At 69.0% G+C, this 110,697-nt stretch carries 102 protein-coding genes, 3 tRNA genes and 1 pseudogene; 44 read left to right on the forward strand and 62 right to left on the reverse strand.

The window, feature by feature from the left end; genetic code table 11:
• Positions 1-167: 167 nt before the first annotated feature.
• The 5 genes from Q9R02_RS12145 to Q9R02_RS12165 form a co-directional block, all read right to left on the reverse strand.
• On the reverse strand, positions 168-1,673 hold the full coding sequence (locus Q9R02_RS12145) for a DHA2 family efflux MFS transporter permease subunit (protein ID WP_305996964.1): 1,506 nt from the start codon (positions 1,671-1,673) through the stop codon (positions 168-170).
• Between the two features lie 26 nt (positions 1,674-1,699).
• The gene (locus tag Q9R02_RS12150) at positions 1,700-2,308 is read right to left on the reverse strand and encodes a PadR family transcriptional regulator (RefSeq protein WP_305996965.1); all 609 of its coding nucleotides are present in this window, start codon (positions 2,306-2,308) and stop codon (positions 1,700-1,702) included.
• Positions 2,309-2,517: 209 nt separating this feature from the next.
• Positions 2,518-3,633 (reverse strand): CAF17-like 4Fe-4S cluster assembly/insertion protein YgfZ, encoded by a 1,116-nt coding sequence (ygfZ, locus tag Q9R02_RS12155; protein WP_305996966.1) that lies wholly within the window; start codon positions 3,631-3,633, stop codon positions 2,518-2,520.
• A 41-nt stretch (positions 3,634-3,674) separates the two neighbouring features.
• Positions 3,675-4,295 carry a nitrobindin family protein gene (locus tag Q9R02_RS12160; protein WP_305996967.1) on the reverse strand — a complete coding sequence of 207 codons (621 nt, stop codon included), beginning with the start codon at positions 4,293-4,295 and terminating at the stop codon, positions 3,675-3,677.
• A gap of 135 nt (positions 4,296-4,430) precedes the next feature.
• On the reverse strand, positions 4,431-5,324 hold the full coding sequence (locus tag Q9R02_RS12165) for a permease (RefSeq protein WP_305996968.1): 894 nt from the start codon (positions 5,322-5,324) through the stop codon (positions 4,431-4,433).
• Between the two features lie 209 nt (positions 5,325-5,533).
• Between Q9R02_RS12165 and Q9R02_RS12170 the strand changes: the two genes are divergently transcribed.
• From Q9R02_RS12170 to Q9R02_RS12225, 12 genes are all read left to right on the forward strand, one after another.
• Entirely contained in the window at positions 5,534-6,232 is a 699-nt protein-coding gene (locus Q9R02_RS12170; protein ID WP_305996969.1) for a winged helix-turn-helix transcriptional regulator, read from the forward strand.
• Between the two features lie 28 nt (positions 6,233-6,260).
• Positions 6,261-7,244, forward strand: a complete 984-nt coding sequence (gene mshD / locus Q9R02_RS12175; protein ID WP_305996970.1) for a mycothiol synthase — start codon at positions 6,261-6,263, stop codon at positions 7,242-7,244.
• A 55-nt stretch (positions 7,245-7,299) separates the two neighbouring features.
• Complete coding sequence (locus Q9R02_RS12180) at positions 7,300-9,546, forward strand: RNA degradosome polyphosphate kinase (protein WP_305996971.1); 2,247 nt, start codon at positions 7,300-7,302, stop codon at positions 9,544-9,546.
• Entirely contained in the window at positions 9,546-10,523 is a 978-nt protein-coding gene (locus Q9R02_RS12185) for an NUDIX hydrolase (RefSeq protein ID WP_305996972.1), read from the forward strand. Before Q9R02_RS12180 ends, Q9R02_RS12185 begins: the two co-directional genes overlap by 1 nt.
• Before the next feature lie 14 nt (positions 10,524-10,537).
• Complete coding sequence (locus Q9R02_RS12190; protein WP_305996973.1) at positions 10,538-11,164, forward strand: hypothetical protein; 627 nt, start codon at positions 10,538-10,540, stop codon at positions 11,162-11,164.
• Between the two features lie 133 nt (positions 11,165-11,297).
• On the forward strand, positions 11,298-12,899 hold the full coding sequence (locus tag Q9R02_RS12195; RefSeq protein WP_305996974.1) for a hypothetical protein: 1,602 nt from the start codon (positions 11,298-11,300) through the stop codon (positions 12,897-12,899).
• Entirely contained in the window at positions 12,896-13,273 is a 378-nt protein-coding gene (locus Q9R02_RS12200) for a GntR family transcriptional regulator (RefSeq protein ID WP_305996975.1), read from the forward strand. The genes Q9R02_RS12195 and Q9R02_RS12200 overlap by 4 nt, the downstream gene beginning before the upstream one ends.
• Entirely contained in the window at positions 13,270-14,073 is an 804-nt protein-coding gene (locus Q9R02_RS12205) for a thymidylate synthase (RefSeq protein WP_305996976.1), read from the forward strand. Before Q9R02_RS12200 ends, Q9R02_RS12205 begins: the two co-directional genes overlap by 4 nt.
• Positions 14,070-14,630 carry a dihydrofolate reductase gene (locus Q9R02_RS12210; protein WP_305996977.1) on the forward strand — a complete coding sequence of 187 codons (561 nt, stop codon included), beginning with the start codon at positions 14,070-14,072 and terminating at the stop codon, positions 14,628-14,630. Before Q9R02_RS12205 ends, Q9R02_RS12210 begins: the two co-directional genes overlap by 4 nt.
• A gap of 29 nt (positions 14,631-14,659) precedes the next feature.
• The gene (locus Q9R02_RS12215) at positions 14,660-14,887 is read left to right on the forward strand and encodes an NF038396 family protein (protein WP_305996978.1); all 228 of its coding nucleotides are present in this window, start codon (positions 14,660-14,662) and stop codon (positions 14,885-14,887) included.
• A gap of 104 nt (positions 14,888-14,991) precedes the next feature.
• Positions 14,992-16,122: an aspartate-semialdehyde dehydrogenase gene (gene asd, locus Q9R02_RS12220; RefSeq protein WP_305996979.1), complete on the forward strand. Its 1,131-nt coding sequence runs from the start codon at positions 14,992-14,994 to the stop codon at positions 16,120-16,122.
• A gap of 135 nt (positions 16,123-16,257) precedes the next feature.
• Positions 16,258-17,403, forward strand: a complete 1,146-nt coding sequence (locus Q9R02_RS12225; protein ID WP_305996980.1) for an aminotransferase class V-fold PLP-dependent enzyme — start codon at positions 16,258-16,260, stop codon at positions 17,401-17,403.
• A 68-nt stretch (positions 17,404-17,471) separates the two neighbouring features.
• On the opposite strand, the gene Q9R02_RS12230 is transcribed toward Q9R02_RS12225, so the two are convergent.
• Both Q9R02_RS12230 and Q9R02_RS12235 read right to left on the reverse strand, forming a co-directional pair.
• Positions 17,472-18,761, reverse strand: a complete 1,290-nt coding sequence (locus Q9R02_RS12230; protein WP_305996981.1) for a D-alanyl-D-alanine carboxypeptidase family protein — start codon at positions 18,759-18,761, stop codon at positions 17,472-17,474.
• A 114-nt stretch (positions 18,762-18,875) separates the two neighbouring features.
• A complete protein-coding gene (locus tag Q9R02_RS12235; protein ID WP_305996982.1) occupies positions 18,876-20,012 on the reverse strand; it encodes a winged helix DNA-binding domain-containing protein in 1,137 nt (378 codons plus the stop codon).
• Positions 20,013-20,084: 72 nt separating this feature from the next.
• Here Q9R02_RS12235 and Q9R02_RS12240 point away from each other — a divergent pair, with 72 nt between their 5' ends.
• Positions 20,085-20,561, forward strand: a complete 477-nt coding sequence (locus tag Q9R02_RS12240; RefSeq protein WP_305996983.1) for a hypothetical protein — start codon at positions 20,085-20,087, stop codon at positions 20,559-20,561.
• A gap of 74 nt (positions 20,562-20,635) precedes the next feature.
• Here the strand turns inward: Q9R02_RS12240 and Q9R02_RS12245 are convergent, their stop codons facing one another.
• The 6 genes from Q9R02_RS12245 to Q9R02_RS12270 form a co-directional block, all read right to left on the reverse strand.
• Positions 20,636-21,700, reverse strand: a complete 1,065-nt coding sequence (locus Q9R02_RS12245) for a UDP-N-acetylmuramate dehydrogenase (RefSeq protein ID WP_305996984.1) — start codon at positions 21,698-21,700, stop codon at positions 20,636-20,638.
• The gene (locus Q9R02_RS12250) at positions 21,697-22,134 is read right to left on the reverse strand and encodes a MaoC family dehydratase (RefSeq protein ID WP_305996985.1); all 438 of its coding nucleotides are present in this window, start codon (positions 22,132-22,134) and stop codon (positions 21,697-21,699) included. The genes Q9R02_RS12245 and Q9R02_RS12250 overlap by 4 nt, the downstream gene beginning before the upstream one ends.
• Positions 22,134-22,583, reverse strand: coding sequence for a MaoC family dehydratase N-terminal domain-containing protein (locus tag Q9R02_RS12255; RefSeq protein ID WP_305996986.1), 450 nt, complete (start codon positions 22,581-22,583; stop codon positions 22,134-22,136). The genes Q9R02_RS12250 and Q9R02_RS12255 overlap by 1 nt, the downstream gene beginning before the upstream one ends.
• A gap of 97 nt (positions 22,584-22,680) precedes the next feature.
• A complete protein-coding gene (locus tag Q9R02_RS12260) occupies positions 22,681-22,908 on the reverse strand; it encodes a DUF3188 domain-containing protein (RefSeq protein WP_305996987.1) in 228 nt (75 codons plus the stop codon).
• A 20-nt stretch (positions 22,909-22,928) separates the two neighbouring features.
• Positions 22,929-23,786: an HpcH/HpaI aldolase/citrate lyase family protein gene (locus Q9R02_RS12265; RefSeq protein WP_305996988.1), complete on the reverse strand. Its 858-nt coding sequence runs from the start codon at positions 23,784-23,786 to the stop codon at positions 22,929-22,931.
• A gap of 144 nt (positions 23,787-23,930) precedes the next feature.
• Complete coding sequence (locus Q9R02_RS12270; RefSeq protein ID WP_305996989.1) at positions 23,931-24,896, reverse strand: aldo/keto reductase; 966 nt, start codon at positions 24,894-24,896, stop codon at positions 23,931-23,933.
• A 181-nt stretch (positions 24,897-25,077) separates the two neighbouring features.
• On the opposite strand from Q9R02_RS12270, the gene Q9R02_RS12275 reads away from it, so the two are divergent.
• Positions 25,078-25,533 carry an SRPBCC family protein gene (locus Q9R02_RS12275; protein WP_305996990.1) on the forward strand — a complete coding sequence of 152 codons (456 nt, stop codon included), beginning with the start codon at positions 25,078-25,080 and terminating at the stop codon, positions 25,531-25,533.
• 13 nt (positions 25,534-25,546) lie between these two features.
• Here the strand turns inward: Q9R02_RS12275 and Q9R02_RS12280 are convergent, their stop codons facing one another.
• Together Q9R02_RS12280 and Q9R02_RS12285 are read right to left on the reverse strand one after the other, a co-directional pair.
• Positions 25,547-27,139 carry a Na+/H+ antiporter gene (locus Q9R02_RS12280; RefSeq protein WP_305996991.1) on the reverse strand — a complete coding sequence of 531 codons (1,593 nt, stop codon included), beginning with the start codon at positions 27,137-27,139 and terminating at the stop codon, positions 25,547-25,549.
• A 31-nt stretch (positions 27,140-27,170) separates the two neighbouring features.
• Positions 27,171-27,806 carry a TetR/AcrR family transcriptional regulator gene (locus Q9R02_RS12285; RefSeq protein WP_305996992.1) on the reverse strand — a complete coding sequence of 212 codons (636 nt, stop codon included), beginning with the start codon at positions 27,804-27,806 and terminating at the stop codon, positions 27,171-27,173.
• Positions 27,807-27,868: 62 nt separating this feature from the next.
• On the opposite strand from Q9R02_RS12285, the gene Q9R02_RS12290 reads away from it, so the two are divergent.
• A complete protein-coding gene (locus tag Q9R02_RS12290) occupies positions 27,869-28,267 on the forward strand; it encodes a nuclear transport factor 2 family protein (RefSeq protein WP_305996993.1) in 399 nt (132 codons plus the stop codon).
• A gap of 81 nt (positions 28,268-28,348) precedes the next feature.
• Here the strand turns inward: Q9R02_RS12290 and Q9R02_RS12295 are convergent, their stop codons facing one another.
• The 4 genes from Q9R02_RS12295 to Q9R02_RS12310 all read right to left on the reverse strand — a co-directional run bounded on the left by Q9R02_RS12295 (position 28,349) and on the right by Q9R02_RS12310 (position 33,892).
• Complete coding sequence (locus Q9R02_RS12295; RefSeq protein WP_305996994.1) at positions 28,349-30,055, reverse strand: ABC transporter ATP-binding protein; 1,707 nt, start codon at positions 30,053-30,055, stop codon at positions 28,349-28,351.
• A complete protein-coding gene (locus Q9R02_RS12300) occupies positions 30,052-31,089 on the reverse strand; it encodes an ABC transporter permease (protein WP_425279276.1) in 1,038 nt (345 codons plus the stop codon). The genes Q9R02_RS12295 and Q9R02_RS12300 overlap by 4 nt, the downstream gene beginning before the upstream one ends.
• Complete coding sequence (locus Q9R02_RS12305; RefSeq protein ID WP_305996995.1) at positions 31,089-32,174, reverse strand: ABC transporter permease; 1,086 nt, start codon at positions 32,172-32,174, stop codon at positions 31,089-31,091. Before Q9R02_RS12305 ends, Q9R02_RS12300 begins: the two co-directional genes overlap by 1 nt.
• Positions 32,175-32,257: 83 nt before the next feature.
• A complete protein-coding gene (locus Q9R02_RS12310; protein ID WP_305996996.1) occupies positions 32,258-33,892 on the reverse strand; it encodes an ABC transporter substrate-binding protein in 1,635 nt (544 codons plus the stop codon).
• A 374-nt stretch (positions 33,893-34,266) separates the two neighbouring features.
• Between Q9R02_RS12310 and Q9R02_RS12315 the strand changes: the two genes are divergently transcribed.
• Complete coding sequence (locus Q9R02_RS12315) at positions 34,267-36,165, forward strand: DUF5107 domain-containing protein (RefSeq protein ID WP_305996997.1); 1,899 nt, start codon at positions 34,267-34,269, stop codon at positions 36,163-36,165.
• 166 nt (positions 36,166-36,331) lie between these two features.
• Here the strand turns inward: Q9R02_RS12315 and Q9R02_RS12320 are convergent.
• The 7 genes from Q9R02_RS12320 to Q9R02_RS12350 form a co-directional block, all read right to left on the reverse strand.
• Positions 36,332-36,405 (reverse strand) — tRNA-Met (locus tag Q9R02_RS12320).
• Positions 36,406-36,468: 63 nt separating this feature from the next.
• Positions 36,469-36,540 (reverse strand) — tRNA-Thr (locus Q9R02_RS12325).
• 114 nt (positions 36,541-36,654) lie between these two features.
• A complete protein-coding gene (locus Q9R02_RS12330) occupies positions 36,655-37,017 on the reverse strand; it encodes a LysM peptidoglycan-binding domain-containing protein (protein WP_305996998.1) in 363 nt (120 codons plus the stop codon).
• A gap of 59 nt (positions 37,018-37,076) precedes the next feature.
• Positions 37,077-39,335 carry a DEAD/DEAH box helicase gene (locus Q9R02_RS12335; protein ID WP_305996999.1) on the reverse strand — a complete coding sequence of 753 codons (2,259 nt, stop codon included), beginning with the start codon at positions 39,333-39,335 and terminating at the stop codon, positions 37,077-37,079.
• Between the two features lie 448 nt (positions 39,336-39,783).
• Complete coding sequence (locus Q9R02_RS12340; protein WP_305997000.1) at positions 39,784-40,446, reverse strand: MOSC domain-containing protein; 663 nt, start codon at positions 40,444-40,446, stop codon at positions 39,784-39,786.
• 119 nt (positions 40,447-40,565) lie between these two features.
• On the reverse strand, positions 40,566-41,240 hold the full coding sequence (locus Q9R02_RS12345) for a response regulator (RefSeq protein WP_305997001.1): 675 nt from the start codon (positions 41,238-41,240) through the stop codon (positions 40,566-40,568).
• Positions 41,237-42,721 carry a sensor histidine kinase gene (locus Q9R02_RS12350; protein ID WP_305997002.1) on the reverse strand — a complete coding sequence of 495 codons (1,485 nt, stop codon included), beginning with the start codon at positions 42,719-42,721 and terminating at the stop codon, positions 41,237-41,239. The genes Q9R02_RS12345 and Q9R02_RS12350 overlap by 4 nt, the downstream gene beginning before the upstream one ends.
• 138 nt (positions 42,722-42,859) lie before the next feature.
• On the opposite strand from Q9R02_RS12350, the gene Q9R02_RS12355 reads away from it, so the two are divergent.
• Positions 42,860-43,528 carry a Tat pathway signal protein gene (locus Q9R02_RS12355; protein WP_305997003.1) on the forward strand — a complete coding sequence of 223 codons (669 nt, stop codon included), beginning with the start codon at positions 42,860-42,862 and terminating at the stop codon, positions 43,526-43,528.
• A gap of 2 nt (positions 43,529-43,530) precedes the next feature.
• Entirely contained in the window at positions 43,531-44,718 is a 1,188-nt protein-coding gene (locus tag Q9R02_RS12360) for a glutathionylspermidine synthase family protein (RefSeq protein ID WP_305997004.1), read from the forward strand.
• Here Q9R02_RS12360 and Q9R02_RS12365 read toward each other — a convergent pair.
• Positions 44,705-46,618 (reverse strand): DUF2264 domain-containing protein, encoded by a 1,914-nt coding sequence (locus Q9R02_RS12365; protein WP_305997005.1) that lies wholly within the window; start codon positions 46,616-46,618, stop codon positions 44,705-44,707. The genes Q9R02_RS12360 and Q9R02_RS12365 overlap by 14 nt on opposite strands.
• Before the next feature lie 84 nt (positions 46,619-46,702).
• On the opposite strand from Q9R02_RS12365, the gene Q9R02_RS12370 reads away from it, so the two are divergent.
• Both Q9R02_RS12370 and Q9R02_RS12375 read left to right on the forward strand, forming a co-directional pair.
• Positions 46,703-47,818: a substrate-binding domain-containing protein gene (locus tag Q9R02_RS12370; protein ID WP_305997006.1), complete on the forward strand. Its 1,116-nt coding sequence runs from the start codon at positions 46,703-46,705 to the stop codon at positions 47,816-47,818.
• A gap of 71 nt (positions 47,819-47,889) precedes the next feature.
• The gene (locus Q9R02_RS12375) at positions 47,890-48,918 is read left to right on the forward strand and encodes a hydroxyacid dehydrogenase (RefSeq protein ID WP_305997007.1); all 1,029 of its coding nucleotides are present in this window, start codon (positions 47,890-47,892) and stop codon (positions 48,916-48,918) included.
• A gap of 118 nt (positions 48,919-49,036) precedes the next feature.
• Here Q9R02_RS12375 and Q9R02_RS12380 read toward each other — a convergent pair whose 3' ends face one another.
• Genes Q9R02_RS12380 through Q9R02_RS12390 form a run of 3 tightly spaced genes read right to left on the reverse strand, consistent with a single transcriptional unit; the run spans position 49,037 to position 50,061 of the window.
• Positions 49,037-49,594 (reverse strand): Fic/DOC family protein, encoded by a 558-nt coding sequence (locus tag Q9R02_RS12380; RefSeq protein WP_305997008.1) that lies wholly within the window; start codon positions 49,592-49,594, stop codon positions 49,037-49,039.
• Complete coding sequence (locus Q9R02_RS12385; protein ID WP_305997009.1) at positions 49,587-49,820, reverse strand: hypothetical protein; 234 nt, start codon at positions 49,818-49,820, stop codon at positions 49,587-49,589. Before Q9R02_RS12385 ends, Q9R02_RS12380 begins: the two co-directional genes overlap by 8 nt.
• A 1-nt stretch (position 49,821) precedes the next feature.
• On the reverse strand, positions 49,822-50,061 hold the full coding sequence (locus Q9R02_RS12390; protein ID WP_305997010.1) for a helix-turn-helix domain-containing protein: 240 nt from the start codon (positions 50,059-50,061) through the stop codon (positions 49,822-49,824).
• Positions 50,062-50,282: 221 nt separating this feature from the next.
• On the opposite strand from Q9R02_RS12390, the gene Q9R02_RS12395 reads away from it, so the two are divergent.
• Positions 50,283-52,736 (forward strand): HAD-IC family P-type ATPase, encoded by a 2,454-nt coding sequence (locus Q9R02_RS12395; RefSeq protein ID WP_305997011.1) that lies wholly within the window; start codon positions 50,283-50,285, stop codon positions 52,734-52,736.
• Between the two features lie 72 nt (positions 52,737-52,808).
• Here the strand turns inward: Q9R02_RS12395 and Q9R02_RS12400 are convergent, their stop codons facing one another.
• Positions 52,809-53,969 carry a cystathionine gamma-synthase gene (locus tag Q9R02_RS12400; protein WP_305997012.1) on the reverse strand — a complete coding sequence of 387 codons (1,161 nt, stop codon included), beginning with the start codon at positions 53,967-53,969 and terminating at the stop codon, positions 52,809-52,811.
• Positions 53,970-53,996: 27 nt separating this feature from the next.
• Positions 53,997-55,382 (reverse strand): cystathionine beta-synthase, encoded by a 1,386-nt coding sequence (locus tag Q9R02_RS12405; protein ID WP_305997013.1) that lies wholly within the window; start codon positions 55,380-55,382, stop codon positions 53,997-53,999.
• Between the two features lie 132 nt (positions 55,383-55,514).
• On the opposite strand from Q9R02_RS12405, the gene imuA' reads away from it, so the two are divergent.
• From imuA' to Q9R02_RS12425, 4 genes are read left to right on the forward strand one after another with little or no spacing between them, the layout of a single operon-like run.
• A complete protein-coding gene (gene imuA', locus Q9R02_RS12410) occupies positions 55,515-56,234 on the forward strand; it encodes a DnaE2-dependent mutagenesis accessory factor ImuA' (RefSeq protein ID WP_305997014.1) in 720 nt (239 codons plus the stop codon).
• Positions 56,224-57,855: a DNA polymerase Y family protein gene (locus Q9R02_RS12415; RefSeq protein ID WP_305997015.1), complete on the forward strand. Its 1,632-nt coding sequence runs from the start codon at positions 56,224-56,226 to the stop codon at positions 57,853-57,855. The genes imuA' and Q9R02_RS12415 overlap by 11 nt, the downstream gene beginning before the upstream one ends.
• Before the next feature lie 60 nt (positions 57,856-57,915).
• Positions 57,916-61,584: an error-prone DNA polymerase gene (locus Q9R02_RS12420; RefSeq protein WP_305997016.1), complete on the forward strand. Its 3,669-nt coding sequence runs from the start codon at positions 57,916-57,918 to the stop codon at positions 61,582-61,584.
• A 46-nt stretch (positions 61,585-61,630) separates the two neighbouring features.
• Positions 61,631-62,650 (forward strand): DNA-3-methyladenine glycosylase family protein, encoded by a 1,020-nt coding sequence (locus Q9R02_RS12425; protein ID WP_305997017.1) that lies wholly within the window; start codon positions 61,631-61,633, stop codon positions 62,648-62,650.
• 57 nt (positions 62,651-62,707) lie between these two features.
• Here the strand turns inward: Q9R02_RS12425 and Q9R02_RS12430 are convergent, their stop codons facing one another.
• The 3 genes from Q9R02_RS12430 to Q9R02_RS12440 form a co-directional block, all read right to left on the reverse strand.
• Entirely contained in the window at positions 62,708-63,001 is a 294-nt protein-coding gene (locus Q9R02_RS12430; protein WP_305997018.1) for a DUF1905 domain-containing protein, read from the reverse strand.
• Between the two features lie 65 nt (positions 63,002-63,066).
• A complete protein-coding gene (locus Q9R02_RS12435) occupies positions 63,067-64,248 on the reverse strand; it encodes an NAD(P)-binding domain-containing protein (protein WP_305997019.1) in 1,182 nt (393 codons plus the stop codon).
• The gene (locus Q9R02_RS12440) at positions 64,245-64,727 is read right to left on the reverse strand and encodes a MarR family winged helix-turn-helix transcriptional regulator (RefSeq protein WP_305997020.1); all 483 of its coding nucleotides are present in this window, start codon (positions 64,725-64,727) and stop codon (positions 64,245-64,247) included. Before Q9R02_RS12440 ends, Q9R02_RS12435 begins: the two co-directional genes overlap by 4 nt.
• A gap of 91 nt (positions 64,728-64,818) precedes the next feature.
• Between Q9R02_RS12440 and Q9R02_RS12445 the strand changes: the two genes are divergently transcribed.
• Both Q9R02_RS12445 and Q9R02_RS12450 read left to right on the forward strand, forming a co-directional pair.
• Positions 64,819-65,931, forward strand: coding sequence for an LLM class flavin-dependent oxidoreductase (locus Q9R02_RS12445; RefSeq protein WP_305997064.1), 1,113 nt, complete (start codon positions 64,819-64,821; stop codon positions 65,929-65,931).
• A 25-nt stretch (positions 65,932-65,956) separates the two neighbouring features.
• Positions 65,957-66,607 carry an NADPH-dependent F420 reductase gene (locus Q9R02_RS12450; RefSeq protein ID WP_305997021.1) on the forward strand — a complete coding sequence of 217 codons (651 nt, stop codon included), beginning with the start codon at positions 65,957-65,959 and terminating at the stop codon, positions 66,605-66,607.
• A gap of 101 nt (positions 66,608-66,708) precedes the next feature.
• Here the strand turns inward: Q9R02_RS12450 and Q9R02_RS12455 are convergent, their stop codons facing one another.
• From Q9R02_RS12455 to Q9R02_RS12465, 3 genes are all read right to left on the reverse strand, one after another.
• The gene (locus Q9R02_RS12455; protein ID WP_305997022.1) at positions 66,709-68,409 is read right to left on the reverse strand and encodes an AMP-binding protein; all 1,701 of its coding nucleotides are present in this window, start codon (positions 68,407-68,409) and stop codon (positions 66,709-66,711) included.
• A 38-nt stretch (positions 68,410-68,447) separates the two neighbouring features.
• Positions 68,448-69,032 (reverse strand): rhomboid family intramembrane serine protease, encoded by a 585-nt coding sequence (locus tag Q9R02_RS12460; RefSeq protein WP_305997023.1) that lies wholly within the window; start codon positions 69,030-69,032, stop codon positions 68,448-68,450.
• A 103-nt stretch (positions 69,033-69,135) separates the two neighbouring features.
• Positions 69,136-69,519 (reverse strand): thioredoxin family protein, encoded by a 384-nt coding sequence (locus Q9R02_RS12465; protein ID WP_305997024.1) that lies wholly within the window; start codon positions 69,517-69,519, stop codon positions 69,136-69,138.
• A gap of 152 nt (positions 69,520-69,671) precedes the next feature.
• Between Q9R02_RS12465 and Q9R02_RS12470 the strand changes: the two genes are divergently transcribed.
• From Q9R02_RS12470 to Q9R02_RS12480, 3 genes are read left to right on the forward strand one after another with little or no spacing between them, the layout of a single operon-like run.
• Positions 69,672-70,328: a TetR/AcrR family transcriptional regulator gene (locus Q9R02_RS12470; protein WP_305997025.1), complete on the forward strand. Its 657-nt coding sequence runs from the start codon at positions 69,672-69,674 to the stop codon at positions 70,326-70,328.
• A gap of 1 nt (position 70,329) precedes the next feature.
• A complete protein-coding gene (locus tag Q9R02_RS12475) occupies positions 70,330-71,310 on the forward strand; it encodes an ABC transporter ATP-binding protein (RefSeq protein WP_305997026.1) in 981 nt (326 codons plus the stop codon).
• A 1-nt stretch (position 71,311) separates the two neighbouring features.
• Complete coding sequence (locus Q9R02_RS12480; RefSeq protein WP_305997027.1) at positions 71,312-72,103, forward strand: efflux permease Rv1217c-related protein; 792 nt, start codon at positions 71,312-71,314, stop codon at positions 72,101-72,103.
• 65 nt (positions 72,104-72,168) lie between these two features.
• On the opposite strand, the gene Q9R02_RS12485 is transcribed toward Q9R02_RS12480, so the two are convergent.
• Complete coding sequence (locus Q9R02_RS12485; RefSeq protein WP_305997028.1) at positions 72,169-72,711, reverse strand: acyl-CoA thioesterase; 543 nt, start codon at positions 72,709-72,711, stop codon at positions 72,169-72,171.
• Positions 72,712-72,753: 42 nt separating this feature from the next.
• Positions 72,754-73,539 (reverse strand): class I SAM-dependent methyltransferase, encoded by a 786-nt coding sequence (locus tag Q9R02_RS12490; protein WP_305997029.1) that lies wholly within the window; start codon positions 73,537-73,539, stop codon positions 72,754-72,756.
• Positions 73,540-73,696: 157 nt separating this feature from the next.
• Here Q9R02_RS12490 and Q9R02_RS12495 point away from each other — a divergent pair, with 157 nt between their 5' ends.
• On the forward strand, positions 73,697-73,906 hold the full coding sequence (locus Q9R02_RS12495; RefSeq protein ID WP_305997030.1) for a hypothetical protein: 210 nt from the start codon (positions 73,697-73,699) through the stop codon (positions 73,904-73,906).
• A 211-nt stretch (positions 73,907-74,117) separates the two neighbouring features.
• Here the strand turns inward: Q9R02_RS12495 and Q9R02_RS12500 are convergent, their stop codons facing one another.
• From Q9R02_RS12500 to Q9R02_RS12510, 3 genes are all read right to left on the reverse strand, one after another.
• Positions 74,118-74,534 carry a hypothetical protein gene (locus tag Q9R02_RS12500; RefSeq protein WP_305997031.1) on the reverse strand — a complete coding sequence of 139 codons (417 nt, stop codon included), beginning with the start codon at positions 74,532-74,534 and terminating at the stop codon, positions 74,118-74,120.
• A gap of 145 nt (positions 74,535-74,679) precedes the next feature.
• A tRNA-Tyr gene (locus tag Q9R02_RS12505) sits at positions 74,680-74,761 on the reverse strand.
• Between the two features lie 117 nt (positions 74,762-74,878).
• Complete coding sequence (locus tag Q9R02_RS12510) at positions 74,879-75,157, reverse strand: hypothetical protein (RefSeq protein ID WP_305997032.1); 279 nt, start codon at positions 75,155-75,157, stop codon at positions 74,879-74,881.
• 184 nt (positions 75,158-75,341) lie between these two features.
• Between Q9R02_RS12510 and Q9R02_RS12515 the strand changes: the two genes are divergently transcribed.
• Entirely contained in the window at positions 75,342-75,833 is a 492-nt protein-coding gene (locus tag Q9R02_RS12515; RefSeq protein ID WP_305997033.1) for a YajQ family cyclic di-GMP-binding protein, read from the forward strand.
• Between the two features lie 50 nt (positions 75,834-75,883).
• Here the strand turns inward: Q9R02_RS12515 and Q9R02_RS12520 are convergent, their stop codons facing one another.
• From Q9R02_RS12520 to Q9R02_RS12535, 4 genes are all read right to left on the reverse strand, one after another.
• Complete coding sequence (locus tag Q9R02_RS12520; protein WP_305997034.1) at positions 75,884-76,801, reverse strand: glycosyltransferase family 2 protein; 918 nt, start codon at positions 76,799-76,801, stop codon at positions 75,884-75,886.
• A gap of 192 nt (positions 76,802-76,993) precedes the next feature.
• A complete protein-coding gene (gene htpX / locus Q9R02_RS12525; RefSeq protein WP_305997035.1) occupies positions 76,994-77,863 on the reverse strand; it encodes a zinc metalloprotease HtpX in 870 nt (289 codons plus the stop codon).
• Positions 77,864-77,927: 64 nt separating this feature from the next.
• Positions 77,928-79,199: an MFS transporter gene (locus Q9R02_RS12530; protein WP_305997036.1), complete on the reverse strand. Its 1,272-nt coding sequence runs from the start codon at positions 79,197-79,199 to the stop codon at positions 77,928-77,930.
• Between the two features lie 4 nt (positions 79,200-79,203).
• Positions 79,204-79,803, reverse strand: a complete 600-nt coding sequence (locus Q9R02_RS12535) for a TetR/AcrR family transcriptional regulator (protein ID WP_305997037.1) — start codon at positions 79,801-79,803, stop codon at positions 79,204-79,206.
• A 123-nt stretch (positions 79,804-79,926) separates the two neighbouring features.
• On the opposite strand from Q9R02_RS12535, the gene Q9R02_RS12540 reads away from it, so the two are divergent.
• The 5 genes from Q9R02_RS12540 (at position 79,927) to katG (ending at position 84,688) form a co-directional block, all read left to right on the forward strand.
• Entirely contained in the window at positions 79,927-80,541 is a 615-nt protein-coding gene (locus Q9R02_RS12540; protein ID WP_305997038.1) for a DUF6230 family protein, read from the forward strand.
• Positions 80,542-80,555: 14 nt separating this feature from the next.
• Positions 80,556-81,011: a DUF6114 domain-containing protein gene (locus Q9R02_RS12545; RefSeq protein ID WP_305997039.1), complete on the forward strand. Its 456-nt coding sequence runs from the start codon at positions 80,556-80,558 to the stop codon at positions 81,009-81,011.
• The gene (locus Q9R02_RS12550; RefSeq protein ID WP_305997040.1) at positions 81,008-81,832 is read left to right on the forward strand and encodes a hypothetical protein; all 825 of its coding nucleotides are present in this window, start codon (positions 81,008-81,010) and stop codon (positions 81,830-81,832) included. Before Q9R02_RS12545 ends, Q9R02_RS12550 begins: the two co-directional genes overlap by 4 nt.
• A gap of 125 nt (positions 81,833-81,957) precedes the next feature.
• Entirely contained in the window at positions 81,958-82,428 is a 471-nt protein-coding gene (locus Q9R02_RS12555) for a Fur family transcriptional regulator (protein WP_305997041.1), read from the forward strand.
• Positions 82,429-82,513: 85 nt separating this feature from the next.
• On the forward strand, positions 82,514-84,688 hold the full coding sequence (gene katG, locus Q9R02_RS12560) for a catalase/peroxidase HPI (protein ID WP_305997042.1): 2,175 nt from the start codon (positions 82,514-82,516) through the stop codon (positions 84,686-84,688).
• 97 nt (positions 84,689-84,785) lie between these two features.
• Here katG and Q9R02_RS12565 read toward each other — a convergent pair whose 3' ends face one another.
• The 4 genes from Q9R02_RS12565 to Q9R02_RS12580 all read right to left on the reverse strand — a co-directional run bounded on the left by Q9R02_RS12565 (position 84,786) and on the right by Q9R02_RS12580 (position 89,057).
• Positions 84,786-85,202, reverse strand: a complete 417-nt coding sequence (locus Q9R02_RS12565; RefSeq protein WP_305997043.1) for a hypothetical protein — start codon at positions 85,200-85,202, stop codon at positions 84,786-84,788.
• Positions 85,203-85,211: 9 nt separating this feature from the next.
• Positions 85,212-85,808, reverse strand: coding sequence for a TetR/AcrR family transcriptional regulator (locus Q9R02_RS12570; protein ID WP_305997044.1), 597 nt, complete (start codon positions 85,806-85,808; stop codon positions 85,212-85,214).
• Positions 85,809-85,978: 170 nt separating this feature from the next.
• A complete protein-coding gene (locus Q9R02_RS12575) occupies positions 85,979-87,499 on the reverse strand; it encodes an amino acid permease (RefSeq protein ID WP_305997045.1) in 1,521 nt (506 codons plus the stop codon).
• Between the two features lie 112 nt (positions 87,500-87,611).
• Positions 87,612-89,057 carry an FAD-dependent oxidoreductase gene (locus Q9R02_RS12580; RefSeq protein ID WP_305997046.1) on the reverse strand — a complete coding sequence of 482 codons (1,446 nt, stop codon included), beginning with the start codon at positions 89,055-89,057 and terminating at the stop codon, positions 87,612-87,614.
• A gap of 151 nt (positions 89,058-89,208) precedes the next feature.
• Between Q9R02_RS12580 and rarD the strand changes: the two genes are divergently transcribed.
• Positions 89,209-90,246, forward strand: a complete 1,038-nt coding sequence (rarD, locus tag Q9R02_RS12585) for an EamA family transporter RarD (protein ID WP_425279275.1) — start codon at positions 89,209-89,211, stop codon at positions 90,244-90,246.
• Positions 90,247-90,335: 89 nt separating this feature from the next.
• On the forward strand, positions 90,336-92,774 hold the full coding sequence (locus Q9R02_RS12590) for a polysaccharide lyase 8 family protein (RefSeq protein WP_305997047.1): 2,439 nt from the start codon (positions 90,336-90,338) through the stop codon (positions 92,772-92,774).
• 115 nt (positions 92,775-92,889) lie between these two features.
• Here the strand turns inward: Q9R02_RS12590 and gabT are convergent, their stop codons facing one another.
• Positions 92,890-94,242, reverse strand: a complete 1,353-nt coding sequence (gene gabT, locus Q9R02_RS12595) for a 4-aminobutyrate--2-oxoglutarate transaminase (protein WP_305997048.1) — start codon at positions 94,240-94,242, stop codon at positions 92,890-92,892.
• A gap of 143 nt (positions 94,243-94,385) precedes the next feature.
• Here gabT and Q9R02_RS12600 point away from each other — a divergent pair, with 143 nt between their 5' ends.
• From Q9R02_RS12600 to Q9R02_RS12610, 3 genes are all read left to right on the forward strand, one after another.
• Positions 94,386-95,834, forward strand: a complete 1,449-nt coding sequence (locus tag Q9R02_RS12600; protein ID WP_305997049.1) for a PucR family transcriptional regulator — start codon at positions 94,386-94,388, stop codon at positions 95,832-95,834.
• Positions 95,835-95,979: 145 nt separating this feature from the next.
• Positions 95,980-97,305, forward strand: coding sequence for an MFS transporter (locus Q9R02_RS12605; protein WP_305997050.1), 1,326 nt, complete (start codon positions 95,980-95,982; stop codon positions 97,303-97,305).
• A 1-nt stretch (position 97,306) separates the two neighbouring features.
• A complete protein-coding gene (locus tag Q9R02_RS12610) occupies positions 97,307-98,020 on the forward strand; it encodes a FadR/GntR family transcriptional regulator (RefSeq protein ID WP_305997051.1) in 714 nt (237 codons plus the stop codon).
• Between the two features lie 92 nt (positions 98,021-98,112).
• On the opposite strand, the gene Q9R02_RS12615 is transcribed toward Q9R02_RS12610, so the two are convergent.
• Positions 98,113-99,630 (reverse strand): FAD-dependent oxidoreductase, encoded by a 1,518-nt coding sequence (locus tag Q9R02_RS12615; protein ID WP_305997052.1) that lies wholly within the window; start codon positions 99,628-99,630, stop codon positions 98,113-98,115.
• Between the two features lie 38 nt (positions 99,631-99,668).
• The gene (gene cobA / locus Q9R02_RS12620) at positions 99,669-100,910 is read right to left on the reverse strand and encodes a uroporphyrinogen-III C-methyltransferase (protein ID WP_305997053.1); all 1,242 of its coding nucleotides are present in this window, start codon (positions 100,908-100,910) and stop codon (positions 99,669-99,671) included.
• A gap of 104 nt (positions 100,911-101,014) precedes the next feature.
• Here cobA and Q9R02_RS12625 point away from each other — a divergent pair, with 104 nt between their 5' ends.
• Positions 101,015-101,464 (forward strand): SRPBCC family protein, encoded by a 450-nt coding sequence (locus Q9R02_RS12625; protein ID WP_305997054.1) that lies wholly within the window; start codon positions 101,015-101,017, stop codon positions 101,462-101,464.
• 71 nt (positions 101,465-101,535) lie between these two features.
• Here the strand turns inward: Q9R02_RS12625 and Q9R02_RS12630 are convergent, their stop codons facing one another.
• The 3 genes from Q9R02_RS12630 to Q9R02_RS12640 form a co-directional block, all read right to left on the reverse strand.
• Positions 101,536-103,173, reverse strand: a complete 1,638-nt coding sequence (locus tag Q9R02_RS12630) for a sialidase family protein (protein WP_305997055.1) — start codon at positions 103,171-103,173, stop codon at positions 101,536-101,538.
• 311 nt (positions 103,174-103,484) lie between these two features.
• Entirely contained in the window at positions 103,485-103,769 is a 285-nt protein-coding gene (gene ppnP / locus Q9R02_RS12635) for a pyrimidine/purine nucleoside phosphorylase (protein WP_305997056.1), read from the reverse strand.
• A gap of 53 nt (positions 103,770-103,822) precedes the next feature.
• Complete coding sequence (locus Q9R02_RS12640; RefSeq protein WP_305997057.1) at positions 103,823-104,839, reverse strand: DMT family transporter; 1,017 nt, start codon at positions 104,837-104,839, stop codon at positions 103,823-103,825.
• A 69-nt stretch (positions 104,840-104,908) separates the two neighbouring features.
• Between Q9R02_RS12640 and Q9R02_RS12645 the strand changes: the two genes are divergently transcribed.
• Positions 104,909-105,772 carry a LysR family transcriptional regulator gene (locus Q9R02_RS12645; RefSeq protein WP_305997058.1) on the forward strand — a complete coding sequence of 288 codons (864 nt, stop codon included), beginning with the start codon at positions 104,909-104,911 and terminating at the stop codon, positions 105,770-105,772.
• A gap of 86 nt (positions 105,773-105,858) precedes the next feature.
• Here the strand turns inward: Q9R02_RS12645 and Q9R02_RS12650 are convergent, their stop codons facing one another.
• The 5 genes and pseudogenes from Q9R02_RS12650 to Q9R02_RS12670 all read right to left on the reverse strand — a co-directional run.
• Entirely contained in the window at positions 105,859-106,308 is a 450-nt protein-coding gene (locus Q9R02_RS12650) for a hypothetical protein (RefSeq protein WP_305997059.1), read from the reverse strand.
• Positions 106,309-106,420: 112 nt separating this feature from the next.
• Complete coding sequence (locus Q9R02_RS12655; protein ID WP_305997060.1) at positions 106,421-107,530, reverse strand: helix-turn-helix transcriptional regulator; 1,110 nt, start codon at positions 107,528-107,530, stop codon at positions 106,421-106,423.
• A gap of 122 nt (positions 107,531-107,652) precedes the next feature.
• A complete protein-coding gene (locus tag Q9R02_RS12660) occupies positions 107,653-108,678 on the reverse strand; it encodes an LLM class flavin-dependent oxidoreductase (protein ID WP_305997061.1) in 1,026 nt (341 codons plus the stop codon).
• Positions 108,679-108,780: 102 nt separating this feature from the next.
• Entirely contained in the window at positions 108,781-110,043 is a 1,263-nt protein-coding gene (locus tag Q9R02_RS12665) for an alpha-L-fucosidase (protein WP_305997062.1), read from the reverse strand.
• Between the two features lie 99 nt (positions 110,044-110,142).
• Positions 110,143-110,577, reverse strand: a pseudogene (locus Q9R02_RS12670) (IS30 family transposase); the annotation flags it as partial.
• Between the last annotated feature and the right edge of the window lie 120 nt (positions 110,578-110,697).

Below are 110,697 nucleotides of genomic sequence, written 5' to 3' on the forward strand. Positions count from 1 at the left end.
ACCCAGCACGGACTCACCCGCCAACAAGCGGTGATACGCCTCCGCCCGGACCTCCCACGCGATCTTCTTCGCCACGCACACCCTCCACCATCAGGGTGTTGCGCTAACCTTCTGAACTCGCCCTGGTTTTAGCGGCATCAGCTGCACTCTCGCGAGGGGTGTGGACGTCAGTCCGTGGTGACCTTCTCCTGCTTCGGCGCGGCCGGGGCGGTGGCCGTCGGCCGGATGAAGAAGAGGGTGGCGACGGCCGCGATCAGCACCGCGCAGGCCGGCAGGATGATGGCCTGCGACATGGCCGTGGAGAAGCCCGCGTGCAGGAACTGCGGCAGGACTCCCGTGGCCATCTCGCCGCTCGGCGTACCCTGGCCGCCCGGGGCGTGGGGCAGCTCGACCGACAACCGGGCCTGGATCAGCGCCGCGATGGCCGCGGAACCGAGGACCGCACCCACCTGGCGGGTGGAGTTGTAGATGCCCGAACCGGCGCCGGCCTGACGCGGAGGCAGGTCTCGCAGCGCGGTGGCGCTCATGGGCGCCCAGATGCCGGAACTGGCCACGCCCATGATGGCGGCGGGGATCAGGTACATGAGCACGGGGGTGTCCGGGTTGGTGAGGGAGGCGTAGATGAACAGCGACGCGGACATGAGCGCGAACGCGACGGGGATGATCACCTTGGGGTTCATGCGCGGGATCCACTTGCCCACCAGCGGGGCCAGCGCACCGGAGACCACCGCGGTCGGCGCCATGAGGAGTGCGGACTCCGTGGGTGTCAGGCCACGGACCATCTGGATGTAGAAGATGAGCGGCAGCATCATGGAGGCGATGGTGAAGCCCATGAGGCTGATGCCCAGGTTGGCGAGGCTGAAGTTGCGGTCCTGGAAGAGGTCCAGGGGCATGAGGGGCTCACCCTTGAAACGCTTCTGGTACAGGGCCTGCCACGCGACGAACAGCGCCAGCACCACCACGCCGGCGATGATGAGGCCCCACACGGTGATCCCGCCGGTGACGGTACCCCAGTTGTAGCTCTGGCCCTCCTGCAGGCCGAAGACCAGCAGGAACATGCCGACGGCGCTCAGGAGCACGCCGATCCAGTCGAAGCGGTGGCGGTGCGTCTGGAGCTTCGGGACGAAGCGGATGGCGGCGAGGAAGCCGATGATGCCCACGGGCACGTTGACGAAGAAGATCCACTCCCAGCCCAGGCTGTCCACCAGCACGCCGCCGAGCAGCGGGCCCACCAGCGTGGCGACGCCGGCCGTGGCGCCCCAGAGGGCCATGGCGGAGCCGCGCTCCTCCGGCTTGAACATGCGAGTGATGACGGCCATGGTCTGCGGCGCCATGAGGGCGGCGCCGAAGCCCTGGACGGCGCGGGCCGCGATCAGCATCCCGACGTCGCCGGAGAGGCCGCACCAGAGGCTGGACAGGGTGAAGACCGCCAGGCCCGTGAGGTAGAGGTTGCGGGGGCCGAAGCGGTCACCCAGACGGCCGGTGATGAGCAGCGGCACCGCGTAGGAGAGCAGGTAGGCGCTGGTCACCCAGATGACCGAGTTGATGTCGGTGTTGAGGCCTTCCATGATCTTGGGGTTGGCCACGTTCACGATCGTGCTGTCCACCAGGATCATGAAGAAGCCGATCACCAAGGACCAGAGTGCTGGCCAGGGTCGGGCGATCTGTTCCACGTGAAGGACCTTTCAGAGTGTGCTGGTCAGGCCACCGGAGTGCCGGTGCCTGCGGAATGAGCTTGGGTGCAGGGGTTGATGTCGAGCGAGCCGGTGCGGATCTCCTCCACCAGGCCGCTCAGCCAGTCGGCCTCCGCCTCGAGCAGATGCTGCTGATATTCGACGACGATCCAGAACGCCCGCGGAACCTCACGTTCCAGCGCGGCGTTCCGCAGGAGTTCGTACTCGGCCAGGCGTTCGTGGAGTCCCTGGATGCGGTTCCCGAGCTTCTCCACCACGCGCCCCGCTGGAAGGCTGTGCGCCTCGGCGAGGGCCAGCGGGAACGGCGGGAAGGTGGTGCCGGACTCGCCGAGCATCTCCTCCAGGGCGGCCCCGAGCGCCTCCACCCCGGCCAGGGTGATGCGGTAGACAGTGCGTTCCGGGCGGTTCCCGTCCCGTTCCACGCCGTCCTCCTCCACGAATCCCTGTTCGGCGAGTCGCGCGACGGAGTGGTAGAGGGTGCCGGGGCGGACCTTGACGATGCGGTCCTCGCCCCGGAAGACCAGGGTCTGGTACATCTCGTAGGGGTGACGCGGCTTCTCCCGCAGCAGGCCGAGGGCGGCCAGACTGAGAGGCGTCAGAGAGGGTGCTGTCATGGTGGCCCGATTCCGTCAGTCAGGGTTTGCGGGATCCGCGGGGCCGACGCCCCGCACGGAGAACAACCATCATTCCATGCCGACTATTCCACATGGAATAGTCGGGCGCGGAGATCCGCGCCACATTCGCCTGGGTGGCGGATGTCAAGACGGGATCAGGCTCGGCCGACGGCCCCGGACGGCAGCCGGGCCGGAGGAAGCGGCCACGCTCAGCGCGGCGGGCGCAGGAATCCGCTCTGGCGCCCGACCACCTGGCCGGCATCCGGGGCGACGATGATCTCCTGCGCGGCCACGTACTCCTCCACCACGGGGTTGCCCTCGGTGTCCTGGGAGCCGGTGGAATCCACGATGGTCAGCACGGCCGTGGGGTCCACGGTGCGCTTCACGAGAGCCAGGGCGATGGGGCCCATCTCGTAGTGCTGGGCCACGCTGCTCACCCGGCCCACGGTCCGCCCGTCCAGGGTCACGGGGCTGTCCAGCGCCGGCAGGGTGTGCTGGGAGCCGTCCAGCTGCAGGAAGACCAGGCGCCGCGGCGGGTGCCCCAGATTGTGCACCCGGGCGATGGTCTCCTGGCCTTTGTAGCAGCCCTTGGCCAGGTGCACGGCGGTGCGGATCAGGTCCAGCTCGTGTGGGATGGCACGGTTGTCCGTCTCGAAACCCTGCCGGGGCCGCCACGCGGCCACACGCAGCGCCTCGGCCGCCATCATGCCGGCGAGTTCCAGGCCTTCGGTGCGGGAATCCAGTTCGTCCTGCGGCAGGAGCCACTCGGTCCAGGGGCGTTCGCGGCCGGGGTGGCGTTCGGTCTCGACCACGGCGTAGGAGAATCCGCCGGCACCCACCTCGGGCCACGGGTCACGCCAGGCCGCCAGGCCGTCGAAGGCCGGCACGTCCGCCGTCGCAGCCACCACGGCCCATGCGGCACTCACGTCCGCCACCTCGACGCGCAGCATGAAGCGCATCCGCTCCAGGAACTCCGCCAGCCCCGCGGCAAGGCCGGGCTCCACGATCAGCCAGGCCGTGGCGCCGTCGTCCACCAGACGGATGTCGAAGTCGATGCGCCCCTGGATGTCCAGCAGGAGCAGCTGGGAGGACTGGCCGGCGGCCAGCCCGTTGACGCGCTGCGAGGACAGGGTGTCCAGCCACGACAGGCGGTCCGGGCCGCTCACGGTCACCACACCCAGGTGGGAGAGGTCGACGACGGCGCGACCGTCCGCCAGCGCGCGCTGTTCCTTCAGTGGCTGGCCGTAGTGGGCGGCCACGGCGGCGTCCACGCCACCGCCGGCGACTGCTCCAGGGCGCGACAAGAGAAGGCTCAGATAGTCCATGAAAAGTGCAACCTTCCCGGCAAGGGGGCTATTCCAGGAGGTCAGGAGAGCTTGCTCAGGATGGCGGAGGCGTGGGCCTCCAGGCCGCCGTTCTCCCCGCCCTCGGCGCCCGGGCCGTTGGAGACGTCCCAGCGCCAGAGCAGCTTCCCGTCCACCAGCCCGAAGATGCGGGTGGCGGCGGAGTACGACTTGGAGTGGCTGCCGCGCATCACCATGTCCGTGCTGAGCTGGATCTGCGGGCCCTTGATCTGGCCGTAGTACAGCTCGGAGATGCCACCCGGGTGGGCGACGGAGACGGAGATGTTGAAGCCGCCGTCCTCGTTGCGGAGCTTCTCCACGTCATCGGCGGTGGTGAGCGCCGGGACCATGTCCGCGGGCACCATGCCGGGGCCACCGTCGGCCTCCACCAGCTTGCGTTCGAGTGCCCAGAAGCCCATCTCCACGGTGAGCGGCCTCAGAATGGCACCCTCGTCGTCGCACAGCCAGCTCTCCGCACGGTACTGCAGGTACGGCAGGCCGTTGTGGGCGAAGGTGGCCCGCTGCACGAAGTGCTCGGAGCCCTCCTCGCCCGTGCCGAGGCGGCCGCGCCCCTCCCAGTCACCGATCAGCCAGGAGAGCGGGACCAGCTCCGGGGTGAGGTCGCTGGGGATTTCGATGGGCACGGGTTACTTCTGGCCCTGGAAGAGGCGGTACACGACGAAACCGGCGAACCAGGCCATGGAGATCCCGGCGATGCTGAGCAGGACCAGGAACAGGATTTCAAAACCAAGGGTCGACATGGCTTCATCCTACCCACATCAGACCAGGAGCAGCTTGCCCACGAAGTAGCCCACACTGCCGAGCGCCAGAATGGGCCCCAGGCCAAGCGCCACGGCCCCCACCAGGGAGGCGTGGTGGACCCGGAACGTGATGAGCCGGCGGAAGCACACCACCAGGAGTCCGGCCACCAGGCCCAGCAGTGCACTGGGCAGGGCGGCCACGTACGGGTCGAAGAATCCCACCAGCGGTCCCACCAGCACGGACAATACGACGGCGAGGGGCGCCACGATGCGGTCGGGCCACCGGATGAGCCCCACGGCGACCGCGACGGCGGCGCACACCACCACGATCACGATCATGTCGCGCAGCCCGCCCAGGCGGACGTTCGCCACCCAGCCGGCGCCCAGCGCAGCCAGCAGTACGCCGGCGCTGGCGCCGAAGGTCGATTCCAGCCGCTGGGGCTGGCCGGTGCCCCGGATCAGCTCGACCAGCAGGACAGCCATGAGACCCAGGGCGATGAGCGGGGCGGACCAGGCCATGAAGCCCGGGCCGGGCACGACGGCGGCCCCCACCACGGCGAGGGCGCCGACGGCGGCGATGATCCCGCCCAGGGTCTTGCGGGCGGGGATGGCGAGGTACTGCGGCCAGGCGAAGCCGAAGAGCGCGGCGAGCAGGATGCAGACGGTCACCTGGGTGAGCGTCCCGGCCCATGGGACGGTGCCGAACACGGCGAGCGACGCCAGCGAGGCCAGGCCCACCGTCAGGTAGCCGTGCCCGGAGGATCTCCCCGCCACGGCGTCCGTGGCCCCGTGGCCGGCGGTTCCGGTGCTCAGGAGGGTGAAGTCGGCGTCGTCGGAGTGCGGCGCCGCCTCTCCGGCGCGGGGTTCCTCCGCGTCCGGCACGGGGCCGTCCTGCTCGGGGCCTTCCTGCACGGGGCGGTCCGGGTCGGGACTGTCAGGCTCTGACCTGTCTGGATCTGGGCTCACACTGCCATCCTGCCCCATCCCCGCCCCGGGCGCCCATCCCGCGCCGGTCAACAGCCCTCGTCGAGGTGTGTGACGCGGGCAACTCGGTCCGCAGGGCCGCTCGATATACTGGAGCATCAGGCTCGACGACGCGCTCCCGATCGATGGAGGGGACAATGTCGCAACTACTGCTCTTGACCAACAGCACCGATTCCTCGGTGGACATCCTGCCGGCCCTTGAGCTGCTCAATCACCGGATCCACATCCTGCCGGCCGAGCCCACGGCGCTCCTGGAGACGGAGCCCTGCGACATCATCTTCCTGGACGCCCGCAAGGACTTGGTGGGGTCCCGTTCCCTGACCAAGCTGCTGAAGGCCACGGGCCTCTCCGTGCCGCTGCTGCTGATCCTCACCGAGGGCGGCATGGCGGCCATCTCCTCCCAATGGGCCGTGGACGACGTGGTCCTGGAGTCCGCCGGGCCCGCGGAGGTGGAGGCGCGCATCCGCCTGGCACTGGCCCGCGGCACCGGCTCCGAGGAGGAGGCCGGCACGGAGATCCGGGCGTCCGGCGTCGTGATCGATGAGGCGAGCTACACCGCCCGCATCAACGGCGAGGCCCTCAACCTGACGTTCAAGGAGTTCGAGCTCCTGAAATACCTGGCTCAGCACCCGGGCCGCGTGTTCACCCGGCAGCAGCTGCTCACCGAGGTGTGGGGCTACGACTACTACGGCGGCACCCGCACCGTGGACGTGCACGTGCGGCGCCTGCGGGCCAAGCTGGGCCCGGATCACGAGACCCTGATCGGCACCGTCCGCAATGTGGGCTACCGCCTCACGATGACGCGCGAACCGGACGAGCAGCCCGCACAGGCGTGAAGACCCCACTTCGTGGCACCCTTGAGCCATGACTAGCGCGAACGCCTCCCACTGGCCGGTCCACCGCTTTCCTGCGCCCCTGGAGCACGACGTCCTCGCGGAGGCGCAGGACCTTCTGAGGGCGGCGGAGGCGGCCGACGGGACCCCCACCGTCTCGGAGCAGTCGGTCATCGCGTTGCGCACCGGCGGCAACCCCGGCCAGCAGGTGTCCGTGCACGCCCTCTTCGCCCCGGAGGACCCCTTCACCGAGGAGGACAAACCCCTGGAGTCCCTCCTGGCGGGCTTCGCGGTCCTGGTCGGCGAGGGCGGCGAGAGTGTCCTGGAGATGGCCGTGCACCCGTCCTACCGGAACCTCGGCGCAGGCCTGCGCCTGGCCCAGGACGTCCTGGACGCCCGCGGCACGCTGGACGGCGTGCAGGCGTGGTCCCACGGAGACTCCGCCGCCGCCGAGGACCTGGCGCGCCACTTCGGACTTTCCAAGGCCCGCGAGCTGTGGCGGATGCGGCTGAGCACGCCGGCCGCGGCCACGGCGGACGACGACGCGCTGCCGGCCGGGTACACGATCCGCACTTTCGTCCCGGGACAGGACGAGGAGGCCTGGCTGGCCGCGAACGCGGAGGTCTTCGCTTCCCACCCGGAACAGGGCGCCCTGACGCTGAACGACCTGCAGGAACGCCTGGCGGAGCCGTGGTTCGATCCGGCGGGCTTCTTCCTGGCGGTGGACGCCGAGGACCGGATCGCCGGCTTCCACTGGACCAAGATGCATCCGGCACTGCCCGGGCACGCTGCCCACGGCGAGGTGTACGTGGTGGGTGTGCTCCCCCACGCCCAGGGCAAGGGCCTGGGCAAGGTGCTCACGAGGCACGGGGTGAAGCACCTGCTCAGCCGTGGTGCGAGCACCGTGGTGCTGTACACCGAGGCGGACAACGCACCGGCCGTCCGGCTCTACGAGGGGCTGGGATTCACCCACTGGGACAGCGATGTCATGTACCGGAAGAACCCGGCCGACTGAGAGCTTTCATTCGCTAAGGTTGAGTGCGGAGCCACTGCAGGGTAAGGAGTCTGGCATGAGCAGCGACAACGGGACATCCACGGGAACTCTGGGGAGGGCCGCTTCCCGCCTCGGCACGTCCGAGGTGAATGCGGCCCGGGCCACCCAGGACCGCATCGAACTGCCGGAGTTCGAGGAGCCCAGCCTCCTGCCGGAGGGCGACATCAGCCCGGACCGCTTCCTGGACCGTGAATTGTCCTGGCTGAGTTTCAACGCCCGTGTGCTGGAACTGGCCGAGGACCCGGACCTGTTCCTGCTGGAGCGCGTCAACTTCCTGTCCATCTTCGCGTCCAATCTGGACGAGTTCTTCATGGTCCGCGTGGCAGGCCTCAAGCGGCGCATCGCCACCGGTCTGGCCGTTCCCTCCCCTGCGGGCCTGAGCCCCGTGGAGGTCCTGGCCCAGATCAGCGAGGCGGCCAGCGCCCTGCAGGAGCGGCACGCCCGGGTCTTCGCCGAGCAGGTCCGGCCCGCCCTGGCGTATGAGCACATCCACCTCATGCACTGGGCCGATCTGGACCAGGAGGCCCAGCACCGCATCAGCACGCTGTTCACGGAGAAGGTCTTCCCGATCCTGACCCCGCTGGCCGTGGACCCCGCCCACCCGTTCCCGTACATCTCCGGCCTGTCCCTGAACCTGGCCGTGGTGGTGCGCAACCCCGTCACCCGCAAGGAGCTCTTCGCCCGTGTGAAGGTGCCGGATCAGCTGCCCCGCCTGATCGCCGTCGACGGCCCGCGCGCCGGCGCCATCCCGGGACGCGTGGCCCGCTTCATCACGCTGGAAGAGGTCATCGCGGTCCATCTGGACCAGCTGTTCCCCGGCATGGAAGTGGTGGAGCACCACACCTTCCGCGTCACCCGAAACGAGGACGTGGAGGTCGAGGAGGACGACGCGGAGAACCTCCTGCAGGCCCTGGAGAAGGAACTGCTGCGCCGTCGTTTCGGCCCGCCCGTCCGCCTCGAGGTCACCACGGACATCAACCCGGCCGTGCTGGCGCTGCTGGTGCGCGAACTCAGCATCGATGAGTCCGAGGTGGTGTCCGTCCCGGCACCCCTGGATCTGCGCGGCCTGTCCGTCATCGCGGGCATCGACCGGGCGGACCTCCACTACCCCAAGCAGGTGCCGCACACCTCCCGCTACCTGAACGAGTCCGAGACGTCCAAGGCGGCCAACGTCTTCGCAGCCATGCGCCGTCGCGACATCCTCCTGCATCACCCGTACGACTCCTTCTCCACCTCCGTGCAGGCGTTCCTGGAGCAGGCCGCCTCGGACCCCAAGGTCCAGGCCATCAAGCAGACCCTGTACCGTACCAGTGGCGACTCCCCCATCGTGGACGCTCTGATCGACGCGGCGGAGGCCGGCAAGCAGGTCCTGGCGCTGGTGGAGATCAAGGCCCGCTTCGATGAGCAGGCCAACATCTCCTGGGCCCGCAAGCTGGAGCAGGCCGGCGTGCACGTGGTGTACGGCATCGTCGGTCTGAAGACCCACTGCAAGCTGTCCCTGGTGGTGCGGCAGGAGTCGGACGGCATCCGCCGCTACTGCCACATCGGCACAGGCAACTACCACCCGCGCACGGCCCGGTACTACGAAGACCTGGGCCTGCTCACCGCCAATCACCAGGTGGGCGAGGACCTGTCCAAGCTGTTCAACCAGCTCTCCGGATACGCCCCCAAGTCCACCTTCAAGCGGCTCCTGGTGGCCCCGCGCTCCGTGCGCAGCGGCCTGATCGAGCGGATCGAGCAGGAGATCGCGAACGCCCGCGCCGGTAAGAAGGCCAAGGTCCAGATCAAGGTCAACTCCATGGTGGACGAGGCGATCATCGACTCCCTCTACCGCGCCTCCCAGGCCGGCGTGGAGGTCAACGTGATCGTCCGCGGCATCTGCTCGCTCCGCCCCGGCGTCCCCGGCCTGAGCGAGAACATCACGGTCCGTTCCGTGCTGGGCCGCTTCCTGGAGCACTCACGCGTGTTCACCTTCGCCAATGACGGTGACCCGGTGGTGTTCATCGGTTCGGCCGACATGATGCACCGCAACCTGGACCGCCGCGTGGAGGCCCTGGTCCAGCTGAACAACCAGGACGACGTCCGCGAGATCATCGAGCTGATGAACCGCTACGTGGACCCGGCCACGGCCAGCTGGCACCTGGACAACCAGGGCGAATGGGAACGGCACCACCTGGCGGAGGACGGCTCCCCGCTGCTGGACATCCAGTCGTGGCTCCTCGCCTCCCGCTCCCGTCAGCGCTCTGCGGGCTCCCTGCGCTGATGCCCGGTGCATACGCCGACCAGCCGGTCGCGGATCAGAGCGAGCATCCCGGCGAGCCGATCGCCGTCACCGCCGCAGGGGGCATCCCCTGGCGGATGACGCGGGGCGAGCTGGAAGTCCTGCTGATCCACCGCCCGCGCTATGACGACTGGTCCTGGCCGAAAGGCAAGCTCGACCCCGGGGAGACCATCCCGGAGTGCGCCTCCCGGGAGATCTGGGAGGAGATCGGGCTCACCGAGCCGCTGGGCATCCCGCTGCCGCCCATTCACTACCGGGTGAAGGCCGGCCTGAAAGTGGTGCACTACTGGGCCGTGAACGCCCAGAGCACCAAGGCCAAGGCGGACGGCAAGGAGGTGGACGCAGTCCTGTGGTGCTCGCCGGAGCGGGCGCTCGGGCTGCTGAGCAACGTCTCGGACAAGGCGCCCCTGACCGCGCTCGTGGACGCCTTCGAGGCCGACGCCCTGGACACCTGGCCGCTGGTGGTGGTCCGGCACGCCAAGGCCAAGCCCCGCGCGTCGTGGACCAAGGGGGAAGGCGACCGCCCCCTGGCCGCGTCCGGGCTCCGGCAGGCGCAGGCCGTGGGCCGGCTGCTGAGCGCGTGGGCCCCCGAGCGCGTGGTGAGCAGCCCGTGGAAGCGGTGCGTCTCCACGATCGCCCCCTATGTGAAGGCCAGCCAGGCGAAGGTCAAGCTGGTGGACGCCCTGACCGAGCACAGCCATGACCGCAAGCCGCAGAAGACCGCGGCGGCCATCGAGGCCGTGTTCGACAAGGGGGTGTCCTCCGCCGTGTGCGTGCACCGGCCGACACTCCCGACCATCCTGAAGCAACTCTCCATCCACATGAACGGTGAGCTGATCGACCTGCTCCCCGAGCAGGACCCCTACCTGGCCCCGGGCGAGGCCATCGTGCTTCACGTGGCCCGCGATTCCCGCGCCACCGTGGTGGCCGTGGAGCAGTACCGGCCCTACGACGACTGAACAGGACAGACCTGATGACTGAGAACCCCACCACCGAGCAGGCACCGGAGCCCGTCGGCTTCGGACTCGCCGAGCTCACCTTCCTGCTGAGCAGCTTCGACGGGCCGGGCCATGCCCGCTCTGTTGAGGCGCTGGAGGCCGAGGGCTGGGTGAGCGACGAGACGCTGGCACAGGTGGGGCTGTCCGGCCTGGCGGCCCGCGGCTTCGTGGAACCCGGCGAGCAGGGCCTGGGCATCGGCGGCCCGGCGTCCACCGTGGCCCACGCCCTCGGCGAGGGGAAGCTGTGGATCAGCCTGCGGATCGACGGCGACGGTGAGCCGTCCCGCGTGGTGCTGGTGGAGGCGGACGGGCTGCGCCTGCTCCTGCAGCCGGGCATCCTGAACACCTGGTTCGCCACCCCGGTCCCGGAGGAGCTGACCACCTCCCAGATCGCCGTCTCCGTGCTGCACCAGCACGAGGAGGAGCGCCCGGGCAACGTCGCCACCGCCACGGTGTCCACCCGCGAGCGCAGCAGCTCCTACCGTCTGGAGCGCGACGGCGAGGGCTGGAAGATCACGCCGGTCACCGGCGATGTGGTGGACGCCGTCTCCGGGCTGGGCCCGGGCGAGGTCGCGGCATTGTTCGACGCCGCGGGACTTTAGCCCTCGTTTCCGCAACGCGGAGGAGAACGGCCAGAGGCTCCGGCCGAGCCTGCGAGGCTGGAGGGGGCCGTGAGCGCTCTTGACGCCCCGGGTTTTGTGTCAAACACTTGATACAAAGATTTGGGGGCCTTGAATGTACATTCCACAGGAGCTCGCGCCCTTCGCCCCCTTGGGCATGGGCCTGGCCGTCATCGCGGTGCTCTTCCTGCTGTTCCGGTATGCCTCCTTCGGGGACGCGCGAGGCACGACGGCGGCCACCGCCTTCCGTCATGCGCGCACCGTGGGCGTGGTGGGCTGGTTCGCCAGCTCGCTGCAGCCGGCCATGACGTTCTGGCAGGTGCCGGTCCGGGGCCAGGGCCCGCCGGTCTCGCCGTGGACGCTGTTCGTGCCAGTCATCCTGGTTCTCGCCGTACACCTCGTGGGCCAGCTCAGCTACCCGGGCAACCGGCGGCGGGTCCGTGTGGCCGAACTCCACGTCCGCCGGATGAAGGACTTCCTGCCCCGGAAGCTCGCCGCCGTCACCGCGGTGATCTTCGTGGCTGCCGCCGTGACCATCGTGTCCGTGGCCGGGGTTCTCGCACGGCCCGCCACTCCGGCCGTGACAACGGAGGCCTACACCCTGCCGGCCGTGCCCGGCAGCCTGGCCGGCACGACCGTGGCGGCCTGGCTCGGCGCCGCATGGCTCGCTCTCCTGCTCGGGACATGGGGCGTGCTTCTCCTCATCACCCGGCGTCACCCGGTGACCGGCCCGTCCGGGGAGGAGAACTCCGCGCTCCGCACGGTGTCGATGAACCGGCTCCTGCGAACCGTGGCCACCATCGCCGCGGGTCTGGGGGCGACCGCGTGGACCATGGCGGACGTCCCTCCCCCGGGAACCACCTCCTATACCAACGTCGGCGTGATCCTGAACCTCCTGATCCTGCTCCTGATGTGGTGGTGGCCCGTCGGCAAGGCGCCGTCACACGGGGTTCCGTCCCCGGACCCGGCCCTGCGCCGGCGCCGGCTGGCTTTGGCCCCCTTGTTTCCCTTGGGGCTGGTGATGGCCGCGCTGGCACTGCTGGCGGTCCTGAACGATCTGGGGAGCATGGCTGTGGCCATCGTGTGCGCCGGCGGATTCGCAGGCCTCCTGTGGAACGCGTACTGCGCCACACGCACCCCCACCACCACGCCGTCCACCGGCACGCCCGGGGCCCTGGCACTCGGATGGAGGACCATCACCGTCGTCGCCGGCTGTGGCGCACTCACCGCAGCGGCGCTCGGCGCCTCGTGGCTGGCCGCACTGACGCCGCCTTCCGGCACCTACATGCCGGAACCGCAGGTTCCGGATGGACGCGCCCTGGGCGTCCTCACCATCGCGACAACGGGCGCGGTCATCGTCGCGGCCACGGCCGTCCTGACCGCGGCATTCCTCGTCCGGCGGATCATGGCGGGTCCCGGCTCACGTGGTGTGGAGGGCGGTCCGGCCGGCCTCGCCCGCACGCATGTCCTGCGGCTGAGCTGCTGGGGCGGTGCCGTGCTCCTGACCGTCTCGGCCATGGCGCTGCTCGAAGCGGTCCGGCCGTTCCGGATGTATCAGACGGATCCGGAGGGAAGCATGACCTACATCATGGTCGACGCGAGCGGTATCACCTCGACGCTCCTGATGGTGGCCGCCATCCTGCTATGGGCGTTCAGTGCAGCCGCGTCCATGTCCTCCGCACCCGCTCCTCGAGTCTACGAAAGGCATCCGGCATGAGCGCCACCCTCGAAGTCGACCTCGACTCCCCCGTTCCCCCGTTCGAGCAGGTGCGCTCCCAGCTGGAGGCCATGATCCTGAACGGGACCCTGGCGGACGGCGCCCGGCTGCCCACGGTCCGCGCCCTGGCCGGCGATCTGGGCCTGGCTGTCGGGACGGTCGCGCGAGCCTACCGCGAGCTGGAAGGCGCCGGGCTGATCCGCACCGCGCGCCGGGGCGGCAGCGTCATCACGACGCCGGCGGCCTGCGACGCGAGCGATGGCCTCCCGCCCGAGGTGAGCGCCGCCGTCGGGCATCTGGTGGAAGTGGCGCGCGTGCACGGCGTCACTGCCGAGACACTCTTGTCAGAGCTCCACATTAGACTTGACCCATGAGCATCCCCACCCCTTATGAGGACCTGCTGCGCGACGTCATGGAGCACGGAACGCACAAATCGGACCGGACGGGCACGGGGACACGCAGCGTCTTCGGACGCCAGATCCGCTTCGATCTGTCCCAGGGGTTCCCGCTCATCACCACCAAGCGCGTGCACTTCAAGTCGGTGGCGCTGGAACTGCTCTGGTTCCTGCGCGGGGATTCGAATGTGCGCTGGCTGCAGGAGCGCGGCGTCTCCATCTGGGACGAATGGGCGGACGACGCCGGCGAGCTGGGTCCCGTCTACGGCGTCCAGTGGCGCTCGTGGCCGACCCCCGGTGGTGAGCACGTGGACCAGATCGCCGAGCTCATGGAGAACCTGAAGAAGAACCCGGATTCCCGCCGCCACATCGTCTCCGCGTGGAACGTCGGCGAGATCTCCGACATGGCGCTGCCGCCGTGCCACGCCTTCTTCCAGTTCTACGTGGCGGACGGCAAGCTGTCCTGCCAGCTGTACCAGCGCTCCGCGGACATGTTCCTCGGGGTGCCGTTCAACATCGCCTCCTACGCCCTGCTGGTGCACATGATCGCGCAGCAGGCGGGCCTCGAGGTGGGTGACTTCGTCTGGACCGGCGGCGACTGCCACGTCTACGACAACCACGTGGAACAGGTGGAACGGCAGCTGGGCCGCGAGCCGTTCCCGTACCCCACTCTGAAGATCACGCGGAAGCCGGAGAGCATCTTCGACTACGACTTCAACGACTTCGAACTCGTGGACTACCAGCACCACCCCGGCATCAAGGCGCCGGTGGCCGTATGACCGGCGCAAAACCGGCGGACTTCGCCGAGCGGATCCGCCCCCGCCTGCAGGGCACCGGCCTGATCTGGGCCGAGACCGGGAACGGCGTGATCGGCTCCGGCGGCACCATGCCGTGGCACGTGCCGGAGGACCTGAAGCACTTCAGTGCACTCACCACGGGGCACCCCGTGATCATGGGCCGCAAGACCTGGGAGTCCTTCCCCGCGAAGTACCGTCCCCTGCCCGGCCGCACCAACATCGTGGTGACCCGGCAGCACGACTGGGCGGGCACGCCCGAGGCCGGGGGCGCCGTCGTCGTCCCCTCCCTGGAGGCAGGCTTTGCGGAGGCCGGTGACGGCCTGCGCTGGGTGATCGGCGGCGGGGAGATCTTCCGGCTGAGCATCCAGGACGCGGACTTCGCCGTGGTCACCGTGATCGACTCCGACGTCGACGGCGACACGCACGCGCCCGGGATCCCCGGGTCCTGGACACAGACCGCCGAGCTGCCGGAGGCCGGCGGCTGGTTCACCTCCGCCGGCGGCGCCCGTTTCCGTTTCACCCTCTGGGAACGCGCCTGAGGCGCGCTCCGTCAATCGACAAGGCATTGATGAAGAACCTCCTGTCCCGCTCCGACGTCCTCTTCGTCCTGGGCTACATGCTGTTCCCCCTGCTGGGCCTGGTGACGGCCGTGCTGGGGCTGTTCATGATCCTGGGCGGCAACCGGATCCCCGGCGTGATCGTGCTGGTGGTGGTGACCCAGGTGTTCGTGTTCGGTTCCTGGTGGGCCCTGAAGAAGCGCAAAGCCGCGCTGGAGGCCGAGCAGTCCGCCAAGTGACGAACGGGGCGCGCCGGAATCACCGGCGCGCCCCGCGCCGTCGTTCATCCCCCATGTGACGTAACCGGCGGACACCTGCCGGTCTCACACCGTAAAATCAGGTCATGACTTCAGCAGCCGTGCCCTCCGTTGGCTTTGTCGGGTGGCGTGGCATGGTCGGTTCCGTCCTCATGCACCGCATGCAGGAAGAGAACGACTTTGCCAGCATCAACCCCGTGTTCTTCTCCACCTCCAATGCCGGAGGTGCCGCGCCGTCGTTCGCCGACGGCGCCGGCAAGCTGGAGAACGCGTACGACGTCGAGACGCTGGCGAAGCTGCCCATCATCGTCACCGCGCAGGGCGGCGACTACACCAAGCAGGTCCACGGCGAGCTTCGCTCGCGCGGCTGGGACGGTCTCTGGATCGACGCCGCCTCCACGCTGCGCATGGAGGACGATTCGATCATCGTCCTGGACCCGATCAACCGTGACGTGATCGACCGTGGTCTGGCCTCCGGTGTGAAGGACTACATCGGCGGCAACTGCACCGTGTCCTGCATGCTCATGGGCCTGGGCGGCCTGTTCAAGAACGGCCTGGTCGAGTGGGGCACCTCCATGACCTACCAGGCGGCCTCCGGCGGCGGCGCCCGCCACATGCGCGAGCTGCTCAACCAGTTCGGCACCCTGAACGCCGAGGTGAGCAGTGAGCTCGCCGATCCGGCCTCCGCCATCCTGGAGATCGACCGCAAGGTGCTGGCCCACCAGCGCGACGGCGTCGACGCCGCCCAGTTCGGTGTGCCGCTGGCCGGCTCCCTGATCCCCTGGATCGACTCGGATCTGGGCAACGGCCAGAGCCGCGAAGAGTGGAAGGCCGGGGTGGAGACCAACAAGATCCTGGGCACCACCGAGGCCGACCGCATCATCATGGACGGCCTGTGCGTGCGTATCGGCGCCATGCGCTCCCACTCCCAGGCGCTCACCCTGAAGCTCCGCGAGGACCTCTCTGTCGAGGAAATCGAAAAGATCATCGACGCCGACAACGAGTGGGCCACCGTGGTGCCCAACGTGAAGGAAGCGTCCATGAGCGAGCTGACCCCCGTGGCGGCCTCCGGCACGCTGAACATCCCGGTGGGCCGCATCCGCAAGATGGAGATGGGCCCGGAGTACATCAGCGCCTTCACCGTGGGTGATCAGCTCCTCTGGGGCGCGGCCGAGCCGCTGCGCCGGATGGTGAACATCGCCACCGGACGGCTCTGAGCCTCCACCGTTCCACACGCAAGGCGTGGGCCCCACCGGGGTTCGCGCCTTGCGCGCGTTCCGGGGCACGCGACGGTATCCCCCTGAGAGGATCCGCGTGTTCCCCGCCCACGTCCGGCATGCCACCATTGAGTCATGCGCCTTCCCACTGCTGAACTGCCCCACCCGGACATCGACCCCGACGGACTGCTGGAATACTCCGTGGTCTTCACCGATCGCTCGCTGAACCACATGTCGGCCCGGTTCGTCTCCGTGATGCAGCAGACCCTGGAGATCCTCCGCGGCGCCTACAACGCGGACAGCGTCGCGGTGGTCAACGGCGGCGGCACCTACGCGATGGAAGCGGTCGCCCGGCACTTCGCCGCCGGCGGCCATGCACTGGTGGTGCGCAACGGGCTCTTCTCGTACCGCTGGTCCCAGATCCTGGAAGCCGGCGCCATCGCCGAGAGCGTCACCGTGCTGACCGCCCGCCCGGAGAGCGACGCCCACCAGGCCGCCTGGAGCCCGGCTCCGATCGACGAAGTGGTGGATGCGATCCGCACCCAGCGCCCCGCCGTCGTCTTCGCGCCGCACGTCGAGACTGCTGCAGGGATGATCCTGCCGGACGAGTATGTTCGCGCCCTCGCGGACGCGGTGCACGACGTCGACGGCGTCCTGGTGCTGGACTGCATCGCCTCCGGCGCGATGGTGGTGGACATGAAGGCGCTGGGCGTGGATGTCCTGCTCAGCGCGCCGCAGAAGGGCTGGAGCGGCTCCCCCGGTGTCGGCTACGTCATGCTGAACGCGGCCGCCCAGGCGATCGTGGAGTCCCGCCCGTCCACCAGCTTCGCCGCGGATCTGCGGACCTGGCTGAGCATCTCCGAGGCCTACCGCAACGGCGGTGCCGCGTATCACGCCACCATGCCCACCGATACGATCGTGCGGAACCTGGCCCAGATGGTTCAGACGCAGGAGCGCGGCTTCGAGGCTTTGCGTGCGGCGCAGACCGAACTCGGCCGCCGGGTCCGCGAGCTGCTGGCCGAGCGCGGCCTGCCGTCCGTGGCCGCTCCCGCCTTCGCCGCACCGAGCGTCGTGGTGGTGCACACGGACAACCCGGCGCTGCGCGGTGGGGCCCTCTTCAAGGAGGAAGGCGTGCAGATCGCCGCCGGTGTGCCGCTGCACTGCGGTGAGCCCGAGACGTTCTCCACGTTCCGCATGGGCCTGTTCGGGCTGGACAAGCTGGGCGATGTGGACGGCACCGTGGAGCGTCTGCGCGCCGCCCTGGACCGCATGGGTCTCTGAACCCGTCACGGCACACGGCCCGGGTCCTGGACTGTTCCAGGACCCGGGCCGTGTGCGCGCATCGGCGCTCAGTACCCCGGTGCCGCCCCGATCGCGAAGTACTGCTCCAGGGTGGGAACCCCCCAGTTGTGCATCTGGGCCGCGGCGTCAGCCCCGACGTAGCGCAGGTGCCAGGGTTCGTAGGTGTAACCGGTGACCGGCTGGTACCCATCCGGGTACCGCACGATGAACCCGTACTTCCAGGCATTGGCCGCGGCGAACGCACCGGCCGGGGTGTATCGGAAGCACGCCAGAAGGCCACAGTTCCCGTCCGGGTTGCCGATGTCCATGGCAAGGCCCGTCTGATGCTCGCTGAATCCCGGGCGTGCCGAGATGGTGTCCGCCGTGGCCTGACCGTACTGGGCCACATAGGACCAATACAGCTGGTACTGCGTGTCGTAGGAGCGGTACCCGCTCACGGTGGTGATGGCGACGCCGGATGCCGCGGCGTCGTTGATCATCCTCTGCAGGGCGCCGGCCGCGTCGGAGCGCATCTGCTGATTCCCGACCGTCACCAGCGGGGACGGCACATAGGACACCGGGTTCAGCGGAAGTCTCTTGTTCACCGCGATGAGAGGATTCCAGGACCACAGGGTGTAGGACATCGGTGCGTTCGGATTCCACGTGATGCGGCCGCCCCAGAAATCCTGCCAGCAGCTGCCCGAGCAGGTTTCGGCCGATGTCGGGTACCCGAACGGCCCGTTCTCCCAGCCGTACCGGCCCCAGTAGCCGAGAATGGCTCCCCAAACCGGGTTGGTTCCGAGCGACGGGGACCAGTAGATCTTCCCGCCTTGGAAGTCCTGGTAGCAGCCGCCGCCCCGCAGTCCGCAGTGTTCACCGCTCACCGCGTATCCGAGCTTGGAGTTCTCCCAGCCGAGTGTGGCGTACCGCTGAAGGATCGCGCCCCAGACGGGCTGGGCGCCCGATGTGGGCGACCAGTAGATCTTCCCGCCCTGGAAGTCCTGATAGCACCCTGAGCGCAGCAGACCGCAGTGCTCTTCCGCGAGCGGATACCCGAGCTGACCGGCCTCCCAACCGAGCTGCCCCCAACGCGCGCCTATCCCGCCCCAGGTGGCATGCGCGCCGGACGCGGCCGACCAGTGGATGTCCCCGCCTTGAAAGTTCTGGTAGCACCCTCCTCGCACCAGGCCGCACCGGACCGCGTTGAGCGGCTGCCCGAGGCGTCCGGACGGCCCGCCCAGCCGTTGATAGGCGGCGGCGATCGCACCGCCGTCGTCCGCTGCCTGAGCAGGTGGTCCGATCATCCCCAGGCAGAGGAGGAGAGCGAGAAACGCGGCGAAACGGCGAGGTGCTGACATGTGACATCCCCCAAGGCTGGTCCGGTGCGGAGTGCCCGTACCTTTCGGCAGGCTATGCCCGGGGTGTCCACCGGTCAAGGGATCGGGGCGCCCGGGGCGCCGGACCGATCAGGATCAGCGGTTCATGAACCTCAGATAGGCCGCGGCCCGCGTCTCACTCGAGCGATGGGGTGCGGGCCGCTCGCCGTTCACCGCGAAAGGCTCCAGCACGACGGCGCCCCGCGAGTCCGTGGACCAGGTCCCGTCCGTCACGCCGCCACTCATGGTGGTGCGTTTGAACATGCCGTTGCCGCCGGGCACGATCAGCTCGAAGTGCCCGGCGTCCAGGACGGCGCTGCGGTCCGTGTACCCGAGGATGTACTCGTCGAAGCCGGCCAGCAGGTGGAACGCCCGCGCGCCCGGGAGCGGCACGCCGTCCCGGGCCTCCAGCCAGTCCGCCGCCTCCGCGCTCAGGAGGAGGCCGGCGTCGTACTCCCTGAGGCGGTCGCCGAGGCGTTCCCGCGCCGCACGGCAGGCGGAGAGCGTGAGCCCGGTCCACCAGGAGAAGTCCCGGAGCGTGGCGGGGCCGTGGCTGCGGACGTAGCGTTCCAGGAGTTCGTCCAGGGCCGCCTCCGGCGCGAGGTCGCGGCGCCGGTCCCCGATCCACTCGTCCTGGAGGGCGAACAGATGCTCCTTGCCGTCGATCGGGCCCTGAACAAGGGTGCCCGTGATGGACAGCAGATGCAGCAGATGGGCACCGCGCTGGGCCTTGGTGCCCTGGCCCGCGGCCTCCAGGACGGCGAAGACGTTGGCACGGGAGGCGCTCCCTCCGCCCCGCAGAGAGCCGACGACGGCGGCGCGGGCCTTCTCGCCGTCGTCCGCCGTGATACCGAGCTGCCGGTGCCGGGTGGCCATGGAGGAGATCAGGCGCTCCGAGGTGAGGGAGTGGAAGAGGACGAGGTCTTCCGGCAGGAGCGTGTGAAGAGTGCCGCGCATGGGCCAGGAACGGACGATCCGGCCGTCCTGGAAGGCCTGCCGCACGGCGGCCGCGGAGGCCGCGCGGGCCTGCACGGACGTGGCCGCGCCGAACACCTGGCGCGCCCCGATCGACCACGGCACCGAGTACCAGTCCTGGCCCTGCTGGGCCGTCATCCAGCGGACCACGTCCTCCGGGGATTCCAGCTCCGGGCGGGGGAATCCGTCCGCGGGCAGGAGCCCGTGGCTCAGGAGCCGGAGGCGGGGGATGTCCCGGGGAGCGGTGGTCTGCGGCATGGGGCAAGCATAGAACCGGCGGGTGACAGTCCTGGGTCAGGGAGGCGTGGAGCGCACCGATAGAGTTGTCCTGTGACCCTGGGAGAACTCTGGCCGAACATGCGCCTGCTGAGCCGGCTGCTGGCCGTGCCCGGCTGGCTGCTGGCGTGCCTGGGGATGGTCGCCGCCCTTTTCGTGGCCATCACCTCCGGGCTGAAGGTGTCCTCCACGCTCCAGGTCATCCAGGTGATCGGATCCCTGGCGTCCGCCTCCTCGATCGTGTTCCTGGCCTGCGCGGTCTTCTCCCAGCCATTGGACAAGCCCCGCTCTGCGCGCTGGCAGCTCTCCCTCAGCAACGAGCTCCCCATCATGGTCCGCAGCTTCTACTTCGGAGCCCTCATGATGCTGCTCGGCGCCGTGCTGTTCACTCTGATCGGGCTGTTCCTGAGCGGCGGGCCGACTTCCCAGACCCTCGCGTTCAGTCAGGTGTTCCTCACGGGCGCCTGCTCATCGGCCCTGAGCTACCTGCTGTTCAGCCGGGCGTGCTCCCTGGACGAGCCCGAGCGCTGAGCTGGCGCATCGAGTGCTGAGAAATCGCTCGAATAGGCCGTCTAACGAACGCTTTCTCAGCGATCGATGAAGAGTTAGAGCTCCAGGCCGATGAGCAGCGGCTCATTGTGGAGTTCGACGCCGAAACTGGCCTTCACGCCGGCCCGCACCTCGCGCGCCAGAGCCAGGAGGTCCTGGGCAGTGGCCGCGCCGCGGTTGGTCAGCGCGAGCGTGTGCTTCGTGGACAAGGACGCGCGTCCCCCGCTCACGGAGTCCTCCGCCAGGCCGTAACCCTTGGGGAACCCGGCGTGGTCGATCAGCCACGCCGCGGACAGCTTCACGAGCCCATCCCCCGCCGGGTAGCGCGGCGCGTTCTCCGGCAGCTTCGCGGCCTCGGACTCCGGCACCACGGGGTTGGTGAAGAAGGATCCGGTGGACCAGGTGTCGTGGTCCGCGGCGTCCAGCACCATGCCCTTGCCGCGGCGCAGCTGAAGCACGGCGTTGCGTACGTCCAGGGCGTTGGCTCGCTGACCGACCTCCACACCCAACGTCCGGGCCAGCTCGGCGTACCGGATCGGTGCGCTCATCCGGCCCAGCGGGAACTGGAACGTCACACTGAGCACCACGTACCGCGGCGAGCCCTCCACCGTGGTGCGCTTCAGCACCGAATCCCGGTACGCGAACTGCAGTTCGGACAGCGCGAACGTCTTCACCGCGGACGTCTCGCGGTCCCACGTCCGCACCTGGGCGATCGTCTGCGACACATCGGCGCCGTACGCGCCCACGTTCTGCACCGGCGTCGCTCCCGCACTGCCGGGGATGCCGGAGAGCGCCTCCACGCCGGAGTGGGCGTGCAGCACGCAGTGGTGCACGAAGTCGTCCCACTCATGGCCGGCCTGAACCGTGACGGTGGCGCCGCCGCACGTCTCCTCCGTCGACGTCGCGATCCCCTGGGAGGTGATCCGCAGAACCGTGCCCGGGTAGCCGTCGTCGGACATCAGCAGATTCGACCCGCCGCCGAGGATCAGCAGCCGCTCCCCCGCGGCGTCCGCGGTGCGGACGGCGTCGATGATCTCCGCTTCGGTGGAGGCCTCCAGAAAGCGGCCGGCCGGGCCGCCCACCCGCGTGGTGGTCAGCCCGGCCAGAGTGGTCTGACTCATGCGGACAGCTTCACCAGGACTTGCGCCTTCATCAGGACGCGCTGGCCGTCGAAGGTGACGTTCAGGTCGATGCGGGCCGTGCCGGCCTCCTCATCGATGGCGCCGACGACGCCGACCACCTCCACCTGCGCGCCCGGCGTCGCGGTGCCGGTGGTGTCCGTGACCAGCACGGGCTTGGTGAAGCGGGTCTGATAGTCGACGACGGCGCCCGGGTCGCCGGCCCAGTCGGTCACCAGCTGCACGGCGGAACCCATGGTGAACATGCCGTGCGCGATGACGCCGGGGAGCTCGACGCCCTGGGCGAAGGCCTCGTTCCAGTGGATGGGGTTGAAGTCGCCGGAGGCGCCGGCGTACTTCACCAGGTCCACACGGTTCACGTCGATGACGCGGCGGGCGATCTCCTGGCCCTTTTCAAGTTCGTTCAATGCAGGCATTACTGTCCCTCTCCGCGGACCAGAATGGAGGACGTGGTGGTGGCGACCTTCTCACCGTCCACGGTGGAGATCTCCGAACGGGTGGTGATCATGGCGCCGCCGCCCATGCCGCGGACCTGGTCCACGTGCAGCTCGGCCACCAGACGGTCACCGGCCACGATGGGGCGGTGGTGCGTGAAGCGCTGGTCCGCGTGGACCACGCGGGAGAAGTCGATGCCGGACTCCGGGTCCTCGATCAGCTGGGCGTCCGCCCGCTGCGCCACGATGATGGCGAAGGTGGGCGGGGCCACCAGGTCGGCGTGGCCCAGGGCCTGGGCGGCCTCGACGTCGAAGTGCGCCGGGTGGGTGGCCTTCACAGCGCGGGCGAACTCGCGGACCTTCTCGCGGCCCACCTCGTAGACCTCGGCGGCCGGGTAGCTGCGGCCCTGCAGATCGGGATTGATGCTCATGGGTCAAGCCTATAGTGCACGCGAGAGGACAGTTGTTGCCGCTGAAACTGCGTCAAAGCGGCAACGATTGTCCTCTCGCGGGAGGGGTGGGTGGGTGCTACTTGCCCTGACGCTGCTTGCGGATCTCGCGGCTGCGGATCACCATGCCCACCATGTGCAGGAGCAGTCCGGCGCCGATCACGGGCAGCGCCCCGAGGGCCAAGCCGTTGTTGTGCTTGGCCAGGCCGATCATGTTCAGCACGAAGCCGATCACCATGAGGCCCAGGGCGCTGAACACCACGGCCTTGTACGCCGTGGACGCGGTGGCCCAGAAATCGCCGATCACCTGCGGAATCTCGGCGCTGCTCAGACGGCCGGCGAGACGCCGAAAGCGACCGCCAGCTTCATGATCTTCTCGGCGCGGCCCAGACGCGGCAGGTCAGAACCGTCACGGATGACGCGGCCGTTGGCCTCGAAGTCGTTCATGAAGTCGGTGGCCCACGCGACGTCGGACGGGGTGGGGCTGATGACCTCGTTGATGATGGCGGTCTGGTCCGTGGACAGGCAGAGCTTGCCGGTCATGCCCATGGCGACCGTGATGCCGCTCTGCTCGCGCAGGATCGGGTGGTTGGTGCCGACGGTGGGCCCGTCGATGGGGCCGGGCAGGCCGCCGACACGGCTGGCGACGACGAGCTTGGCGCGCGGGTAGGCCATGGCCTCCGGGGTGGCGGCCATGCCGGTGTCGCGGCGGAAGTCGCCGGAGCCGAAGGCCAGGCGGAAGCAACCCTGGCCGCGGGCGATGTGGTTGGCCTCTTCGATGCCGACGGCGGACTCCACCAGGGCGATCACGGGGGTCTTGCCGTCCATGCGGTGGTAGGACTCCGTGACCTGGTCCGCGGACTCCGTCTTGGCCAGCATCACGCCGAGGAGGCCCGGGGTGCCGCGGAGGCCGGCCAGGTCATCGGCCCAGAAGGGGCTGGTGGCGTCGTTGATGCGAACCCAGGCCTGGTTTCCGGCGGTCAGCCAGGAACGGACGTTCTCGCGCGCCTCGTCCTTGTGCGAGGGGTCCACGGCGTCTTCGATGTCCAGGATGATGGCGTCCGCGCGGGAGGCGGCGGCCTCATCGAAGAGTTCCGTCTTCATGGCGTTGACCAGGAGCCAGGAGCGCGCGATCTCCGGGCTGACTTTGCGGGTGGGGCGGCCTGATGCGACGGAAGAACTCATGGCTCTACGGTACCGTTTCGTGGGTCTGCGATCCCAAGCCTTTGTCGGGTTCTGACAGTCATATCTGATTTTTATTGACTTTTCTCACAGAACAGGCAACCCGGCCGATCAGACCAGGCTAGACCGGTATATCGCCGCCACCTCTCACGGGATGAACTCGCCCCGTGCCGTGATCCACAGCCGGTACCACTGCAGCCGGTCCATCCGGGCCGCCACGGACACGGCGTCCCCGCAGGCCGCGATCCGCGCCGGACTGGTGGTCCCGATCACCGGGGAGATGGCGGCCGGGTGCCTCATCAGCCAGCCGAGCAGCACCGACTCCGGCGCCACCCCGAACTCCTCGCCCAGCTCCCGCACCAGGGCGGCGGTGGCCCGGCCGGCGTCGTCGAGCTCATCCGCCGGCACGGCTCCCGTGTAGCGGCCGTTGGCCAGCGAGCCGTACGCCTGCAGCTCGATGCCGCGGCCCATGCAGTGCTCCAGCGTGCCGTGCGGGAACGGATTGCCGGCACCTTGCCGGTGGTTGACCGTGACCCCGGAGTCCACCCAGTCACGGACGGCCAGGCTCATCTCCAGCTGATTCGCCACGATCGGAACCGTCAGGGAATCCTGCAGATACTCCATCTGCGCGGCGGACATATTGGAGACGCCGACGGCACCTATGCGGCCGTCCGCGAGCAGCTCGCTCACGGCACGGGCGGCTTCCCGGCGGTCCAGGAGCGGGTCCGGGCGGTGGAAGAGCAGGGTGTCCAGGTGGCCTGTCCGCAGGCGGGCGAGGATGCCCTCCACCCGCTCCATGATCGAGGCGTGGCTCAGGTCGTAGTAGTTGTTGAGCCCGTTCTCCCACAGCCGGATGCCGCACTTGCTCTGCAGGCGGATCTTCTCCCGCAGCCCCGGGCGGGCGGCGAGCACCTCGCCGAAGACGGCTTCCGCCTTGCCCATGCTGTAGATGTCCGCATGGTCGAAGAGTTCGACGCCGATCGCGAGCGCCGCGTCGATGGCGGCGGCCGCCCTCGCGACGTCGTCGTCCGTGTACCCGGGGGCGTCCCAGGCGCCACCCAGCCCCATGCAGCCGTAGATGAGACGTCCGGTGGGGATTTCCGCGGTGTTCATGCGCTCCACCCTTTCATGGGAAGTGCGCGTCCACCAGGGACTCCCCCGGCGCCGGTGCGTGACGTGGCCGGTGTGGGGAACGAGAATGAGAGCCGGGCGCCGCGGCACGGCCAGTCGCCCCCGGCCTCCGTCCTGCCGCTCGTCGGCGGGACACACACCACGAAGGGAAGGACACCGAACCATGGGCTCGATCTCCGTCAGCCGCATCGTCCCCGGATCCCCGGACACCGTCTGGGAACTGATCGGCGGCTTCCACGCCCTCCCCGACTGGCTGTCCTCCGTCACGGAGTGCACACCGCTGCACGGCGGCCGGGTCCGAGGCTTCACCGCTCCTGACGGTTCCACCGTCCATGAACGGCTCGTCGAGTTCAGCGACGCGGAGCGGCGTTACAGCTACACCTTCGATCAGTCGCCTTTCCCGGTGACCGGCTACCTCTCCACCCTGCGCGTTCACGCCGTCCCCGGGCTCGAGGACGCCGCGGAGGTCCAGTGGAGTGGCCGCTTCGTGCCGCAGGGCGTCAGCGCTGAGGAAGCCGAGGTGCTGTTCAGGGGAATCTATCGCAGCGGGCTGTCCTCGCTGAACAAGACGCTGTCCGCGCGGTCCGTCGCGACGGACGGGACCCCGGCCACGGCTTAGTCCGCTCCGCGCCTCAGTCCCCGCTCGGCATCACCATGGTGCGCAGGTCCAGTGTGCGCAGCACGTGGTCCGCCACCTCCGGGTCCATCCCGAGTTCCTTGCGCGCCACCAGGACCTCCTGCCGCGCGGCGTCGAGCGCGATGGTCTGCGCGGCGATCAGCAGTTCGCGGCCCTTGGCGTACTTCTCGCGCAGCTCCGCCGCCTCCGGGGATGTGCCGTCCGCTCCGCCGCCCTGCAGCTCCACGTGAAGGCCCTTGAAGCGCTGTGTCAGCAGCTTCTGCTGCTCCGGGGTCAGCTGCGCGGCGAGCTCGCTCTCCTTCAGCGCCACCAGGGACGCCTTCTGGGCGCGCCGGGCCAGCATGCGGACGGCCTCCTTCTCCTCGGACCCGTCGTCCTGGGCTTTGAGCGCCTTCATGAGTGCCGGGAGGGTGAGCCCAGGCAGTACCAGGGTCACGAGGAGGACGGTGCAGGCGATCACCAGGATCTGGTCCCGTGCGGGGAAGGCGGACCCGTCGTTGAGCACCATCGGAAGGGCGAGCGCCAGAGCCAGCGTGGCCAGCCCGCGCATGCCGCTGTAGCTGAGGATGACCACGTCTTTGAGCATTGCCCGAACATCCCCGTGGTACAGCTTCCGGCGGGTTCCCAGGTACAGCCACGTCCACAGGAACCGGACGGCGATGGCCACCACACAGACCGCGATCGCGGACGGGACCATGGCGAAGACCGCCGCGCCCTGCTGGTGGATCACCTGCCGGATATCAAGTCCCACGAGTCCGAACGCCAGGCCGGTGGCCAGCAGCTCCACCACGTCCCAGAACGCCGCCTGGCTCACCCGCTCCGTGGCATCCTCCGGACGGGCGTGCCGCTTCATCTCCAGCGCCACCACCACGACGGCGATGACGCCGGACGCGTGTACCTCCTCCGCCAGGATGTAGGAGGCGAACGGGACCACCAGGCTCACGGCCGTGCGGGCCACACCGGCCGTGACGAGCCACGTCACGAACTTCGCCGCATAACCCATGGCCACACCGATCGCCACGGCCAGGACGATGCCCAGCAGAAACTTCGGCACCAGGCTGAAGTCCAGGTCCCGGCCTGCCAGGGTGGCCGCGACGGCGGCCTGGAAGATCACGATGGCCGCGGCATCGTTGAACAGGCCCTCGCTCTGCAGGATGTTCATGAGCTTGCGGGGCATGTGGACCTTGCCGGCCACGGACTCCACCGCCACCGGGTCCGGCGGGGCCACCATGGCGCCCAGGGCGATGGCCGCGGGCAGCCCGATCCCCGGGATCAGCATCCAGGCGGTGCCTGCCACCGCGGCCGTGGTGACCGCCACAAGCCCCACCGCCAGCCACAGCAGGGTCCGCCAGCGCAGCTGGAACACTTGCCAGGAACTGCGCTGCGCGGTGGCGAACAGGAGCGGAGGCAGGAAGATCGGCAGGATCAGCTCCGGGTCGATCACGAACTCCGGGAAGCCGGGGATGAACGTCATGACCATGGCCATGAGCAGCATCAGCACCGGATAGGGCAGTTTGAGCCGGTCCCCCAGACCCACGGCCAGCACCGTGGCGAAGAGCAGTCCCATGATCAGTGCGAGCTGTTCCATGGGGCCATTCTGTCAGGCAGGCACGCCCGGTCTATCCCAAGAACTGCCGGCGCCACTGTTCCGCGAGCCAGCCGGCGAAGCGCTCGTCGTCCCAGCCGCGCTCGGCCACGAGCCGCTGCCACAGAGCACCGTCCATGGTCGCGTAGACGACGTCGGCGCATTCGGCGGCGGGGAAGACCAGCTGTCCGGTCTCCTCGGCCGAGCGGGCGTAGCGGGCGGCGACGTCGGCCAGGCGGTCCTTCCATTCGGCGAGCATCGCGCGGGCGCCGTCGTCCCCGCCGGCGGCCCCTTCGATCACCCGGAGCAACGGGGCACTGCGGCGGTTGTTCGCCGTGACGAAACGGGCATGCGCCTCGATGCGCGCACCGAGGTCGGCGATGCCCAGGATCGCCTGCATCTCCGGCCGGTCGTACAGCGGCACATTGCGCTCATCGCCGCGGAACATGGTGTGCCAGGCACTCCGGAGCAGAGCGGCCTTGTTCCCGAACGCCTTATAGACGGTCTCCGCGGAAGCCCCTGCCGCCTCGGCCACCTCGGCGATGGTCGTCTGCCCGTAACCGTGACGGACGAAAAGCTCCGTCGCGGCACGGATGATCCGTTCCCGGTTCTCCTGGGCCTTCTCCGCCCGCCGGCGCGAGTTGTACGGCCTCTTGACTGCGTCATCCATTTGGGTACATTCTAACTGTATCCAAATGTTGCGACCAAGCCGATGGAATGAGGCTGAGTGACATGACCGGCAAGGATGACTTCCTGAGCTGGTTCCGCGGACCGTGGTTCGACGCGGAACTGGCCCTCCACAACGGCGATGCCGCGCCCCGGCGGGAACTGTGGTCCCGCAATGAGCCCGTCAGCGTGCTCGGCGCCTGGCGCAACGCCGTCGGCCAGGCCGAGATCGACGCACTGTTCGCCTACCTCGCGACGAGCTTCTCCGACTGCACCTCGAGCGAGGTCGAGCTCGTGGCCTGCGACGTGGCCGGGGACCTCGCCTACACCGCGGCCCTGGAGCACACCTCCGTGTCCGTGGACGGCGCACCGCGGACGTACACACTCCGCGCCACGCAGGTCTACCGGCGAGAAGGCGGGCAGTGGAAGGTGGCCCACCGGCACGGCGACACCGTGGCCGAGTGAGCGGCCGGGAGACGACGAGGCCGTCCGCACCCCCGATCGGGAGTGCGGACGGCCTCGTTCACGCACGGCGGTGCGCCCGGCTCAGCCCTGCAGCAGGTCCCGGTGCGCCTCCCGGCGTCGCGCCTGCTCGTCCGGATCCGGCACGGGCAGCGAGGCGATGAGCCGCTTCGTGTAGTCCTGGGACGGCTGCCCCATGACCTGGCTGCCGATGCCCTGCTCCACCAGATGGCCCCGGTGCAGCACGCCCACCCAGTGAGAGAGCATGTCCACCACGGCCAGGTCGTGGCTGATGAACAGGGCCGCGAAGCCGTACTCCTCCTGCAATTCCCGGAACAGTTCCAGCACCTTCGCCTGCACGGACACGTCCAGGGCGGAGGTCGGCTCGTCCGCGATCACCAGCGGCGGGTTCAGAGCCAGGGAACGTGCCAGGGACGCGCGCTGACGCTGTCCGCCGGAGAGCTCGTGCGGGTAACGGCCGGCGTACGACGACGGCAGCTGCACCGACTCGAGCAGCTCACCCACGCGCCGTCGTGCGTCCGCCGCGCTCGGCTTGCGGTGGATGAGCAGCGGCTCCGCGATGCACTCGCCGATGGTCAGGTGCGGGTTGAAGGAGGCGGCCGGGTCCTGGAAGACGAAGCCGATGTCCTTGCGGAGCGGTTTGAAGTCGCGTTCCTTGAAGCCGTTCATCTCGTGCCCGAAGACCGTCAGGCTGCCGCCCGTGATCCGGTTCAGTCCTGCGATGGCCCGGCCGATGGTGGACTTGCCGGACCCCGACTCCCCCACCAGCCCGAACACCTCGCGCTCGGAGATGGTGAAGCTGACCCCGTCCACGGCGGTGAAGCCGGCTCGGCCGAAGCGGCCCGGGAAGGAGATCCCCAGGTTCCTGGCCTCCACCAGCACCTTGCCACCCTGGCGCAGCCGCTCCGTGGCGCCCTCCGAGGCCGAGTCGCGGCCCAGGTGCGGCACGGCGGCCAGCAGGTCCTTGGTGTAGTCCTGCTTGGGCTCGGCGAAGAGGGTCCGCACAGGGGCCTCCTCCACCACGTCACCGCGGTACATGACCACCACGCGGTCCGCCAGATCCGCCACCACGCCCATGTTGTGGGTGATGAGCACGATCGAGGTGCCGTACTGGTCCCGCAGTTCGCGGAGCAGGTCCAGGATCTCCGCCTGGACCGTGACGTCCAGGGCCGTGGTGGGTTCGTCCGCCACGATGAGGCCGGGGTTCAGGGCGAGCGCCGCAGCGATGACCACGCGCTGCTTCTGCCCGCCGGAGAGCTGGTGCGGGTAGTAGTCCACGCGAGTCTCCGGGTCTGGGATGCCCACCTTGCGCAGCGCCTCCACGGCCTTCTCCCGCGCTTCCTTGCGGCTCATCCGGTGGCCGTCCCGGGAGTGGGCGCGCAGGCCCTCGGCGATCTGCCAGCCGACCGTGAACACCGGGTTCAGGGCCGTGGACGGCTCCTGGAACACCATGGCCACGTCCCGGCCGCGGATCTTCCGCAGCTCGGCCGGGCTCACGCTCACCACGTCCCGGCCGTTGACCAGGACCACGCCCTGGCTGGTGGCCGTCTCGGGGAGCAGGCCCAGGACGGTGCGCGCCGTCACGGTCTTGCCGGAGCCGGACTCGCCCACAATGGCGAGCACCTCCCCCGGGCGGACCTGAAGACTGACGTCCTTGACGGCGGGCACATCCCCGCCGTCGGTGGCGAAGGTGACGTCCAGGTGGCTGATCTCCAGGACGGGTCCGTCCGTGGACCGCGTCGCGTCCACGTGCTTGGCTGCCGCGCTCATGCGGTGGCCTCCTTTGAGTCCACGCCACCGGCCGGGACGGCCGTGCGCTGCTTGGCGGAGCCCTTGCCGGCGCGCTTGCGGCCGCGCAGGCGGGGGTCGTTCAGATCGTTCATGCTCTCGCCCACCAGGGTCAGGCCGAGCACGGTCAGCACGATGGCGGCGCCGGGGAACACGCCCGTCCACCAGATGCCGGAGGACACGTCGGACATGGCCTTGTTGAGGTCATAGCCCCACTCGGCTGCGGACGTCGGCTCGATGCCGAAGCCCAGGAAGCCGAGCCCGGCGAGGGTCAGGATCGCCTCGGAGGAGTTCAGCGTGAAGATCAGCGGCAGGGTGCGGGTGGCGTTGGAGAAGATGTGCCGGCCCATGATGCGCCACGGGGAGGCGCCCACCACCTTGGCCGATTCCACGAACGGCTCGGCCTTCAGACGGATGGTCTCCGCGCGGATCACGCGGAAGTACTGCGGGACGAACACCACGGTGATGGAGATGGCACACGCGGCCACACCGGACCAGAAGCCCGACTGGCCGTGGCCGATCACGATCGACATGACGATGGCCAGCAGCAGGGACGGGAACGCGTAGATGGCGTCCGCGATGACCACCAGGATCCGGTCCACCCAGCCGCCCAGGTAGCCGCTGAAGAGGCCCAGGAGCACGCCGGCCACGAGGGACAGGATGACGGAGACCACGATCACCGTCACGGCGGTCTGGGCGCCCCACAAGGTCCGGGAGAACACGTCGTACCCGCCCACGGTGGTGCCCCAGAGGTGCTTCCCGCCGGGTGCGGCCTGCGCCGGGAAGGACCCGTCCGCATCCGAGATCTGGGAGTAGCCGAACGGGGCGATGACCGGGGCCAGGATGGCGGTGAGGATGAAGGCCAGGGTCACGATGGTGCCCGCGGCCAGCATGCCGCGCTGCAGGCCCACGCTCTGGCGCAGGTGGGAGATGAGCGGCAGCTTGCGCAGCCATTCGCCGCGCGGCCGGGACAGCGACGCCGGAGTGGCCGGCGTTCTCGGTTCAGTCGGGGACATCAGTACCTCACCCGGGGGTCGATCACGGCGGCCACGATGTCCACCGCGAAGTTGGTCACGGCCACGATGACGGCCAGCAGCATGACGATGCCCTGCACGGCCACGAAGTCACGGGCCGTCAGGTACTGGGCCAGCTGATAGCCCAGGCCCTTCCACTCGAAGGTGGTCTCCGTCAGGACGGCGCCGCCCAGCATGAGGGCGATCTGCAGGCCCATCACGGTGATGATGGGGATCAGGGCCGGCTTGTAGGCGTGCTTGGTCACCAGACGGTATTCGCGGACGCCACGGGAACGCCCGGCTTCCACGTAGTCCTTGCCGAGTGTGCCGATGAGGTTGGTGCGCACCAGGCGCAGGAACACGCCGGCCGTCAGCAGGCCGAGCGCGACGGCGGGGAGGATGGCGTGCTTGACGACGTCGCCGAAGGCGTCCAGATTGCCGCTGCGGAGGGCGTCCAGCCAGTAGATGCCGCTGGGTGCCGCGAGCTGGGTCATGGCCAGTTCGGTGCTGGTGGACGCACGGCCGGAGACCGGCAGCCAGTTCAGGGCCACTGAGAACGTCAGCTTGAGCAGCAGGCCTGCGAAGAACACGGGGGTGGCGTAGCCGAGGATGGCGAAGAGGCGGAGGACGGCGTCCGGCACACGGTCACGCCGGTGGGCGGCGAGCATGCCGAGCGGGATGCCGATCAGCAGCGCCACGATGAGCGCATTGATGCTCAGTTCCAGGGTGGCGGTGCCGAAGGTGGCGAGCATCTCCACCACCGGGCGGCGGTCGGAGATGGTGGTGCCGAAGTTGCCGGTGGCGATCTGGCCAAGGTATTCGACGTACTGGACCATGATGGGCCGGTCATAGCCGGCGTCGTGGATGCGGGCGTTCAGCTGGTCCTGGGGCAGGCGTCCGCCCAGAGCGGCGGTGATGGGATCACCGGTGATGCGCATGAGGAAGAACACCAGGGTGACCAGGATGAAGATGGTGGGGAAGATGAGCAGGAAACGGACCAGGATGTACCGGCCCAGCCCGCCTCCGCTTTTGGCGGTGGCCGCGGGGCTGAGCGCCTCCGGCGTCTCGGCTTCGACGATGGATGACATGCGGAACCTCGTGTCGTGGGGAGGATGACCGTGAATGCGGCATGAGCAGGGGCGGGGATCACTCCCCGCCCCTGCTCATGGCATTACTTGGAAACGGAACCCAGGCGGAACTTGAACGAGGCGTCCAGGGTCTCTTGGACACCCTTGACGTTGACGCCGGAGACGGCCACCTGCGCGCCCTGCAGCAGCGGGAGCGTGGAGATGTCCGCGGCCAGCAGCTTCTGGACATCCTGGATGTCCTTCTCGCGCGTGGCCTTGTCCTTCTCGGTGAGCTGCTTCTCGATCAGCGCGTCCACCGCGGGGTTGGAGTAGTGGTTGTTCTCGAAGCCGCCCTTGGGGAAGAACGGGGTGAGGTAGTTGTCCGGGTCGGAGAAGTCCGGGAACCAGCCGAGCTGGTAGACCGGGTACGCGTCCGCCTTGGAGGCCTTGTTGTAGGTCACCCACTCGGCGGACTGCAGGTTCACCTTGAACAGGCCGGACTTCTCCAGCTGGTCCTTGACCATGGCGTACTCGTCGCCGGAGGACTTGCCATAGTGGTCCGGGTTGTACTCGAGGTTCAGGTTCACCGGGGTGCTGACGCCGGCGTCGGAGAGGACCTTCTTGGCCTTGTCCGCACTGGGCTTGCCGCCGTCGCCGTAGATGTCCTTGAACGACTCGGTGGCGCCGAGGAAGCCGGACGGGACGTTGGAGAACAGCGGCAGGTAGGTGCCCTTGTAGACCTGGTCCGCGATGGCCTGGCGGTCCACCAGGTTGGCGACGGCCTGGCGGACCGCGTGGGCCTTGGCCGGGTCCGCCTCCGGGGTCTTGGCGCCGAACGGCATGGTGTTGTAGTTGAAGACCACGTACCGCATCTCGCCGCCGGGGCCGATGTGGACGGTGACCTTGGAGTCCTTCTTGAGGTCATCGATGTCCGTGGCGCTCAGGCTGCGGTTGGCGACGTCGATGCTGCCGTTCTGGATCTCGAGCTTCATGTTGCTCTGGTCCGTGTAGTACTTCACCGTGGCACCGGAGTTGGCCGGCTTGCCGAGCAGGCCCTGGTAGCCGTCGAACGGCTTGAAGCTGACCAGGGTGTTCTTGTTGTACGAGTCGATGGTGTACTGGCCGGCGAACGGCTTGCCCTTGACGATGGCGTCGTCGTCGAGGATCTTGTCCGCGGGGAAGACCTGGTGATCCACGATGGGGCCGGCCGGGCTGGAGAGGATCTGCGGGAAGGTCTGGTCATTGCCCTGCTTCAGGGTGAAGACCACGGTGGTGGGATCCGGCGCCGCGATGGACGCGATGTTGCCCAGGAGGCTTGCGGGGCCGTTGGGGTCGTTGATCTTGATCTGACGGTCGAAGCTGAACTTCACGTCCGTGGAGGTCAGGTCGTTGCCGTTGGCGAACTTCAGGCCCGACTTGAGCTTCACCGTGTACGTGGTGGGGGTGGTGAATTCGGCCGAGGTGGCGATGTCCGGCTGCGGCTCCGCACTGCCGGGCTTGGAGTTCATCAGGAACGGGAACACCTGGTTCATGATCATGAACGAGCCGTTGTCGTAGGAACCTGCGGGGTCCAGCGCGGTGACCTTGTCCGTGGTGCCGTAGGCGATGATGTTGCCGCCACCGCTGCCACCGGTCGAGGACCCGCCGCCTCCGGACGGGCCTGTGCAGGCGGCCAGGGCGAGGGCGGATACCCCGGCCAGCGCGAAGACGCCGCGCCGGGTGATGTTGTTCTGTGCCATGCGAGAACTTCCTTGTCCGTCTTCCGGCGCGGGGTGCACACGCCAGTGAAACCCGGACGACATGTGAAAGAAGTGTTGCCGGTCCGGGCCAGTGGCAACAGTACCCACTGTGATGCGCGACACACAACACCTGTTTACCAAAGTGTGACCCAGGGATCATGGGCCGAGCAGGCGGTGAGGGGACGACGGCGGCCGAGCCCCGTCGTCGTCGCTTCGCCTGCCGCTGTTCATCGGCGAGCGAATACGCGGCACCTCTGGACCCGCCCCGGCAGGGGCGACAGAATCGCCTCAGTGCCTCATCAGGCCCGTGCCGCATCAAGCCGGCGACTTATCAACCCTGTGCCGTATTCAGCCCGCCGATCCCTGGAGTGCCCATGCCCGGTCCTGTCGTCTCCTCACGCATCCTGAACATCCCCACCGGCAACGTCGACGGTGCCTTGCCGCTGGTGGGCCCACTGCCGGACACCCCGTACGACCCGGGCGCCGCCGCGGAGGCCGGGCTGGGCGACATCTCCTACGGTCAGCCGGCCAGCCTGTTCCCGTACACGGCGCAGGACGGGTACTCACGGGTGCTGGAGCCGCGGGAGGTCCGCACCGTGACCCTGGAGAACCGGCACCTCCGGGCGGTGTTCCTGCCCGAGTGGGGCGGTCGGCTGTGGGAGCTGTTCGACAAGGCCGGCGGCAAGCACCTGCTCCACACTCAGAACTCGCTGCAGCTGGCCAACTTCGCGCTGCGGAACGCCTGGTTCGCGGGCGGGATCGAGTGGAACATCGGCACCCGCGGTCACTCCCCCAGCACCTGCGAACCTCTGCATCACGGGGTGGTGACGGGCCCGGACGGCCAGGAGGTCCTGCGGATGTGGGACTACGAACGACTCCGCGGACTGGTCTTCCAGGTTGACGCCTGGCTGCCGGAGGACTCGCGCGTGCTGTTCGTGTCCTTCCGGGTGAGCAACGCACAGGACCACGAGGTGCCGCTGTACTGGTGGACCAACGCCGCCGTGCCGCAGGACCCGCACAGCCGGGTGCTGGCGCCCGCCACGGAGTCGTACTCGAGCGACTACCGGAGCATCGTGAAGGTGGACCCCACCGCATTCGAGGGACGGGACTGCACCTGGCCCGCCCGCAATGCGCACGCGGCGGACTTCTTCTTCGACCTGCCGGAGCACGGCCGGCGCTGGATCCTGAACGCGGACCGCGACGGCGACGGCCTGGCCATGCTGTCCACGGAGCGGCTGCGGGGCCGCAAGCTCTTCGTGTGGGGCGACGGCACGGGCGGGCGCCACTGGCAGCGGTGGCTCTCGCCCGACGGGGGCGAGTACGCCGAGATCCAGGCCGGCCTGGCCCAGACCCAGTTCCAGCATCTGCCACTGCCGGCCCGCACGGCCTGGACGTGGACGGAGGCCTACGGCAACGCTGCCGTGACGCCCTCCGCAGCGCACAGCGAGGACTGGGGCGCCGCCGTCGCGCATTCAGCCGAGCGGGTGGAGACGCTGCTCAGCAGCGCCGATCTGGCTGCGGCGCACGCCGAGGCGGACGGTTTCCGCGACGCTCCCGTGCGGGTGCTCGGGGCGGGGAACGGCTGGGGTGCGCTGGAGTCGCTGTCCCGGGCGGAGCCGATCGATTCGGCCGCGACGCCGTTCCCGGAATCCTGGCTGGGGCCCGAGCAGGCACCGTGGGTGGGGCTGCTGCGGGAAGGGACGTTCGCTGGGGCGCCGTCCTTCGTGGCCGGCCCGGAATGGGAGGCGCGGCTGGCCGCACTGCCCCCGACAGCGGAGACGCTGCTGCACCGGGCGCTGATCGCGCACGGGGCCGGGCTGGGCGACCGGGCGCGCGGGCTGTATACGGAGTCGCTGGGGCTGCGGGAATCGGCGCTCGCCCGCCGGGGGCTGGCGCTGCTGGCGCACGACGGCGGGGCCGACGAGGAAGTCGTTGAACATTACCGCGCGGCGTGCCTGGCCGCGCCCGGGGACCGGCGGCTGCTGGCCGAGGCGGCGGAGGCGATGCTGGATACCCAGGCGCCCGCGGATGCGCTGGAATTGCTGGACCGGGTGTCCTTGGACGATCCGGCGGCGCAGTTCCACGGACGGCTGCTCCTGCTGAAGGCACGGTCGTTGGCCGGGCTGGGGCGTCTGGATGAGGTGGCTGCGCTGCTGAAGGCCGGGATCGAGGTGCCCGATCTGCGGGAGGGCGTGAACGTACTCCGCGAGCTATGGGAGGCCGCCGTCCCGGGCGAGCCGCTCCCGGTGGAGTACGACTTCACCATGAGCTGAGGTCCCTACCGCTTTCCCCGCCCTTGTGGGCATTCCCCGCCGCTTCAGCGCAGGGGAAACTCCACAAAGGCGGGGAAAGCCAGGGGAGATGCTGCGCGCCGGGAACACGGCCGGCCCCGGGCAACGCAAAAGGCCCCCGAACGTTTCCGTTCCGGGGCCTTCTCGGTAGCGGTGCCGGGACTCGATCCCGGGACCTCACGATTATGAGTCGTGCGCTCTAACCAGCTGAGCTACACCGCCACGGATGAGCAAAGCCCGTGCCAAGCCGGTCAATCGCCGCCTTGACACGGGCCTCTCATCCAGAGCCCCCTGCCGGAATCGATCCGGCGACCTCGTTCTTACCAAGAACGCGCTCTACCACTGAGCTAAGGGGGCAACGAAGAAATACTTTACCGGATCCGGGGCCGAGTGCAAAATCGAGAAGCCCGCAAAGCCCCCACTTTGACGCAGATCACATCCGCCCAGCTCAGAACCGCTTTGGCCACCCGTTCAGGACGGCAGCCGGAGCACCTGCCCGGGGAACAGATACGCCGGATTCGGGACCATCCAGGCGTTCAGCGCGGCAAGCTCGCCGGTGTCCACGCCCCACCGCTCCGCGATCACCTCCAGGGTGTCCCCCTCCCCCACCGTCACGCTCGCCGGACGGGGCAGAGGCCGCTGAACCACGACGACGCCGGGGCCCGCCTCGGCAGGGCCCTCACTCGGCGCGCCGGGCGCCGGAGAGTCATCGACGGCGTCGCTGGACGCAACAGCCTCCCCAGCCGCCTCTTGGCCGCCTCCAGCGGCCGGCCAGGGCGCCGCAGCGTGCCGGGGCGCGCCGTCGTCGTCGATGTCCTGCACCGTGTTGTCCACCTCATTAAACGCGCGGAGGCGCTCACCCTGAGGGTGAACGCCTCCGTCCGGAGTATCAGCTACCACGAGTTCCGTCCGCCGAAGTTGCCCTTGTTGTGGCGCGGCTTGCGCTGCCCGAAGCTCTCGCCACGGTCGCCGCCCGAACGCTGCTCACCGTAGCCGCCACGCGGCCGTTCCCCGTATCCGCCGCGGGAACCACTGTCCCGATCATAGCCACGGTCACTGCGCTCGGAGTAGGCCCGGCCGCCGCGGTCGGCGCTGCTGCGCTCGCCGCCGAAGCCACGGTTGCCGCCACGCTCGCCACCGAAGCCTCGGTCACCGCGATCGCCGCGGTCGCGGTTGAAGCCGCCTTCATCAGACTTACGGAATTCCTTCTTGAATCCTCCGTTGCCCTTGAAGTTGCCGCCACGGCCGCCGCCGCCGAAGCCACGGTCGCCGCCACGATCCCCACCGCGGTCGTTGCGCTCACGGTTGGGACGGCGCCCGTTGTCCAGCTCCAGGTGGATCAGCTCTCCGCCGATCCGGGTGCGGGACAGCGCGGCCCACTGGTCCTTGCTCAGCTCGGCCGGCAGTTCCACCAGGGTGTGGTCGGCACGGATGTCGATGCCACCGATCTGCGACGAGGAGAATCCGCCCTCGTTGGCCAGGGCGCCCACGATCGAGCCCGGCAGCACGCGCTGACGGCGGCCGACGGCGATGCGGTACGTCGCGTTGCCCTCGGTGACCGAGCGGGACGGGCCGCGGGTGCCGAAGCCGTCCTTGTTGCGCTCGCGCTTCTGGAACTCGGGGGTGGACGGCAGTTCCTTGACGAAGAACGGCTCGTCACCCTGGACCATGACGGCCAGGGCGGCGGCGATCTCCGCGGCGGGAACGCTGTGCTCCTCCTCGTAGGAGGCGATCAGGTCGCGGAACACGGAGACGTCCTCGGATTCGAGAGTCTCGGTGATCTGGTCCGCGAACTTGCTCATGCGCAGGGAGTTGACCGTCTCCGCGGTGGGCAGGTGCATCTGCTCCACGCTCTGGCGGGTGGCCCGCTCGATGGCGCGCAGCAGGTACTTCTCACGCGGGGTCATGAACAGGATCGCGTCGCCCTTGCGGCCGGCACGGCCGGTGCGGCCGATGCGGTGCACGTAGCTCTCCGTGTCGTGCGGGATGTCGTAGTTGACCACGTGGCTGATGCGCTCCACGTCCAGACCACGGGCCGCGACGTCGGTGGCCACCAGGATGTCGATCTTGCCCTCGCGCAGGGCCTCCACGGTGCGCTCACGCTGAGCCTGAGCGATGTCACCGTTGATGGCGGCGGCCTGGAAGCCACGGGCCTTCAGCTTGTCCGCCAGGTCCTCGGTGGCCATCTTGGTGCGCACGAAGGCGATGACGCCGTCGAACTCCTCGACCTCCAGGATGCGGGTCAGCGCGTCCAGCTTGTGCGGGCCCATGACCTGCACGAAGCGCTGGCGGATGTTGGCGCCCGTGGTGGTCTTGGACTTGACCGAGATCTCTTCCGGGTTGTTCAGGTACTGCTTGGACATGCGGCGGATCTGGCCCGGCATGGTGGCGGAGAACAGGGCGACCTGACGGTCTTCCGGGGTCTCCTGGAAGATCTTCTCCACGTCATCGGCGAAGCCCATGCGCAGCATCTCGTCGGCCTCGTCCAGCACCAGGTACTGAAGCTCGGAGAGGTCCAGGGAACCCTTCTCCAGGTGGTCGATCACACGGCCGGGGGTGCCGACGACGACCTGCGCACCACGGCGCAGACCGGCCAGCTGCGGGCCGTAGGCGGAACCGCCGTACACGGGCAGGACGGTGAAGTCCTCCATGTGTTTGGCGTAGGAGGTGAAGGCCTCGGCCACCTGGAGCGCCAGCTCGCGAGTCGGTGCGAGCACCAGCGCCTGGGTGGCACGGGACGGGCCGTTGGTGTCGTGCAGTTCGGCCATGCGGGAAAGGGCCGGGATGGCGAACGCGGCGGTCTTGCCGGTACCCGTCTGGGCCAGGCCGACGACGTCGCGGCCTTCCAGCAGCAGCGGGATGGTGGCGGCCTGGATGGGGGACGGCTTCTCGTAGCCGACGTCCTTCAGGGCGGCCAGCACGCGGCCGTCGATGCCCAGATCGGTGAACTTGACGGCGTCGTCGTCCTCATCCTCGGACGGCTCGGCGTCTTCGGAACGCTCGACGGCGGTCTCAGCCACAGCGGCAGGCGCCTCGTCGGCGGCGGGGGTGGCGGCGTCGTCGTTCAGCTCAGCTTCGACGGTGGCGGTTTCGGGGGTCTCGGCCAGGGTCTCCTGGACGGTGTTTTCCTCGATGGATGCGTTTTCGGACATGCGGAAGGAACCTCATTAATTCCAGCCGGGCGGCGCACCACTGATGAGTAGGGTGGCGGCCGCATACGGGCACCGGAGACGGTTTGACCCGGTGCTCGGAAACCCAGCGCTCTTGCAATCCCATGGCCAGGCATCCCACTGCACACCGTCGCTCTCCCAGCGAGTCCCGCGCAGCGCTTACTTCCGAGCATCCTTGTGCTCAGCCGGCCGTTCCATGAAATATGCCCGCACACCCTGCGGACCCCTTGTTCGACCTGTCCTGCCTCAAAAATTGGGCAGGATGTATGGAAAACCGGAATTGGGGGATGCATCCATCATACGGGATGGACTTGCCTGCGTGCTACGGGGTGTTCCTGTTAGCTTCCCCACACCGGGCCATCAGCCGGGTTGAGTGCTCAGTAGTGGCGGGTTCGAGCGCCGCCAAGCCACCACAAGTGAGCACTCAGCGTCAGAGGGCGCGGCCCAGGCGGCGCTCCAGCTTCTCAAACTCCTCGTGATACTCCTCCTGAAGCACGATGTGCCCGTCCGCCTCGGCGTCGCGCAGCGCGTCCACGAGCTCCAGGCTCGGTTCGCTGAACCACTGACCGATCGTCACACCGTGCTCGGGGACGTAGTTGCGGTGGATGTGGTCCCCGGCCTTGATGGATCCCGGCTTGATGACACGCAGATAGCAGCCCACGCGGCCGGCCTCGGTGAACCGCTTCACCCAGCGTTCCTCCTGGACGTGGCGCTGGAACGTGGAGCACGGCACCCGCGGCGACGTCACTTCGAGTTCGACGTCCGTGCCGATCCTCCAGCGCTCACCGATCACGGCGTTCGTGGTCTCCACGCCGCTCACGCGCAGGTTCTCCCCGAAGTAGCCCGGGGCGATCTCCCGGCCGAGCTCCGAGGCCCAGAAGTCGGCGTCGTCCTGGGAGAAGGCGTAGACGGCCTGGTCGAAGCCGCCGTGATTGGCGCGGTCCGCCTGGACGTCGCCGTGCAGGCCCAGCCGGTGCACGGTGACCGGGCCTTCGACGGGGCGCTTGTCGATGGCGGTCACCCCCACGCGGCCCTCCACGTCAGGGTGCAGTTCATGGACTCGGCAGACGGCCAGCAGGGTTCCCGGGTGCATACCCCCAGCCTAGCCCCGTCGCCGAGACAGTGGCTTTCCGCTGAGACAGTGGGTTTAAACCACTGTCTCAGCGGAAACCCACTGTTTCAGCGGTAGGGTGGCCCGCATAATCCGGTGCCCTACGGCTCGAAGCGGTATCCCATGCCGGGTTCGGTGAGCAGGTGCCGGGGGCTGGCCGGGTCCTTCTCCAGCTTGCGGCGCAGCTGGTTCAGGTACACCCGCAGGTACTGGGTCTCCTTGGCGTATGCCGGGCCCCACACCTGCAGGAGCAACTGCTGCTGGCTGACCAGACGGCCCTGGTTGCGCACCAGGATCTCCAGGATGCTCCATTCCGTCGGGGTGAGGCGGACCTCGGCGCCGTCGCGCGTGATCTTCCGGGCGGCCAGGTCCACGGTGAAGTCGGCCCCCTGCACCTGCGGGACCTCATGGGTGACGGCGGAGCGCCGCGTCGCAGCCCGCAGCCGGGCCATGAGCTCCTCGATGCCGAACGGCTTGGTGACGTAGTCGTCCGCCCCGGCGTCCAGGGCCGCCACCTTGTCATGCGAGCCGTGCCGCGCGGACAGCACGATCACGGGGACCTCGCTCCACTGCCGCAGCCAGCGGATGAAGTCCACGCCGTCGCCGTCGGGCAGTCCGAGGTCCAGGATCACCACCTCCGGCTTCTCCTCCGCCGCCAGCCGCCGCGCCACCGCCTCATTGGGCGCCAGCACGCACTGGTAGCCGTGGACCTTGAAGTTCAGCTGGAGCGCCCGGGCGATGCCGTGCTCGTCCTCCACCACCAGGACCTTGGTCACCGCTCCGCCTCCGTGTCATGCCCTTCCGCCAGCGGCAGGGTCACCACCATAGTGACACCTCCGCCGGCGGTCGCCTCGGCCCGGAGCCGCCCGCCCATGACCTGGGTGAATCCGCGCGCCACCGCCAGACCCAGCCCCACGCCGCGGACGCCGTCCTGGGTGGAGTCGTCCATGCTCTGGAACGGCTGGAACAGCTCTTCCTGGTGCGCCAGGTCCATCCCCGGACCGTGGTCCTCCACCAGAAGTTCCGCGGCGGGCCGGTTCCTCAGAGTCGCGCTGTTCCGGACCATGATCCTGATCCGACTGCCCCGCCCGTGCCGGACGGCGTTCTCCGCGATGTTGGCCACCACCCGCTCCAGCATGCCCGCGTCCGCCAGCACGGGCGGATGCCCGGCGACCTCCACGGTGACCAGTTCCGCCGGGACGTGATGCAGCGCCCGGTCCATGACGTCCGTCCAGCGGACGGGGCCCAACAGCGGCGCGGCCGACTCTCCCGTGAGGCGCGACATGTCCAGCAGATTCGCCACCAAGGAGGAGAGCCGGTCCGTGTACTCCTCGATCGTGGCGAGCAGTTCCGCCTGCTCCTCCGGCGTGAATGTGACGCCCGGAAGCCGCAGTGTGGCGACATTGAGCTTCACGCCGGCGATCGGGGTCCGCAGATCATGGGACACCGCCTGCAGGATGGCCGTGCGCATCACATTGCCCTCGTTCAACCGGGCGTTCTCCCGCTGGCTGATCACCAGCTCCTGCCGCTCGCGCACGGCCACCACCAACGCCACGAACGCACCGAGCAGGTGCTGCTGCCGCGCGTCGAGCTCACTGCCACCCACCAGCAGACGGTACTGATCGCCGACGGCGACGGCGGCTCCCGCGGCCGCCGAACGCGCCGGAGCCTCGGCTGAGGTGCTGGCCAGCAGGCGTTCCACCTGCGGCGCGTTGGGTGAGGCGGCGTCGTCGTCCACGGCCAGCAGGGAGACGGGACGGCCGTCCAGCGTCTCGCTGAGGCGGCGCAGGAAGGATTCGAGGGAGTCGTCCGAGCCGAGGATGCGCAAAGCCAGGCTGTTCAGCAACGACGCCTCATCGCGCGCCTGCTCCGCCTGCGCCGCACGGCGCCCGGCAAGCCCCACGGCGATACCCATGGAGCAGGCCACCACCAGGAAGATCGCCAGCGTCACGGCGTCCTGCGGATCCACCAGGTGGAAGGAACCGATGGGCTGCGTGGAGAACAGGTTGAGCATCACCATGGCGATCAGGGACGCCACCACAGCCGGCCACACCCCGCCGAGCGCGGCGACCAGCACGGCGCCCGCCAGGTGCAGCAGGAGGACTGTGGTGAACGTCCGGAAGCCGGCCGCCGTGGCCACGAGTTCGATCGTGACCGGCAGTGCCACCGCCAGGACCAGGCCCAGCCCGGGCCGCTGCACACCGAAGATCAGGCGGCTGAAGCCGCGGATCCGCTCCCAGGGCTCAGTGTCCGTCATGGCTCCAGTCTGTCAGGCCGGCCGCCCTTCCGGTCCGCGTGGGCAGCCCTCCCCATGACATTCGCGGTCCCTCGGCCTGGGCGCTCAGTACACTGGCTCGTGGGCCGGCCGGGCCCCGTTCCGTGGGAGGAAGTCACAGTGCCAGCAGAGGACCAGCCAGCGGTGCCGCATCCGCCAGGGCACGACGGCGGGACGCGGACTCCCGGGGACGGCGCAGGACGTCGGGGCGAAGGGACGGCGCCGGCGCCGCCATGGCAGCCTCCCGCACCGCCGCTGGACCCCGAGCTGGTCAGCCAGGGCGCCGACGCGGTGGCCAATGGAGGCGTGTTCCCGGGCCGGCGGGAGAGTTTCCAGGACGAACTGAACCGGACTCAGGACAAGGACCTGGCCGCCGCAGCGGCCCAGCAGCGCAAGCGCAGGACCCGCCGGACCGTGGTGATCTCGCTGGGCGTGACCGCGCTCCTGGCAGGCACCATCGCCGCCGTCGTCTCCAGTCAGGATGACGGCAGTGACTACGCCGAGGTGTGCACGGACCAAAGCACCCAGCTGCGGGTGGACGATTCGAACTGCGACAGCTCCGCGGGCCGCGGCAGCCACGTGTACGGCTGGTACTTCTTCGCCCGCGGCTCCATGATCCCGTCCGTCGGTTCCTCGGTGCGGGGCCTCTCGGGAGGCACGTCCACGCTCCCCTCCGGCACGACGGCGGCCAAGGGCTTCTCCTCCAGCGGCGGCAGCTTCTCCAAGGGCACCACCAGCAGGGGCGGCTTCGGCGGCAGCTCCGACGGCGGCAAGAGCTCGGGAGGCTGATCATGCGGCGATTGACGGCCACCCCGCGCCCGGACTGGCGCGAGAAGATCGAATCCGTGGGACTGGTGTTCTCCGCCTCCACCAAGCCGGACGGCACCCAGGTGGAGTACTGGCACGAGTCCGCCTACTACGAGTTCTCCATGGATGAGGTGGAGCGGCTGGAGCTCGTGGCGGAGGACATGCACCGCATGTGCCTGGAGGCCGCACGTTTCCTGGGCACCGGTGCCATGGGCGATCTGGGCATCGGGCCCCAGGCGCGTGAACTGGCCGTCGCCTCGCTGGAGGCCGCGGACCCCGACGTGTACGGCCGCTTCGACTTCGCCTACGACGGCCACGGGGACGCCAAGCTCTTCGAGTACAACGCGGACACCCCCACGGGGCTCATCGAGGCGTCCCTGGCCCAGTGGTACTGGCTGCAGGACGTGATGCCGGAGAAGGACCAGTGGAACGGCATCCATGAGGCGCTGATCGAGCAGTGGAAGCGGTACCGTTCCCGGACGGGCATGTCCCGGCTCCACCTGGCGCATGCCGGGAACGAGGACTCCGGTGAGGACTGGATGACCACGGCCTACATGCGGGACGTGGCCGAGCAGGCCGGCTGGGCCACCGTGGGCATCAACATGGCGGACATCGGCTGGAACCACGGCTATCAGCGCTTCGTGGACCTGGACGACTACCCCATCAGCACCCTGTTCAAGCTGTACCCGTGGGAGCAGATGGTCCGGGAGCCGTTCGGCCAGTACCTCCTGGCGCGCGAGCTGAACCCGGCCTGGGTGGAGCCCGCCTGGAAGATGCTGCTGTCCAACAAGGCGCTCCTGGCCGCGCTCTGGCACCTCTACCCCGGGCACCCGAACCTGCTGCCCGCGTATCTGGATTCGCCGCGGGACCTGGAGGCCTGGGTGGCCAAGCCGCTGCACGGCCGGGAGGGCGACAACATCCGGATCCACGCGCCGGGCATCGAGCTGGAGCAGCCCGGCGACTACGGCCGCGAAGGCTGGTGCTACCAGGCGTACCAGCAGCTTCCGGACTTCGACGGGAATCACCCCGTGCTGGGACTCTGGGTGGTCAACGGCGAATCCGTGGGCTGCGGCATCCGTGAATCGGACGGCCCCGTGACGGACTTCTACTGCCGCTTCGTGCCCAACACCATCGACGCACCGGCTCCGGCGGTGGGAGCTACGGCGTCCTGAAGTCCAGCGCCAGGACGAACGGCTCGCCCTCTCCCACGGGCTCCATCCGGACGCGCGCCCAGACCCGGCCGTCGTGTTCCCGGAGCGTGGCCTCGCCGGGTCGGTGTGTGAGAGCCTCGCGGCCCAGGTGATGGACGCTCGCCCGCAGCGTGACCGGCCCGTCCAGCGTCGACTCCGCCACGGGGCAGCGAGCGTCGCCGAACGCGGTGCTCCCCTGAACCTCGCGGACGACGACGGCGGGCGCGGCGTCCGCGCGCCGGTCCCCGCTGCTCAGGTGCTCGGTGTTCAGGTCTCCGCTGCTCAGGTCCTCGGTGTTCAGCGGCCAGAGCGTGGACTGGACGCCGCCGGCGGCGGCCCAGCCGCCGTCCCTGACCGTCACGCCGTCGGCGTCCCAGCCCTCCGGCACCGTGATCCGGTGCACCCGCAATTGGTAGCCGCCGCGCGCCGTCGTGCCCGTGGCGACGGTGACGGGCTGTTCCGCCTCATCCTCGGTGGCCGAGAAGACGGGGCGGTGGAAGCTCGCCAGGGTGCCGTCCGAGGCAGGCAGGCGGTGGATGCGGCTGCGCCACGAGGCGGTGCCGTCCGGGCGGATGAGGGCCAGGTGGTTGTCGACGGCCTGGCCGGCCTCGGCGCCGGTGGCCGTGAGCGGGCCGGTGGCGCTGGAGTAGGCGAGGCGGCTGTAGAGGTCGTTGTCGGGGGCGGGGCCGTAGTGCTTGTCGCTGCCGTGGTTGGCCAGCTGGGCGATGCCGTCGGGGCCGCGGTGCAGGAGGAAACCCGGGGCAGACAGGGTGGTGGCCGTTTCACCGGGCGCCGGGGCGACAGGCTGCCAGAAAGGGCTGTCCTCCGGGATCAGCAGGGCCAGGAACGCCTTGGAGGACCAGTACGGGGAGCCGGGGCCGGAGTACTCCTGAACCATGGGCTCGTAGGGACCGTGCCAGCCGAGGGTGGCGATGCCGTCCGGGTAGGCGTCCGCCGTGTCGAAGTACTCGAGCGCGCGGGTCGCAACGGTGCCGAAGCTGGCGAGTTCCGCCGGGCTCAGTTCCTCCCCCAGGAACAGCGCACCGAGGGCGAGCGGGGCCACTGCGGCGTAGCGGTAGGTGAGGGAGCGGCCCTGGAAGAGCGGCGCGCCGTCGTCGCCGAAGAACTCCGGGTAGTGCCGAAGGAACTCCGCCAGGCGCTCGCGGTAGCGGGGCAGGCGTTCCGCGGCCCAGGGGTGCGGTTCCGCACGTTGGCCGGCGAAGCGGCACCAGAGCAGCGGGTACAGATGCAGGGCCCAGCCGCAGTAGTAGTCGAAGAAGTCGCCGGTGCCGTCGTTGTCGCCGTCGCGGTACCAGCCCTCGCCGGCGTACCAGTCCTCGATCCGGTCCAGCCCGGCCGTCACGTGCTCCGGGTTGTGCGGGTAGCCGGCGCCGGCCAGGAACTCGGCCACGTGGACGCTGAACAGGACCCAGTTGTTGTCCCAGGCCTCGGCGGTGCTGGAGCCCTGGAGCCAGGCGGCCACCACGTCCTGCTCGTTGCGGCTCATGCGGTCCCAGAGCCAGGGTTTGCTGAGTTGGAGCGCGATCGCCACGGAGGCGGCCTCCACCAGGGCCTGTGTCCGGCCGGCGACGGGGTTCCAGGACTCGGCCCCGTCACGGGCGGCCCCGGCCACGAGCCCGCTGCGGTACCAGTCGAGGTGGCCGTGCGGGTCCTCTCCCCCGGTGCCGGCCACGCGGAGCGCGGCCAGGAGGAACGTCCGGGCGAAGCCCTCCAGCTCGTCGGAGCGGACGCCGGAGATGGACGGGCGTCCGGACAGGTGCACCAGCGCGTGGTGCGGTGAGAAGTGCGGCCGCAGCGCCAGAAGCTGCCGGTCCGCGAAGCCGGTCCAGTACGCGCGGCGCTGCGCGGCGTCGTCGTTCATGAGTCCTCCTGCGTGGTCCGCGTCCTGGAAACGTCTTGACCACGCTAGGCGCGCCGATGTTCAGTTGGAAGTGAATCCGTTCACATGAAAGCAGCTGAACAGCGAGGGACCATGCACGCCGAGGAACGGCACGCGCTCATCCAGCAGGAACTGACCCTGAGCGGCAAGCTCGTGGCCACCGAATTCGCCGAGAAGGTGGGGGTCTCCGGCATGACGCTGCGGCGGGACCTCGCGTCCCTCGAACGGCAGGGCGTGCTGCGGCGCATCCATGGCGGGGCGGTGCCACTGGAGACGCCGCTGAGCAGCGGGAACACCTTCCGGCCGGCGCAGGCGAATCAGCTGACCATCGGGCTGCTGGTGCCCACCTCGCAGTACTACTTCTCGCTCATCATCAAGGGGGCCGGGCGGGCGGCGCAGCAGGCCGGGGCGCGGCTGGTGCTGGGCGTGAGCGGGTACGACCCGGAGGAGGAGCTCCGCCTCACGCGACGGTTCCTGGCCTCTCCGATCGACGGCCTGCTCATCACGCCGATCGGCTCGGATGACGCGCCGAGCCCCACGCTGGACGCCCTGTACGACGCGCGGATCCCCGTGGTGATGGTGGAGCGGCCGCTGGACAACGTGCTGGATCCGGGACCGTGGGACAGCGTGTTCACCGATCATGTGCGCGGGACGGAGCGGCTGGTGCGGCGGTGGGTGCAGGCCGGCGGCGGGCCGGTGGCGCTGGGGATCCTGGAGGACAGCCCCAATTCGCCGCCGATCGAGACAGGGTACCGGCGTGCGATGGACTTGACCGGACACGAGCCGCAGGTGGTGCGGATCCCGTCCTCGGCGCATGCCTCTGAGGCGCACCGGGCGGCGCTGGCGCGACTGGCGGAGACCTGCCGCAGGGATGGGATCCGGGGCGTGCTGGTCCACAACGACGGCTGCGCACTGGCGCTGACGGAGCTGTTCCTGGAGCAGGGCGTGCGGGTGCCGGAGGACGTGGAGGTGGTGGCGTACGACGACGAGATTGCCTCCCTGGGGCTGCTCCCCCTCAGCGCCGTGGCGCCGCCGAAGTTCGAGCTGGGTCACCGGGCGGCGAGCCTGTGCCTGCAGAGGGTGCGGGACGGCTTCTGCGCGCGGGAGCGGGTGGCGCTCTCACCGCAGTTCGTGCCGCGGCAGTCGACGCGGACGCAGCTGCCGGCGGGGCTGGCTTTGTAAGTCTTCACCCCACCGCGTTCTGGTCTGTTCATCTACTTGTGCGAATGCACACCCGGAGTTCAGATGGAAGGGTGAGTACTTCGTACGTTTCCCCTGCGCCGTACCGCATCGCGCTGGCGATGCCGCGAGACGTGGCCGGGTGGTTCTTCCCGCCCGCCGTGCTGGACGCGCTGCCGCCGGAGCTGGAGCTGCTGAGCCGGGAGCCGCTGGAGTCCTTCGATTCACCTGAGGCTGAGGTGATCCTGGGCTCGGTGGATGGGCTGCTGACGTGCTGGGGGACGCCCCTGATCGATGCATCCGTCCTGGACAGGGCGCCGCGGCTGCGGACCATTCACCACGCGGCGGGCACGGTGAAACCGCATGTGGCACGGGTGTGCTGGGAACGAGGGCTGCAGGTGACGTCCGCGGCGGATGAGAATGCGATCCCGGTGGCGGAGTACACCGTGGCGATGGTGCTGCTGGCGAACAAGAAGATCTTCCAGCTCAGCGGCAGGCTCCATCGCGAGCGGACTGCGATGGATCCGCAGGCGCTGTTCCCGGGAATGGGGAACCACCGGAAGAGGGTGGGGGTGATCGGGGCGTCCCGAATCGGGCGGCACGTGCTGCGGCTGCTGGAGCCGTACTCGCTGGAGCTGTGCGTGGCGGACCCGTACCTTTCGACAGAAGAGGCGGCCGCGCTGGGTGCCCGGCTGCTGCCGCTCGACGAGCTCGTGGCGACGAGCGACGTGGTGACGCTCCACGCGCCGTCGTTGCCGTCCACGGCGGGGATGATCAGCCGTGCTCTGATCAGCGCCCTGAAGCCCGGGGCGACGTTCATCAACACGGCCCGCGGGGAGCTGGTGGACCAGGACGCGCTGGCGGAGCGGCTGGCCGTGGGTGACGTGTACGCGGTCCTGGACGTGACCACGCCGTGGGTCCTGCCGGAGGGCTCGCCGTTCTACGAGCTGCCGAACGTGCTACTGACGCCACACATCGCAGGGTCATTGGGGACGGAGCTGGAGCGGCTGGCGGCGAGTGCTCTCGGTGAGGCGAGCCGGGCGGCGCGGGGTGAGGCGTTGCTTCATGAGGTGACGCTGGCGGAGCTGGACCGGATGGCGTAGGGCGTCACCGAACTACGCCTGGCGATCTCCCGGATCTGAGTGGGCTTCCGTGCTGTCTCGTCGACGGCCGGCGCGCTTCGCGAGCCACTCTTGCCTGTACTCATCGACCTTCCGCGCTTCACGGCTGCCCGCATCGGCAGCCCAGCCGACGATGATCGCTCCCAGAAGCGCTGAGACCGCCTGAACGGGCCCGAACGCGACCCAAATTACCCCGCAGACCACCAGCCCGATAAGACCAGCAACGAGGATCTTCTTCGTTCTCCGGTTCACTACAGCCTCCCCATGACTTTCCATCGACTGCATAGGCCTTATCACCATATTCCGCATCACCGATCTTCGGGTCAGTCAGCAGTGTGCTGGACTGCCAGAATTCTTCGATCTGGAGCCCGGCGTTCTTGAGAAACGGCGTCTCCAAGAACTGCGATGTTCCCTTGCTGATCTCCACGGTTCTGAGCAGTCCGGCCCAGTCCCAGACATCCTGATAGAGCCGTCGGTGAATCCCTTGCAGATGGGCCAGGCCGAACCCAGCGTCAACGGGGTCCAGGGCAAGTTCGCGCCGACGTAAAAGGGAGAATTCCCGCTCAATCTCAAGAGCATTCCTCGGGTCACGGAGCCCCAGTTTGTTGATCAGGACCTCGGTGCCGGGATAACAGTAAGGGTCGGTGAAATCAGACATTTCCGGCGGATATTTCTTTCGCTCGGAGTTGCGAGGCTCGATTGCGAACAGCCTCAAGGGCCGTAGGAAGCTCAACCAGGCCGCTCACATAGCGGTTGACGATCTTCATCCCCACCACATCAGGCATCGCGCCTTCAAGATCCCAGCTGGCAAGGATGTCAGTCATCGATTCTCGGCGTGCCGCGACGTTGTCAGAGCGAACGATCATGGACTTATCAAACGACATCTCAGGCTCCTTCAGCTTCAGCACCGGAAAGATCGGCAAATGGGTTCGCCCCTAGAACATCGAGCACAGCAAGAGCCTTGCCCAGCTCAGCCCTTGGGTGCCCGGATTCGAGTTCGATAACGAACACCCGACTGACGTGGGCATGCTCTGCAAGCTGTGCCTGCGTGAGACCCCGCTGTTTCCGGGCATCCCGGACTATGGTTCCGACGCGACCGACCGTATCGATGGATGCAGAACTCATAGACCAATTTTACCGGGAATGTCGCCGTACGGGAACATCCTAGGGTGAGTTCCCGAGCCCAGGGCATGCCTCAGGTGTCTGCACCATCCAGACCCGTGCACCATGTCCACCGCTACTGCACCAGCAGTTCAGCGTCGCGCCCCACCTCATCCCCCGGGCGGACCCATATCTCCCTCTCCGCTCCGAAGCACACTGTCAGGAGCCGCCGCTAGGGTGAGAGGGTGAGCACCGTGCAGACCCTTCACGACCGTCCCGATGCACCCCTGGCCGGCCTGAGCGAGGCCGAGGTCGCGGAGCGGGTCGCCGCGGGGGCCGTGAACCGCACCGAGGACTCCACGGGCCGCAGCATCTGGGACATCGTCCGTTCCAACGTCTTCACCCGGATCAACGCCATCTTCGCAGTGCTCGCCGCCATCGTGGTGTCCACCGGTTACTTCATCGACGCCGCGTTCGGCCTGCTCATCATCGCCAATAGCGTGGTCGGAATCATCCAGGAGGTCCGTGCCAAGCGCACCCTGGACCGGCTCGCGATCGTGGGCCAGGCCAAACCACGTGTCCGCCGCGACGGCACCACCCTGGAGCTGCCGCCGGAGGACGTGGTCCGGGACGATCTGATCGAGCTCGGCCCTGGCGACCAGGTCATGGTGGACGGCGAAGTCCTCACCGCCGCCGGTCTGGAAGTGGACGAATCCCTCCTCACCGGCGAATCCGACGCCATGGCCAAGGCCCCCGGAAGCGAAGTCCTCTCCGGCAGCTTCGTCTCCTCCGGCACCGGCATGTACCGCGCCACCAAGGTCGGCTCCGAGGCCTACGCCGCCAAGATCTCCGCCGAGGCCAGCAAGTTCAGCCTGGTCGACTCGGAGCTGCGCAACGGCATCAACAAGATCCTCAAGGTCATCACCTGGCTTCTCCTCCCGGCCGGCGCCCTCTCCATCTACAACCAGCTCTCCGGCCGGCAGGCCCTGCCCGACGCTCTCCGCGGCATGGTCGCCGCCCTGGTCCCCATGGTCCCGGAAGGCCTGGTCCTCATGACCACCATCGCCTTCGCCGTCGGTGTCATCCGCCTGGGCCGCCGCCAGTGCCTGGTCAACGAACTCCCCGCCATCGAGGGCCTGGCCCGCGTGGACGTCGTCTGCGCGGACAAGACCGGCACTCTCACCGAGAACGCCATGCGCCTCGGCTCACTGGAGTTCCCCGTGCACGACGACGCCGCCGCACCGGAGCGCGCGAACGGTGCGGCCGGGCGTCTGGCCGCCTCCGTCCTGGCCGCCCTCGCGGCCAGCGACCCCCGCCCGAACGCCTCCATCGAGGCCATCGCCGAGGCCTACCCGGACGTCCCCGGCTGGACCGTCGTGGACACCCTGCCCTTCGCCTCCAGCCGCAAGTACTCGGGCGCCTCGTTCTCCGCCACGGACGCCCCGGAAACAGACGGCGCCTGGCTCCTCGGCGCCCCGGACGTGCTCCTCGACGCACTGGCGAGCTCCCCCGCGGCGGAGGCGTCCGCCGTCGCGCATCTGGACGTCTGGCACCGCGAGGCTGAGCGCTTCGGTTCCCAGGGCCTGCGCGTGCTGCTGCTGGCCCGCGCCCGCGAACTCGACGCCGCCACCCTCACGGCCCCCGCCGCCCTGGTGGTCCTGGAGCAGAAGATCCGTGCAGAGGCCCCGGCCACGCTCGAGTACTTCGCCGGCCAGAACGTGGAGGTCAAGATCATCTCCGGCGACAACGCCGGCTCCGTGGGCGCCGTCGCACATTCCCTGAAGCTGCCCGGCGCCGAGCGCACCGTGGACGCGCGCACCCTGCCGTCCGATGCGGAGGCTCTCGCCGAGGAGGTCCAGCGCGGCACCGTATTCGGCCGCGTCACCCCGGACCAGAAGCGCGCCATGGTCGGCGCGCTGAAGTCCAAGGGCCACACCGTGGCCATGACCGGCGACGGCGTCAACGACGTCCTGGCGCTCAAGGACGCGGACATCGGCGTCGCGATGGGCGCCGGCAGCCCGGCGACCCGCGCCGTGGCGCAGATCGTGCTGCTGGACAACTCCTTCGCCACCCTGCCGCACGTGGTGGCCGAGGGGCGGCGCGTGATCGGCAACATCGAACGCGTCGCCACCCTGTTCCTGACCAAGACCGTCTACTCCGTGCTCCTGGCCATTCTGGTGGGAATGCCCGGGCTGATCGGCCTGGCCCAGGTGCCGTACCCGTTCCTGCCGCGCCATGTCACCATCGTCGGCTGGTTCACCATCGGCCTGCCCGCCTTCGTGCTCTCCCTGGCGCCCAACCACGACCGCGCCCAGCCCGGCTTCGCCTCCCGCGTGCTGCGGCGCGCGCTGCCCGCCGGCGTCGTGGTCGGCGTTGCGTCCTTCGTCTCCTACCTGCTGGTGCGCGGCGACGCGGTGCCGCAGGCGCAGAGCTCGACGGCGGCCCTGCTCACCCTCATGAGCATCGCGCTGTGGGTGCTGGCGATCGTCGCCCGGCCCTACACCTGGTGGAAGGTGCTGCTGCTGGTCGCCATGATCGGCGGGACGCTGACCATGTTCCTGCTCCCGGTGGCCCGGGCCGTGCTGCAGCTGGAGATCGGCTCGTCCGCCCAGCTGTGGACGGCGTTCGGCTGTGCGGCCGCGGGCATCGTGCTCGTGGAGATCGCCTGGATCCTGGGGAACCGGAAGCGGTCTTCTTAGCCCTCCGCGAGAGCGCAGCTGACGCCCCTGAAACCGAGTTTTAGGGGCGTCAGCTGTTACTTCGCGAGGGGTCTAGAGCTGCCCGAACGCCTGTTCCAGGTCCGCCAGGAGGTCCTCCACGTTCTCAATGCCGCAGGAGAGACGCAGCAGGTTCTCCGGAACCGCCAGCTCGGTGCCCTTGACGGAGGCGTGGGTCATTTCGGACGGGTAGTTCATGAGGGACTCGATGCCGCCCAGAGACTCCGCCAGCGTGAACACCCGAGTGGACTCGGCGATCTTCCGGGCCGCGGCCTCACCGCCCTTGAACTGCACGGACACCATGCCGCCGAAGCCGCGCATCTGCTTCGCCGCGAGCTCGTGGCCCGGGTGATCCGGCAGTCCCGGGTACAGCACGGCCTCCACCTCAGGACGGGTGAGCAGCCACTCGGCCACGGCCTGGCCGTTCTGGCAGTGCCGGTCCATGCGCACGCCCAGCGTCTTCAGGCCACGCGTGGTGAGGAACGCGTCCATGGGACCGGACACGCCACCGGCGGCGAACTGCAAGAACTGCACCTTCTGCGCCAGTTCCTCGTCCTTGAGCACCACGGCGCCGCCCACCACATCGGAGTGACCGCCGATGTACTTGGTGGTGGAGTGGATGACGATGTCGGCACCCAGGGCGAGCGGGTTCTGCAAGTAGGGCGACGCGAAGGTGTTGTCGACCACCAGGAGGGCCCCGGCGTCGTGCGCCACCTCGGCGAGTGCTGCGATGTCACTGATGCGCATCATGGGGTTCGACGGCGTCTCCACCCACAGCAGGCGGGCCTGGTTCGCGCGGACCACCTCGGCCACGGCGGCCGGATCGCCCATGTCGACGGCCGAGTGCCCGATGCCCCAGTCCCCGTGAATACGGGCGATGAGACGGTAGGTGCCACCGTACGCGTCGTTGCCGAGGACGATGTGGTCACCCGGGCGGCACAGTGCCCGGATGAGGGCGTCCTCCGCGGCCAGGCCGGAGCCGAAGGAGTAGGCGAAACGCCCGCCCTCCACGGCCGCGAGCTGCTCCTGCAGGGCGTCACGGGTCGGGTTGCCGCCACGGCCGTACTCGTAACCGTCGCGCAGGCCGCCGATGCCGTCCTGCGCGTAGGTGGAGGAGAAATGCAGGGGCGGAACCACGGCGCCGGTGCGCGGCTCGAAGGCCTGACCTGCGTGGATGGCGGTGGTGTTGAAGCCGGCTGCGGAGGTGTCAGTCATTCTCACGGACCTTTCGAACGGCGGGAATCAGTGGCTGAGGTAGTTGAGGAGGTCGTGACGGGTCACGACGCCCACGGGGGCGCCCACAAAGGTCACCATGATGGTGTCCGACTCGGAGAGCAGCTCCCGCGCGGCGGAGATGGATTCCAGGGATCCGATCACGGGGAGCCTCTCCCCCATGTGGTCCGCGATCTTGTCCGTGAGTTTCGCCTCGCCGCGGAACAGCTTGCTGGTCAGGCTGCGCTCATCCACGGAGCCCAGGACCTCGCCCATCACCACGGGCGGTTCGGCGGAGAGGACCGGGATGTGGTCCACACCGAACTCGGTCATGATGTTGATGACGTCGCGGACGCTCTCATTCGGGTGGATGTGGACCAGATCCGGCATGGAACCGGTCTTGGACTCCAGCACCGCGCCCACGGTGTCCTCCTCGGAGCCGGGCAGGAAGCCGTAGGAGCGCATCCACTGATCGTTGAAGATCTTGGCCAGGTAGCCGCGGCCGGAATCCGGCAGGATCACGACGACGACGGCGTCCTCCGGCAGTTCGCGCGCGGCGCGCAGGGCGGCCACCACCGCCATGCCGCTCGAACCGCCCACCAGCAGGCCCTCTTCGCGGGCCAGGCGGCGGGTCATGGCGAAGGACTCGGCGTCGTTGACGGCCAGGACCTCATCCGGGACGGACTTGTCGTAGTTGCCGGGCCACATGTCCTCGCCCACGCCCTCGACGAAGTACGGGCGCCCGGTGCCTCCGGAATAGACGGAGCCTTCCGGGTCCGCACCGATGACCTTGACGCGGCCGCCCTCGGACTCGGGACGGTCTTTGGAGATCTCCTTGAGGAAGCGGCCCGTTCCGGTGATGGTGCCGCCGGTGCCCGCGCCGATCACCACGTGGGTGACCTTCCCGTCCGTGTCCCGCCAGATCTCCGGACCCGTGGACTCGAAGTGGCTGGCCGGGGCGGCGGGATTGGAGAACTGGTCCGGCTTGTAGGCGCCGGGGATCTCGCGGACCAGGCGGTCCGAGACGCCGTAGTAGCTCTGCGGGCTGTCCGGCGCGACGGCGGTGGGCGTCACCACGACCTCGGCACCGTAGGCCTCCAGGACAGCGCGCTTCTCCTCGCCCACCTTGTCCGGGACCACGAAGATGCTCTTGTAGCCCTTCTGCTGGGCCACCAGGGCCAGGCCCACACCGGTGTTGCCGCTGGTGGGCTCCACGATGGTCCCGCCCGGCTGGAGCAGGCCGCCGGCCTCCGCTTCGGAGACCATCTTGGCGGCGATCCGGTCCTTGATGGAGCCACCCGGGTTCAGGTATTCGAGCTTGACCAGGACGGTGGCCCTGATCCCCTCGGTCACGTGGTTGAGCTTGACCAGCGGCGTGTTGCCGATCAGGTCCAGGACGGAATTGGCGTACTTCACGCTCCCCACTCTAGTCGTTGGCACTGACACTGAAGAGGGCCCGGCAGGAGGCCGCCCGGACCTCCGCCGGAACACCCTGGGCGGCACTCCGCGCGATTGACTTAATCGAACATATATTCGAACAATAGAAGCATGCCGCTCTCGCTCAGCTCCGTTGCCGCCGACCCCTCGGCAGGTGAGCTGCACGCCCTCCAGGAGCGCATCCACGCGATGCAGGGACGGCGCAACCGGCAGGGTTTTTTCCCCGTCCTGCCGCGTTTCTCCGGCCTCTTCCCGGGCGGGATCCGTGGCGGCGCCGCGTACTCGCTCGACGTCCCGCTGTCCGTCGCCATGGCCCTGCTCGCGGGCCCCTCGGCCAACGGTGAATGGTGCGGGGCGGCCGGCATCCCGGACTTCGGTGCCGAGGCCGCGGCCGGTTTCGGCGTGGACCTCGAACGGTTCGTCCTGGTCCCGGATCCCGGACCGGACTGGCTCCGTGTGGTCTCCGCCCTCGCAGACGTGCTCCCGGTCCTTCTGGTCCGCCCCGGCGGGAGGGTGACACCGGGAGAAGCGGCCCGGCTCGGTTCCCGGCTCCGCGAGCGCGGAGGGACCCTCCTGGTACTCGGGTCCTGGCCGCAGAGCGAGGCATCGCTCAGGGTGCGGGACTCACGCTGGGAAGGGCTCGGCGAGGGCCACGGCCATCTGCGCCGCCACCGGGTGGAACTCGAACTCAGCCGGCGTGGGCACGTCCGGACGGCGGCGGTCGATCTCGGGGAGCTGGACGGACCCACCCCAGCGGGAGCCTCGCGGCCGCTGCGGACGATCCCAGGCGGAGGCCGCCCGGCCCTCGTGGAGGTGCCGCATGAATCCTGAAACACGCGCGGGCATCCCCCGTGCGCTCGTGGTGTGGTTCCCGGACTGGCCTATCGTCGCCGCCCAGCTGGCGGAGGAGATCCCGGAACGCGTTCCGTCGGTGCTCCTGGAGAAAGGCCTGGTCTCCGTGTGCTCCGCCGAGGCGAGGGCCGCCGGCGTGGTCCGCCGGCTCCGCGTGCGGGAGGCGCAGTCCCGGTGCCCGGACCTGCTGGTGGTGCACGCCGATCCGGCACGCGACGCGCGCGAGTTCGAGCCCGTCGTCGTCGCCCTGGAGGCGGCTCTCCCCGGGGTGCAGATCCTGCGCCCCGGCCTGTGCGCCCTCCGCGCCCGCGGCGCGGCCCGGTACTACGGCAGCGAGGAGAACGCGGTCGGCGCGGCTTTGGAGGCGGCGGCCCGTCTGGGCCTCGAAGCGAGAGCCGGGATCGCCGACTCGGTCTTCGCGGCCGAGCAGGCGGCACGCTGGACCACCGAATTGAGACCCCTGCTGATCGTCCCGGAAGGCGCCTCCGCACGGTTCCTCGCCGAACTCCCGGTCAGAACCCTCGGCGAGCCCAGACTGACCTCGCTCCTGCTGCGGCTGGGGCTGTCCACACTCGGCAGCCTCGCAGCGCTCCCACCCTCCGACGTCCGGGCCCGCTTCGGCACGGAAGGACTCATGGCACACGCCCGCGCCAGGGGCCAGGACCCGCGGGCTGTGGTGCCGCGCGTCGCGCCCGTGCCCCTGGACCGCACCGCCGATTTCGAGCCCGGTCTCGACCGGGTGGATCAGATCGCATTCGCCCTGCGGCCGACGGCCGAGGCGTTCGTCGAGGGCCTGCGCGTCCAGGGCCTCGCCTGCACCTCGCTGCGCGTTCATCTCCTGGACGACCACGGGCGCCGCTCCGAGCGCGTCTGGGGGCATCCGCATCACTTCGGCACGGGCGACGTCGTGGACCGCGTCCGCTGGCAGCTCCAGTCGGAGGGGTCCCCGGCGCCGTCGCGGCGGGGCACACGGCCGGGCGCCGCGGCCTCCGCCGGACCGAGCTGGCGGTCGACCGGGGAGACCCTCGGCGCGCCCATCGTCCAGGTCAGGCTTTCCCCGGAGGCCGTGGACCTGTTGGGACGCCGGGGGCAGACGCTGTTCGGAGGCGTGGAGGAACGGCTGGACCACGGCCTGCGGCGGCTCCAGACCATGCTGGGCCATGGTTCCGTGCTGCTCTCCGTCCCGGGAGGCGGACGGCTCCTCACGGAACGCAGCGTGCTGGTGCCCTGGGGCGAGGACGCCCCGGCCGGCACGGCGGCCCGCGCCGACAGGCCCTGGCCGGGCACCATCCCGGAGCCGCTGCCCTCCACCGTGTTCCCCGAACCGCTGCCCGTCCAGTTGCTCGATCAGGAGTTCCGTCCGCTGCACGTCGGTACCCGGGGGGATCTCGGGGCGCCGCCCGTGTGGTTCGTGCCGGGCCCCAAGGCGGCCCGCCGGACCGTGCGCAGCTGGGCAGGCCCCTGGCTACTGCGGCAACGCTGGTGGGATGCGGAGGCGAGCCAGCGGGCGGAGCGGTTCCAGATCCTCGACGGGGAGAACGAGGCCTGGCTCCTGCTCGGTGAAGGCGGCCGGTGGTGGGCCGAGGCCCGTTACGACTGAGCACCCGGCGCCCAGAACGAGCGACCCGGTGGGACGACAAGACCAGGAGAGGAGGAGACGATGGGCTGGAACAACCCGGCCATGCCCTGGCAGCAGCTCCACGACATCCTCGACGGCACGGAGGTCAAGCGCGCCGGCAAGCGGGGGACGAAGCGCACGGACACCGGGCGCGCGCCCCGCGAGCACGACGGCGGCGACAGCCCCGCCTGGTCGCACAAGCGGGGCCCGTACATCCCGCTCCCCCAGCTGGTCAGCGCGATCAGCCAGGCGCCGGACACCGGCACCGCTGCCGGCACCGATGCCACCGCCGGTGACGGGACCGCGCCCGGTGACTCCCCGCCGTCGGGCACCGCGCGTCCTGTCACTGCGGCGCCCGCCGTCCCCTATGCTGAGCTCCACGTTCATTCGCATTACAGTTTCCTGGACGGCGCGTCCTCGCCGGAGAAACTCGTCGAGGAGGCCGTCCGGCTGGGCCTGCATGCCCTCGCCATCACGGACCACGACGGCTTCTACGGCGTGGTCCGGCTGGCCGAGGCCGCGGAGGCCTATGGGCTCAGAACGGTCTTCGGTGCGGAACTCTCGCTCGGGCTGAGCGGCCCGCAGAACGGTGTGGCCGATCCCGAAGGTGAACACCTCCTGGTGCTGGCCCGCGGGGAGGAGGGCTACCACCGCCTGGCCGGCGCCATCACCCACGCCCAGCTCGCGGACGGTGCGGAGAAGGGCCGGCCTGTGTTCGACCTGGACGACGTCGCGGCACGGCTGCGCGGTCATGTGGTGGTGCTCACGGGCTGCCGCAAGGGCGCCGCACGGCGAGCGCTCTCCGGTGAGGGGCCCAACACCGGGGCCGCTGCCGAGCGCGCGGTGCGGGAGCTGGTGGAACGGTTCGGGCCGGACGGCGTGGCGGTGGAACTCTTCGACCATGGGAACCCGCTGGACAGCGCACACAACGACGCCCTCGCCGCGATCGCGGAGCGGCTCGGCCTTCCGTGCGTCGCGACGAACGCCGTCCACTTCGCGGAACCGGAACAGCACCGGCTCGCAGCCACACTCGCAGCGGTGCGGGCCCGGCGTAGCCTCGATGACCTGGACGGCTGGCTGCCCGCGAGCGACGGCGCCCATCTGCGCAGCGGCGAGGAGATGGCACACCGTTTCTCGCGGTACCCGGGGGCCGTGGAGAACACGGTCCGTCTGGCCGACGAGCTCGCCTTCTCCCTCCGGGCCGCCCGCCCGAAACTCCCCAAACAGGACGTCCCGGAAGGACACACCCCGATGTCGTATCTGCGAGAGCTCGTGGACCGCGGGATCCGGGAACGTTACGGGGAACCGGGGCCATGGTGGCGGAGCAAGTCCACGCCGCAGGAGGTCCGCGATCGCGTGGAGCAGGAGCTCGCCGTGATCGAGAAGAAGGACTTCCCCGGCTATTTCCTGATCGTCCACGACATCGTGCGGTTCGCCAAGAGCCAGGGCATCCTGTGCCAGGGCCGGGGCTCCGCCGCGAACTCGGCGGCCTGCTACTTCCTGGGCATCACGGCCGTGGACAGCATCGCGTATCAGCTGCCGTTCGAACGCTTCCTCTCGAGCCTGCGTGAGGAGGAGCCGGACATCGACGTCGACTTCGATTCGGACCGGCGGGAGGAGGTCATCCAGTACGTCTATGGGAAGTACGGGCGCGCCAACGCGGCGCAGGTGGCGAACGTCATCAGCTACCGGCCCAAGAACGCGGTGCGGGACGTGGCGAAGGCGTTCGGGTACAGCCAGGGGCAGCAGGACGCCTGGTCCAAGCGGCTGGAGCGCTGGGATGCACTGGCCGCGGAGGAGAAGCCGGAGGCGACGCAGGGCGTCGACGCCGGGAAGGGCACCGACGCCGGCCGGGTCGCCGAGGAGGACGCGGTCGACGACGGCATCCCGCCTCACGTTCTCGGCTTCGCCAAGCAGCTCCTCGGCTATCCCCGGCACCTTGGCATCCATTCGGGCGGCATGGTGCTCACCGAGCGCCCGGTGGGCGAGGTGGTGCCGATCGAGCACGCCCGCATGGAGAACCGCACCGTGCTGCAGTGGGACAAGGACGACTGCGAGTGGATGGGCCTGGTCAAGTTCGACCTCCTGGGCCTCGGGATGCTCGCAGCCCTCCAGTACTGCTTCGACCTGGTGGAGGAGAACTTCGGCGAGCGCTGGCTCATCGAGGACATCCCCAAGGACGAGCCCGCCGTGTACGACATGCTGTGCCGGGCGGACTCGGTGGGTGTGTTCCAGGTGGAGTCCCGCGCCCAGATGAGCACCCTGCCACGCCTGCGGCCCCGCGAGTTCTATGACCTGGTGGTGGAGATCGCGCTCATCCGCCCCGGTCCGATCCAGGGCGGCGCCGTGCACCCGTACATCCGGCGACGGGCCGGCGAGGAGGACGAGACCTACCCCCACCCCCTCCTGGAGCCCGTACTCAAGCGGACTCTCGGCGTGCCCCTCTTCCAGGAGCAGCTCATGCAGATGGCCATGGCGATCGGCAGCTGCAGCGCCGAGGACGCCGACCTCCTGCGCCGTGCCATGGGGTCCAAACGCGGAGTCGAGAAGATCGACAGCCTGCGGAAGAAGCTCTTCGAGGGCATGAAGGCGAACGGCCTCAGCACCGAGGAGGCCACCATCATCTATCTGCAGATCAAGGCGTTCGCCAATTTCGGCTTCGCCGAATCGCACTCCATCAGCTTCGCCGTGCTCGTGTACGCGAGTTCCTGGCTCAAACTGCACTACCCGGGGGCGTTCCTCGCCGCGCTGCTGCGGGCGCAGCCCATGGGTTTCTACTCTCCGCAGACCCTCGTGGCGGATGCCCGGCGGCACGGGGTGCGCGTGCTGCGGCCGGACATCCTGCTCTCGCGGGCGGAAGCCTGCCTCGAACCGGACACCGGCGACGACGGCCCGCCACCAGCACGCGGCGGGCTCGACTCCTGCCTGGAACGGTTCCAGCCGGTCCCGGGCCCCTTCGACCAGAACGCCCCGGATGAAGGCGCCGCCCACCGCCGCGACGGATCCCACGCCGTGCGGCTCGGGCTCGCGAGCGTCACGGGCATCGGGAAGAGCCTGGCCGAACGCATCGTGGCCGAACGCGAGGAGAACGGCCCGTTCCGGGAACTCACCGAGCTCTCGCGGCGCACCGGTCTCACAGCCGAACAGTTGGAGGCACTGGCCTCGGCCGGGGCGTTCGATTCGCTGGGACTCACCCGGCGTGAGGCCCTGTGGCAGTCCGGCAGCGCCGCCCTCGAACGGCCGGGGCAGCTCCCTGGGACCCAGGCGTACATCCAGCCGCCACTGCTGCCCGAGCTGGGCGCCGAGGAGACCATGGTGTACGACCTCTGGGCCACGGGTGTCGCCACGGACGACCACCCTGTCAACCACGCCCGCGCGGCCCTCGACGCCCGCGGTGTCCTCCGGATCGACGCCCTGGGCTCGGCGGAACCCGGCACCCGGCTCGAGGCCGCCGGGCTCGTGACGCACCGTCAGCGGCCCCAGACCGCACAGGGCATCACCTTCATGAACCTCGAGGACGAGACCGGGATCCTCAACGTGGTCTGCAGCATCGGCGTGTGGACGCGGTACCGCCGTGTGGCACAGAGCGCCAAGGCCATGGTGGTCCGCGGCATCCTGGAACGCACCAAGGAGGGCGTCACGAACCTTGTGGCGGACCGGCTCGAGGCGCTCCCGCTGCGAGCCAAGACCAGCTCACGGGATTTCCGGTGAGACCTGTTCAAAGGAGAGTGTCAGTGCCCCGTGACATGATGCTTCAATGACGCCTTCGCTCCCCTCCCTCCGTGCCTCCGGCACTGCCGCGAGGCGCCCCACGGCGGTCCGTCCGGCAGGCCGCTGGGCGGGTGCCGCCGATGCGGAGGCGACGTGGGAGGCGCCCGCGCACTACTCGCTCGCGGCCACGTGTTTCCCCCTCCAGCGCGGCGATGGCGACCCGACTTTCGCACCTCACCCCGCCGGGTTCTGGACCGCGTTCCGCACCCCGGAGGGCACAGTGTCCCTCCTGATCACCCACGTCGACGGTATGCTGCGGGTCAAGGGCTGGGGCGACGGCGCCGGGCATGCCGTCGCGTCAGCACCGGCACTCCTGGGGCTCACGGACGACTGGGCCGCGTTCGACGCCGAGCCCTTCCACACGTCCCTGCCGCATCTGGTGCGTCAGGCACGACGGCGGAACCCAGGCCTGCGGGCCCCTGCCACGGGGCGAGTGGTGGACGCGCTCGTGCCGACCATTCTGGAGCAGAAGGTCACCACGCTGGAGGCGCGGCGTGCCTACCGGTACCTGCTGCGCCGCTTCGGCTCTCCCGCCCCCGCGGCCGGCCAGGTCGCGCCCGCGGGACTCACGGTGGCGCCGTCGGCGGCTGAGTGGCTGAAGGTCCCGTCCTGGGAGTGGCACCGGTCGGGGGTGGGACCGCAGCGTTCGGACACCATCGTGCGTGCGCTGCGTTCGGCGTCGGGCCTGGAACGGCTCGGCGGCAAGAGCGCGGAGGAGGCGGCAGCCGGGCTGCAGAGCATCCCCGGCATCGGCGTGTGGACGGCGGCGGAGGTCACGCAGCGCACGCACGCGGACCCGGACTCCGTGGCGGTGGGCGACTTCCACCTGGCCAAGTTCGTGGGATTCGCCCTCACGGGCGAGCGGACGGACGACGCCGGGATGCTCCGTCTCCTGGAACCGTGGCGCGGGCAGCGGCAACGTCTGGTGAGGATGCTGTACCTGGCGGAGGTCAAGGCCCCGCGCTTCGGCCCCAGGATGACCATCCAGGATCACCGGGGTCACTGAGCACCCCGGTCACTGAGCATCGCGGTCATTGATCGGCCCGTTCAGGACCCGGCCGTTTCAGGAGCGCCGCTCACTCAGGTGGACCGTCACCTCGTCGCCCGTGGTCTTGTTGATCTTCCGGCGCAGGGCGGCTGTCACGGGGAGCTTGTGCGTGCCGTCGCCGAGGGCCATGAAGGAACTGGCGAACGGTTCCCCGTCGATGGTCCCGCTGACCTTGACCAGGCCTCGCGTCCCGAAGAACTCCGCCGATCCGTCCATCTGGACATAGGTCCAGCCACCGGCGGCCGGACTCGTCACCAGCGTGGCGGTGAACGTCACGTCCAGCGGTCCCGGTGCCTTCGCATCCGTCATCTCAGGGTTCCTCTCCTCGGCGCAGTCCCCCTCCCGACCACGGTACGCCCCATCCCAACGCGGGGTCAGACCCTCGCGGCTTCCCGGTCCAGCCGCTGCGTGTCCAGCAACTGCGCATCCAGCAAGCTGACGATCCCGTTGACCGCGTCCCGGCCTGCCCTATTGGCGCCGACCGTGGACTGCGAAGGTCCGAATCCGATCAGGTGCACCCGCGGATCGGCCACCACTTCCGTGCCACGCACCTCGATCCCGCCACGGTCGTTGTGCAGCCCGAGCGGGTCCAGGTGGGTCAGGGCCGGCCGGAACCCGGTGGCCCACAGGATGACATCCACCCCGGTGAAAGACCCATCCGCTTCCCGCACCCCGTATGGTTCGATCGCGGTGAACATGGGCCGGCGGTCCAGGGCGCCACGCTCCTTGGCAGCGAGCGCGTAGGGTGTCCAGGCGAGATGCGTGTAGGAGACGATGCTGCCCACCGGGTTGCCAGCCTCCGCGTCCGCCGTCACCTTCTCGATGGTCTCGCGGCCTTCCACCTCGGGGCTGAAGCCGTGGCCCCGGAACACCGGTTCGCGCCGCGTGTACCAGCGGACCGTGGCCACGCGTGAGATCTCCTCCAGCTGCTGCAGCGCGGAGATCCCACCGCCCACCACGGCCACCCGCAGGCCTGCGAACTCCTCCAGGGAGACGTACTCCTTGGTGTGCAGCTGGCGGCCCCGGAAATTCTCCTGCCCGGGGTAGTGCGGCTGGACGGGGTTGGTCCAGGTCCCCGTGGCGTTCACCAGCACCCGGGTGGTCCACTGTCCGGCGCTGGACTCGATGACCAGCTCACCGTCCGGATCGTCGTCGGCGCGGTGCACGGAGGAGACCGTGACCGGGCGCAGGATCGGCAACTCCGTGGCCTGTTCGAACGCCGTGAAGTACGCCGGGACGGCGACCTTGCTGGGCGTCGACGGATCCACAGGGGTCTGGTGGAAGCGCGGCAGGTCGAAGATGTTGTTGACCGTCGACATGGTCAGCGAGTCCCAGCGGTGCTGCCAGGCCCCGCCCGCCCGCTCCTCGGCGTCGAGCATCACGAAAGTGCGCTCCGCCTCCGGGTCCGTCAGCGCACTGACGAAGCCGCGGGCCTTGAGGTGATAGCCGGCGGAGAGGCCGGCCTGACCCGCTCCGATGACGACGACGGTGGCGCGCCGCGCGCCGTCGGACATCGCCCCGTCGTATGCAGCTCCGTTGTACTCCAGCATGGTCATCGCGCGGCCCCGTCGTCGAGCCCGAGGTTCCGGCGCAGGGCGGCGGTGAGTTCGCCGATCTGCCCGAGCTGCTCGGCGCTGAAGGCGTCCAGGAAGAGTTCCCGGACCGCTCGCAGATGGGGAACCGACCCGGCGCGGAAGGTCTCCAGCCCCGCGTCGGTGGCCTGGACGTCGATGCCGTGGACCGCTTCGGCGCAGGCGTTCCGGGCGATCAGCCCGCGTTTCTCCATGCGACCAAGATGGTGCGAGAGGCGGCTGCGTTCCCAGCCGACCAGGGTGGCCAGCTCGGAGGAGCGCAGGGTCTTCTGTTCGGCCTCGCTCAGGGCCAGGAGCACCTGGTAGTCGCCCGTGGACAGGGACGATTCGCTCTGCAGCCGGGCGGCCAGGCGGGCTTGCAGGGCTTCCGCGGTCTCGATGTAGCTCCGCCAGGTGCGCAGCTGCTCCTGCGTGGGCATCGTGCGCGGCTTCGGCTGTTCCATGAATCCTCCCGGAGTTGACATGTCAACTCTACGAGCGCACTATTGACATGTCAATCCGAAAGCCGGGTGAAATGGAAAGGTCGTGGCAGCGATGACTGTCGACGTTCAGAAGCTGCAGTTCGGGCTCAACTCCTTCGGGGATGTGGCCACCGATGGGGATCGCATCCTGTCCGATGCCGAATCCCTGCGCCTGCTGGTGGACGAGGCGCAGCTCGCCGAGTCGGTGGGCCTGGACGTGTTCAGCGTCGGAGAGCACTACCGTGAAGGCCAGGTGGATTCCGCCACCCCGGTCCTGCTCGCGGCGGCCGCCCAGGCGACGTCGGCCATCCGGCTCGGCACTTCCGTGACGGTCCTCTCCACCCAGGATCCGGTACGGCTCTACCAGGAGTTCGCCACCGTGGACGCCCTCTCCGGCGGCCGCACCGAGATGGTCCTGGGCCGCGCCTCCGCCATCGAATCCTTCGCACTGTTCGGCTATGACATCGCCGAATACGAGCAGCTCTTCGAGGAGAAGCTGGACCTGTTCCTCAAGCTCATGCGCCAGGACCGCGTCACCTGGTCCGGCAAGTACCGCAGCCCCCTGAACGACGTCCGCCTGCACCCGCGCATGCCGGAGGGTGGGATCCCCGCCTGGATCGGCATCGGCGGCAGCCCGGACTCCGTGGTCCGCGCCGCCAAGAACGGCCTGCCGCTCATGATGGCCATCATCGGCGGCCGTCCCGAACGCTTCGCCGGGCACGCCGAGCTGTACCTGAAGGCGCTGGCCAAGTACGGGCACCAGGAACTGCCCATCGCCCAGCACTCCCTCGGCCTGGTGGCGGAGACGGATGACGAGGCGAAGAACCTGCACTGGAAGCGCTGGGAGCCGGTGGTCACCCGGATGAGCCAGGAGCGCGGCTTCTACCCGCCCACCAAGGCCCGGTATGAGGAGGAAGTGGACACCGGCGCCCTGTACGTCGGTTCCCCGGAGACGGTGGCACAGAAGATCGCAGGCATCGTCCGGGCCAACCACCTCTCCCGCTTCGACCTGAAGTACGACCTGCTCCACCTGCCGGTGAAGGCCCGCGAGCAGAGCATCCGCCTCCTCGGCGAGAAGGTCGCCCCGCGCGTGCGCGAGCTTCTCGCGGAGGAGCCCGGCCTCTGGTATCCCACCAACCGTCCCATCGCCCGCATCACCGCGGACGGCAAGGCCGTCCACGCCTGATCCGCTTCAGCGCAAGGAGAATCTCATGAGCACCACCCTCGGAATCCTCGGCGCCGGCAAGGTCGGCACCGTCTTCGCCCGCCTCGCGCTGGCCGCCGGCCACCGCGTCCTGATCTCCGGTTCCGGCGACCCGGAGCGGATCTCCCTCATCATCGACGTCCTGGCACCCGGCGCCGTCGCGGTCCGGCCGGAGGAGGCGGCGCGGGACGCCGACGTCGTCATCCTCGCCCTGCTGCTGGGCAAGTACCGGAGCCTGCCGGCGGAGGAACTGCGCGGCAAGCCGGTCATCGACGCCATGAACTACTGGTGGGAGACGGACGGCCTGCGCGAAGATCTGCGCAACCCGGAGACCTCCACCAGCGAGATCGTGCAGGACTTCCTGTCCGGTTCCCGCGTGGTGAAGGCCTTCAACCACATGGGCTACCACGACCTGGACGAGGGCGCTCTGCCGGCCGGCGCGGTGGGCCGCAAGGCGATCGCCGTCGCCGGTGACGCGGACGACGACGTCGCGGCGGTCGCTGCGCTGGTGGATGCGCTCGGCTTCGATCCGGTCCTGGCCGGCCCGCTCGCCGCCGGCGTGGAGCTGGAGCCCGGGCACCCGGCCTTCGGCGCCAACGTCACCGGGGAGGAACTGCGGGAGATGGTAGGGCTCCTGGCGGAGGACGCCGCCGCTTAGGCATCACGGCTCCGCTTTCCCCGGCCCTATGGAAATCCCCCTGCGCTTCAGCGGCAGGGAATGTCCACAACGGCGGGGAAAACGCCGGCACCGGGAAAGAGCTACAGCCCCAGGCGCTCCACGGCCTCCTCCCGCATCTCCACCTTGCGGATCTTGCCGGAGACCGTCATGGGGAAGCTGCCGCGCACGTCCAGGTACCGCGGGATCTTGTAGTGCGCCAGGCGTCCGGCGCAGAACTCACGGAGGTCCTCGACGGTCAGCTCCGGAACACCCGGCTTGAGGATCACGCAGGCCATGAGCTCCTCCCCGTACTTCTCATCCGGCACCCCAATCACCTGCACGTCCTGGATGGACGGGTGGTGGTACAGGAACTCCTCGATCTCCCGCGGGTAGATGTTCTCGCCGCCGCGGATCACCATGTCCTTGATGCGGCCCTCCACCAGGATGTAGCCGTCCTCATCCATGCGGGCCAGGTCCCCGGTGTGCATCCAGCCTTCGGCATCGATGGCCTCCGCAGTCTTGTCCGGCTGATCCCAGTACCCCTTCATGACCACATAGCCACGCGTGCACAGCTCTCCGATCTCCCCGCGCGACACGGCCTCACCGGTGCCGGGGTCGATGATGCGGCTCTCACAGTGCGGCATGGTCCGCCCGACGGACTCGGTGCGCTGCGCCAGGGTGTCGCCCTCGCGGGTCATGGTGGACACCGGGGACGTCTCCGTCATGCCGTAGCAGATTGCCACGTCACGCATGTGCATCTCCCCGATCACCCGCTTCATGACCTCGATGGGGCACAGCGACCCCGCCATGACACCCGTCCGCAGCGTGGACAGCACATAGGAGCCGAAGTCCGGCAGCGCCAGTTCTGCGATGAACATGGTCGGTACCCCGTACAGCGAGGTCGCCCCGAAGTCCTGGACGGACTGCAGCGTGGCGGCGGGGCTGAAGGAGCGGGACGGGATGATGGCCGTGCCGCCGTAGGAGAAGATGTTCAGATTGCCGATCACCATGCCGAAGCAGTGGTAGAACGGCACCGGGATGACCACCTTGTCCTCTTCGGTGTATTTCAGCAGCGCGCCGATCTGGTGCCCGTTGTTGAGGATGTTGTGGTGGCTCAGGGTGGCGCCCTTGGGGAACCCCGTGGTGCCGGAGGTGTACTGGATGTTGATGGCGTCCTGCGGGTCCAGCCCCGCCATGCGTTCGGCGAGCGCAGACTGCCCGACGCCGGCCGCCTCGGCAAGCAGGCCGGCCCAGCTGCGCTCTCCCTCGCGTTCGGGCACGCCGGCTTCGAGAGCCACGAGCGGATCGCTCTCCTCATTGCCCGGCAGGAAGACGAGTTCGGTCAGCCCGGGGCAGTTGAGCGCGGCGTCGCGGGCCATGGCGACGTACTCGCTGTTGCGGTCCGTGGGTGCCAGCACCAGCATCCGCATGCCGTTCTGCTTCGCCACGAACTCCAGCTCATGGCTGCGGTAGGCCGGGTTGACGTTGACCAGGATCGCCCCGATCTTCGCGGTGGCGTACTGCAGGATGGTCCACTCGGCGCAGTTGGCGCTCCAGATGCCCACCCGCTCCCCCACGCCGATGCCCACGGCCAGCAACGCACGCGCCAGGAGGTCGACGTCGTCGTTCAGCTCTCGGTAGGTCCAGCGGCGCAGCGGCTTGCCCGGCAGCGCGGCCTCGATGAGCGCCTCACGCTCGGGAAAGCGCCGCACCACGGCCTCGAAGTCGTCTCCGATGGTCCGGTCGATCAGCGGGACGCTGGCGTCTCCGGCGGTGTAGGAAGGAGCGCTGAAGGAGTCCATGGGAGGCACGTTACTGCCCGGCCGCGTCCGCCACCACCCTAAGAGGTGCGGCGGCCCTCCAGCCAGGCGGCCACGCCTCCGCCGAGGGCACCGAAAAGGTGCATCTGCCAGGAGATCCCGATCCGGCCGGGCAGCACTCCCCACAGAACCGCCCCGTAGGCGAGCAGCACCAGCAGCCCCACGCCGATCTGCAGCGGCTTCCGCGCGTACACGCCCCGCAGCACCAGGTACACGATCCATCCGAACACCAGCCCGGACGCCCCCACGTGCACCGAACCGGGGAACCCGAACAGCCACGCCCCGATGCCGCCGCTCACCCAGACGAGCGCCGTGACGCGCACCCAGGTGGCCACACCGGAGAGCAGGATCATGAATCCGAGCACCAGCAGCGGGCCGGTGTTGGAGATCAGGTGGCCCCAGCCGTTGTGCAGCAGGGGTGCGAACAGCAGGCCCGCCAGGCCGTCCAGTCTCCAGGGCCGGACCCCGAACGAGTTCAGCCGGTTGCCGAGCACGGTGTTGACGATCTCCACGGCCCAGAGCACCGCGACGAATCCCGCGATGGTCCCGGCGGCGGTGGCGAAGCGGCTGCGGGCGGGGCTTTGCCGGTCGAGACTGGAACTCATCGGCTCAGTCTAAAAGGTTCCGGAACGCTGAAATGCACCGGAACGACGACGGCGCGGCCTTCCGTGAGGAGGTCCCGCGCCGTCGTGGAAACGTCGGTGAGGCTCAGCCTTCGCCGTTGGACTCGGCGGCCTGGGTCTTCGCCACCTGGGCGTGCACCTCGGCCATGTCCAGGCCCTTGACGGCCTCCACCAGCTTCTCCAGGTCCGGTGCGGACATGGCGCCGGGCTGGGAGAAGACCAGGACCTGCTCGCGGAACGCCATCAGCGTGGGGATGGAGGTGATGCCGGCTTCGGCGGAGAGCTGCTGCTCGGCCTCGGTGTCCACCTTGGCGAAGAAGACGTCCGGGTGCTTCTCCGACACGGCGGCGTAGTTGGGGGCGAACATCTTGCACGGACGGCACCAATCGGCCCAGAAGTCCACCAGCACGATGTCGTTGCCCTGGATGGTCTCAGCGAACTGTTCCCCGGTGATGTCTACGGTAGCCATACCTCCACGGTATCGAGCGCGCCTCCCGCTGGCCACCGCGAGCGCCACCTTTCCGCTCACGGCGTGACCGGTGCGATGGCCGAGAACCCCGCCGGAAAAATCAGCCTCCCGCCCCCTTCCCTTTCATTGAACACGTGTTTAGCATCTTAAACATGCGTTCAGCACCAGAGGACGATCTCACCACCAAGGCCCGCATCCGTGACGCCGCCATCCGGCTCTACGCCCGGGACGGCTTCACCAAGACGAGCCTGCGCGCCATCGCGACGGAGGCCGGAGTCAGCCCCGGCCTGCTCATCCACCACTTCGGTTCCGCGGCGGGGCTCCGCGAGGCCTGCGACAAACAGGTCCTGGGGGTCACCACCGAACGGGCCAGCACCAAGATGCACCCCCACGGCCTCAAGGACCTCATGAGCGAGTTCACCCGGAACCCGGACGGCTACACGCTGGAGATGGACTACCTCCGGCAGGCCCTCCTGGAGGGCACCGCCACCAGTGCGGCTCTGTTCCAGCACCTCGTGGAGCTGAGCGAGACCGTGATCCGCGCCGGCATCGAGGACGGCACGGTCCGCCCCTTCGAGGACGTCCGCGGCGTGGCCGTCCTGACGGCTTTCAGCAGCGTCGGGTCCCTCGCCTTCGGGCCGTACGCCGCGGAGGCACTGGGGCTCGACGGCGGCTGGCAGGGCGTCCTGCAACGCATCGGCGGGCCCGGGCTGGAGCTGTACACCCACGGCTTCTACACCACGGACGCCTTCCTCACGGCCTATCGAGAAGCAACCACCCCAGACCCTGACGAATCGCAGGAGGCCTGACATGTCATCCAGCATCAGTGTGGACTCCCTCCACAAGTCTTTCGCCCGCAATGAGGTCCTGCACGGACTCAGCTTCGAGTTGCCACCCGGATCGGTCCTGGGCCTGATCGGGCCGAACGGCGCCGGGAAGACCACCACGCTGCGCTGCCTGCTGGACATCATCCGCCCCAGCAGCGGAACGCTCCGCGTCCTCGGCGAGGATCCACGGCACTCCGGACCGGAGCTCCGCCGGCGGATCGGCTACCTGCCGGGCGAGCTGATCCTGGAGTCCCGGGTCACCGGCCGCAGGCTCCTGAACCACTTCGCCGCCCTGTCCGGGCCCGTGAAGCGCGGACGGATCGAGGAACTGGCCGAGCGCCTCGCGGTCCCCTTGGACAAGCAGGTGCGCGAGCTCTCCAAGGGCAACAAGCAGAAGCTCGGTCTCATTCAGGCGTTCATGCACGACCCGGAGCTCCTGGTCCTGGACGAACCCACCAGCGGCCTGGACCCGCTCCTCCAGCAGGAGTTCCTGGCCATGGTGGCGGAGGTCCGGAACGACGGCCGCTCCGTCCTCCTCAGCTCCCACGTCCTGAGCGAGCTGCAGCAGAGCGCGGACCGGGTGGCCATCCTGCGGGCCGGCACCATCGTGGCGAACGCCAGCGTGGACGAACTCCGCGCCAACGCGGTGCGCAAGCTCCGCGTCCGCCTCGAGGACGGCCAGGAGGCGCTCGACGACGCCACGCGCCGCCTCTCGGCGGTCCCCGGCGTCGACGGCCTGCGCACCCTGCCGGACGGACAGCTGGAGGCGAGCGTCCACGACGGCATCCGCCCCCTGCTCACCGCGCTGGCCGCGCTGCCGGTGACCGACGTCGTCCTGGAAGAACCTGATCTGGAGGAAGCGGTGCTCACCCTGTACGGCACCAACCACGGCAACGGCCATCCGGCCACCGCGACCGGGCACCGGACCCGGCGACTGGAACGTCACGCACGGAAGGAGTCCTGACATGTGGGAGATCTTCACGCGAGGCGTGGTGGACAGCTGGCGCGCGACGCTGACCTGGGCCGTGGGCCTGGTGGCTGCGGCGGCCCTGTACCTGCCGCTCTTCCCGTCGATGGTGGGCAACGGACAGATGCAGCAGATGCTCAATTCGCTGCCCTCGCAGCTGGTCAAGACCCTCAACTACGATCAGCTCGGCAACGGTGCGGGATACACCCAGTCCACGCTCTTCGGGCTACTGGGTTTCCTGCTGCTGAGCATGGCCACGATCGCCTGGGGCGCGTCCGCCGTGGGGTCGGATGAGGAGTCCGGGATCCTGGAGCTGACCCTGGCGCACGGCGTGACGCGCGTGCAGCTGGTGGCCGGGCGCGCCTTGGCGATCCTGGCCCGGTTGTTCCTCCTGGTGCTGGTCATGTACTGCGCCGTGGCCGTCCTCAACGGCCCGTCCCAGCTGAGCCTGAACCTGGGGACGGTGGCCGGCGCGGCCCTCGGCTATGCGGGCCTGATGGCCCTGAGTTCCGCGGCGGCGCTGCTCGGCGGAGCCCTCCGGGGCCGGCGCGTGCACGGGCTGATGCTGGGCGCGGCGGTCTCCGTGGCCGGGTATGTGTTCAACGCCGTGGGCCGCCAGAGCGACTCCGCGAAATGGCTGCTGAACTTCTCGCCGTACCACTGGTTCTTCGGCGCCAACCCGTTCAGCAACGGCGTCGACTGGGGCGCCTGCATCGGGATGTGGGTCGGGACGATCGTGCTCATGGCGCTCGCCGCGGTGGTCCTCCGGGCGCGCGACGTGGGCCGCTGAGCGCCCACAGGAATTGGGGGGGCTGCCGGGCTTCGGCCCGGCAGTTCGTCTTTGCCGGGGCGGCGTCACCACTCATGCGGAGCGTGGCTGCGCGAACCGGGCAGCGCCACCTGGGCCCGCCACTCGTGGAGCCATTCGGGCAGCTCAAGGCCTTCCGGCACGGGGCCGACTTCGGCAAGGATCTCCTCATTGGTGACCGGCCTGCCGCGGTGGACCAGGCGGGTGGCGAGGTAGGCGCGGGCGTAGACCTCGCCGTCGGCCACCATGCGCTGCTCGAAGTAGATGGCTTTGGCGTCCAGACCGATGATGCGCGTCTCGATCGTGTAGGGCTGCCACAGCTTCACGGACTTGCGGTAGCTGATGGTCTGCGCGGCCACCACGGGACTCCAGCCCTTGCGGCGCATCCGCTGCCATACCCCGGCGCGGACCATGAGGTCGAAACGCCCCAGGTCCATGAGCGAGAAGTACATGCCGTTGTTGATGTGCACGGCGATGTCCACATCGGTGGGCAGGGCCCGCATCGGCAGGCTCGACACGTCCCAGATGCTCAGCGGCGAGCGGCGGCGGGAGGCGAACAGCAGCCACAGGGTGCGGAAGATCAGATGCATGGCTTCATGTTACTCATCAGTAACTTCCGGCGGAAGGGTGCCTCAGCGCCGGTGCGCGACGACGACGGCGGTCTGCCCGTCGTCGCTCAGCTCACCGCGGGCGGCCAGGCCGACGTCGCCCGCTGCCGCGACGGCGGCAGGCAGCTGATGGCGGTTCAGCTCGAGCAGCAGGCGGCCGCCGGGGCTCAGCCAGGCGCCGACGTCGCGCATCAGTTCGCGGACGAAGTCCAGGCCGTCCTCCCCGGCGAAGACAGCGGCACCGGGTTCGTGCTCGCGGGACTCGTGGGGCATGAATTCGGCCTCGGCCAGGGGGACGTAGGGCGGGACAGCGGCCAGGACGTCGATGCGGCCGCGGTGTTTCGCGGGGATGGCGGTGAGGCCGGGGCCTTCGAACAACTCCGCCTCCTCCCCCAGATTCCGGCGTGCGAAGCCGAGGGAGACGGGATCGACGTCCGAGGCCTGGAGACGGGCGCCCGGGACGTGGTGGCGGACCCAGGAGGCGAGGGGCGCGGCGCCGCAGAACGCCTCGTGGACCAGGGGTGAATCGAACGCGCGGGAGGCTTCGACGGCAAGCCCGGCCAGGAACAGCGAGCGCTGGCGCGGGATGAAGACGCCGGGGCCCACGGTCAGGCGCAGCCCGCCGAAGTCCACCCAGCCCACCAGGTGCTCCAACGGCTCGCCGCGCTCGCGGCGAAGGCAGAGCGCATCCAGCTCGACGGCGTCGTCCGTGACGCTTTCCAGGATGGCGGCCTCCTCTTCGGCGAAGACGCAGCCGGCAGCGCGCAGGCGGAGGATCAGGGAGGCCGTGTCCACGGTGGCGGGGGTCATGGCTCTCATGGTCCGCCCGCCCGGGCCGCCGCACAACTTCCGTCCGCCGACTATTGTCTCGCCGAGAGCGAACTCCCGGCAGATGTTCACCCGCCATTCACGATCGTTATGGAAAATGAGCGGGACGAGATGAAGAAGAGCAGCAAAGGAGACTGCTATGAGCACGCTGAACGCCACCGAGACCACCCACGTCTGGCCGGAGATCCCCACGGGTCAATCCGTCACGCTCGCCGACCGCCATGGTCAGCGCATCGTGGGCCATGTGGACGGCATGACAGACGACCGCACCACCCTCTGGGTCCAGCTCGACGGCGGCCTGGGCCGCCGCCTGATCCACCACCTGGACGGCTTCGCGCTGGAGGGCTGAACCGCCTTTCGCTGCGACGCCCCGGGCATTCCGCCCGGGGCGTTTCCGTGTCCGGGTTCGGCGCCGGGCCGGGCGCCCTTCTTGACTGTGGGCGCCCCGATTGCGGCGCCCACCGTCAATAAGGGCGCCGGAATCAAGCCGTGTGACGCGATGCGCACATCGAGCGGATCAGCCGACTTCACCGGAAGAACGTCTCCCAGCAGCACCTCGCTCAGGCCAGGTCCTCGAAGCTATCCTCGCCCGGTCGCCAGACCATCCAGGCTTGATCGGGGAATCCCCTGAGCTCGGCTATCTCAACGTAGACGTCTTCCTTGGCGGGGTGAATCACTACCGTTCCGGTCTCGAGTTCGAGTCGGATGCCACTGCCGGTGGCTTCGCTGGTGGAGATCACCACGCCGGGGGTCAAGCGGCGCAGAGCATCCGCGTAGCCCAGATCGTGCTCGTGCCAGAGACGGCCGGCCGTTTGAACGGCTGGCCATACGAAACTATTGAGCACGATGGGACCACCACCCGGAGGCCCGTCGAATCGCAACTGCACGTAGTCGTTGACTACGAACTCGACCGAATACATCCGGTCGCCTACCAGCCTCGAAAGCAGTTCGTTCGGCTCATACGGTGCTGCAGTCATGTTCTGTCCCCCTCGTTCACTCCAATTGTGGCGCATGTGAGGACGATCGAGACGCGCCGTTATGGACACGGACACCGTAGACATGGCGCACCCTGGATAAACACGAAGGGCCCGGAACCTTTCGGTTCCGGGCCCTTCGCTCGGGTGGCAGATGAGGGATTCGAACCCCCGTAGGCAGTGCCAGCTGATTTACAGTCAGCCCCCTTTGGCCGCTCGGGTAATCTGCCGAACTTCACTGGGAAGCACTTCGCCCCACCGTTTCCAGCGAGTTGAAGCAAGACAACCTTACAGAAGATTCGCCGTAAAACCGAATCGGCACCCGATTGCCCCCTCCAGAGCCAGGATCAGGCCTGTTCCGAACCATCCTCTGTCCCCAGGATGGTGCGGTTCATACGCTCCTCGAAGCGTGCCGCCTGTTCCGGCGTGAGCTGTTTGAGCTGGACTGCGCGTTGCAGATCTTCGTGGATGCCGCTCAGGCGGGCCTGCGGCGCGGCTTGAGGTGCGAAGGCCACGGATGCTGCGACGACGGCGGCCGTCGCCACCGCCGCTGATGCCCCCATGAGGGTGGCCGCGGCCTTCCCTGCGGCACCGGCCACCGAATACTTCTTGCGCTCCGCACTCATGCCAGGTCCTTCCTCGACTCCGCTTGCGGTTCCACTGACTGCAACTCTTCCGCGGGAGCTTGAGTTCCACCACGGGATCAGCTGTGAGTGAACTGTGAACGGGTCCTTGAACGCCGCCCGGGCCGGATCCGCTCCCAGGACATAAACTTGCAGGGAGAAAAGTTCCCAACCGCCAAGGAGAGTCATGGCCGGCGAGTCCACATTCGACGTTGTCAGCAAGGTAGACAAGCAGGAGGTCGCCAACGCCCTCAACCAGTCCCAGAAGGAGATCGCCCAGCGGTACGACTTCAAGGGCGTGGGCGCGGAGATCGATTTCAGCGGCGAGAAGATCCTTATGAAGGCCAACTCCGAGGAGCGCGTCAAGGCCGTCCTGGACGTCTTCGAGACCAAGCTCATCAAGCGCGGCATCTCCCTGAAGTCCCTGGACGCCGGCGAGCCCTTCGCCTCCGGCAAGGAGTACCGTCTGGAAGCCTCCATCAAGGAGGGCATCGCCCAGGACATGGCCAAGAAGATCAACAAGATCATTCGCGACGAGGCCCCCAAGTCCGTCAAGTCCCAGATCCAGGGCGACGAACTGCGCGTCACGTCCAAGTCCCGCGACGACCTCCAGGCCACCATGGCCATCCTCAAGAACTTCGAGGAAGCCGACCTGCAGTTCGTGAACTTCCGCAGCTAGAAGCCAACCGGTCGGGTCTAACTGTCGGTATCAGGACCCCTGAGCGACAGTTAGACCCGACCAGTTGGGGAAGAGCGCACTTCGTCCAGCTCCCGCACGAACGCTTCGAGCGCCTCGCCATACGCCGGGTCCCGATGCGTTGCGGCGATCTCCTCCAGCGGCGGCAGGTCCATGGCACGGATGAGCTTCAGCCGGGCGTCGACGGCGGCCGTCTCCCCGGCCCGCCGCAGCACCTCGAGCCCGCCGGCCAGTGCCGCCAGGTAGTCCCGCAGCACCGGCAGCCGGTCCTTGCCCTGCGTGATGGACGTGCCGCTCGCCCGGACGCGCCAGCGGACCACCACATCCGGGATCACGTCGAACGCCTGCGCCTGCGTGTACATCTCCTGCGCCACGATCTGGTCCTCGTACATGACGCCTTCGGGGAACCGTCGCCCGGCCCAGAACGCCGTCCGGCTCACCTTGGACCACGCCACGATGTTGCCGCTCGCCTCCGGGTGCTCCCGCAGCGACGTCCCCAGCTGCTCCGGCGACGTCGCCGCGGCCACCCACGGCTGCACCGGCCCCGCCACGTATTCCGCTCCATCCGGCCGGGTCCGCACATACGCCCCGAGCACAAAGTCGCTGCCGGAGCGCTCCAGCGTTCCGCAGAGGCGTTCCAGGGCCGTGGGCGTGAATTCGTCGTCGGCGTCCAGGAATCCCAGATAGGGCGTCTCCACCAGATCGAGCGCGGCGTTCCGCGCGGCTCCGAGACCCCGCGACGCCTCGTGCCGGACGAGCGTGAACCGCTCGTCCTCCTGCGCGGCCTGCGCGAACAGCTCGCCGGTGCCGTCCACGGAACCATCGTCCACCAGCACGGCCCGCCAGCAGGTCTCCGTCTGCGAGCGCAGCGAGTCCAGGGCCGCGGGGACGAACTCCTCGACGTCCCGGCCAGGAACGATGATGGTCACGATGGGCTCGGGACGTTGCACAGCTGAAATTCTACCGACGCCCTCCGCAACGACGACGACGGCGGCCGCCCGCCGTCGTCGTTCATCCGTTGGTCAGTTGATCGCAGTCCGGCGCAGCAACACTGCGATCAAATGCGCTTCACAGCTCCCCCACTCTCGTGCCTCGAGCGGGACCCCTCGCTGCTTGCTGGTTCGCGGGGAAGGGAAACCAGATCAGCCCCGCGCCATGCCTTCCAGGCGGGCGATGCGCTGGTCCATCGGCGGGTGGGTGGAGAAGAGCTTCGCCATGCCGGCGCCGCGGAACGGGTTGGCGATCATCAGGTGCGAGGTGTTCACCAGGCTCTGCTCCGGCGGGAGCGGGTACTGGTTCACGCCGCCCTCGATCTTGCGCAGGGCGGAGGCGAGCGCCAGCGGGTCGCCCGTGAGCTTCGAGCCGTCCTCGTCGGCGTCGTACTCGCGCGTCCGTGAGATGGCCATCTGAATCAGAGACGCCGCGAACGGCGCCAGCAGTGCCAGAACGATCGCCGCGAACGGGTTGACGTTCCGCTCCCCGTCCCGGCTGCCGCCTCCGAAGAACATCATGAACTGCGCCACCGAGGTGATCACACCGGCCACGGCCGCTGCAACCGAGGACGTCAGGATGTCCCGGTTGTAGACATGCATGAGCTCATGCCCCAGGACGCCGCGGAGCTCACGGTCGTTGAGCAACTGCACGATCCCCTGCGTCACGCACACGGCCGCGTTCTTCGGATTGCGGCCCGTGGCGAAGGCGTTGGGCGCCATGGTGGGCGAGATGTAGATGCGCGGCATCGGCTGTCCGGCGCGTTGCGAGAGCTCCCGCACCACCTGGTACAGCCCCGGGGCCTGCGCCTCCGGGATCTCCACGGCCTGCATGGAGCGGATGGCGATCTTATCGCTGTTCCAGTAGCCGTAAGCAGTGGTGGCCACGCCGATGAGCGCCATGATCCAGATGGGCGTGGCGCTGCGGGTGAAGAGCCCGATCACGGCGCCGAGCCCCAGCAGCACCGCCCACAGGACGCCGAAAAGCCCCGCGGTCTTCAGGCCGTTGTGATGGTCGTGCACGGTGTTCCTCTCCCTTGTGGACCGCCCGCCGTGGACGGTCCCTTCACATTCTTCCAACGTCCGTTCAGGGCGTGGGGTTCCGCGCGTCGTAGTCCAGGAACCCACGCTGCATCCGCGAGACCGCCCAGGTGGCCACGATGCACACCAGCCCGCCCACTAGCAGCACCCAGCCTTCGCGGAACCAGGTGGTGGCGCCACCGGCCAGCATGTCACCCAGGCGCGGCCCACCGGCCACCACCACGATGAACACGCCCTGCAGCCGGCCGCGGAACTCGTCCGGCGTGGCCGCCTGCAGAATGGTGCTGCGGAAGACCGCGCTGATCGAGTCCGCCACGCCCGCCGCGGCGCAGCAGAGCGCCGCGGGCAGCAGCCACACCGTCACCCCATGCCTCCCGCCGTCGCCGGCCAGCACCACCATCAGCCCGAACGCGGACAGGCTGGCGCCCCAGCCCATGACGGAGACGACGACGGCCACCCCCTGCCGCCGCACGTGCTGCATCGGCCCGCTGAACAGTCCCGCCAGGAAGGCTCCCAGCGCGAAGGACGCGAGCAGGATGCCCACGGTGCTCTCCCCGCCGCCGAGCATGACGGCGCCGATGGCGGGCAGGAGCGCGCGGGGCTGGCTGCTGATCATGGCGATGAGGTCCACGATGAACGTCATGCGCAGATTGGGCCGCGTGCCCAGGAAGCGGAACCCTTCCACCACGCTGGACAGGCCCACCTTCCGCGGCTCGCCCTCCGGCGGCATGGCCGGCAGCCGGAACAGCGCCCACATGATGACGAAAAAGCTGACCGCGTCCAGCGTGTAGGTCCATTCGAAGCCCAGGGACGCCACCAGGAAGCCGCCCAGCAGCGGGCCCACCATGGTCGCCAGGCCGAAGGTGATCATGTTCAGCGCGTTGGCCGAGGCCAGCAGTTCCGGCCGGATCAGCAGCGGGATCATGGCGGAACGGGCCGGCGCGTTGAAGCCCAGCGCGGCGCTCTGCACGGCCGCCATGGCGAACAGAAGCCACACGTTGTCCAGGTGGAACCAGGCCTGCAGTGCCAGCACCACGGCACTGAGCCAGAGTCCCGCGGAGGCGAGGATCGCCACTGTGCGACGGTCGTGCGCATCCGCCACAGAGCCTCCGAAGAGGCCCGCGATCACCAGCGGGACCAGCGCGAACACGCTCAGCAGACCCACATAGGAGCTCTCCTGGGTGATCTTGTAGACCTCCAGGCTGAGCGCGACGACGGTGAGCTGGCTTCCCGCGTTGGACACGGCTGTGCCGATCCAGAGGCGCTTGAACGCGGGGCTCTCCCGCAACGGGGTCAGATCGGCCAGGAGTCTCCGCACCCGCTCAGACCTCCAAATCCCGCGTGGAGGTCACGACGGCGCGGAGCGCCGTTTCGAGGAAGCGCACGACGCCGTCGGCGTGGGCCTCGCGGTCGATCGCCAGGCTGATCAGAGACTCCTCCGCGAACGCCACCCAGGAGCGCAGGGCCACCCGGAGCAGGGCGGTGTCCGGCATGCCCAGTTCGATGAACGCCTCCAGCAGCCGCTGAGCGTTCAGCTCACGGGATTCGTCCACCACGCGGCGCACAGCCGGATCGCCACTGGCCACGCCGCGGACCAGCGAGTAGAAGGTGCCCCGGTGCTGCTGCACGAATTCAGTGATCCTCAGGAGGGTGTCGTGGATCCGCTCCCCGGGCTCCAGATCGAGCCGCGGGGCGGTGCTCACCAGGAGGCTGTCCCGTGCCTTGGTGACCACGGCAAGGTGCATGCCCTGCCGGGTTTCGAAGTAGTGAAACAGGAGCGGACGGGAGACTCCGGCACGCCGGGCGAGTTCATCCATGGTCAGCTCATCGAGCGTGTGGTCGGCCAGGAAGTTGACCCCGGTGGCGACGAGCTGTGCCCGGCGTTCTTCAGGACTCAGGCGGACTCGCGGCACATCAGACACGTTCTGAAGTCTACTGACTGTGCCGGGTGATCGACCGCTCTCTATTGACTGCTAGTCAATAGACTCGGTATGGTCTGGATCACACGCCGCCGCAGAAGCCGGCGCCTTCCCCCAGGAGGATCGATGAAGTTCCCCAAGTCTGAGCGCGTGCGCAGGATGGCCTCCTCGCACGCCGGGCGCATCACGCTCGTGGCCGTCCCCGCAGCCCTGGCGGCCAGCGTTCTCATGGGCGGAGTCGCCCAGGGTGCCGTCCCCGTCTCCTTCGCCGTCTCCGGCAGCCAGTTCCAGATCGCGGCGAGCCAGCTGGAGGGCACCGGCTTCTCCCAGTACGCCGGTGTCGCCAAGGACACTGCGGGCAAGGACCACACGGTGGCCATCGCCAACATCAAGAGCGCCACCCTGGCCGATCTCTGTCAGGCCGTCACCACGGACACCCCGCTCGGCAAGGTCGGCGTCCTCATTCACGCCGGCGGCGGCGGGAACCCCGCCTCGGCCTCGGATCTGCAGATCGGCATGACCGGCCTGAAGGGCGACGCCTCCTTCGGCAAGATCCGCATCGGCGTGGACGCCTCCACGGTCAACACCGACGCCAAGGGCTCCGCGGGCGACTTCGCCCAGGACTCCGACACCATCTCCATCAAGGGCCTGCAGCAGACCGCGTGGAGCACCCAGGCCTCCGTCTTCACCCTGACGGGGATGTCCCTGGAGCTGACCGACGGCTCCAAGGGCTGCTTCTGAGGAGGGCTATCACCATGAGCGAGGACCAGATCCTGCCCGGCGACGCACGGCGTGGTCGCCGTGACGCCGCGGAGAGCACCCCTCAGGAGAGCCCCCGCCCCGCCACCGGATTCCGGGCCTGGCGGAAGCAGCGCCCCTTCCTCGGGGGCCTGCTGGTGGCGCTCGGCGGCGTCGAGATGTTCTTCTCCGGGCAACTCGACATCGGCCGGCTGCACATCCAGCTGGGCATCGAAGGCCTCCAGGCCACCGTCATCCCGATCGCCCTGGTGCTGCTGGGCGTCCTGGCGATGCTGATGCCGGCGCACCGCGTCTTCTACGGGGTCCTGGCTCTGGTGGTGGCCATCTACTCCCTGGTGGGCGTCAACCTCGGAGGTTTCCTCCTCGGCATGCTGCTCGCCGGGACAGGAGGCGTCCTGGTGGTCGCCTGGATGGGGCCGCAAGCCGCGAAGGCGCGGGAGCGGACCGCATGACGGCCCGACGCCGCGGCCTCGCCGCGGTCCTGGCCGGCGCCATCCTGGTGACACCGGTCACCCTGGGCGCCGCCCGCGCGCCCGAATCGGCGCCCGCGGCGCTGTGCCTTCCGCTCATCTTCACGTGCCCTCAGCCGTCGCCATCCCCCTCGCCCACCACCCCGGCGGGCGTCACCCCCGCGCCGGGTGCCGGTTCCCCCACGGCCCCCGCGCAGCAGCCGGGGACCCCGGCCACGGGCCTCCCCGGCCCGCCGCCCCTGCCCGGCACCCCGGGGGCGGACCCGGGCACCCCCACGGCGCCCGGCGATCCCGCAAGCCCCGGCGCGCCGCCGTCGGGCACCAACACCTCCCCGACGCCGTCGCCCGGCAGCACCAAGCCCGTCGCCGCGCCGCGGGACGCCGGGACGCCGGTCTTCACCCGGACGCCCGCCTCCATGGGCTCGAAGGGGCTGTCCTTCACCGGGCTGCTCGGGATCTCGATCGTCACCGTCCCCACCTCCGACGGCGGCACCGTCCGCGCTCTGAAGATCACGGCGGACTCCATCACCATCACCGGTTTCTCCCTGACCGTGCGCCCTCCGGGCGGCGCCGGGCTGGTCACCACCGCGGACACCATGACGCTCAGTGGTCACGTCAGCGTCTATCTGGGCTCCGTCACGGCGACGACGCAGAACGGCCGCAGCCTCACTCTCGGCACCGACACGCCTCCCCCGCTCGACGACGTCGCGCCCGGACTGCTGCGGGTCACCATGGGCCTGGTGGGCAGCATCGCCGAGTCGATCACGTACACGAACACCGATCAGCGCATCGTCCAGCCCTGAAATACCGCCGGGATCATGCCACGGGAACGGCCGTCACGGCGGCCCGTTCCCGTGGCATGATTTTTTCACCGGAACTTCGCCTTTCCTTATTGTGATCGAGTCAAAATAAGTGGTTCAATGGAGGCATGTCCCAGTACACGGCGCCCCCCGGGCGGGCCACCTCGTGGTCCGAGCAGCTGCGCGCGGCCGGTCGCCGCGTCACCAAGCAGCGGCTCGCCGTCCTCTCCGCCATCGACACCAACCCGCATTCGACGGCTGAGCGCATCCTGGAGTCCGCCCGGCAGGAACTGCCCGGGCTGTCCGCCCAGTCCGTGTATGTGGTGCTCGGCGACCTGACCGAACTCGGCATGGTCCGCCGCTTCGAGCCGCCCCACTCGCCCGCCCTCTACGAGACGCGCATCGGCGACAACCACCATCACGCCGTCTGCACCCGTTGCGGCCGTGTGGAGGACATCGACTGCACCGTCGGGCACGCACCGTGCCTGGAACCGCACTGGAACGCATCCCAGAGCCCCATGACCATCCAGATCGCAGACGTCCTGTTCCAGGGCATCTGTCAGGACTGCCTGGCCGCGGAGCACCGGGCCGAAAGCTAGCCCCGCCGCATCGCCCCGGCGGTGCGGCCTCCGCGATTCGACTGGACCCCATTGAATAACCACCCATCACACCGGAAGGAAAACCGTGTCTGAGAGCACCATTTCCAAGTGCCCCGTCGCGCATGGCGGACGCGTCCACCCCACCAAGGGCAGCGCCAACACCGAATGGTGGCCTAACAAGCTCAACCTGAAGATCCTGGCGAAGAACCCGGCCGTGGCGAACCCGCTCGACTCCGGTTTCGACTACACCGAGGCCTTCAACAACCTGGACCTGGACGCGGTCAAGGCCGACCTCGCCGCCCTCATGACGGACTCCCAGGACTGGTGGCCGGCCGACTTCGGGCACTACGGCCCGCTCATGATCCGCATGGCCTGGCACTCCGCCGGAACCTACCGCTCTCACGACGGCCGCGGTGGCGGTGGCGCCGGTCAGCAGCGTTTCGCCCCCCTGAACTCCTGGCCGGACAACGGCAACCTGGACAAGGCCCGCCGTCTCCTGTGGCCGGTGAAGAAGAAATACGGCCAGGCCATCTCCTGGGCCGACCTGTTCATCCTGGCGGGCAACGTGGCCCTCGAGGACATGGGCCTGAAGACCTTCGGCTTCGCCGGTGGCCGACCGGACGTCTGGGAAGCGGATGACGACGTCTACTGGGGCCCGGAGAAGGTCTGGCTGGACAACGAGCGCTACACCGGCGCCCGCGATCTGGAGGCTCCGCTGGCCGCCGTGCAGATGGGTCTGATCTACGTGAACCCGGAAGGCCCGGACGGCAACCCGGACCCGCTGGCCTCCGCCATCGACATCCGTGAGACCTTCCGCCGCATGGGCATGGACGACGCGGAGACCGTGGCCCTGATCGCCGGCGGCCACACCTTCGGCAAGACCCATGGCGCCCACAAGGACGACAAGCTGGGCGCCGATCCCGAGGCGGCCCCCCTGGAGAGCCAGGGCCTGGGCTGGAAGAACGGCTACGGCACCGGCGACGGCGACGACACCCTCACTTCCGGCCTGGAGGTCACCTGGACCTACCACCCCACCCGCTGGGACAACGAGTTCTTCCACATCCTGTACGCGTACGACTGGGAGCTGTTCGAGTCCCCGGCAGGTGCCAAGCAGTGGCGTCCGACGAACGACGGCGGCGCGGACATGGTCCCCATGGCCCACTCCGAGGGCAAGCGCGAGCCGCGCATGCTCACCAGCGACCTCGCCCTGCGTGAGGACCCGATCTACGGCCCCATCTCCCTGCGTTTCAAGGAGAACCCGGCCGAGTTCGAGGACGCCTTCGCCCGCGCCTGGTTCAAGCTGACCCACCGTGACATGGGCCCCAAGGTCCGTTACCTCGGCAAGGAGGTCCCGGCCGAGGACCTCATCTGGCAGGACCCGCTGCCCGCCGCTCCGGCCCAGACCATCGGTGACGCCGAGATCGCCGTCCTCAAGGAGAAGATCGCCGCTTCCGGCCTCTCCGTGGAGGACCTGGTCTCCACCGCCTGGAAGGCCGCTGCGTCCTTCCGCGGTTCCGACAAGCGCGGCGGCGCCAACGGCGGCCGCATCCGCCTGGAGCCGCAGGTCAGCTGGTCCGTGAACCAGCCGGAGAAGCTGAAGCCCGTCATCGCCGTGCTCGAGGGCATCGTGGAAGACTTCAACGCCACCGCCGCCGTGAAGGTCTCCTTCGCCGACGTCGTGGTCCTCGCCGGCAACGTCGGTGTGGAGCAGGCCGCCCTGGCCGCCGGCCAGGAGGTCACCGTCCCGTTCACCCCGGGCCGCGTCGACGCCACACAGGAGCAGACCAGCACGGAGCAGTTCGCCTGGCTGCAGCCGGTGGCCGACGGCTTCCGCAACTACAACAGCGGCTACGTCAACCTGCCGGCTGAGTACCTGCTGATCGACCGCGCCAACCTGCTGAACCTGTCCGCGCCCGAGCTGACCGTCCTCCTCGGCGGCCTGCGCGTGCTGGGCAACAACTGGGACGGCTCCACCACGGGTGTCTTCACCGACCGCCCGGGTGCGCTCAGCAACGACTTCTTCGTGAACCTGCTGGACCTCGGCCAGACCTGGCTCCCGGCGGAGGACCAGCAGAGCTACACCACGGCCGACGGCCGCTGGACCGGCAGCCGCGTGGACCTGGTGTTCGGCGCCAACTCCGAGCTGCGCGCCGTCGCCGAGGTCTACGCCTCCGACGACGCTCAGGAGAAGTTCGTGGCGGACTTCGCCCAGGCCTGGGCCAAGGTCATGGACAACGACCGCTTCGAACTGCAGAAGTAGTCAGGACCCGTCCGACGGCGAAGGCCCCGTCCCACCGTGTGGTGGGACGGGGCCTTCCCCGTTCCGGCGCCGGAACCTCCTGCGCCGGAGTGCGCGGTCACTTCGTGCAGAGCGCGCCCAGTTCATTGAGGCTGTCCTGCACCCTCCTGCTGGAGTCCGTGATGGTGGACGCCTTGTCCGCGGCCGTGGCGGGGTCCGCGGCGATGTCCTTGACGGTCTTGGTGAAGTCGGCGAGGGAGGAACCAACGGCCTCCGCCCTGGCCTTCACCTCGGCGTTCGTGATGCCCTTGACCGAGGCGCCGAACGCCTCGGACGCCTTGCTCAGGCCGGTGGCGGCCGCCTGCGGATCCGTGGCGAAGCCGCCCAGCGAGCTGGACACCTCCGCGGCGATCCCGGTCGCCGTGGTGCTCAGTGCGGCGCAGGCCTCCAAGGTGCTCTGCCCACCGCTGCAGGCGCTGAGCGCAAGAAGCGCGACGACGGCGGCGCCGGCCAGGAGGGCGGGACGTCGGTTCATCGGCACCCCTCAGCCCTGCTGCGCCAGCTCGGCGTCGATGGTCAGGAAGAAGGATTTCAGCAGCCGGTCGAAGGACTCGGTGGCGCCGTCCCGGTCGCCGGTGACCACCACGCCGTAACGGAGGCCCGTGAGCGCCGCCACGAAGAGCCGGGCGCTCCGCCAGGCGGCCTCATCCTTGAGCCCCTGGTTCACCAGCCACTCATGCACCGCTTCCACCCAGGAGGTGAAGAGCGCGCCGCCGTTGCCGCGCGGAGCCTCCAGGACGGCGTCCTGCATGGCGGCTTCGAAGTGCAGGCGCTGCAATTGCATGCCGTACTCGCGCAGGCCGATCTTCCAGGCGTTCCAGAGCCAGGCGGCGAACTCATCCCGGTCCGCCTTGACCATCTCCGGGTCCAGGACCTCCGCCGGGCGGGCCTCGATGGCATGGACGATCTGGGAGATGAGCTCCTCCCGGGAGCCGAAATGGTAGACCAGCACGTAGCTGCTGATCCCCAGGCCCTCGGCCAGGGTGCGGAACGTCAGATCCGCGATGGACTTGTCCTGCAGGTACAGCAGGATGTCGTGCATGAGTTCGGATTTACGCTCGGGTCGGGGAGGACGCGCCATACGGCCAAGTTTAGGTCCCCTTCGGAAGCGAGCGGTGACTTTCGTCTCCTATGACGACGACGGCGCGTGGCCCACCGGGGTGGGCCACGCGCCGACGCGAAGCGGCGATTCGTGAAGCGGCGGCTCGCCGTCGTGCAGCGAGAGTGAACCGCGAGAGTCCTGCCGGGAGGTCAGTCGACCTTGACGGTGACCGCAGGGACGCCGTCCTCGCGGTGGATCGGCGAACGCGGGTTCAGTCGGGAATGCCGCTGGCCGTAGGCGAAGTAGATCAGGAACCCGATCACCACCCAGCCGGCGAAGAACATCCAGGTCTGTACCGCCAGATTCAGCATCAGGTAGAAGCAGAGGACGGCGGACAGGACGGGGATGACCGGGCCGAACGGGATACGGAAGCTCGGCTTCAGGTCCGGGCGGCGCTTGCGCAGGAACAGCACGCCCACGGAGACCAGGACGAAGGCGCAGAGGGTTCCGATGTTGATCATCTCCTCCAGGACCTCCACCTGGGTCAGGCCGGCCACCAGGGCCACGGCCACGCCGCAGATGATCTGCGTCCGGGCCGGGGTGGAGCGCTTGTCGCTGGTGCGGGACAGGCTGCGCGGCAGCAGCCCGTCCCGGCTCATGGCCAGGACCACGCGGGCCAGACCCATGAGGAGCACCATGATGACGGTGGTGAGGCCGATGAGGGAGCCGAAGGCGATGACCTTGGCTGCGTCCTTGTTGCCGACCATCTCGAAGGCAGTGGTCAGGGTGGGCGCCGCGTCCTTGGCCAGATCCGCGTAGGAGACCATGCCGGTCAGGGTCAGGGAGACCAGGATGTAGAGGGCCGTGGTGATCGCCAGACCGCCGAAGATGCCGCGCGGCAGGGTCTTCTGCGGGTTCTTGACCTCCTCGGCGGAGGTGGCCACCACGTCGAAGCCGATGAAGGCGAAGAACACCAGGGCCGCACCGGCGAAGACGCCCAGGACACCGTACTGGGCCGGGGCGGCACCGCTCAGGAACGCGAACAGCGTCTGCTTCAGGGCGCCCTGGCTCGGGTCCAGGTGGGTGGGGACGGACGCCGGGACGAACGGGGTGTAGTTCTTCACGTTCAGGTAGGCGAAGCCCGCGAAGATCACGAACAGCACCACGCAGATCTTGATGATCGTGAAGACGTTGCCCACCCGGGCGGACAGCTTGGTGCCCAGCACCAGCAGTGCCGTGAAGATCGCCACGATGAGGAAAGCACCCCAGTAGACGTCCACGCCGCCGACGGAGATGGCGTCCGGCAGCTTCACGCCGATCAGTTCGAAGACCTTGTTCAGGTAGATGCCCCAGTACTTGGCGATGACCGCCGCGGCGGTGAACATCTCGAGGATGAGGTTCCAGCCGACGATCCAGGCCACCACCTCGCCGAGGGTGGCGTAGGTGAAGAGGTACGCGGAGCCGGCCACGGGGATCGCCGTGGCGAACTCGGCGTAGCACATGATCGCCAGGGCACAGGTGACGGCGGCGATGATGAAGGAGATGGTCACCGCGGGGCCGGCGTAATTCGCGGCCGCGTTGGCGCCGACGGAGAAGATACCGGCGCCGACGGCCACGGCGACGCCCATGATCATGAGGTCCCAGGCGCTCAGGGAGCGCTTGAGCTTGCGCCCGGGCTCATCGGAGTCGGCGATCGACTGCTCGATGGACTTGGTTCGGAGAATGTTCATTTGTGTCCACATTCAGTGTCGTGTAAAGGATCGTCATAAAGGGTAGTGTCCACCCTTCGGACGACCGCTTTACGTCCACGATGTGAGACGCATAAAGCCGATTACACGGGCGTCACTCGCCGCGGGAAATCGCCACCATCTCCTCGCGCGGGACCACCTTGACGCGCTCACGCTCCACTGGAACCCCATGTGAACCGCCGTTGGCGGTGGCGGCGGCGCCCAGCGCCAGCTCGTGGGCGTCCAGGAGATTCCAGCCTTCCCATGTGGTGAACCGCACACCGCGGCCCTCCAGAAGCTCGACGACGGCGGCCTCCTCGGGAGCCTCGGCGGCGGGGAGGTTCAGACGGTCCTCCAGGAGGTAGCCGATGGTCTCCAGGGCGTCGCCCTTGGTGTGGCCGATCAGGCCCACCGGGCCGCGCTTGATCCAGCCCGTGGCGTAGAGGCCCGGCACATGGGTGCCTTCGGCACCCAGCACGCGGCCGCCGTCGTTCTTGATGACGCCGCGGCGCTCATCGAACTCGACGCCCGGCAGGGGCGAGCCGAAGTAGCCGATGGCCCGGTAGACGGCCTGGACCGGGTAATCCACCTGCTCGCCGGTGCCGCGGGCGTTGCCCGTGCCGTCCAGCTCCATGCGCTCGAAGCGGATGCCGCCCACGTGCCCGGGACGCTCGGGGTCCTCCAGGATCTCCACCGGGGAGTGCAGGAAGTGCAGGTGCAGGCGGCGCGAGGAGGCGTCCTCACCCTCGTGGGCCTCCTCCACCAGCCAGTTGGTCAGGGTGTTGACCATGGTCTTGACCTGGTTGTTCTTCTTGATGGCCTCATCCGACGCCTCGTCGAAGTCGAAGTCCTCCGGGTAGAGGACGATGTCCACATCGCGGGAGTGGGAGAGTTCGCGGAGCTCCAGCGGGGTGAACTTCACCTGGGCCGGGCCGCGGCGGCCGAACACGTGCACATCGGACACCGGGGACTTCTTCAGGCCCTCGTAGACGTTGTCCGGGATCTCGGTGACCAGCAGGTCGTCCGCGTGCTTTGACAGGACACGGGCCACATCCAGCGCCACGTTGCCGTTGCCGATGACCGCGATCTCCTTGGCCTCCAGAGGCCACTCACGGGAGACATCCGGGTGGCCGTCGTACCAGGAGACGAAGTCCGCGCCGCCGTAGGAGCCTTCGAGGTCGATGCCGGGGATGTTCAGCTGGGCGTCCTTGATGGCGCCGGTGGCGAAGATCACGGCGTCATAGTGCTTCTGGAGGTCCTCCAGCGTCAGATCCTCGCCGAAGTGCACATTGCCGAAGAAACGGATGTCGCCGCGGTCCAGGACCTTGTGGAGGGCGTTCACGATGCCCTTGATGCGGGGGTGGTCCGGTGCCACGCCGTAGCGGATCAGGCCGTACGGGGCCGGGTAGCGCTCGAAGAGATCGATGGAGACGTGCACTTCCCCGTCCTTGACATCCTGCGATTTGGTGAGGATGTCCGCCGCGTAGACGCCGGCCGGGCCGGAGCCGATGATGGCGACGCGCAGGGGGCGGGTGGCTGTGTGCACAGACTCGACAGACAAGAGCTGACCTTCCGGATCGAGAAGCCCGTGGATGAGCACGGACTCAACAAGTCTAGTGCGCGGCGGCCCACGCCCGGGCGAAGCGGGGATGGGGAGCGCACTGGACGCCGGCTCCCTGGAATAACTCCCGCGACGCCGCGGTTGTGCCCACGTGACAGACCAGCACTCCAGCACCCTCCCGGCCACCCTTCCCGGAAGCGGCGACTCAAGCACCTCTCTCAACCACGACGGCGGCGCCACCGCCGTCCGCACGCAGGGCGCCCCGGGCGGCAGGCCGCCGTCGTCCGCCGACGCCGCCGCGACCCGGCGCACGGGCCTGCTGTACGGCGTGGGCGCGTACGGTCTCTGGGGGCTGCTGCCGCTGTACTTCATGCTGCTGTTGCCCGCCGGCGCCGTGGAGATCGTGGCGAACCGCGTGCTCTGGTCCCTGATCTTCTGTGCGATCCTCATGACGGCCACGCGCTCCTGGGGCGAGTTCCTTGCCGCGCTGCGCCGGCCCCGGACGCTGGGCGTGCTGGCGATCGCAGCCGCGTTGATCGGCGTCAACTGGCTCACCTACACCTACGGCGTCACCTCAGGCCAGGCTGTGGAAGCCTCCCTGGGCTACTACATCAACCCGCTGGTCTCCGTGCTGCTGGGCGTCCTGGTGCTGAAGGAACGCCTGCGCCCCGTGCAATGGGTGGCCGTGGGCATCGGCGCGGTGGCGGTGGTGGTCCTGACCGTGGCGTACGGCAAGCTCCCGTGGATCGCCCTGGTGCTCGCCTTCAGTTTCGGCTTCTACGGGCTGATGAAGAAGAAGGTGGGCGCCGGCGTCAATGCGGTGACCAGCCTGAGCGTGGAGACACTGGTACTGGCGCCGTTCGCCGCCGTGACCGTGGTGGCCCTGACGATGAACCAGGCGGCCACCCTGACCGGGTACGGCTCCGCGCACTTCTGGCTGATGGCGGCCTCCGGCATCATCACGGCCGTCCCCTTGGTGTTCTTCGGCGCGTCCGCATCCCGCCTGCCACTCACCACCATCGGCATGCTCCAGTACTTCGCCCCCACCCTGCAGCTTCTGGTGGCCACCCTGGTGCTCGGTGAGCACATGGGCCCGGAACGCTGGGTGGGCTTCGGTCTGGTCTGGGCGGCCCTGCTGGTCCTCACGGCCGACATCGTGTGGACGACCGTGAAGGTCCGTCGAAACTGAACAGAAATGGACAGTTTCAAACTCTTGTGATCAAGAACACTCAGCTCTAGGCTCGGAATACCCTTTCCCGAACACCCTGGAGGCCACCGTTGTCCCCTACGGAGCTGAACCGCAGAACCCTCTTCGCCCTTCTCGGCGCCGGTGCCCTTGTGGCCGCGAGCGCCCAGACCGCCACCGCCGCACCCGGTGACGACCCATTGGCGGCGCTCATCGAGCGCCGCCGCCTCATGCTCGTCGGCGACGGCAGCGCGGCCTCCGTCCCCGCCCTCTCCGCCGCGCTGACGGCCATGAGCGGGACGGCCGCGTCCCTGTGGTCATCCATGATCACGCCCGGCGGCACATCCGGGCTCTGGAGCGACCTCCCGCTCACCGGAATCGGCAGCGGCGCTGACGCCACGGGGAACATGGGCGTCAGTTTCGACAGGGTCTTCTCCCTGGCCCTCGCCTACGGAACCGCAGGCGCTGACCAGCACGCCGACCCCGCCCTCGCGTCCGCCCTGGTCTCCGCGCTGTCCTATCTGAACACCACGGCGTACAAGGCGGGCATGCGGGCCGCCGGCAATTGGTGGTTCTGGGAGATCGGCGTGCCGCGCAAGGCCGCGGACACCCTGGTGCTCCTGCATGACGTGGTCCCCGCCGATCTGCGTACCTCCCTGATGGCCGCCGCCCGTTACTTCACTCCGGATCCGAACTGGCGGGGCCGCGGCACGAGCCTGGCGGAGACGGGCGCCAACCGGAGCGACAAGTCCCTCTCCTGCATCCTCCGCGGCATGCTGGACGGCCGTCCGGACGAGATCGCCCTGGCCCGCGATGCCCTCAGCGACACGGTCCGGGCCGGGAAGAACAGTGTCTTCGGCTACGTGAGCGGTGGCGACGGCTTCTACCGCGACGGCTCCTTCGTCCAGCACAGCTACCTCCCCTACGTGGGCACCTACGGCGTGGTCACCCTGGGCGGGATCGCGGAGATCCTCGGCCTGCTGGGCGGCAGCGACTGGGACGTCACCGATCCGGACAAGTCGGTCATCCTGGATTCCGTGGAGGCCTCCTTCGCCCCGTTCATCTGGAACGGCCGCATGATGGACGCGGTCCGCGGCCGGGCCGTGTCCCGCCAGAAGAATCCCGACCACGTGGACGGCGCGGCGGCGCTGACCGCCATCCTGCTGCTGGCACCGGGCGCCGGAGAGCCGTACCGCAGCCGCTACCTCTCCCTGGTCAAAGGCTGGCTGAACCGGGCGGGCGTCACCCTGTACGGCCTCCCCGGCCAGACCATCGCCAAGTCCCTCCTCATCACGGCCAACCTCGCAGACGGCTCCATCACCCCGGCCCCCGCCCCGGTCTTCACCAAGGCTTTCGGCGATCAGGACCGCCTGGTCCACCACCGCCCGGACTTCAGTTCGGTGGTCAATGTGTCCTCCAAGAGGATCGGCCGCTACGAGTGGGGCAACTTCGAGAACAACCAGGGCTGGTACCAGGGCGACGGGCTGACCTATTACTACGTGGCCTCCGACCCGGGCCAGTACAGCGCGGACTTCTGGCCCACCGTGGACCCGTACCGGTTGCCCGGCACCACTGTCACCGCGGAGCCCCGGTCCAGCGGCGCCGCGAACGGCACGGGCATCCCGCGGGCGTTCCAGGCGTTCGCCGGTGGGCTGGATCTGGACGGGCGCTGGGGCATCCAGGGCATGGACCACCTGAACTTCAACAAGACGCTCAGCGCCCGCAAGTCCTGGTTCTTCCTGGATGACAAGGTGGTGTGCCTGGGTGCCGGGATCACCTCCACCTCCGGTTACGACGTCTTCACCACCGTGGACAACCGCGCCTTCGCCCAGGGCACCGTGCCGAACATCCGCACCGACAACCGCAACCGCGTGATGGCCGCCGGCGACACCGCCGTGCGGGTCAAGCGCAACGCCCACATCATGGGCTATGGGGGCTACGTGTTCCTGCCCGGCGAGAACGTCAGCGGGGACATCGACGTGCAGGTCATCCGCTGCACGGGCGACTGGAAGACCATCAACTCCGGCTCCGACACCGGCGGCACGGCGGACCCGAAGACCCGGGACTACGTGACCGTCACGCACCACCACGGCAAGGACCCGCAGGGCGGAGGCTACGCGTACATCGCCCTGCCCGGGGCGGCCCACCCGGTCACGTTCACCGAGTCCGACGCGCCGACCGTGACCGTCGTGGCCAACAACGCGGGAGTCCAGGCCATCAAGGACGCCACGCAGAACCTGACCCTGGCGAACGTCTTCCAGGCCACCCCGGCTGGGGAACCACCCGCCTCCGGGATCATCGCGAGCGGGCCGTGCTCCGTCGCCGTGCATGAAGAGAGCGGCACGGTGACCGTGGCGCTCTCCGACCCCAGCCGCACCCAGCCGCTCGCCCAGGTGACGCTGACCGGGGTGTCCGCGTCCGCCGTCGTCGACGCCGACCCGGGGGTCACGGTGCTCAGCACCGCGCCGCTGGCGGTCCAGTTCGCCCTGGACGGCCACGGGCACGCGAAGAAGGTGACGCTGTCCCGCTGAGGCCGGGTCTTAAAAGGAACAGGCCGCCCTCCGGACCGATCGCGGGCAGGTGATCGGGACGGAGGGCGGCCGGGTTCTCAGCGGGTCATTGCAGACCCGGGCCGGAGAAGGACTCTCAGGCGTTAGCGCGGATGGCCGCCTCGAGGACGTCCAGCGCGTCGCCCAGCAGCTCCTCGCCGATGGTCAGCGGGGGCAGCAGGCGGATGACGTTGCCGTAGGTGCCGCAGGTCAGGATGATGACACCCTGGGCCAGGCAGTAGTCGGCGATCGCCTTGGTCAGCGCGGCGTTCGGCTCCTTGGAACCGGCCACCACCAGCTCGATGGCCTGCATGGCGCCGCGGCCACGCACGTCACCGATCACGGAGAGCTCTTCGGCCAGCTTGTTCATGCGGCCCTGGATCTGCTCGCCGATGCGGGTGGCGCGGGCGTTCAGGTCGAACTGCTCCATGGTCTCGATAGCGGCGAGTGCGGCGGCGCAGGCCACCGGGTTGCCACCATAGGTGCCGCCCAGGCCGCCACCGTGGACGGCGTTGAGCAGCTCGGCGCGGCCGGTCACGGCGGACAGCGGCATGCCGCCGGCGATGCCCTTCGCCATGGTGATCAGGTCCGGGACGACGCCCTCGTGATCGACGGCGAACCACTTGCCGGTGCGGCAGAAGCCGGCCTGGACCTCATCGGCGATGAAGACGACGCCGTTCTCCTTGGCCCAGGCGGCCAGGGTGGGCAGGAAGCCCTCGGCGGGGACGATGAAGCCGCCCTCACCCTGGATGGGCTCGATGATGATGGCGGCGACCTCGGTGCCGCCGATCTGCTTCTCGATGGCGAGGATGGCGCGCTTGGCGGCCTCGGTGCCCGTGATCTCCGGGTTCTCCTCGCGGAACGGGTAGCTCATCGGCATGCGGTAGATGTCCGAGGCGAACGGGCCGAAGCCGCTCTTGTACGGCATGGCCTTGGCGGTCAGCGCCATGGTCAGGTTGGTGCGGCCGTGGTAGGCGTGGTCGAACGCGACGATGGCGTTGCGGCCGGTGGCCTTGCGGGCGATCTTGATGGCGTTCTCGACGGCCTCGGCGCCGGAGTTGAAGAGCACGGAGCGCTTCTCGTGGTCGCCCGGGGTCAGCTCGTTGAGCTTCTCGGCGACGGCGATGTAGCCCTCATAGGGGGTCACCATGAAGCAGGTGTGCGTGAAGTGCTGCACTGCTTCCTGGACTGCGGCGACGACGGCCGGAGCGGAGGCGCCCACGCTGGTCACGGCGATGCCGGAGCCGAGGTCGATGAAGGAGTTGCCGTCCACGTCCTTGATGATGCCGCCATCGCCATCGGCGATGTAGACGGGGACGGAGGAGGCGACGCCGCCGGCGACGACGGCGTCACGGCGGGCGGAGAGCTCGCGGGACTTGGGGCCGGGGAACTCGCCGACGTTGCGCTTCTGCTCGAGGCGGTAGCTGAGTTCGGTGGTGGTTGCAGTCATGGGGGACTCTTTCCTTCTTAGTCGCCTGCGACGGGTGTGACTTCGAGCATAAGATGACGTTCCGAGTCCGAGTATGGGCGAGTGCACAGCCAACCCCCTGAGGGGCTGTGCCTGCGTCCAATGGGGAAATTATGATGGGTACCATGTCCATCACCCTGGCGGCACTTCTGGCGGTCCCCTCCCTCAAGCTGAAGAAGCTCGGCACGGCCGATTCGACGCTCTCCACCCCCATCCAGTGGGTGGCCGTCACGGAACATGAAAACCCCCAGCGCTTCCTCAACGGCGGCGAGCTGGTGGTCACCACCGGTCTGCGTCTGAAGACCGCCGCGGCGCAGCGGCACTTCGTGCGCATGGTCCGCCGTGCGGGCGCCGTCGGGCTCGGATTCGGCGTGGGACTGTCCTTCGAATCCGTCCCGGACGCGCTCGTGGCGGAGGCCAACCGCTGGGACATCCCCGTGGTGGAGGTCCCGTACGAGACCCCGTTCATCGCCCTGGGCAAGCTCGTGGCGGAGGCGCAGAACGCGGACCACCTGGCCAAGCTGGAACGGATGCTCTCCGGGCACCAGGTCCTGGCACGCTCCCTCCTCTCCGGCGGCGGCCTCCCGGCGCTGCTGCGCCAGCTGGCGGGCCTGCTCCGCACGGACCTGAGGCTGCGCCGGTACGGCCAGGAGATCTTCAGCACCACGGCCGGTGCGCACGGCACCGTGGACGCCGCCACCTGGCTGGACGTGGCCATCTCCACCGGGCAGCGTGACGCCACCACCCTCCAGGTGCGCGAGCCGTTCCGGGACGCGGGCATCCTGGACTACGCCAAGAGCCTCATCAGCCTGGAACTGAACAACCAGAAGCACCAGCGCGACGCCGGACGGAAACTGGCCGGCCAGGTCATGCAGGACGTGATCCGCGGCATCCTGGACGCCAAGGACGCGAACAGCCGCCTGGCCACCATCGGCGTGGCGGCCGCCAAGCGGCACGTGGTCATCCTGGTCCGTCCCGCGCCCGGCAACACCCCGGCCCAGAACAAGGCCATCATGTCCACTCCCCTGCCGGCCGGGCTGGACGGCACCCCCACCGCCGTCGTCGATTCCGAACTGCTGATCATCACGCCGGAGGACAAGACCGCCGTGGAGGCCGCCAACGCCGTCCACTCCCTCCTGGCGGAGGCCGGGCTGAAGGCGACGCTGGGCATCGGCGGGCACTACGCCAAGGCCAACGGCCTGCGCTGGAGCTACTTCGAGGCGCGCGACGCCGTGGCGCGCGGCCTGCCGGTCAACGAACCGGAGCGTCTCAGCCTGACGTCGCTGTTGCTGGCCAGCGAGGACGTGCCGCTGGCGGACATGGCGCAGGAGACCCTCAAGCCGCTCTACGACTTCGACGCCGCCCATGGCGCCGGCCTGGTGAGCACGCTGGAGAGCTACCTGGAGCACGATGGCTCCGTAGCCGCCGTCGCGCAGGCCCTCACGCTGCACCGCAACACGGTGCGCTACCGCCTGGCGCAGATCACGGAGCTGAGCGGCTACGACCCGTCCACCACGGCGGACCGGGTCCAGCTCTGGCTGGCCCTGGCGATCGCGCGGCTGGGAGCGCGGTAGACCACACGTTGAGTGCTCACTTGTGGCGGCTTACGAGCGCCCGAAGCAGCCACAAGTGAGCACTCAACGAAAGGGACGCTGGGCGCTCGGTGAAATATGTCACGAAAATGGCATACCGAATCATGAAAAGGTCTAACCTTTAAACATGCCAGGTACCCTCTCCCCCGATTCGGCCGTGTCCGCACCGGCCCCCACGCCGCCTTCCGCCCCGTCCGGCAGCGTCCGACGACGGGCGGTTCTGGCCCTGGTGGGTGTCATCCTGGTGGGCCTGAACCTCCGGATCGGCATCACGAGCGCCTCGGCCCTCTTCCACGAACTCCAGCACGCCCTGGGATACGGCGCCTTCATCGCCTCCCTCCTGCCGACCATTCCCACGCTCTGCTTCGCCGTGGCCGGCCTTGCCGCCAACGCCCTGATCCGGCGTCTCGGCGTGGAGAACACCCTCGTGCTGGCCCTGGTCCTGCTCTCCGGTGGCCTCGCACTGCGCGGCATCCCGAGCACCGCCGCCTTGCTGGTGGGCACCGTGATCGCCATGAGCGGTCTGGCCATCTGCAACATCTCCATGCCCGTCCTGGTCCGGCAGGACCACGCCCACCGGACGTCCTTCGTGACGGGCATGTACACCGTCATGATGACCGTGGGCTCCACGAGTGCCGCCACGTTCAGCGTCCCCCTGGGGCATGCGCTCGGCTCCCCGTCCGCCGGCCTGGCGGCCTGGTCCGGCGCGGCCATCGTGGGCCTGCTCGGGCTGGTGCCGCTCGCCCTCTCCAGCCGTGGCATCCGTGCCTCCATCCCCGGGGGCGGCGCCCCCGCAGAACGCCATGGCGTCCTGGCCTCGCTGAAGAGCCGCAAGGCCGTCCTCATCACCATCGTCTTCTCCGCCCAGGGCTTCCTGGCCTACGCCGCCATGAGCTGGTTCGCCTACATCCTCAGTGACAGTGGCATGGACGCCGCACAGAGCGGCGTGATCTTCGGGATCAGCCAGTTCGTGTCCCTGTTCGCGGGCATGTTCTTCCTGACGCTCGGATCCCGCAACGGCGCGCGCCCCTGGGCCTTGGCCATCCCCGCCGCCTCCATGGCACTCGGCATGCTCCTGCTCCTCGTGGCGCCCGTCGGCACAGCCCTGATCTCCGCCGTCCTGCTGGGCCTGGGCCTGGGCGTCTTCCCGCCCATCCTGGCGATCATCAGCCAGAGCGGCTCCACCGCGGCGGAGACCACGGCCCTGTCCACGGCGGCCCAGTCGATCGGCTACCTCTTCTCCGCCCTCGGCCCGCTGAGCATCGGCCTCCTCCACGGCCTCACGGGAAGCTGGGTCCTCCCGCTCTCCGTGGCCGTCGTGGTGTCACTGCTGCTGCTGGCGACCGGCTTCCGCCTCGGCACGATCCACCGTGGCCATGGGCCGCGCGTCGTCATCGCGAGCCACGAAGCCAAGCGCGAATCGCCACTTCACGACGGCGGGAAGCAGGACTGAGGTGAGCACTCCTCACGCCGGGGCGTCGCAGTCCGGCTCCCCCAAGCAGCCGGTTCCCCCGAAGCAGCCCCGCGCCGCCGTCGTCGTCCAGCGCCTGCGCGAGCAGGTGACCAGCGGCGTCTGGGCCGTGGGCGAGCGGATTCCCAAGGAAGCCGAGCTCATGGAGCTGCTCGGCGTCTCCCGCGGAACCCTGCGGGAAGGCGTCAAGGCGCTCTCCCACGCCGGCATGCTGGAGGTCCGCCAGGGGGACGGCACCTATGTCCGGGCCCGCAGCGAACTCGAAGGCACCGCGAGCCGTAGCGTCCGCGAACACACCGCCGCGCATGTCTTCGAGGTCCGGCAGGTCCTGGACACGCAGGCGGCACGTCTCGCCTCCGAACGGGCCACTGGGGACGGCGTCCGCGAACTCCAGCGCATCCTGGATGCGGCCCTCGCCGCGTGGGACGCCGGGCGCGTGGAGGAGTGGGCGGAGCTGGACTGGGAGTTCCACCGTGGCGTGGCCCGGCTCAGCGAGAACCCGCTGCTCGAGGAGCTCTACTCCGGGTTCGCCGGAGCGTTCAAGCGCGATCTGATGAACCAGTCGGTGCATCCGGACTTCGATCCGAGCCTGCAGCCCGGTCATCAGGACCTGATCGCGGCCATCGCCTCCGGGGATCCGGAGACCGCCGAACACAGCGTCCGCTGCGGCCTGATCATCGCCGAATCGCGCAGCTGAGCCGGCCCTTAAAGCAGTTGAGTGCTCAGTAGTGGCGGCTTGTGCGGCGCGGAAGCCGCCACTACTGAGCACTCAACGAGAGTCAGTGGGCCTCAGGAGCCGACGACGGCGTCCGCCCCGTTGCGGGAGATGCTCACCATCTCCTCGCGGGAGACCACCTTGATGCGCTCACGCTCGACGGTCACGCCGTGCGAGCCGCCATTGGCCGTGGCCTCGGCGCCGAGGGCGAGTTCGTGCGCGTCCAGGCGGTTCCAGCCCTCCCAGGTGGTGAACTCCACGCCGCGGCTCTCCAGCAGTTCCGTGACGGCTCGCTCGGCTGCGGCGCCGGCCACGGGCAGGCCCGCGCGGTCGGCGAGCAGATGGGTGATGGTCTCCAGGGCGTCACCCTTGGTGTGGCCGATCAGGCCCACCGGGCCGCGCTTGATCCAGCCCGTGGTGTAGACGCCGGGCACCGGGGCGCCGGCGGCGTCCAGGACGCGGCCGCCGTCGTTGCTGATGACGCCCTTCTTGTGATCGAACTCCAGGCCCGGCAAGGAGGAGCCGAAGTACCCGATGGTGCGGTAGACGGCCTGGACCGGGTAGTCGACGAACTCGCCGGTGCCGCGGGCGTTGCCCGTGCCGTCCAGTTCGGTGCGCTCGAAGCGGATTCCGGCCACCTTGCCCGGGGTTTCCGCGGAGTCGGTGATCTCCACCGGGGAGTGCAGGAAGTGCAGGTGCAGGCGGCGGGACGCGGTCAGCTCGGAGAGGTCCTCCGGCTGCTCGGCGAACCAGTTGGTGAGCGTGCCCACCATGGTCTTGATCTGGTTGTTGCTCTGGATTGCCTCATCGGAGGCCTCGTCGAACTCGAAGTCCTCGGCGTAGAGGATGATGTCCACGTCCTTGGAGTGGGACAGTTCGCGCAGTTCCAGCGGGGTGAACTTGATCTGGGCCGGGCCGCGGCGGCCGAAGACGTGCACGTCCGTGACAGGGCTGGACTTCAGGCCCGCGTAGACGTTCTCCGGGATCTCGGTGACCAGCAGGTCGTCCGCGTGCTTGGACAGGACACGGGCCACATCCAGCGCCACATTGCCGTTGCCGATGACAGCGATCTCCCGGGCCTCCAGAGGCCATTCACGGGAGACGTCCGGGTGGCCGTCGTACCAGGAGACGAAGTCCGCGCCGCCGTAGGAACCGTCCAGCTCCACACCGGGGATGTTCAGGTCCGCGTCCTTGATGGCGCCCGTGGCGAACACGACGGCGTCGTAGTGGTTCTGCAGGTCTTCCAAGGACAGATCCGTGCCGTAGTCGACGTTGCCGAAGAAGCGGATGTCGCCGCGGTCCAGGACCTTGTGGAGGGCGTTCACGATGCCCTTGATGCGGGGGTGATCAGGCGCCACGCCGTAACGGATCAGGCCGTACGGCGCGGGGTAACGGTCGAACAGGTCGATGCTGACCGTGAGCTCCCCGCTCTTGACCTCGTCACTCTTGGTGAGGATGTCCGCGGCGTAGACGCCGGCCGGGCCGGAGCCGATGACGGCCACGCGCAAGGGACGCTCCACGGAGCCGACGGCGGCACTGGAGGTGGTGGGGAGTTCTGACACGGCTGTGTTCCTTCGGTGTTGGTGATCCATTGCTCCGTAAGTGTCGTTTTGAGGGCTCAAGACGACACCTACGGAGCAGTCGATGAGAGATTCTGGCTGACTCGGAGATGTTCGGGGGTGTACGGGCTCAGGCGGACCACGTCGCCCACCACGATCACGGCGGGGTTCTCCACCCCCACCTCGGCGGCACGGCCGGCCACGTCCGCCACGGTGGCGACGGTGACCCGCTGATCCGGGGCGTAGCCGCGTTCCACGATCGCCACCGGGGTGTCCGCGGGCAGGCCTGAGGCGGCCAGTGCGGCCATGGAGCGGGACAGGGCCTTGACCCCCATGAGCAGGATGACAGTGTGGTCCGGCCTTGCCGGCAGGCTGCCCAGTTCATCGTGCCCGGTGACCACGGAGAAGCCCGTCGCGAGCCCGCGGTGCGTGACCGGGATGCCCGCGGCGGCCGGGACCGAGATCGCGGAGGTGACGCCGGAAACCACCTGGACGTCGACGTCGTGCTCGCGGCAGAAGGCGAGCTCCTCGCCGCCGCGGCCCAGGACGTAAGGGTCGCCGCCCTTGAGGCGGACCACGCGGTTCCCGGCGAGCGCCTCCCGCACCAGAATACGGTTGATCTCCTCCTGCGGGACGGGGTGGTGCCCGGGGGTTTTGCCGACCTCGATGACGCGGACGTCCTCCGGGAGTTGGTTCAGGACGGAGCGCGGGCCCAGCCGGTCCGCGACGACGACGTCCGCCTCCGCGAGCAGGCGGCGGGCACGGACGGTCATCAGGCCGGGGTCGCCGGGGCCGCCGCCCACCAGGGCGACGGTGCCCTTGGCCGCGCCACGGCGATGCCGGCGCAGCGGCAGGCTGCCTTCATCCAGGGCGGTGGCGACGGCGTCGCGGACGGCCATGGCGCGGCGCGGGTCGGCGCCGGCGTTGACGGCGATCTTGACGTCGTCCACGCTTGCGACGGCGGGCGTCCAGGCGGCGGAGTTCTCGTGATCGGAGGCGTTGACGCACCAGATGCGGCGGGCCTCGGCCTCTGCGGCGACGCGGCCGTCCACGGCGGGGTCGCCCGTGGCGGTCTGCACGAACCATGGGGTGTCGAGGTCGTCACTGCGGTAGGCGCGTGGCTCCCAGCGGAGGAGGCCGGCGTCCGCGAGCTCACGCACGGCGGCGACGGCGTCGGGGGACACCACGGTGACCTGGGCGCCGGCGTCGAGCAGTCCCTTGGCGCGGCGCGCGGCCACCGGGCCGCCGCCGACCACCAGCACGGGGCGGCCGAGGAGGCGCAGTGCCGTGGGATAGATGTCGATCAGTGCCATGAAAAAACTGTAGGTGTGGGGTCTGACGCGCTTCAAAGAAGCGGCAACGCCAGGTCACGCAAGGTCACGGGAGGAAACATTGCTGCGCCACGTAGGCTTCACGGGTGATCACCTTCACCGAGGAGCTCTGGATCGACGCGCCACCCGAGCGGATCTTCGGCCTGTCCCTGGACGTGGACGCGCACACGGGGTCCATGGCGGACTCCGGCGAGCGGGTGGTGGCGGGGGTGAGTTCCGGCCGCCTGGCCCCGGGTGACACGGTCACCTGGCAGGCCCGGCACTTCGGCGTCCGGCTCCGGATGACCTCGCACCTGCCCGAGTACCGCGCGCCGTCCTACTTCGTGGACGAGCAGCTCAGCGGCCCGTTCAAGCGCTGGCGGCACGAGCATCACTTCACCGACGACGACGGCGGCACCCTCATGCGGGACGTCATCACCTTCGCCGCGCCGCTGGGTCCGCTGGGACGGCTCGCGGAGCTGGCCGTCCTGCGCTGGTACATGCCGCGGCTGATCCGGCAGCGCAACGCGTACCTGAAGCGGGTTGCGGAGAGCTGAGACGTGGCGGCGGCGCGCCCCTCACGCGGAGGGACGCGCCGCCATCGCGCTGTTCAGGACCCGAGCCGAGGCTAGTGGACCGTGCCCACGTAGACGTCCTGGTTGGCTGCGGTGACACCGGGACGGCCCCGGAAGTCGGTCCAGGCCGCATGGGAGACTCCGTCCGAACCGGTCACGATCTGCGTGTAGTCACCGATGAACGCGCCGTCACTGAACTGGATGTACGGGTTCGAGCCCTCGCTCGTCAGCCGTTGCTCCGACTGGAAGCCGTCCGTGGAGGTCTTCGCCGCGTAATCGAGGCACACCGAACCGTCGACCGGTGCGACGCCGCTGGGATCCGCATTGCTGGTCACCACATTGCAGACGGCGGGGTTGTGCGTGGCCGCATAGCCGCGCGTGTAGTAGCTCACCACCGTCTTCCCGTCACGGATCGCGACCCCGGGGAACACCTTGTCCCCCGGACCAGAGGTGACCGTGACCGGTGCCGACAGGCTCCCCCACGCACCCGTGACCAGCTTGACCTGCGACGATGTGACGCCGCTGAACGCGGTACCGCCGCTGCCGCAGGAGCCCGCCCCCTGGTCATCGTTCCAGGCGATCGCGAGGTTCCCGGTCAGGGGATCAACACTGAAGGCGGGGAAGCTGTTCATCCGGAACTGTTCGCCGCTCAGGGTCTGGCTGCCTCCGAACATCGGGTAGCAGTCGAGATCGTCATAGACACGTCCCACCTCCACGTTCTGGAACGTCCGCCCGTTGTCGGTGGAGCGCGCGATCACCTGGGCGTCCGTCTGGTATCCGGTGCTCGGCTGCGACCCTTCATAGGCCACGTACAATGTGCCGTCCGGCCCGTACATCGGCCTTGAGCCCTGGTTGTACGGATGTGCCGGGTCGGAGACCGCGGAACCCTGGCGGTTCCAGCTGTGCCCGCCGTCGGAGGAGTAGGCTGCGACGATCGGCGACGAGAGGTAGCTCAGGCCCTGCTTACCCTGCAGGAACTTGGTCCACGTCACCACCACCTGGCCGTTCGGCCCCGCGGCGATCCACTCCTTGTCATTGAAGAAGTTGGCGGCCGAGACGTAGCTGACCATGGAGGGGCGGCCCCAGGAGAGTCCGCCGTCATGGGAGACCGAGACCGCGACGCCGCTCGCGGCGGAGGAGCGGTTGAAGACGATGTTCGCGTAATAGAGGGTCCCGTCCGGCGCGAAGGAGAGCGCCGGGTCCCCGGCGGAGTCCACGGACGCGAACGCACCGGACCCGCCGGTCTCAGCCGTCAGGCCGGGAACCTGGGTGTTCCGCCAGGTGACGCCGCCGTCCCAGCTGACATAGACCCAGCCGGTGCCGTCGTTCCTTGCGATGCTGTCACAGCACACGCGATAGTCGTTGGCTCCGACCACCAGGTGCAGGGGGTCGGTGGGGTCGACGGCGATCGTGGTCTCGTTCTGCGGCGCGCGGCAGCCGCTGTTGGACCATTTGCCGGGAGGCGCCACGGGATCCCCGACGATCGCATCGACGTCGCTCGTCGCGGCGTAAGCGGCCGTCGAGCTGAAGGGCGCCGTGTGGCACAGGGGTGCGGCGGCCGACGGCGGTTCCGCATCGCCGTTGTCCGGGTTCGCCCAGGGCGCGGTGATGGACGGCTTGAAATGATCGCCGTGGGACGGAGCCGCTGACGCCGGCGTCATGACCGCGGTGGAGAGGGCGACGGCGCACACTGCGCCGAAAATCGCCCGGAGGGAAGAGCCTGAATTCCTTAACCGATTAAATCCACTTCCGAGTTTCATGCCACTGCCTTTCCTTGATAGGCACGACTCGCTGAGCAGACCAGCGTTGACACGACCCGACAGAACGCACGGCATTCTCCCCAGCAGATCATATTTTAGCGAGGCGGCGGCCCGGCCGATATGGCGGAGAGGGATGAGGTTTTCAGCTGCGGCACGGGAAAGTCCCCGGCCTTGTGGTCTTTCCCCGGCGCCGGAGCGCGGGGGAAAGACCACAAGGCCGGGGACTTCCGCAGGGGGACCGCTCAGTCGTAGGAGCAGATGTATGCCACCGGCTCACCGTTCATGACGGTGAAGGACACACCGGCTTCGACCTCGAAGGCCGAACCGGCCTCATAGCGGACCCACTCGCCGGACTCGGCCGGAAGCTTGACGTCCCAGCTGCCACGGACCAGTTGCATCCGCTCCGCGGAGGACGTGCCGAAGGTCCACTCACCCGGGGCGATGACGCCCACCGTGAACTTGCCCTGCTCGTCTCCGGCCCCGAGGCTCCGGACATTGCCGTCGAAGTACTCGTTCTGGCTGATCATGGCGGGCTCCTTGCCGTGAAGGCCCGGCACGGCCGGGCGGGTCTCCCCCCACGTTAGAGCCGGGAGCCGCCCGCTCCAACCGCCGGATGGATTGTTGCGGCATCCGCTGCGGCGGGTCCGTTCGCCGTCGTCGGCTCCGGCACGCGCGCCGCCCGGTGGGCCGTCGCCGAACGGTGCGCTGCGATGATCCCGGTGATGACCACCAGGCAGCCGACCGGCTGATTCCAGCTCAGTCTCTCGTCCAGCAGCACCACGCCGAGCAGGACGGCGACCAGCGGGGTCAGGTAGGTGACGGTGGAGGCCCGCACGGCACCCCATCGGGTCACGATGGCGGTGTTCAGAATGTACGCCACGCCCGTCCCGAGCGATCCGAGAAGAACCAGGGAGATCACCGCCGCGGGGCTGAGTTCCAAGGGCGCGCCGGCCGGGGCCGCGAGCGCGGCGAACGGGAAGGCGAGGAGTGCGACGGCGGCGGCGAGCGTGAGCTGGACGGTCGCCACGGTGATCGAGTCGTAGTGGTGCCGGCCGACGATGAACCGGCGCATGTAGGCGAATCCGAGCCCGTAGCACGCGGCGGCGCCCAGGCATGCGAGCTGTGCCGGCAGGGTGTCGAGCAGGGCCTGGCTCGCGGCCATGCTCGACGGGGCGATCACCAGCACCACACCCGCACCGCCCACCACGATGCCCAGGGACTGCCCGCGCCGCAGGCGTTCGGACGGCAGGACGGCGGCGGTCGCCAGTGCGGTCATGAGCGGAGTGGCGGCGTTGAGAATCGCGGAGAGCCCGGATGGCAACGACTCACCAGCCCAGGCGAAAAGGCTGAACGGGGCCACACAGAGGAGCAGGCCCACCACGGTCATATGGCCCCAGAACCGCGGCTCGCGCGGCCACTTCCGGCCGCTGACGAGCATGACGAGGAGCAAGGTGACGGCTCCGAGGACCACCCGTCCCAGGACCACCTGCGCGGGGGTGAAGGCTGTCAGCGATTCCTTGATGAAGAGGAAACTGGAGCCCCAGACGAGCGCCAGGATGACGAAGGCGGCGACAAGACCGAGCCGGCGAGTGTTCATGGGACTACTGTCGGACTGGAACCGGCATGAATCAAATACATTCAACTCATCCAGGCATACCATGAATGCATGGCACCCACGGTTCCGCAGCTGCGGACTCTCCTGGCCGTGGTGGACACGGGATCGTTCACCGCCGCCGCCCAGCAGCTCAGCGTCAGCCAGTCCGCCGTGTCCCGGACACTCCGGGCTCTGGAAGAGGACATCGGAGGCCTCCTTCTGGACCGGGAGCGGGCCAACGCGCCCACCGCCCTGGCGGTGGAGGTCCTCCCCCATGCACGCGCCGCCGTCGCGGCACTGGAGGCGCTGTCCGGAAGCCTCCGTGCCCGGTCCGGCGTCCCCGAGGGCCGGATCCGCCTGGGTTCCGTGCCCACGGTGATGCAGGGCCTGCTCCCGGGATTGCTCAGCGTCTGGCAGACCCGCCTGCCCAAGGTGGAAGTCAGCCTGTTCGAGGGCGACGACGAGGAGATCCCGGAGTGGCTGGAGACCGGCGTCGTGGACGCGGCCATCGTGGTGGACCCGCACACGGACCCGCCGGGGTCACTTCTGGTGGGCGAGGACGAACACCGCGCCATCGTCCGGCGCGATCACCCGTACGCCGGGGAGAAGTCCATCCCGCTGGAAGAACTGCTGGAGGACGGTCTGATCACCAGCACCGGCGGCTGCGAGACGCAGGTGCGGCGCATCCACCGGATCGCGGGTGTCCCCTTCAAATCGCGCCAGCAGGTGCGGGAGCTCGCCACCCTCATCACCATGGTCCATGAAGGCATGGGCGTGGCGATCATGCCGAGCCTCGGCGAAGGTCTGCTGCCGCCGAGCCTCCGCATGGTGCGCCTCGAACCGACCGTCGGCCGGCGCCTGGTCCTCACAGGCCCCCGCACCCGGGCATGGAGCCCCCTCACGGAGGCGCTGCTCAGGGCGCTGCGGACGGACTGATCCACCGCCTGAGGACGACGACGGCGGGAGGCTCCCGCCGTCGTCGTCCTCCCGGAGGCGGTCCCGGGCGCAGTGCCGGGCGCAGCTCAGCCGGCCGGCGGAGGGCCGAACTGGATGCCGCAAGACGCCGCGGTCCCCATGATCTGCATGCCGTAGGCGTCGAAGACGTGGTCGATCCCCTTGCCGTTGGCGAGCAGGTATTCGTTCGGGTTGTTGGTGCCGATGGTGCCGCCCTGTCCCACCGCTCCCTTGGAGTGGATGGTGAACGACGCCGGTGCGCCCGACGCGGCGTACGCTGCGGCCCAGCAGTCGGCCTGAGCCTGGTCATAGCCCTGGCCGACGCCGCCCTGGATCGCATCGGCGACCACCAACGTGAACCAGGCCTGAGAGTTGGCGCCGGCGCTGGCATTGCCCTGCGCCGAACGGCTGGCGTTGAAGCAGTCGTGCGCGTAGGCGCCGGTGCCACCCACGAAGGCCAGTGCCCCTGCCATGAGCAGGCCCGCCCCGGCACGGATGCGATGACGTGTGCTGAACATCGATTACCCCCTTGTAGATCATCTCGATACCGGCGTCCCGGGAGCCCCCAGCCCCCGCGAGGCGCCGACACACCCCATCTTGGTGTGGCTGCGGGACGCCGGGGTAGGGATTTTACGGTTCGCTGCCCGCCCACCAGGCAGCCAGCGCCGCCCGGTTCCGGGAACCCGTTTTCGCCAGGGCCGTGCTCAGGTGTTTCTCGACCGTTTTCACGGAGACGCCCACGGATTCGGCGATCGCGGAGTTCCTCCAGCCCAGGGCGACGTACCCGGCCACCTGCCGCTCCCGTTCCGTCAAGGACACCACCGCACCGCCCGTCTGCGCACCGACCGCCTCCGCATGCAGCCTCAGGGCCGCGCACAGCGTCGTCGTCCCTGAGGCGGACCGGACCCGGTCCAGCTGCGACTCGACGGTGCGGGGGGAGACGTGCAGCAGGGCGGCGATCTCGCGCACCGTCAGACCGGCCGAAACGAAGTGCAGCAGCCTGGCTTCGTGCGGGGTCAGTGGGGACACCGCACCGAATCCCGGCCGGAGGCCGCGGCCCCGCGCCTCATCGCTGAGCCTGCGGAACAAGGGGGTGACGGACACTTCGGCCTGCTGCTCCGCCGTCCCGCCCGCAATCCGCGGCATGCTCGATGTCACGCTGATGGCCCAGCTCCGCATCAGGTCGGACCCCTCGGCGGCGAACCCCGGCGGAGCGGCCTCCCGGGCCCTCAGCGACCGGTCCAGATTGATCGCCAAAGCGGCCTCATCACCCTCGAGGCTCGCGGCGAGTGCGGCGAAGGACGCCAGGCAGGCCACAAACCCCTCGGCACCCCTCACACCGTCGACGACGGCGAGGAGCGCCTCCGATTCATGCAGCAGGATGCGCGGGTCATCACCGGCCAGGAGACGACGGCGGAGGAGCGACCCCGCGTGAAGCAGGCGGGCCGGGTCGGCGGGGTCTTCGCCGCCCTCCGGCGGTGGACGCCTCCCGTCCGCGCCGGGGGTCCTGGCGCGCACCACCGGGGTGCCCGTCCGCAAAGTGGCCACCTCGTCGTGGAGCAGTTCACCCCAGACCGGGGGTCCCACCGGGCGTTCCGGGGGTCCCGACGGGCGTTCCTGCGGGTCCGACACCGCCAGATCGGCGCGTGCTTCCGCCAGGACGTCGCCCAGGACGTCCAGGGACGCACGTCGTTCGGCGCGCCGGAGTTCCCTAATCCAGCGCCCATACAGCTCAGCCATGGGCCCACGCTCCCCCCTAGGTACGTGCTGATTCCATGGTCAGTCCAGGTGGGACTGGCTTACCAGTGCCGTGGGGAAAATCGAGTACCGGAGCGGCGTGATCCAGGTAGTGCGCTGCCGTTTCAGCCGAAGACGTGCCTGACGACGTTGCCGAGCAGCGCGGCGTTGTAGTTCACGCCGAGCTGGTTGGGGACGGTGACCAGGACGGTGTCCGCCTCCTGCACGGCCTCGTCGCGGGCGAGTTCCCCGGCCAGCTTGTCCGGTTCGCCGATGTAGGAGCGGCCGAAGCGGGAGAGCGTGCCTTCCAGCAGCCCCACCTGGTCCTTGCCCTCCACCTGGCCGCGGAGGCCGAAGTAGTGGTGATCCTCCTCGGAGACGAGCGGGATGATGCTGCGGCTGACGGAGACGCGCGGGGTCCAGTCGTGCCCGGCGTCCTTCCAGGCCTGGCGGTAGACACGGATCTGCTCGGCCTGCAGCTGGTCGAACGGCACGCCGGTGTCCTCGGTGAGGAGGGTGGAGCTCATCAGGTTCATGCCCTGTTCGGCGGCCCAGATGGCTGTGGCGCGGGTTCCGGCGCCCCACCAGATGCGACGGTCCAGTCCCGGGGCCTGCGGCTCGATGGGCAGCAGGAGACCCGGCCGCCCGCCGCCGAGGTCCGCGGGGGCGATGCCCGCACCGGAGATCGCCTCGCGGAAGAGCTCAGTGTGGCGGCGCGCCATGTCCGCGGAGGTCTCGCCTTCACCGGGGACGTAGCCGAAATGCGAGGCGCCGTTGAGCGCGGGTTCGGGTGAACCACGGCTCACGCCGAGCTGCAGCCGGCCCTGGCTGATGAGGTCCGTGGCCGCAGCCTCCTCGGCCAGGTAGAGCGGGTTCTCGTAGCGCATGTCGATCACGCCGGTGCCCATTTCCAGGGTGCTGGTCCGCGCGGCGATGGCGGCCAGGAGCGGGAACGGGGCCGCTCCCTGCCGGGCGAAGTGGTGGACCCGGAAGAAGGCGCCCGCCACGCCCTGCTCCTCCGCTGCCACGGACAGTTCGATGGCCTGCCGGAGCGACTCCCCGGCGTCCTGGGTGCGGGATCCGGCCGAGCGCCCGTAGTGCCCGAAGGACAAGAATCCGATCTTCTTGCTGTTCACAAGGGGTGAAACCATGCGTTTACATGGAACATTCCCCCGCCGGCCCACGTTGAGTGCTCAGTCGTGGTGAGTTGCAGGCCTCGGAAACCACCACTACTGAGCAGTCAACGTGCCATTTCAGTCCTCCGGACGGTGAGTCGGCGCCGTGTACTCGATCACCGGGACCTGCGCCCCGCCCGTGTCGTAGGCGCGCGCGAAGGCCAGCCGCGCGGCGTCGACGTTCAGCTGGACGCGCAGGCGGCGCGCCCTGTGAGGCACGACGGCGTGCAGCCGCTGGGATCCGACGGTCAGTCCGGCGGCAAGGACTTCGCCGTCCTTACCGAGGATGCTGTGGCGCGCCACGCGCTGCCCCTCTGTGAGGTCCTCGCCGAGCTCCACATGGTCCAGGAGCACCTCGCGCCCGAAGTCCAGCTCCCACTCCCCGTCGCCGAGGTCCGTCAGACGCGCCTCCATCGGCTTCCCGAAGCGCCGGTCCAGCTCGGCACGGAACTCCGCCAGCCGGGCCAGGTCCGCGTCCGGGATGAGGCCGCGGGAATCCGGCGGGAGGTTGAGGAGGAGGTTCGCGCCCATGCCGATGGACCGGTAGTGGATGGCCAGGAGGTGTTCCAGGGACTTAGGTTCCTCCGCGGGCTGCCAGAACCAGCCGGGGCGGAGTGAGACGTCGCACTCGGGCGGCAAGTAGGCCTCTTCGTCCAGCGTTTCCGAGTCGCTGACGTAGTTGGAGACCGCCGTGGAGGACACCACATACTCCACGGGGTCCTCGGCCAGCCCGTCCTCATTGCCCACCCAGCGGATGGTGGCCGGGCCCATGTTGAAGACCATGGCCTGCGGCTGCAGCTCCGCGATCACGGCCCCGATCCGGGCCCAGTCGTAGACCCGGCCCTCCGAGCCCGCGCCGTCGAACCACAGCTCGTGCAGCGTCCCGTAGCGGGTGCAGAGCTCGCTCAGCTGGGCGAGGTAGAAGGCATCGTAGGCGGCCGCGTCCTCGTAGCAGGCGGCGTTGCGATCCCACGGCGAGAGGTACAGCCCGAACTTCAGCCCCGCCTCCCGGCACGCCTGCGCCACCTCCGCCACGACGTCGCCGCGCCCGTCCTGCCAGGGCGAGGACGCCACCGAATAGTCCGTGGTGGCGGTGGGCCAGAGGCAGAAACCGTCGTGGTGCTTGGCGGTCAGGACCACGTACTTCGCCCCGGCCAGCTGCGCCGCGCGGACCCACTGACGGGCGTCCAGCTCCGCAGGGTCGAAGCTCGAGGCGGGCAGCGTCCCGTCGCTCCATTCCTTGCCGTGGAAGGTGTTGATCCCGAAGTGGAAGAACACGCCCATCCGGTCCTGTTGCCAGGCCAGCTGCCCGGGCGTGGGGCGCAGTGGATCCGTCGTCATGCGGTCCACCCTAAAGACCCCCGGCCGCCCGACGGAACCACCCGAACACGCTCGAGCAACGCCGAGAGCGCAGCTCACGCCCCTAAAACCGGGGCGGTTTCAAGGGGTTAGCGCAACACTGTCGATCAGTTGGGTCAGTCTTTCACGTGGGGTGTCCCAGTGGAGGGTTTTGCGGGGCCGGATGTTCAACAGCCGTTCGGTCTCGGCGAGTTGTTCATCGGTGACGTCGTTGAAGTTCGTGCCTTTGGGGTGGATGTCCCGGACGAGGCCGTTAGTGTTCTCGTTCGTCCCGCGTTGCCAGGGCGAGTGGGGGTCACAGAAGAACATCGCGCAACCGGTGGCCACGGTGAAGGACGCGTGCCGGGCCATCTCGTTTCCCTGGTCCCAGGTGATGCTCTTGAGCATCGCCTGGGGCAGGCCCGTGATCATGGTCTGCATGACGTCGATGACCGTGGCCGAGTCCCTGGCCCCGGGCAGGCGGCCCAGGAGGGTGAAGCGGCTGGTGCGTTCGACAAGGGTCACGATCCCGGAGGAGCCTGTCAAGTTGTTTGTGTAAGCGGGGCGTTGCCGGGTTTCTAGAGGTAGGGCTGGATTCGGTCGGGGTAGGCCAGGGCGAGTTGGGCGAGGGCTTGTTTCCAGTTCGTGGTGATCTGT

The sequence above is a fragment of the Arthrobacter horti genome, from assembly GCF_030731045.1.
In the GTDB taxonomy this organism is placed as follows: Bacteria; Actinomycetota; Actinomycetes; order Actinomycetales; family Micrococcaceae; genus Arthrobacter_E; species Arthrobacter_E nanjingensis.

Excerpts from the sequence above, each read along its gene's own strand:
- imuA' (WP_305997014.1), top strand. The coding sequence starts at position 55,515 with ATGCCGCTCTCGCTCAGCTCCGTTGCCGCCGACCCCTCGGCAGGTGAG.
- asd (WP_305996979.1), top strand. The coding sequence starts at position 14,992 with ATGACTTCAGCAGCCGTGCCCTCCGTTGGCTTTGTCGGGTGGCGTGGC.
- Q9R02_RS12575 (WP_305997045.1), bottom strand. The coding sequence starts at position 87,499 with ATGAACATTCTCCGAACCAAGTCCATCGAGCAGTCGATCGCCGACTCC.
- Q9R02_RS12180 (WP_305996971.1), top strand. The coding sequence starts at position 7,300 with ATGAGCAGCGACAACGGGACATCCACGGGAACTCTGGGGAGGGCCGCT.
- Q9R02_RS12365 (WP_305997005.1), bottom strand. The coding sequence starts at position 46,618 with ATGAACGACGACGCCGCGCAGCGCCGCGCGTACTGGACCGGCTTCGCG.
- Q9R02_RS12295 (WP_305996994.1), bottom strand. The coding sequence starts at position 30,055 with ATGAGCGCGGCAGCCAAGCACGTGGACGCGACGCGGTCCACGGACGGA.
- Q9R02_RS12190 (WP_305996973.1), top strand. The coding sequence starts at position 10,538 with ATGACTGAGAACCCCACCACCGAGCAGGCACCGGAGCCCGTCGGCTTC.
- Q9R02_RS12150 (WP_305996965.1), bottom strand. The coding sequence starts at position 2,308 with ATGACAGCACCCTCTCTGACGCCTCTCAGTCTGGCCGCCCTCGGCCTG.
- Q9R02_RS12465 (WP_305997024.1), bottom strand. The coding sequence starts at position 69,519 with ATGGCTACCGTAGACATCACCGGGGAACAGTTCGCTGAGACCATCCAG.
- Q9R02_RS12335 (WP_305996999.1), bottom strand. The coding sequence starts at position 39,335 with ATGTCCGAAAACGCATCCATCGAGGAAAACACCGTCCAGGAGACCCTG.
- Q9R02_RS12500 (WP_305997031.1), bottom strand. The coding sequence starts at position 74,534 with ATGACTGCAGCACCGTATGAGCCGAACGAACTGCTTTCGAGGCTGGTA.
- Q9R02_RS12195 (WP_305996974.1), top strand. The coding sequence starts at position 11,298 with ATGTACATTCCACAGGAGCTCGCGCCCTTCGCCCCCTTGGGCATGGGC.
- Q9R02_RS12645 (WP_305997058.1), top strand. The coding sequence starts at position 104,909 with ATGGCACCCACGGTTCCGCAGCTGCGGACTCTCCTGGCCGTGGTGGAC.
- Q9R02_RS12340 (WP_305997000.1), bottom strand. The coding sequence starts at position 40,446 with ATGCACCCGGGAACCCTGCTGGCCGTCTGCCGAGTCCATGAACTGCAC.
- Q9R02_RS12510 (WP_305997032.1), bottom strand. The coding sequence starts at position 75,157 with ATGAGTGCGGAGCGCAAGAAGTATTCGGTGGCCGGTGCCGCAGGGAAG.
- Q9R02_RS12170 (WP_305996969.1), top strand. The coding sequence starts at position 5,534 with ATGTCGCAACTACTGCTCTTGACCAACAGCACCGATTCCTCGGTGGAC.
- Q9R02_RS12605 (WP_305997050.1), top strand. The coding sequence starts at position 95,980 with ATGCCAGGTACCCTCTCCCCCGATTCGGCCGTGTCCGCACCGGCCCCC.
- Q9R02_RS12235 (WP_305996982.1), bottom strand. The coding sequence starts at position 20,012 with ATGCCGCAGACCACCGCTCCCCGGGACATCCCCCGCCTCCGGCTCCTG.
- Q9R02_RS12420 (WP_305997016.1), top strand. The coding sequence starts at position 57,916 with ATGGGCTGGAACAACCCGGCCATGCCCTGGCAGCAGCTCCACGACATC.
- Q9R02_RS12480 (WP_305997027.1), top strand. The coding sequence starts at position 71,312 with ATGTGGGAGATCTTCACGCGAGGCGTGGTGGACAGCTGGCGCGCGACG.
- ppnP (WP_305997056.1), bottom strand. The coding sequence starts at position 103,769 with ATGATCAGCCAGAACGAGTACTTCGACGGCAATGTCCGGAGCCTCGGG.
- Q9R02_RS12390 (WP_305997010.1), bottom strand. The coding sequence starts at position 50,061 with ATGAGTTCTGCATCCATCGATACGGTCGGTCGCGTCGGAACCATAGTC.
- Q9R02_RS12265 (WP_305996988.1), bottom strand. The coding sequence starts at position 23,786 with ATGAGTTCTTCCGTCGCATCAGGCCGCCCCACCCGCAAAGTCAGCCCG.
- gabT (WP_305997048.1), bottom strand. The coding sequence starts at position 94,242 with ATGACTGCAACCACCACCGAACTCAGCTACCGCCTCGAGCAGAAGCGC.
- Q9R02_RS12435 (WP_305997019.1), bottom strand. The coding sequence starts at position 64,248 with ATGACCATGCTGGAGTACAACGGAGCTGCATACGACGGGGCGATGTCC.
- Q9R02_RS12305 (WP_305996995.1), bottom strand. The coding sequence starts at position 32,174 with ATGTCATCCATCGTCGAAGCCGAGACGCCGGAGGCGCTCAGCCCCGCG.
- Q9R02_RS12655 (WP_305997060.1), bottom strand. The coding sequence starts at position 107,530 with ATGGCTGAGCTGTATGGGCGCTGGATTAGGGAACTCCGGCGCGCCGAA.
- Q9R02_RS12650 (WP_305997059.1), bottom strand. The coding sequence starts at position 106,308 with ATGTTCAGCACACGTCATCGCATCCGTGCCGGGGCGGGCCTGCTCATG.
- Q9R02_RS12255 (WP_305996986.1), bottom strand. The coding sequence starts at position 22,583 with ATGAGCATCAATCCCGATCTGCAGGGCCGCAGCTACCCGGCCGCCGAG.
- Q9R02_RS12380 (WP_305997008.1), bottom strand. The coding sequence starts at position 49,594 with ATGTCTGATTTCACCGACCCTTACTGTTATCCCGGCACCGAGGTCCTG.
- Q9R02_RS12455 (WP_305997022.1), bottom strand. The coding sequence starts at position 68,409 with ATGGACTCCTTCAGCGCTCCTTCCTACACCGCCGGAGACGCCAGCGTC.
- Q9R02_RS12360 (WP_305997004.1), top strand. The coding sequence starts at position 43,531 with ATGCGGCGATTGACGGCCACCCCGCGCCCGGACTGGCGCGAGAAGATC.
- Q9R02_RS12475 (WP_305997026.1), top strand. The coding sequence starts at position 70,330 with ATGTCATCCAGCATCAGTGTGGACTCCCTCCACAAGTCTTTCGCCCGC.
- Q9R02_RS12415 (WP_305997015.1), top strand. The coding sequence starts at position 56,224 with ATGAATCCTGAAACACGCGCGGGCATCCCCCGTGCGCTCGTGGTGTGG.
- Q9R02_RS12385 (WP_305997009.1), bottom strand. The coding sequence starts at position 49,820 with ATGTCGTTTGATAAGTCCATGATCGTTCGCTCTGACAACGTCGCGGCA.
- Q9R02_RS12555 (WP_305997041.1), top strand. The coding sequence starts at position 81,958 with ATGTCCCAGTACACGGCGCCCCCCGGGCGGGCCACCTCGTGGTCCGAG.
- Q9R02_RS12205 (WP_305996976.1), top strand. The coding sequence starts at position 13,270 with ATGAGCATCCCCACCCCTTATGAGGACCTGCTGCGCGACGTCATGGAG.
- Q9R02_RS12460 (WP_305997023.1), bottom strand. The coding sequence starts at position 69,032 with ATGAGTTCCAGTCTCGACCGGCAAAGCCCCGCCCGCAGCCGCTTCGCC.
- Q9R02_RS12215 (WP_305996978.1), top strand. The coding sequence starts at position 14,660 with ATGAAGAACCTCCTGTCCCGCTCCGACGTCCTCTTCGTCCTGGGCTAC.
- Q9R02_RS12270 (WP_305996989.1), bottom strand. The coding sequence starts at position 24,896 with ATGAACACCGCGGAAATCCCCACCGGACGTCTCATCTACGGCTGCATG.
- Q9R02_RS12570 (WP_305997044.1), bottom strand. The coding sequence starts at position 85,808 with ATGGCGCGTCCTCCCCGACCCGAGCGTAAATCCGAACTCATGCACGAC.
- Q9R02_RS12515 (WP_305997033.1), top strand. The coding sequence starts at position 75,342 with ATGGCCGGCGAGTCCACATTCGACGTTGTCAGCAAGGTAGACAAGCAG.
- Q9R02_RS12285 (WP_305996992.1), bottom strand. The coding sequence starts at position 27,806 with ATGGATGACGCAGTCAAGAGGCCGTACAACTCGCGCCGGCGGGCGGAG.
- Q9R02_RS12290 (WP_305996993.1), top strand. The coding sequence starts at position 27,869 with ATGACCGGCAAGGATGACTTCCTGAGCTGGTTCCGCGGACCGTGGTTC.
- Q9R02_RS12200 (WP_305996975.1), top strand. The coding sequence starts at position 12,896 with ATGAGCGCCACCCTCGAAGTCGACCTCGACTCCCCCGTTCCCCCGTTC.
- Q9R02_RS12275 (WP_305996990.1), top strand. The coding sequence starts at position 25,078 with ATGGGCTCGATCTCCGTCAGCCGCATCGTCCCCGGATCCCCGGACACC.
- Q9R02_RS12315 (WP_305996997.1), top strand. The coding sequence starts at position 34,267 with ATGCCCGGTCCTGTCGTCTCCTCACGCATCCTGAACATCCCCACCGGC.
- Q9R02_RS12370 (WP_305997006.1), top strand. The coding sequence starts at position 46,703 with ATGAAAGCAGCTGAACAGCGAGGGACCATGCACGCCGAGGAACGGCAC.
- cobA (WP_305997053.1), bottom strand. The coding sequence starts at position 100,910 with ATGGCACTGATCGACATCTATCCCACGGCACTGCGCCTCCTCGGCCGC.
- Q9R02_RS12425 (WP_305997017.1), top strand. The coding sequence starts at position 61,631 with ATGACGCCTTCGCTCCCCTCCCTCCGTGCCTCCGGCACTGCCGCGAGG.
- Q9R02_RS12225 (WP_305996980.1), top strand. The coding sequence starts at position 16,258 with ATGCGCCTTCCCACTGCTGAACTGCCCCACCCGGACATCGACCCCGAC.
- Q9R02_RS12660 (WP_305997061.1), bottom strand. The coding sequence starts at position 108,678 with ATGGTTTCACCCCTTGTGAACAGCAAGAAGATCGGATTCTTGTCCTTC.
- Q9R02_RS12485 (WP_305997028.1), bottom strand. The coding sequence starts at position 72,711 with ATGCATCTGATCTTCCGCACCCTGTGGCTGCTGTTCGCCTCCCGCCGC.
- Q9R02_RS12545 (WP_305997039.1), top strand. The coding sequence starts at position 80,556 with ATGAGCGAGGACCAGATCCTGCCCGGCGACGCACGGCGTGGTCGCCGT.
- Q9R02_RS12495 (WP_305997030.1), top strand. The coding sequence starts at position 73,697 with ATGAGCACGCTGAACGCCACCGAGACCACCCACGTCTGGCCGGAGATC.
- Q9R02_RS12540 (WP_305997038.1), top strand. The coding sequence starts at position 79,927 with ATGAAGTTCCCCAAGTCTGAGCGCGTGCGCAGGATGGCCTCCTCGCAC.
- Q9R02_RS12565 (WP_305997043.1), bottom strand. The coding sequence starts at position 85,202 with ATGAACCGACGTCCCGCCCTCCTGGCCGGCGCCGCCGTCGTCGCGCTT.
- Q9R02_RS12490 (WP_305997029.1), bottom strand. The coding sequence starts at position 73,539 with ATGACCCCCGCCACCGTGGACACGGCCTCCCTGATCCTCCGCCTGCGC.
- Q9R02_RS12665 (WP_305997062.1), bottom strand. The coding sequence starts at position 110,043 with ATGACGACGGATCCACTGCGCCCCACGCCCGGGCAGCTGGCCTGGCAA.
- Q9R02_RS12210 (WP_305996977.1), top strand. The coding sequence starts at position 14,070 with ATGACCGGCGCAAAACCGGCGGACTTCGCCGAGCGGATCCGCCCCCGC.
- Q9R02_RS12185 (WP_305996972.1), top strand. The coding sequence starts at position 9,546 with ATGCCCGGTGCATACGCCGACCAGCCGGTCGCGGATCAGAGCGAGCAT.
- Q9R02_RS12310 (WP_305996996.1), bottom strand. The coding sequence starts at position 33,892 with ATGGCACAGAACAACATCACCCGGCGCGGCGTCTTCGCGCTGGCCGGG.
- Q9R02_RS12400 (WP_305997012.1), bottom strand. The coding sequence starts at position 53,969 with ATGACTGACACCTCCGCAGCCGGCTTCAACACCACCGCCATCCACGCA.
- Q9R02_RS12245 (WP_305996984.1), bottom strand. The coding sequence starts at position 21,700 with ATGAGTCAGACCACTCTGGCCGGGCTGACCACCACGCGGGTGGGCGGC.
- mshD (WP_305996970.1), top strand. The coding sequence starts at position 6,261 with ATGACTAGCGCGAACGCCTCCCACTGGCCGGTCCACCGCTTTCCTGCG.
- Q9R02_RS12470 (WP_305997025.1), top strand. The coding sequence starts at position 69,672 with ATGCGTTCAGCACCAGAGGACGATCTCACCACCAAGGCCCGCATCCGT.
- Q9R02_RS12350 (WP_305997002.1), bottom strand. The coding sequence starts at position 42,721 with ATGACGGACACTGAGCCCTGGGAGCGGATCCGCGGCTTCAGCCGCCTG.
- Q9R02_RS12445 (WP_305997064.1), top strand. The coding sequence starts at position 64,819 with ATGACTGTCGACGTTCAGAAGCTGCAGTTCGGGCTCAACTCCTTCGGG.
- ygfZ (WP_305996966.1), bottom strand. The coding sequence starts at position 3,633 with ATGGACTATCTGAGCCTTCTCTTGTCGCGCCCTGGAGCAGTCGCCGGC.
- Q9R02_RS12280 (WP_305996991.1), bottom strand. The coding sequence starts at position 27,139 with ATGGAACAGCTCGCACTGATCATGGGACTGCTCTTCGCCACGGTGCTG.
- Q9R02_RS12430 (WP_305997018.1), bottom strand. The coding sequence starts at position 63,001 with ATGACGGATGCGAAGGCACCGGGACCGCTGGACGTGACGTTCACCGCC.
- Q9R02_RS12600 (WP_305997049.1), top strand. The coding sequence starts at position 94,386 with ATGTCCATCACCCTGGCGGCACTTCTGGCGGTCCCCTCCCTCAAGCTG.
- Q9R02_RS12250 (WP_305996985.1), bottom strand. The coding sequence starts at position 22,134 with ATGCCTGCATTGAACGAACTTGAAAAGGGCCAGGAGATCGCCCGCCGC.
- Q9R02_RS12615 (WP_305997052.1), bottom strand. The coding sequence starts at position 99,630 with ATGGATCACCAACACCGAAGGAACACAGCCGTGTCAGAACTCCCCACC.
- Q9R02_RS12440 (WP_305997020.1), bottom strand. The coding sequence starts at position 64,727 with ATGGAACAGCCGAAGCCGCGCACGATGCCCACGCAGGAGCAGCTGCGC.
- Q9R02_RS12230 (WP_305996981.1), bottom strand. The coding sequence starts at position 18,761 with ATGTCAGCACCTCGCCGTTTCGCCGCGTTTCTCGCTCTCCTCCTCTGC.
- Q9R02_RS12450 (WP_305997021.1), top strand. The coding sequence starts at position 65,957 with ATGAGCACCACCCTCGGAATCCTCGGCGCCGGCAAGGTCGGCACCGTC.
- Q9R02_RS12640 (WP_305997057.1), bottom strand. The coding sequence starts at position 104,839 with ATGAACACTCGCCGGCTCGGTCTTGTCGCCGCCTTCGTCATCCTGGCG.
- Q9R02_RS12550 (WP_305997040.1), top strand. The coding sequence starts at position 81,008 with ATGACGGCCCGACGCCGCGGCCTCGCCGCGGTCCTGGCCGGCGCCATC.
- Q9R02_RS12300 (WP_425279276.1), bottom strand. The coding sequence starts at position 31,089 with ATGTCCCCGACTGAACCGAGAACGCCGGCCACTCCGGCGTCGCTGTCC.